Raw genomic sequence first — 115,343 nt, 5'->3', positions numbered from 1 at the left:
TTTCGAGCGTGAGCCGTCCGCCTGTACCGTAAACAAAATTGTCTTTGTCGAGGATGGTCGAGCCATCCGGCAACATTGCTTCGCTCCGGTTGATGGTTTCGTAACCTACCACGGCTGTAAGCCCTGCATTCAGCGTAACGGTCTTTCTTGCATCCCCCAATAGCTGAAGACTGTAACCGACTTCGCCCGTATAGGTTTCGAGCGGTATCTGTACATCCTTGTAACTGGAAAACTGATGGGTGTACTCCGCACCCCATATCCAGTAATTGCCATTCTTTCCGTTCACGGTCATCGTTAAATTCAGATAGTAATTGTCGCTTATTTCTTTGGACAGCATACCTGCCTTTATTTCCAATCCCTTTTGTTTTGGGAGCATCCGTTGTGCCTGTACTGCCGTCATGCTTAGCATGGCAAGCACCACGGCAAAAATGTATGTTTTCATCGTTGTAATTTTATTTTTAAAGGTGATGAAGCTTGCATGAGTTGATATAATATTCATTAAGGCAACTCATGCAGGTATCATTGTTCTCTCTTTTTGGGTTAATTAATCTTTAGGTGCATATCGCTTATCAGCTTGGCGTGTACGAGGTCGGAGTTTTCCACCTGTAATACCTGTTGTCTGCCCCCGTTCTTTTCAAAAATTTCGATAACCAAAACCTTGTCATCCGTGATGGTAAACTGGTCAAGCAGGAACACGTTTTGGTCGGTGGTATTGCCCGTTATTTCACCGAGCGTTTTGTACATACGCAACGGGTTCATTGCCTTTTCCTTCACCACGGTACGTTTGGCGACTTTCTTGTCCACGACCTTGAAATTCACAAAGTCGATATTGAACGGAACATTGCTTTTGTTGCGCAGTTCCGTATGGAAATAGAATTTTCCGTTGTGGACGTAGATACCTTTTAGCAGGAATTGTATGCCGTAGCTTTTTGCCCCGATATGCTTTACAATCCTTTTGTTCTTTTTGTAAATCGTTTCCATGAGCAAGCCTGCCAGTGACGGCGAATTGCCCCCCAATTCCTCAAACAGAACATCGTTGCCGTTTTCCCTGTCCGATGCCTTTTGCATGGTCAGCAAATCATAATTCAGCGTTGCAGGATAAGGGCTGTAAAAGACATTGAAATTGTAAAACCGACCATCGTCCGTGATGACCGAAAAATTGGTTTCCTCGTCAAAATCCCTTACGCTTGCCTTAATGCGCAGTACGTTTTCCGCATCCTCGGCTTTGCCTGCAATAAGGTATTCACTACCCAAATCCACATAGCGGATTGCGGACGGGAATATGAGGTGCGAGGTTTTGCTGTACGTCACCTGCATTTCGTAAGGGTCAACCTTGCCCATGCTCAATTTTGCCAAATTGGATGCAATTTGCTGTGCATTTGCACCTGTGATAAAGACCGTTAAACAGACCATTGCCATGAGGCTTTTAAATATTGCTTTCATTTTCTCTTTGATTTTAGTTAAACATTAATTTTTTGAAACGAGGAAAATCTGATGACCGGCTTTGACGGTTACTTTCGGTGTGCGTACCTTTTTGGAGAAGTAACCTGATACACCCTGCACCACACCACGGGAAAAGTCGCCTGCCATCTGTTGCCCTGCCGAGCGTGTCATCATGATGGAAGTGCCGGAGGTTTGGCTCATGTTGGAGGCAATCTCTGACAAGGCATTCATTTCGGGGGAATACGGCACAAATAGCCCTTGCTGTCCGTCCACATCATACACGGTTATATCGACCGGAATAATGTTGCCCTCAAATTCGATGGATGTTACCTTTAACTGCAACCTGCCACTTTGGAACTTGGCGTTAGCCGTCAATACCGTTCCTGCCGGAATGGAACGGACGGGAGTTTGCGCCGTTTCCAACAAACGCAACCGTACACCACTTTCGCCCGTCACGGTCTGTGTTTCCTGTACTACCGCCTTGATACTGTTTTTCGGTTGTATGACCTGTTCCGAAACGCCTGCCGTATAAAAGCCACGGTTTCGGGTTTCGTTCCAGTTTGCCAAAAAAGCACTGTCGGTCGGCTCACGGTACAATGCGGAAACCGTATTTTTCCTTACGGGGGTGAATGCCACGAAATGTTCTTTTTGCGAGGCACTCTTTGCCGATGCTGTTGTGTCCGCATTATCCGTATGTGCCGGATTTGACGGCAGGTAACGGGATGCCATTTCGTATGACTTTTCCATCAAAGCCAGTTGGTCTTCTACGGTCGTGTTTGGAGGTACGTCTTTTTCTGCCAGTTGCTCTTTCAGTTCCTCAACCTGTCTGCGGAGTTCCTGCGTTTCGTAGTCGCTGTTATCGTAAAACGAGGTCAGCGTACTTTGCGCACTTCGGTAACTGTTCAGAGCAGGGTTGCTGTTCCTGCGTGTACCACCGCCGTAAGCGAAGCCGTCTTCGTAGTCCTCATCCGGTTGCTCCGCTTCCGGATCGGCGGTACTGTCCTCGCTCCAATAGTCGGACAGTGACAGGAGCGCATTGCGCTTTTCCTGCATTTTCTGTTCGAGCATTTCCTGTTCATAAGCCTTTTGCTTATCGGATTGAAGCCCTGCATCGGTCGCCTGTGGTACGGCATCGTTCAGACCAATATCCTCAACCGTTTTCTTATCGGAGGATGGTTTGAAGATTAAATACATACAGCCGAGGAATACCACGACCATGAGGGTAAAAATGATGGGCTTTTTCAGCTTTTCGGCTTTGTTCTGCGCACCGTCCTGCGGTGCATCCATTCCGTTTTTTGGGTCGTCATCTTCGACCAAAAAACTTACCCTTTTGTTTTCACTGTCTTTCATACATTTTGCGTTTTAAGATTGTGTTAATACTGTCCTGCGGAGAAACCGAGGATTTGTTTTGCCCGTTAATCGGGTTTTCGATATGCTCAATGGTCATGGTATTATCGGAATGTGCTACATCGTAGAACACTTTCAACAGCACGGCAACGGACAATAGTGCATAGCCCAAAAAGAGCAGTAGCGTATAGCGGTGCTGTTTTGCAACAGGCATCGTCCGCCACCGCTCATCGAGCCTGTCAAACCAATTATTGATTGTTGTTCTTAGATTTTTCATGCCTTAATCCGTTTTAGAAACTGAACCGTTTCTGTCTGTGAACCGTCTTTTGCTCCAGCGCATCGCTGACCATAGCGATTGCTTCCTTTGCTTTGGGAGCGGTCACGACCGACAGGTCGGTCAGTTCCGATTGTTTCAGCACTTGCCCGTAACGGTCTTTTTTCGCAACTTCAATGCTGTTAAGGAAGAATTTGCCGTTTAGGTACTTCACCCTCATAAGGCATTCTATCCTGGGCAGGTCTTCGCCTGCCCATTGCAGAAAGCAGGTCAGCAACAACTCCTGTTTAACCACACCTTTGGGGCTGTTGGCGAGATATTCGCTGATGCTTGCTTTCAGTTTTCCGGCATACGCACCCTGCGTATGGAAATAACCGTCATATCCTTTTGCGGTAAGGATTTTGGCGAACGTGTTCAAATCTGATATTGCTTCCATAATCTTGGCTTTAGCGGTCTACGACTTCTACGTCTCTATTTTCCAACACGGCAAACTTTTCGATATTGAAGCCCTGCGGATTGTTGTCAGACTTGACCGAGTTCAACAATAGGCATGAAGTGACCAAATTCCGTTTGGTCACATTGCTTGGACGGATGATATACTGTTTGGCATACGTTCTTACGGCATAGGGATAGGTATCGAAGTTGCAGACCACGCTGTCCACCTCGATACGCTGTTGCACGTTGCCCGAAATGATACGGTTGTAGTACCCTTTTTCCGAAAGGTCTTTGTAATAATCAAAAGCCGATTTGCCGGCAAGATTAAAAGCCCTTTTCATGTTGCTTTCGATAGCGTTCTTATCCGGTGCGAGCGTAAAGAACAGTTCATGGAAACGCTTAACGTGTTCCCTTGCCTCAACAGGTCTGTTGATGCTTGCATCCTGTGACAGTGCCAGCATCAATGATTTACCGTTGTCCAGTACATATACTTTTTGGCGTTGTGCCTCCGCAAATTGGTAGGATTGCCATACGGCATATCCTACCACAGCGATGCAGAGTACCGCAAATACAATGGCATACAGCCGTATTTGCCTAAAGCTGTTTTCGATATTTCTTAGTGTCTTAAATTCCATTGCTTTCTGATTTTTATTTGTTCATTAACCTGCCACCGATATTGCCTGCAACTGCCCCCGTTCCCGCTCCTGCAATGTTTCCGGTTTTCGATGCCGTCTGATTGACGTTGCGCATAAAGTTCCCTGCGCCTCCGGCTTGGATAACCCAACCTGCCACCGTTGGAATGGTGAAGTAGCCCACAATCCCAATCAGCATGAAGATGATATACACCGTATTGGATGTGTCGGGGATGTAGGTTGGGTCGGCAAGCATTTCAATATCCCGTTCCAGTATAAGCGATTGTATTTTCGCAAGTATGGAGCTGAACATATCGGATATGGGCAACCACAGGTACACGCTGATATATCGGGTCAGCCATTGCGTAAGTGTGGACTGAAAACCATCCCATACACTTATCGCAAAGGCTATCGGCCCGAGTATGGACAGCACGATAAGGAAGAACGTCCGTATGGTATCTATGACCAGTGCCGATGCTTGGAAAAGTATCTCCAATAGATTGCGAAACCATTCCTTTATGGCTTTCTCAATCTTATAGGCTTGTCGGTCAAGGTACATTCCCGACATGGTAGCCAAATCAGACGGCGACCATCCCAATTCGTCCAGTTTCTTATCAAATTCCTCATCGCTTACGAGGTAAGCGGTTTCGGGATTGCGGAGCATCGCCTCCCGTTCCAACTGGTCTTTTTGCTGTTGCAATTGGTTGAGGTCAAGCACTTGGTTTTCGAGCATGGCGTGTGTGCCTTTGACCACCGGAGACATTACCGCATTAATAGTTCCCAATACGATGGTCGGGAAGAACATAATGCAAAGCCCTATGCCGAACGGTCGCAGGAGCGGAAACACGTCTATCGGTTCTGCACGGCTCAATGCCTGCCACACTTTCAGTGCCACGTAGAACAGTGCGCCCAATCCGGCGATGCCCTTTGCCACTGTCGCCATATCGGCGGACAGTGGGAGCATCTCATCATACAGCGAGCGCAGGAGTTCGTGAAGATTGTTCCATTCCATAGCTTACCAGTATTTTTGTTCAGCAGTACCGTACAGTTCAAGCACCCTTTGGGTGTTGTTCTGTTTTTTAGCCCTCAAAATGCTTACGGAGATATTCTTGTTGGTGTAATAGCGGACAAGGCTGTGGTAGTCCTTGACCTCTTTGTAAACCCTGTCGATGATGTCCATACGTTCCTTGTCATTTAGGGAAAGTCCGGTCGAGCTTACAATCTGTTTCAGTTCTTTGAGCAGTTCGGTACTCTCGTTCAATAGCGTGGAATAACCGTTGGCAATTGCCGTCAGTTCCTGCGGACTGAAATTGGGGTCGTTCATCATTTTGCCGAAATTCTGCACGTACATTTCGGACACATCGCCCACGAGCAACACGGTCTGTTGCACCTTACGGGCATCTTTCACCAAGTTGTTTACGGCTTTCAGTTTGTCGTAATACTCCTTGCCCTGTTCATACACCTTTTTTACCTCGTTGAAATTCTTTACCACGTTTGAAACGGTGGAGGAAGTCTGTATGATTTCATTTGCACTGTTGATGATACCCGATGCAAGGTTTGCAGGGTCGGTCACAATCCATTGTGCCTTTGCGGACGGTGCAACGGCAAGCATAAATGCCGTACACACCAGTAACATTACTTTTTTCATTGTCTCTGATTTTTTTAAATGATTAATAATTATTTGCGTTCTCACGTCTCTGTTGGGCAATGCGTTTTATCGCCAGTTCCACATTGCCGTCCAGTTCGGATGCCAGTTGCATGACCTCCATTTTTTCGGTTTCCTCTGTGGTGTATGCCAAATATTCTTCGAGCGAAACCTCTGTGGCATACACGACGGAATGCGTACCGCCAAGCCCAATCCATACCTCTTTGTAAAGCCTTGACGGGTCATTGTTCTGATTGATGGAAAGGATTTGGGATTTTTCCTTTTCTGTAAGCCCCAACATTTCCTGTATCGCATCGAATTTGTTCATGTACTTGCGTTGGTCAAGCAGGATTTTACAGTCGGAATTGTTGATGATACTTTCCTTGACCACGGGTGACTGGATGATGTCGTCCACTTCCTGCGTGACCACGATAGCCTCACCAAAAAATTTTCGGACGGTCTTAAAAAGGTACTTGATGTACTCCGCCATTCCCTCTTTGGCGATGGCTTTCCACGCTTCCTCAATCAGTATCATTTTGCGCACACCTTTGAGCCTGCGCATCTTATTGATGAATACTTCCATAATGATGATGGTCACTATGGGAAAGAGGATTTTGTGGTCTTTAATCGCATCAATTTCAAACACGATAAAGCGTTTGGAAAGCAGGTCAAGTTGCTTGTCGGAGTTCAACAGATAGTCGTACTCTCCGCCCTTGTAATAGGGTTCAAGCACGTTCAGAAAATTTGCGAGGTCAAAGTCTTTTTCCCTCACCTGTTTGTCTTCCAGTACCTTTTTGTAGTCACCTTTTACATACTCGTAAAATCCATTGAAAGAGGGATATTCACCGCTTTGCTTGATACGGTCGATATAACCGCTCACGGCATTGGACAATGCCACTTCCTCTGAACGGGTCGGCGGTTCATCGTCACGCTTCCAAAGCGTAAGGATGAGCGTTTTGATACTTTCCCTTTTCTCAATGTCGAATACGCCGTCATCCGTATAAAATGGATTGAATGCTATCGGGTTGTCTTCGGTGTAGGTAAAATACACACCGTCTTTTCCTTTTGTCTTCCCCTTAATCAGTTCGCACAGCCCTTGATAAGAGTTGCCCGTATCGACCAATAGTACATGAGAGCCTTGCTCATAATACTGCCTCACCATGTGATTGGTGAAGAATGATTTTCCACTTCCAGTTTGGAGGGTTGGCGGGCTACTCAATTAAGAATAGCCCGCCAACCCCCAGATGGGCCTAACACGAAGCGATTGCGATTTGTAATAATGCCTCGCTTCATAGGCAAATCTGATATATCCAAATGGATGGGCTTTCCGGTCAATCGGTCTGCCATCTTGATACCGAAAGGCGATGGCGAATTTTGGTAGTTGGTTTCCTCGGTGAAGAAACACAGCGCAGGTTCAATGAACGTATAAAAACTTTCCTCTGCCGGAAAGTCGCCTGCATTTCCTGCCATGCCTGCCCAATACAGTGTCGCAACATCCACCGTGTTATGCCTCGGCTTGCATTCCATCAAAGCGAGCGCACTGCCCGTATCGTTCTTTAGCTGTTTGAGTTCGTTCGGGTCATCCGACCACGCCATCACATTGAAGTGCGCACGGATGGAGGATAGCCCGAAGCTGTGCGCTTCGTTCAGATACCTTTCAATCCACTCTTTGTTAATCTGATTGGCACGGCTATACCTTGCCAGTGAGTGCATATTACGGGCTGACTTTTCAAACTTCCGCAGGTTCTCATCGCTGTTGTCCAAAAACAGGTATTGGTTATAGATATGGTTACAGCTAAGGAGCAAGCCGACCGGAGAGGCAAAGGACAGCAGACAATCGCTCCTGTCCGTGGACAACTTTTCATACCTCGTATTTGCCGATACCGTGTTGGGCAAATCGTCCGTATCGGACAGGGTGTGCAGGCACAGCCTTTTGTTGCCGATACGCACGTCCTCGCTTCCCAAAGCTATATCCTGCATGGGCGTTCCGGCTTCCCTCGACAGGGTAAGGTACTGTTCGAGCAATCCCTGTTGGTCGCCAGTGCCGATGATGTCATCCTCGGTCAAGCGTTCCAGTTTCACAAAACCGCTATCGTTGATAATGCGCTCAAACTGTGCCACCGCTTCCATGAACTTTCGGACGGTTTCTTTATCCCTTATTTCTTTCGGGATAAGTACACCCTTACAAAGCGAACTAAAGTTGCTTTGCGCTCGCATTCGCTCTTTGGTCGTCTTGGTCAAAAAGAGATAGCAGTAATGGTTTAAAAATGGACGTTCATTGAAATGCTGTTGATAGGACTTTGCAAGGAAACTCAACCCGTCCTGTGCAATATCCGGCGCATAGCTTTCCTTGATGTACCAGTCCTGTTTGTGGACAATGGTGTAGTCCGGCAAGGTCTTGATAGCCTTATGCCAAGCCGAATGAATGGCATCATACTCTGCCGATGCCACCGTAAATAACTCCGGCAGGTGTACCCGAAAGCAAGCTGTGATGTCTGCATCCTTTGAAATGATGCAGTTGTGTTCCACCGCCAGTAATGGAAACTTGCTTTCCAACGTTGTGGCTTTTCCTGTATTTCTCATAAATGACTGGATTTAGAAGTGAATTTTAAATAGCGGTGTACGGCTCTGCGACAGATGATGTATTTCGGATGCCTTTTCTTTGCTCCGACTTTCATCAATCCGTATTCGCCGTATTTGCCGTTCAATGCGAATGTTTGCCAAACGATGAGCGATGCACCGCCTGCCCCGATGAACAGGCACACGTAGGAGTTTACGCCTGCCATGTACATGACCATGACGAGGATAACCACGCCGAGCAGACCACCTGCGAAGATGAACAGGTACTGTGCTTTCAGTCCTTTGAACTCGACCGTTCTGCCGATGCCTTTATTGATATTGTAATTGCTCATAGGTCGTCGGCTTAAAGGAAGAATGAGCGGAGAATGGTCGCCGCTACGATGAGGAAGATACAAGCCCCAAACCACGACGCCGCAGTCTTGCTTGTATCGGGGTCACCGCTACTAAATTTGTTGTACACCTTTACGCCACCGATTAATCCGACCACAGCCCCAATCGCATAAATTAATTGGGTCGCAGGGTCGAAATAGCTTGTTACCATCTGCGTGGCTTCGGTGATACCTGCCGAGCCGTTGCCCTGTGCGAACACACCGAATGCCGACAGGAGCGCAACGCCTGTCAGCAACACTTTTTTGCTTTGTTTTACCATGATTTAACTGAATTAAATTGTTACTACTTTCCCACCTCGTGCGGGCTTTCGCAACAAAAGTCTTATGGAAATCGAAGCGTTATGGAAAACTGGAAATCAGCGGAATGAATTGGCAGGATATGGCATTATGCGTGGGAAAAGGGCATAAAAAACGCCAAACATTTTCAATGTCTGACGTTCTACCTATCGGGTCAATCCCTTACCTTTTCCGCCCTTTGCCTTTTTTCGGTTTGGGCTGTACCCGTTTGTTTTCACTTTGTTTCTGACGGATGTTTACCGCCCAATCAATGTAGGCTTTTGCATCGTCCATATTGTGCGGTACGGATTTTCTGCGCCCCGATAGCTTGCTGTCGTCAAGCCCTATAATAAATCCGAAGTTGGGGAACTCGTTCGGACGGTAAACAATAATAAGGTTGTCGGTGTCTTTTCCGACCACGTTGTTTTTGTGGCTTGCTATCGTATAGCCTTTGTATTCCTCGAATATATAATCGGGGTCATTCTTTGAACTTATCATACTTGCTCTGTTTTGTGGTGAATTAACTATAAGGTCTATCATGTTCTACGCTTTTAAAAAACAAAGGGAAGCTGTCTTTTCAGACAAACTCCCCAATGTCGAAACCCTCTAAATCACTTTTCCGCAAATCGGGAGAACTGAAATCCGTTCCGGCGGAAAGGCTCTTGTCCAACAGCTCTGCAATCTTCCGTGAAGCCCCATCCATTGAGTTTTCGAGCAGACTTAACAATTCCGTTCCCTGTAATCGCTGAACTATATCCACCGCTTTCTGTTGCTGGGCAGGTTCAAGTGTATCTTGCTCCAACCATGCCCCCACGGTTGTCAGTTCATCAAAGGTAACCCCTGTGGCAAACTCATTGTCGCTGTCCTCAAACCCGTACTCATCCCATTCGTCTTCCTCATTTTCAAAATCAGATATACTCCCGAAAACTTCATCCGGCTCTCCCTCAATCTGCAGATTTTCCAATCCAAAACCAATCCCGTAGGTTTCTGTTCCAAAATTATCAGCTATCCCGTCACGTTCGCCCGATTGTCTCTTTGTGGCATTCAGTGGCAAGGTGTGGCGTTCCACAGGCTTGGGAAGCCCCATAATATCCAGCAGGTCGGGGCTTTTCTTTTCCGGCTTTATTTCCCTGCGGACGTTCTTATGGATGACCACCTTATCTTTCAGCAAAAGGATAATGACGATGATAAGGCATATTACAATCAATGTTTCCATAGCTATAATATTGGCTTTTGGTTTCGGGCATGGATTGTATTTATTTCCTCGCCGAAATCCTCAAAGTGGTGTTTCAATACACTGTGCAGGTAATCGGTAAGCGTAATTTCTCCCTCTCCGATAATACAGACGATACGGGATAATTTCTTGTGAAAGTCGGGGCAGATGTACACCGACTTTCCGCACCTTGCGACAACTCCGGTCGGTCTTAAAAAAACCGACTTATATCGGGCTATGCGCAGTACCTTTTTAGGTTGGTTTTGCTGTTGCTTTTTCATAATCGAATATTTTAAAAAATGGGTTTAAACTTATTGTTGAAATCATCGGTGATGGCTTTCTCGAACTGTTCAAAATGATGTTCGAGAATATTGTCCAAATAGGCGTATAGGGGTATCTTATCTTTCCCGATAACCTGCACGATACGGGAAAGCCGTTCGTGGTATTCCTGCCGGATGTAGATGCTCTTATCGCCACGGCGTGTCATGGTGTGGCTGTTGAGGAAACGTTCGCCATAGCCCGTATCGGAAGTCCTCTTTTGTCGGGTGCGCTCTTTGGCTACGGGTTTTTCCGTTGCTGTTTCCTTTGTCGGCTCTTGCGGTGCTACCGCCTGTTGGGGCTTCTTTGTTTCGCCTGCCATAATGGACATGAGATACGCCTCGTCAATCGGGGCATTCGGCTTTTTCTTATTTTCATTCTCCATAGCGGTTACAGTTTGACGGTTCTTAAAAATTCACTGATGAACAAATCCAAGCCGGAGGCTTTCATCAATCTTTTGTCGGGAGGCAATAGCGTGGAGCGGAAGACAGTTTTTGCCGTTGCCTCGCTTTCCTTGCGGAAGCGTTTGCTATCGGCAATGCGTGTTTCCATTGCTTGCAGTCCGACCTCGTTAATGACGTTGCCGTAGATTTCGTACAGTTGCGATTTTTCCCTGCCATCGACCATGTTCCAAAACAGGCGTATGGTTTCGATGGAGGTCTGACCTTGTTTCATAAGGACATTGGTCAGCACATCGGTAAAGCTCAATGTACTTTCCATGACCACACGGTCTGCCGTGATGGGCGAAAAGATGTGGTGCATTCCTGCCAGTGTGTTCAGCAAGCCCGAAGTGTTCACCGTTCCGGTCAAGTCGAAGAAAACCATATCCACGGGAACGGTCGAGGACTGTATGAATGCTTCCGCATCCGTTAGGGCATTGTCAGCCCTACTTTGCAGTACCGGATAGGCTTTCTTGTTGATGGTGGAAAATTGGCGGTGTGCCAGTTTTTTCAATACCTCGTTCTGCATGACCGCTTTCAAATCCCGTTCCCTCATCTGACAGATGCTGTGCTGTGGATAATCGCAGTCAAAGACAGCTACGTTATAACCCATTTGGTAATGGAGTATGCTTGCCGTAACGGTTGTAAACGTGCTTTTCCCAACGCCTCCTTTTTGGCTTGAAAAAGCAATGAATTTTGTCCTGTTTGTTGCTTCCATTTCTATTCTATTTTTAAGTTTCTATTTCCGTGGACTGCCTGCCGTCCTGCATGGAACAGGGCTGTCATCCCTGCACACTGTCCGGCAGTCTTGATACAATCCTGTCTGTCGGGCTTGCCGTCATTCGTTCAGTCAGCCGTGCCGTCATTCCGGCTTTCACACGGGCAAGACCGATGGCTTGCCTGTCGTCCTGCCTGTTGGAATGGCTACCGGATAGTTTTCATGCCGTCCGGTATTCCTGCCTACCGAGCGGAACGCCGTCATGTGTTCCGGCATTCCTGCGCTCCGTCTTTCAGAACTGCCATCGGGAGCGGATGCCTGCAAACAGGCTTGCGTGACTGATAGCGCAAAGAAGCAGGTTATTCCGCTCCATTGATTTAAAGCGGTAATCCACGGCATTTTTTGGCAATGTTTGGTCGTGGCGGATAGGGCAATGCTTTGAAAAAGCTACCCTTACTTTGTAAGGGCTTAAATGCAGGGGGTGAATGGAAAAATCATTGGAGAATGGAAGTTATGGGCGGAACGGCGCAAAGCCGTTTTTTTCCGCTTTACCCAATCCGACCCACGGGGCGGATTTTCTGTTCACCCGAACAGAGCAAGTTATGTTTTGAGGCACTCGAAACCCGTTTCGTGCCTCAAAACCACTTGCCCTTGCAGGGAGCTTTAAAACACCCTCCGAAGTCGGGGTTTTGTTGAATATTAAAATGGATTTTATAATGAATGGAAAAGAGAAAAAGGAACAGAACAAAGGTGGGCGCAAACCTAAAGCAAACCCAAGCATCCACCGTTATGTATTTCGTCTTACGGACGAAGAAAATGCCAAATTCCTTACGTTGTTCGAGCAATCGGGAATGAAAGTAATGGCACATTTTATTACAGCCTGCATCTTTCAGAAGCCAATCAAGACCGTAAAGATTGATATGGATGCAATCGATTTTCATACGAGACTGACCAGTTTTTACAGCCAGTTCAGGGCGGTTGGCGTAAATTACAACCAAATCGTGAAGATACTTTACCGCAATTTCTCGGAGAAAAAAGCATCGGCTTACCTCTTTAAACTGGAAAAACAGACCGCAGAAATGGCGGAATTGTGCCGGAAAGTGATTGAGCTAACGCAGGAATTTGAAAAAAAACACTTGCAAAAACACAGATAAAATGATAGCAAAGATTGGAAAGGGTGAGAATTTGTACGGTGCTATTTCCTACAACCAAAAGAAGATTGACAGTGAAAATGGGCAGGTTCTGTTATTGAACAGAATACCCGAAACGTTGGATAATACCTATTCGACCAGTTACCTGCACCAGTGCTTTGAGCCGTATCTGTCCGCAAATATCAGAACGGAAAAGCCAGTGCGCCACATATCGCTGAACCCAGATCCTGCGGATAGGGTCAGCGATGGGCAGTTCGTAAAAATGGCGCAGGAGTATATGGAGCGGATGGGGTATGGCAAGCAACCCTATATAGTTTTCAAGCATACCGATATTGAACGTACCCATATCCATATCGTAACGGTCTGTGTGGGTTTGGACGGGAAGAAGCTACCGGACAGTTACGACCATCCCCGTTCAATGGCAATCTGTAGGGATTTGGAGCAGACGTACAATCTTATACCTGCAACGGAAAAACAGCGCACCGGAAAAGAGCTGGTGTTCCGTCCGGTGGACTACAGAGCCGGAAACGTGAAGAGCCAAATCGCTTCGGTGGTGCGACACCTGCCGAAGTATTACGGGTACGCAAGCCTCGGCGCATACAATGCCTTGCTTTCGCTTTTCAATATTACAGCAGAGGCAGTCAAAGGGGAATTGCACGGACAGCCTAAAAACGGTCTTGTCTATTTTGCAGTGAACGAGCAGGGGGAAAAAGCAAGCAATCCTTTTAAGGCATCCCTTTTCGGCAAGCAGGCAGGACTGGACGAACTGCAAAACCAATTCGCACAGGCTAAGGAGAAAATGAAAGCCGACCCCGCAAGAGCCGTACTCAAAAGTACCATTGAAGTGGCCATGCACACCGCCACGGATGAAGCAGATTTTAAAAAGCAACTGTTGGAGCAGGGTATCAATACCGTGGTACGACGCAACGATGAGGGGCGCATTTATGGTATGACTTTTATCGACCACGAAAGCCGTACCGTTTGGAACGGTTCAGCTCTGGGGAAAAACCTATCGGCGAATGTCTTTAATGACTGGTGGAACGAGCAGGCGGTGGGGCAACGCCAAGAAGCTGAAAACACAAATACCCTAAATCAGCCACTGACCGCAGGCAACGGCACCGCCGTAGAGAAAGAGGAAGCCCATACACTTTTTAACTTCCTTAATAGAGAACAGCCGACCGATGACTTATGGATAGACGGGTTGTGTGGGCTATTGCCGGAGGCACAGGGCGAAGACTACGAGGAACAGGCATTTACCAACCGCATGAAGAAAAAGAAGAAACACGGAAGACGGGGAAGACAACAATAATTTCTTTCAACCATCAATGACCAGGATTAACATCTTGGTCATTGTGGTTTTCAACCGATGTCAAACAAAGCCAGTAAAAGCCATCCGACACCCTTTTGTATAACCCGTTTTAAATAGCCCCTAAATTCCCTGCATCACTAAAATTTTTGTTTATGCAGGGAGAAGACGATTTGAGAGGATTAGCCAAAATCATGGCTTTTATGCGTGCCGTAAGTATTCTTTTGGTACTGATGCACTTTTATTGGTTCTGTTACGGGTTCTTTGAGCAGCGTGGTTGGACACTGGAACTCATCGGCAAGATACTGACCAATTTCAACCGTACCGCAGGGCTTTTTGAACACACGCTTTACACCAAGATTTTTGCATTGCTATTGTTGGCGTTAAGCTGTCTCGGAACAAAGGGCGTAAAGAACGAAAAGATAACATGGGCTAAAATTTATACCGCCTTAGCCATCGGCTTTGTGCTTTTCTTTCTGAATACGCCATTGTTAAAGCTGTCGGCAGGGATTGCCGCATCGCTTTACATCCTTACAACGGGCATGGGATATATAGCCTTGCTCATGGCGGGGGTATGGGTGAGCCGGCTGCTCCGCAACAATCTGATGGATGACGTTTTCAATAATGAAAACGAGAGCTTTGGGCAGGAAACCCGTCTAATGGAAAATGAATACTCGGTCAATCTTCCCACGAGATTTTATTACAAAGGCAAATGGAACAACGGTTGGATTAATGTCGTCAATCCTTTTCGAGCCTCGACAGTGCTTGGCACCCCCGGCTCCGGAAAATCCTACGCCATCGTAAACAACTACATCAGGCAACACATCGAAAAGGGCTTTGCAATGTATATCTATGATTTCAAGTTTGACGACCTTTCCACCATTGCCTACAATCATTTGCTGAAACATTCCGATAAGTATAAGGTAAAGCCGAAGTTTTACGTCATCAACTTTGATGACCCGCGCCGGAGCCACCGATGCAATCCACTCAACCCAGACTTCATGACGGACATATCCGATGCCTACGAAGCATCCTATACCATCATGCTTAACCTCAACAGGACGTGGATAACAAAACAGGGTGATTTTTTCGTGGAAAGCCCGATTATATTGCTTGCTTCCATCATTTGGTATCTGAAAATCTATGAAAACGGGAAGTATTGCACATTCCCACACGCCATTGAACTGCTAAACAAAAAATATGCAGATATATTCACCATACTTACCTCGTATCCTGAACTGGAAAACTACCTGTCGCCTTTCATGGATGCATGGCAAGGGGGAGCACAAGACCAGTTGCAGGGGCAGATAGCATCGGCAAAAATCCCATTGTCACGGATGATTTCACCACAGCTTTACTGGGTAATGACAGGTGATGACTTCTCACTGGACATCAACAATCCCCGAGAGCCAAAGATACTATGTGTCGGAAATAATCCCGACCGCCAAAACATTTATTCCTCCGCTTTGGGTCTGTACAATTCGAGGATTGTAAAACTCATTAATAAAAAAGGGCGGTTAAAGAGTTCCGTTATCATAGACGAGCTGCCTACGATATATTTTCGGGGTTTGGACAACCTTATCGCAACGGCACGTAGCAATAAGGTGGCCGTGTGCTTAGGCTTTCAAGATTATTCACAGTTAACGAGGGATTACGGCGATAAGGAAAGCAAGGTCATCCAAAATACCGTTGGTAATGTTTTCTCCGGTCAGGTGGTCGGTGAAACAGCAAAAAACCTAAGCGAGCGTTTTGGTAAGGTGTTACAGAAACGCCAAAGCATGACCATTAACCGCAATGATAAATCCACATCCATATCAACCCAATTGGATACGCTTATACCTGCATCTAAAATATCCACGCTTACACAAGGTATGTTTGCCGGAGCAGTAGCTGACAACTTCGATGAGCGTATCGAGCAGAAAATCTTTCATGCTGAAATCGTGGTGGATAACGAAAAGGTTTCTGCCGAAACCAAAGCCTACAAAAAGATACCGCAGATATTATCCTTTACCGATGAACACGGCAACGACAATATGAAGCAGGTAATCGAAGCCAATTACAGGCAGGTTAAAGCGGACGTTGTCCAGATTGTAGAGAGCGAAATGGAACGCATCAAGAATGACCCGAACTTACAACATTTGGTGCAACAAGAGTGAAAAAAATTGTCTTTTTTACATATCTAACTTGCAATAGTTAAGATTTAATCTGACAGTAACAATCAAAAGTTACTTTTAAAAACAGATTTAAATTTCTGTTTTTACTGTTCCATTTGTTGAATTTTTCTTTTTACGGAGCGACTCACCATATAATTCTACTCGTAATGATTGATGAACGATCCTGTCCAGAATGGCATCAGCGAGTGTTCTCTCTCCAATACAGTTGCGGTGAAATCATTCTTGAAAGTGGAATTTTTGCCGATGCTATTTGCCCCTGCAACTGGTCTTGCGCTCCGCCTTGCCACGCATCCATGAATGCTGACAGATAGTTTTCGAATTCGGGATATGAGGTAAGTATCGTAAAAATGTCTAACGGACTTTTGTATCCCATTAACTGATTTTGATTGTTACAATTGAACGTTTATAACTATTTTTCCTTTCGCTCGTCCGCTTCCAACATAGGATAAGGCTTCATTGGTCTGCTCAAACAGAAAAACCTTATCTATAACGGGACGGATAATGCCTGCTTCAATCAATGCACTGATTTCAGCCAATTGCTTCCCATTTGCCTGCATAAGCAAAAACGAATAAGCTACATTGCGTTTTTTGGTCTGAATTTTGACTTTTCTGCTCAAAAAGAAGATCACTGTTTTTAAGAACCAGGGTAAACCTAATTCTTTTGCAGAGGCCGTGTCGGGAGGCCCCGAAATGGAAATGAGCTTGCCGCCCGGCTTCAATATCCGCAACGATTTTTCAAGGGTTTTTTCGTCCTGGCTGTTCAACACCACATCATAATCTTTTAGTATGGTTTCAAAGTCTTGTGTTTTGTAATCAATTACAACATCAGCCCCCAGACTTTTTACCATCTCAAAATTAGCGGCACTTGTGGTGGTGGCTACGATTGCTCCCAAATGTTTCGCTAACTGAATGGCAATCGTACCCACACCACCGGAACCTGCCTGTATGAATACTTTTTGCCCTTTTTGAAGTTTTGCTTTTTCAACTAATGCCTGCCAAACGGTTAAACCAACCAAGGGAATAGATGAGGCTTCTTCCATAGAAAGATTTTTTGGCTTCAATGCAACATCATTTTCATGGATTGAAATAAACTCGGCAAATGCCCCAATATGGAAGTCGGCAGGACGGGCATACACTTCATCGCCCACTTTGAAACGGCTTACCCTTGAGCCAACTTTTGTTATGGTACCTGCGACATCGTGTCCTAAAACTAATGGGAATTTGTAGGGAAGCAATAATTTGAACTCACCACTTTTTAGTTTTAAGTCCAATTGGTTTACACTTGCCGAATGAATTTGTACCAATACTTCATTTTCCTGCACAGTGGGCTCGGATAATTCAACCAACTGAAGTTTATCGTCTTTGCTGTAACGATTTAGGGTATATGCTTTCATAATCTCCATTTTTTATTTGTGCTTTACTACATAACGTCCTACGGCATTGCCCTCACGGACCTTGTTTAATGCAGCAGGCAATTCTTCCAGACTGACTTCTTTTATTATCTCTGTTAATATATCGGGTTTCCATTCATCTGCGAGTAATTGCCAGATTTTCTCTTTGTATTCCAATGGTTGCTCCACGGAATCTATGCCAATCAGTTTCACATGCCTTAAAATAAAGGGGAAAATGCTGGTATCCACTTTTGATGAAGCGACCAACCCACAGCAGGTAACGGCTCCATTGTATTTGGTGGCTTTTAAAATTCCGGAAAGAATGTTTCCGCCTACGGCATCAATCCCCCCTGCGAATTCTGTGGATGACATTGGTTTACTGTCATATTTCTCCACAAATTCCTGTCGTGAAATAACGGAATTTGCACCCAACTTTTTGGTTAGGAAATCACTTTGTTCTTTACCGCTAATGGCTAATACGTCATAGCCCAATTTTGCCAGAATAGCCACTGATAAACTGCCTACACCACCTGTTGCACCACTTACGGCAATTTTTCCATTTTCAGGTTTTACACCTGCCTTGACAAGTTCGTAAACGGACAATCCGGCGGTAAGCCCGGCCGTACCGTAGCACATTGCTTCCAAAGGCGAAAGTTTTTTAGGCAGCGCCACAACCCAGGCCGACGGAACACTGGTGTATTCGCCAAAGCCGCCCCAAGTGTTCATTCCTAAATCGTAGCCGGTAACAATTACATAATCTCCCGCCTTAAACCTGGTATTGGAAGATGTAATCACTTCGCCTACGGCATCAATACCCGGAACATGGGGAAATTTTTGCGTCACGCCTTTGTTGCCGATTGCGGACATCGTGTCTTTGAAATTTACTGAAGAGTATTGCACTTTAATCAGGACCTCGTTTTGGGAAAGATCTGTGATTGGAAGCGTTTCTACCTTAGCGGAAAAGTTTCCTTCGTTTTCGCGGACAACTAAAGCTTTAAAGTGATGTTCCATGTTTTTGATTTTTGGGATTGTTACGATTTTAAATGTTCAGCATATTTTTTTTTGTTCACCAGGCCAAATGCCGTCTTAGGTGCTAACCTGTTAATAAAATACACCGCTTTGGAGTCGCCTATCCGAATGGTGAATTCATCTTTCTCCAAACCTTTTATCAGGCCCCTGACCAGTTGCTCCGGACTTATTTTTTTATCGTCCCGATCGGCCACCATATCTGTATCGACCAATGGAGGTAAAAGCTCAAAAACTTTTACCTTACTGCCTATAATTTCCAGATGTGCGCGGAGTATTTTGGTATAAAAAGCCAGTGCTGTTTTGGACGCTGAATAGGTTGCTTCCAGTATCGAAGGTACGATGCTGAGAATCGATGTGGTATGGATGATAGCCGCTTCGTCTTTCGTTTTAAGCATATTCAGAAAAAGATCATTCAATCGGATAACGCCAAAATAATTGACTTCCATTTCATAAATAGCTCCTTCCAGATGCTTTTTACCTGGTATTCCCAGATTGGTTGGCGGTACACCTACACCGGCATTGTGATACAAAATATCAATGCCGCCCAAGGTTTCTACCTGTTGGAAAAGAGCATTTGCATCGATTTCAACAGAAATATCACTTTGCACCGTAATTAAAGAGGGATACTTCTCCTTTGCCGCACGCAGCTTCTGCTGATTTCTTCCGGTGATGATAACCTTCGCCCCGATGTCCAAAAATTGTCTCGCTGCTTCAAGACCTATGCCCGATGCGCCACCCGTTATCAGGATTGTCTTTCCTTTTAGGTTCATGTCTTTTGAGTTTATATTTATAAACAAATTAGTGAGGCGTCTGTTCTATTACCGGGTTTACCAACGCGTGTAGTTTTTTACTATCGCCTACCGGCACTTCAAACTGATCCTTTTCCAGAGCAGCAAACAGCTCATCGGCCACTTCTGATGGCGGAATACCGTTGGCTCCTCCAATCTCTGCAGAAAACTCGGTATTGACCAGTGGCGGATATACTTCATACACATTCAGTTTTTCATTTTCAGCAAAGGTATCCCGGAGTCCTTGTGTATAACTGTGAAGCGCCGCTTTGCTTGCAGAGTAGGTAGGCAGGTATTTATTTGACCTGAATACTGCAATCGAAGAAATGTTGATGATCGCAGCGTCTTCCTGTTGCAAAAGCAGTGGAGTAAGCAGCGAAGTGAAATGGATCACGCTGATATAGTTGGTATTGGTCTCGATGTACGCTTTTTCAGCGGCATTATTATTGCCATCACTTAAATCATTCATAAAAGCAGCTCCGGCATTGTTCACGATGATATTTACATCTGCGTGATTAGTTTTCAGGTCTTCCGCAATACGGATCCTGTCTGCTTCTACCGATAGGTCGCCCAGTATACCTACCGCCGAGCTTTCAAGTTCTTTCAGAGCGTTTTTCAGGCGCTCTTCGCTACGTCCGTTGATGATAACCTTGTTACCTGCTGCATTTAGTTTTTTGGCAATAGCCAGACCGATGCCGGCGCTTCCGCCACTGATGAATACGGTATTTCCTGTTGTTTTCATTTTATATCTTATTGAAGGTTGATTACTTTAAGAACTCGTTTATTTCTTTTACAAAATCTTCGTGATATTGGTACAATGCCCCATGACCGGAATCGCTCCAGATGACCAATTTGGAATTGGGAATATTTTGCACAAAATCCAGTGAATTGGATGTGGCGACCATCGTGTCATTATCGCCATTGACAATCAGAGTAGGTTGTTTAATGGACCTGATCACGCTGAAACTATCGTTTTCTGTTCCAAAACGGATGATTGCCTGTGCCTGGTTGGCGATGGCCTCCTGCGTAAAGGGAGGCACCCGGTCATCTTTTTTCCGTCGCTGTAGTCTTTCGGTATAAGCAAGTCCAGCGGCACGCCCACTTTCGGTCTTTGGAAAGAAAAGGCTGAGGCGTGGGTTGGTAGGCTCTTCTTTCCGTGCATTTTCCACGTGCTGAAGAATGTCGGGAATGTATTTACCCCCTTTAGGACTTGTTCCCGCCAAAATCAGTTTATCGACCAGATCCGGATAGTTCGCAGCGACATGCTGCGCAATAAACCCACCGATTGAAAAGCCTAAAAGATTGATTTTCTCATGACCTAATGCCCGTATTATTTTCACTACATCGTCGCCCATTTCTTCCACAGATGTAGGTGTCGTCCCCCCCGATCCGCCTACGCCTTTATTGTCCACTAATACGATCGGATACTTCTCGGCAAGCGGGTTGATCAGTGCAGGATCCCAATCGTCCATCGTTGCAACGAAATGGATAAAAAACACCAAGGGAATTCCTTCTTTCTGTCCGAATGAACGGTAAGCGTATTTTACGCCATCTACGGCTATGTACTGCGTTGGAGCAGTTTCCTGTGTATAGACCGTATTTTTACTTTCTTGACTTGACATAATTTTATTTTTTGTTTGTGCGGAAATCGTATTTGCCGTGCTTAAAAACAAGAGGCACAAAATCCCCGTTCCTGCTTTTTTTATCTGTTGATACATCATCATTCCTGATCAGGTTATTATTTTACGCGATGCCACACGGTTGTTTTTCCCAACAGGGATACCCCGATATAGCCCCTGATGTTCAGTTTTCCGTCTTTCAGCTTAATGGTACAGCTGTAGGTCTTGCCGCTGTACGGATCGTATATTTTTCCGTCCTCCCAAACACCATCGCTGTAAACGAAATTGTTGAGGATAACCAGGTCCTTTAATTTCCGTGAACGCAACTTTGCGTCCTGGTTCTTATCATCTTTTCTGGAGGTTTTCCCGTCTGCTTCATACATATCCTTTCCCCAGATAAGTTTCCCAAAATATTTGTCCCCCGATTTATAGACCTCAATTTTCCCGTCCTTATTTTCGCTCAGCCAGATTCCGGTTATTTTATCGGAAGCCGTCTGTGCCTGTGCCATATGGAAGGCCAGTACGGCCAATAAAAATAGGACCCATCGCCCTTTTATAAAATTTTCCATATCCAACAGTTTAGTTCGTTAATGCAGCGTAATCAGTGTAACCTTTTTCGCCCGGTGTATAAAAGGTTTGCTGATCAGGTGCATTTAGCGGTGCGTCTGTTTTGTAACGTTCTACCAAGTCGGGGTTGGCAATGAACGGAACACCAAAGGACACCAGGTCAGCATCGCCATCGTTGAGTACCTGCGTAGCCGTGGCCTTGGTGAATGCGCGGTTGATGATAATGGTACCGGTATAAATTTTACGGAAATGCTTTGCAATTTCCTGTATCGCATCTTTATTGCCTGTTACATCGGTAAAAGGCTCGATCAAATGCACATAAGCCAAGCCGTAACCGTTCAAACGGCTGAGGATATAATCGTAAGTAACGACGGTTTCATCATCTACCGTAATACCCATGATGCCATTTAAGGAAGGGTTAAGACGGACACCGACACGGCTCATGTCCACGACCTGCTTCAATCCGTCCAGTATGTCGAAGAGAATGCGGGCACGGTTTTCGGGACTTCCACCGTATTCATCTGTTCGGAAATTACTGTTTTTGCTGAAAAACTGCTGTAAAAGATAGCCGTTTGCTCCGTGCAGTTCCACACCGTCGAAGCCCGCTTCAAAAGCATTGACAGCACCCTGTATAAAATCGGTAACCGTTTGTCTGATATCTTCTAAGGTCATCGCCCTCGCTGTTTCACTTTGCTTAAACCCGGTAGCGGTGAAGACCTCTACATTTGGGTTGTAAGCAGACGGTGCCAAAGGTGCTTTTCCATCATGGTGATCCGGATGTGAATACGCTCCGGTGTGCCATAGCTGGGCAAATATCTTTCCGCCTTTTTCATGAACGGCATCTGTCGTCAGTTTCCATCCGGCAACCTGGGCGTTTGAATAGATACCCGGTACATTAGGTACGCCCACAGCATCCTTGCTGATGAAGGTGCCTTCGGTAACAATCAGTCCCGCGGTAGCACGCTGTGCATAATATTCCGCTTGAAGTGCCGTAGCGACATTGCCTTCATTGGCCGCACGTGAACGTGTCATCGGTGCCATTACTATGCGGTTTTTGAGCTCTAACCCGCCTAAATTGTATGTTTCGAATAATGATATGTTGTTCATAATGATTGATATTATTTTTTTATTTGATTGTGAAAATTCTGGATATAGCCAACGATCAGTTCTGGACTTTGATAATGAGGGGCGTGTCCTGCGCCATGTAAGATGAAGTGTTGCAGGCTTGGAGCATTCTTAAGCAGCGGGAACCAGTTCTCGACGGCCAGGGAAATGTCGTGATCGCCCGAGATGGCAAAAGTGGGCACTTCAAGCGTTTTGTAACCTTCCCTGACACTCAGGCTGTCCTCTGCCGCACTCTGCATACCCGCAATATAACGTTCGATCTGTTCCTGTGTGGAAGGCACTTTGCTCCAGTCCAGCCGCTGATATATCCTGTCGGTAGAGGCTTTGGCAGCTGCCCGGCTCTTTACGGAAGCAGGCTCGAAAAAGATGCTAACCCAGTCCTCGAATTCATAGTTCGGTTTCAGAGCCAGCTCAAGGAACAGTGGCTCTAAGGGCACTTCGTTTTTACCGACCGGATTTCCACCGATCACTGTGTTACTCAGCACACGATCCTGTACTAGCCAAGTAGCGTACTGTGTTACGAAAGTACCGTAGGACCAACCCAACAGGTGGAACTTGTCGATATTCAGGTTATCAGCCAACCTGATAACTTCCTGTGCAACATCCTTGATATTGATTGGCAATTCGCCGCCCTCCGAATAACCGATGCCCGGATAATCAAAGGTAATAACGGTGTTTTTCTCTGCCAACAGATCCAAAAACAATGGATCCCAGGTATCCAGGGTTCCTCTGAAACGGTTGGCCAGGATGATAGGTGTACCGCTCCCAATCCGGCGGTAAGCAATTTTTCTGTTTTCAATACTTGCAGAGTGCGTCTGCACGGTTAAAGCTGTATTGCTCATATTTGAATGATTTTAGTTGTGATATATTATACTTTTTAGTCTATTTTAGTATAAAAAAAACTTTTTAGTCTATTTTAATTTCAAAAAAAGCAAATTAATTGCTGTATTGATCCAATTCTACCTTTAGGCTTTTGATAAGGGACTGCATGGGCTTTATAGTGTTCATCGTTCTGCACATGATTATGCCACCTTCAATAGCCGCCACCATTTTAAATGCAAAAACGGCCGGGTCAAGGTCCCTGGAAAATTCACCGTTTTCTATCCCTGCTTTAAGTATATTTGTAAGGCCATCCTGACCGGCCCTGAATGTCGCTGCTACTTTTTCTTTGATTGCCGGATAGTTGTCATCAGCCTCGACCGCGGTATTGAAGATAGGGCATCCTCCTGAAATGTAGGTTTCTATCGGATTTTTGTAAAAATCCATGAACGCGAAAACCTTGGCTTTTGCAGTCTTCCCCTTTGAAACGGCCATAGACATTTTCTCAGTCACTTTCTTAAGCATCTGATCAATGACCTGGGCGGAAAGATCGTCCTTGTTTTCAAAGTGGCCATAAAGACATCCTTTGGTCAGTTTAGTCGCAGCCAGCACATCATCAATATTAACACCGGATATTCCCTTTTCGTTATAAAGAGGGGCTGCCGTTTCCAGTATAAATTGTTTTGTTCTTTCTGATTTTGTCAACATCACTTTGATAAATTATGTTTCAAATATACTAAATAGTTTATTTCATTCAAGTATTTTAATATAATCAACAGACTAACGGTATTCTTTTACGCTATTATGGCATTTCTTTTGAACCACCAAAGCGATGGCTATCGAATTTGTCACATTAATTATTCTTATTGTTCTTGATTGAAGTTGGTATTGTCAGTAATACAAATACCAGCGAAAGCAGTATAATTTCACCATACAGCCCCATATGGAATGCTTTGATGAAATCTTTGCCTATAGCTAGCGTATAAAAAAACAGACCACCTATCAGACAGATCCCGATAGAAGATGCTGCCTGTTGGGTGGTATTATATACTCCGGATGCCGCTCCTGTGAACTGACGTGGGACATCCCGCAATGAAAGATTGATAAGCGACGGCAGTACAAACCCGCCCGAAAACCCGGTTGCAAACAGGAGCATATAAATCGTGCCGGACATTACTTCTCCGTCAAATAAGTTTAACTGAAATAGGAAACAAAGCATCATCATCACTAACCCTGTCTGTACAGGGATTTTCCCGAAACGCTGCACCAATCGGATGGAAAGAAAAGAAGACAGCATAAAGGAAAGTCCAAAAGCAACAAAATACAATCCCGCTTGAAAAGGGTCTACCTGCAATCCATCTTGAATGTAAATAGTGGATACCAACAGGTAAGAAGTGTGCATCATGAAATAAAAAGCTGCCGACAATATACCGATACTGAAACTACGGATATTGAACAGACGCAGATCAACCAAAGGATCTTTTTGTCTTTTGATCATTTTCTTTTGCGACAAAACAAACAGTAAGAAGAAAACGATCGATGATACCAGCATCGCAAGGCTCCACCATGGCCAGCCCAATTCCCGTCCTTCCGTCAAGGGAAAAATCAGGGTCGTTAATGCCAGAATAACCAAAATAACCCCACTCATATCAAACCTGCTTTCACTAGGAATCTTAATTTCGATGAGGTGTTTTTTTGCGGCCCACAGCGCTACCAGTCCAACAGGTAGGTTAATAAAAAAGATAAACCGCCAGCCTGCAATGGAAGTTTCCAGGGAGGAAAAATAACCGCCCAAAAATTGTCCTAATGTAGAGGCTATCCCTAAAGTCACCCCCACAAATCCAATAGCTTTTGTCCGTTCCCCGGCATCGGGAAAAAGCACTTGCAGATAAGACAGAGCCTGTGGTGTCATAAACGCTCCGCTCACTCCCTGCAGGAAACGGGCAATGATCAGCATTGCAGGGGTAGTGGCAATACCGCATAAGCAGGAGGTAACAATAAACGCAAACATTCCCCATAGAAACACTTTTTTTCTTCCCCAGAAATCTCCCGCACGCCCACCTGTTATCATCAGGGATGCATACCCCAGCAGATAGCCGGCAATAACAAGCTCCACCTGGGCATCGCTGGCATCCAGACTTATTTTAATGGAAGGAATGGAAATATTAACGATGAACACATCGATCACGGTCAGCAAGGGTGCTGATAAAAGGATAAAGTGCTGTAGCCACCGGTTGCTTACCGGACTGTTCGTGTGGGTATTATCCATTTAACTTTAGATATTTGCAAACGGCATTTCTAATAATCAAATAATAGTATTATTTTTATTTTCTTGGGCAGGATAATCTGTATAGCCCTTCTCTCCACCGCCATAGAAAGTGCTCCGGTCGTAATCGTTGAGCGTCAAACCGTTGATAAGCCGATAGGGAAGATCCGGATTGGAGATAAAATGTCTGCCAAAGGCAATGGCGTCGGAATAGCCCTTTTCCAGCACTTCTTCGGCCCTCTCTTTGGTAAAACCACCGGCCGAGATCATGGGGCTTTTATAAAATTCCCTGAAACGTTTCACGGAAAGCTCTTCTATAGGCACATGCGTTTCCTTTTGTCCGGGCAGCAAAATCGCGGTCGATTCCCTGTTTTCAATCACATGCAGATAGGCCAGATTGAAAGGTGCAAGTTCCCGTACCACATGATCATATTGCGGATATGGATCGGGCTCTGCGTCGATATTGCCGCTGTAAAACGGAGAAATGCGGATGCCTGTCTTACCTGCCGGCCATACGGACAAAACCGCTTCGACAACTTCCAATAGCAACCGCGCCCTGTTTTCAATACTTCCGCCATAGTCATCTTCTCTTCGGTTGCTAACTGTTCTTAAAAATTCTTCGATCAAGTAACCATTGGCACCGTGGATTTCTACTCCGTCAAAACCAGCTTCTTTTGCATTGATCGCTGCCTTTCGGTAATCTTCAATAATTTCCTTGATTTCTTCGACGGTCAGGGTATGAGGTATTTCAAAATCTGCCCGGGAATAGTCCGATCGGTAAGCCTGTCCGATCGCTGGAAGTGGCGAAGGCGCTACGGGTAACCTGTTCTCAGGTTGCAACGTGGAATGTGACACTCTGCCTACATGCCACAGTTGTAGAAAAAGGGTTCCTCCTTCTTTGTGCACGGCGTCTGTCACTTTTTTCCAGCCTGCAACCTGTTCCTGAGTGTAAATACCCGGTGTGCCGGGAAAACCCTGTCCCTGCTGTGAAATCTGGCTTCCTTCGGCAATGATTAGACCTGCCGATGCCCGCTGTCGGTAATACTCAACCGTTAGGTCTGTAGGCACAAAACCCTGCCCGGCACGCATCCTGGTAAGCGGAGGCATTACAATTCTGTTTCGGAGCTCGTATGATCCGATTTTTACTGTAGTTGATAAAATGGTTTCCATATTTTTTTTGCCCCTAAGCTTGTTTACAGGGTTTAAGATTTGAAGATCATGCAGGTGGAAACGCCGTGTGCGTAAAGGGTTCCGTTATCATCTTTAAGGTCAGCCTCAACAAGCGCCGTTGATCTGCCCAGATGGATGATTCTGCCCTCAGCGGTTATTCTCCCGCTTTTGTTGGAGACCGCTTTGATGAAATTGACCTTCAGTTCCAGGGTCGTATAAGCGGTACCCTGCGGTAATCTGGACTGGACGGCACATCCCATTACTGTATCCAGCAGGGTAGATACTACACCGCCGTGTACACTGCCAATCGGGTTGTAGTGGTACTCTTGAGGTTGAAACTCAAATACTATTTTGCCGGAGGCTAAAGTGACCGGATGAAAATCCAATGTTTCGGCTATAGGTGCCTGTGGGATGTCGCCATGTAAAATGGCATTCAAAAAGTCCAATCCTGACATTGATTTTGCTTTCTCTGCCAATGCTGCCGGATCAGCCCATTTATGGGTTCTTTCTCTTTTATTACTGCTCATATATCGGTCATTTCTTTAAAAAATTAATATTCTCCATTATAATTGCTGAAGCACCTCCATCGGAAATTTCTAAACATAAAAGAATAACCGCCCCGGTGAACATGCATTTATTCCTTAATGTTAGGAACCATTTTTGTTTCCACTAATCAAAGTTGTAAATTCGCTTTCAATATGCAAGTAAAAGTATAAAATTCTACTTGCAAAACAAAAGTGAAATAAAATTTTAACACCATGTCAGTCAAAGACAAAAGGTCAAACTGCCCCGTTAGCTGTGCCCTCGATATATGGGGCGACAAATGGTCGTTGCTCATTGTAAGAGACCTGATGCTTTCCAACAAAAACACTTACGGAGACTTTCTAAAGTCAACTGAAAGGATTGCCACCAATATTTTGGCATCTCGCCTACAATCGCTGGAAGAACACGGTATTATCACGAAAAGGGAGCATCCGGATAGCAAGGCAAAAAATTTGTACAGGCTTACCCCAAAAGGAATAGACTTATTACCTATACTAATGGAAATCTACATTTGGTCAGACAAATATTTCACTATTCCAGCCGACATAAAAGCGATATTTAAAGAAGCAAAAAAGGACAAATCCAAACTTGCAAAACAGATAACGAAAGAGCTGAAAAGTAACCTGACAGCGAAATAAGCCAAGAGCCATAGCTACAACACGATGGCCACTACGCAGACTACCTATCTCGATACAAAAACAATATCTTACGAAGATGCTTTGGAACTTCAACAAAGCATCAGAAACGATATTATAGAACGCAAACAACAGCAGCAGGACACAAGGGCTGACAATGTACTGATCCTTTGCGAACATTATCCTGTACTGACTTTTGGAAGTTCTGCAAAGGAACACGAATTATTTATTCCACGCAGCGAGTTGCATACGGTTGGCCTGGGTATTTATGACATCAGACGTGGCGGTGCTATTACATTTCACGGCCACGGACAAATAGTCGGCTATCCTGTGCTTGACCTGGAGAACTTTAAAACAGACGTGCGTTGGTACATAAAAGGCATAGCAGAAGTTATCATCAGGACATTGAAGAATACAACATTCAAAGTTACTATGACAGTGAATTTCCGGGTGTTTGGATAAAAGACCAAGCCACAAACAAGAAAAGGAAAATTTGTGCTATTGGCGTTCATCTTTCACGTTGGGTATGCAATCAGGGTTTTGCTTTTAATGTTTGCAACGAAATGAGTTTTTACAATTATTTCGTGCCTTGTGGCATTTCGCAGGCGGACAGGGAAGTAACTACGTTACAAAACGAATTGAATGTTCCAATCAATATTGAAAAAGTAAAAGAAAAAGTTTTGTTTCACTTTGCCACAGTTTTTGAAACAGAAATTTTAATAAATGAAGAAGTTAGCTGACAAGGCAAACAGCCTACAGGAATGACTGCTGCTAACCTATTTGGTATCAGGTGGGCGTAGGTTCTTAGCAGAAAAACTCCTGCGAAGGTTTCCCGTTTGACCAAAAGAGCGAAGCCCACCCAACACCCAATATTCAGGGCTTGACAAAATTATCTTCAACAAAACCGGAAAAAAAATTTGCTCAATCCAAAAACTGTTTCTATATTTGCAGACCAAAATACGATTTTAGTCGATAAGTATGAAGACGGATAAAGACGAACTTGTTGTTCAGGACATCATAAACGGAGCTAAAAAGCTCATACAGCAGTATGGTTTGAAAAAAACCACGATGGAAGACATTGCAAAAGCCGCAGGTAAAGGCAAAAGCACCCTGTATTATTATTTCAAAGACAAGGAAGAAATATTTGACAGGGTCATCAATCTTGAAATTGATGAGTTTTTTCATACGGTAAAGACAGCCGTTAACAAGCAGGATGATGCCATCAGTATGCTGAAAACATACGTTGTAACTAAGATAAAAACGTTAAGGGAAAAAATAAACCTCTATACGTTTGTGATTGAAAACGACTTACAGGGAAGATTGAATAAGGAGTTTACCAATCTGCGAAACAGATACGATAACGAGGAAAAAAAATTGATTGGCTCTATCTTAGCCAAAGGGGTTGAAACAGATTTATTCGAGGAGGAAATTTCGCAGCAAGTAGATACTTTGAGTGAGCTTTTGGTAAGTTGTGTGAGAGGGGTAGAAATGGATATTATTGCACATAACCGAAACAAAGCATTAGCAGATAAAGCTGATTTGCTTGTTGAAATGCTGATAAAAGGGATTGGGAAATGATTTATAGAAAAATGCTTTTCGGGGCATTTTTTTTGAACCAAAAACCGACCGAAAAACGTAATTAGTCTAATCGTAATATTTAATAAACAAGATAATGAAAAAAGTCAATCATTGGGCAGTGGCAGGGATGCTTGCAATAGCAAGCTGCACCCATAAAGAGAACACAGCAACTGTAGAAAACAAGGACGCTTTCAATGTGCAGGTAGCACAGCCGACAAGCTATGATGGCATCATCCAGTCCGGCTATTCCGGTGTGGTTGAAGCCCAAAAAACAACCGCTTTGAGTTTTGCCACAATGGGAACAATAACGGAGATTTTTGTAGAGGAAGGACAAGCGGTCAGCAAAGGTCAGCTATTGGCCAAAGTAAATGCTTCCAATGCACAAAACGCCTATCAGGCAGCTATGGCAAGCCAGCAACAGGCAGAAGATGCTTACCGGAGAATGAAACCGATGAAAGAAAACGGCACATTGCCCGAAATAAAATGGATAGAGGTGGAAACAGGCTTGGCACAGGCAAAAGCAGCGGTAGCCATTGCACAAAAAACCATCAACGATTGCAACCTGTATGCACCTGCAAGCGGTGTGATTGGAAAGAAAAATGTGCAGGCGGGTATGAATGTAGTGCCAACAATGACGGCATTGGAGTTGCTGAGCATACAAACCGTTTATGTCAAAATCCCCGTTTCCGAAAACGAAATAAGCCAATTCAAAAAAGGAGAAACCGCCCAAATAACCATCAACGCCCTTGACAAAACCATAGCAGGAACGATAAAGGAAATTGGGGTATCGGCTGATATTTTATCACGCACTTATCCTGTAAAAATCGAAGTGCAAAACACAACAGGCGATATCAAGCCCGGGATGATTTGTTCTGTTCAAACCACTGCACAAGACAAACGTTCGGGCATCTTGATTTCAAACAAAGCCCTGCAAAAAGATGTCAACGGCAATCAGTTTATCTATGTTGTACAAAACGAAAAAGCTGAAAAAGTAACCGTAAAAACCATTGCCTTGGTTGATAATCAGGTTTTGGTACAAGGCGAAGTTCCGCAAAATGCAAACATCATTATTTCAGGGCAACAAAAATTAGGTAACGGTACGCCTGTTAAAATCATCAACTGATTATGGAAAAGAAGAATTTCAATATCATAGAACTGGCTATGAAGCATAAGCAGATAGCCATCATCATCACGGCTATTTTCGTACTGCTTGGCATATGCTCCCTGTTGGTAATGCCACGCAACGAGTTTCCGGAATTTACCATTCGACAGGGCTTAATCATTGGTGTTTACCCAGGTGCAAATTCGGCACAGGTAGAAGAACAGTTAGCCACCAAAGTAGAAAGTTTTTTATACGGTTTTGAGGAAGTAAACAGGGAAAAAACCTACTCCATTTCCAAAGAAGGAATGTTGATTGTGTTTGTGGAAGTCAATAACAGCGTAAAAGACCCCGATGCCTTTTGGGATAAAATAAAATTCGGGCTGAACAATCTGAAAGCTGAATTACCGCCACAGGTCTTAGCCCTCATTGCCAACAACGATTTTGGTAACACATCAGCCATTTTGCTCACGGTTCAATCAGACAGTAAAACCTATAAAGAACTTGACCGGGAACTGAAAGTGATTGAAACAGAATTGCGGAAAATAAAAGCCGTTTCAAAAGTAAAGCACTTTGGTTTAATGCAGGAGCAGATTACCATTTATCCAGACAATGATAAGCTGGCTTATTATGGCGTAAAACCAATCAGTGTTTTAGCGGCAGCACAGCTGGAAGGTGCGGTTTACTATGGTGGCGAGTTAGACAATGTGGAGCAGATAACTCCCATACACATTCCCGCTTCATACAACACCGAAGAAGACATCAAAAATCAAATTGTTTTTGCTGACCCGACAGGCAACGTTATCCGTGTAAAAGATGTAGCCCGGGTGGTAAGGGAATATCCAAAACCCGATAGTTACATCAAAAACAATGGTGCAAACAGTTTGCTTATTTCTTTGGAAATGCAGCCCGGTAACAACATTGTTGCTTTTGGCAAAACGGTGGACGAAACCTTGCAAACCTTGAAAGGTAAAATTTCGCCCGATGTGCAGGTAGCAAAAATTGCCGATATGCCGCAAGCCGTAGGGCATTCCATTACACACTTTTTAAAGGAATTTGCAATTGCCATTTTCGCAGTAATTATCGTAACCATGCTTTTGCTCCCGTTCCGTGTGGCGGCAGTTGCAGGGGCTACCATTCCCATTTCCATTTTCATAACCATCGGTATTTTATATGCCTTGGGCGTAGAACTGCATACGGTTTCATTGGCAGGATTGATAGTGGTATTGGGTATGGTGGTGGATAATGCCATTGTGGTTTTAGATGGACATATTGAAAAATTAGACCACGGGGAAACGCCTTGGAATGCCGCTTGGAAAAGTGCCAAGGAATTGTTTGTGCCTGTGTTCTCTGCAACAATGGCCATCATCGCTACTTACGTTCCAATGGTATTTTTCCTTGACGGTATGGTAGGCGACTTTGTGGGTTCATTGCCCGTAACCATCGGTGTGGCTTTAATTGCTTCTTTGCTCATAGCTTGTTTGCTTGTGCCTTATATGAGCTATGTATTCATCAAAAAAGGGATCATAAAAGAACAAGACAAACCAAAGAAAAAATCATTGTTGGATTTTGTACAGCACATTTATGACAAGACATTGGAATTAGCATTTCGTATTCCTAAAACAACCATTTTATTGGGTATAGCTTCCGTTGTGTTGGGCGGATTAATCCTTGCCTTAGTACCCCGTCAGCTATTTCCAAAGGTGGACAGGAACCAATTTGCCGTCGAGATTTATTTGCCTGAAGGCAGCACATTGGAGCAAACCGCTTTTGTTTCCGACAGTTTGGAACAACTACTGATGAAGGACAAACGGGTGGTCAACGTGGCGGCATTTGTCGGTACAAGTTCACCCCGTTTTCACACCACTTACGCCCCAAATTTTCCCTCGAAAAATTATGCCCAATTGGTTGTCAATACACAAACGTCCGATGATGCACTTGCTATTCTGAACGAGTATGAACGTAATTACAGCAATCATTTCCCGAATGCGTATGTGCGGATGAAACAATTAGACCTGTTGAGCACCACCGCACCCATTGAAGTGCGTATCGGCGGAGACAATTTGGACAGCATTAAAGTATGGGCACAGCAGGTGAAAACACTAATGGAAAAAAATGAAAACATCATTTGGGCAAGAACCGATTACCTCAATCCACGACAGGGCATAAGCGTACAGATAAACGATGAAATAGCTAACCGTTTGGGGTTAACCAAAGGCGTGGTCGCCACATCATTGGCAGCAGGATTGTCAGGCTTGCCCATCGGCACCATATGGGAAGGTGACTATCCCGTAAGCATAAAACTGGTGAACGAACCCCATCAGAAAAACAGTTTTGACGACATTGCCAATCAAAATGTAACATCGCCATTCACAGGGGCAACCGTTCCTGTAAGGCAGGTAGCAACAAGCATTACCAACGATTGGAGCGAGGGGCAGATTATCCGCAGAAACGGCACAAGAACAATTACCGTCCGTGCTGATGTGAAACGTGGTGTATTGCCTTATAAAGTATTGGGTAATCTAAAAAATGAAATCAAAAATTTACCAAAGTCCGAACAAATCACTTTGACCTATGGAGGCGAAGAAGAAAGCGAAGTGGAAAACTATATTCCATTAGCCAAAGCCCTGTTTGCAGGTGTAATGCTTATCTTCTTTATCCTGTTGTTTCAATTCAAAAATCCAAAATTGGTTTTCCTTGTAATGATGACAATGCCCTTAAGTTTTTTGGGTGCAGCATTAGGGCTAACCATTACAGGCTATCCGTTTGGTTTAACTTCTTTCTTAGGTATTATGAGCCTTATGGGTATCGTTGTCCGCAACGGTATTATCCTGATTGATTATGCAGAAGAACTAAGAAGCAAAAACGGAATGCCGCTTTCCGAAGCAGCCATAGCTGCAGGTAAACGCAGAATGCGACCCATTTTCCTGACATCGTTTGCGGCAGCCGTAGGTGTGGTGCCGATGATGCTAAGCGGCTCTACCCTTTGGGGGCCCCTTGCTGCGGTAGTGTGTTTCGGGATGTTGGTGTCAATGGTGCTTACCCTGTATATGCTGCCTGTAATGTATCAGCAATTGTTTAAAAAGAATTTTGCTTAAAATTTAAGAGATGAAACCATCATGATTTATTCAAACCACACAGGGGTATGAATAAATCTGATAGCTTCCTCGCCACTAAAAAACAAATTTAAACGGATGAAAAAAATAACAATAATGGTTGTTGCCCTGATTGCATCGGCAACGGCTTACGGCCAAACAACATTAACATTGGAACAAAGCAAAACGCTTGCTTTGAAGAACAATAAGACTTTTCACAACAGTGCATTGGAAATAGAAGCGGCACAGCAGGTAAAGAAAAATGCCTACACCAACTATTTCCCGAAAGTAAGTGCCAATGTTTTTGGTATGCAGGCAATCAATCCGCTAATTGAGTACAAAATGGAAGGCGGCAACCTGCCCGTATATGACGGCAATCCCGCCAATCTACCCACAGCAACACAATTTGCCTACTTCCCCGGAATGGAATTAAGTATGATGCAGCGAACAGCAATAGGCGTTTTGAACGTAGCACAACCCATTTATGCAGGTGGCAAAATAACAACAGGCAACAAATTAGCAGCCCTTAATGTTGATGTGAAAGGCAAGCAGCAGCAGCTAACCGAAAATGAAATATTGCTTAAAACCGAGCAGCAATATTGGCAATTGATTTCCCTGCAGGAAAAACAAAAGACATTGGAAAAATATGAACTGTTGTTAAGCGACATTCGCAAGCAGGTAGATGATGCTTTTACAGCAGGATTGATAATCAAAAACGATGTATTGAAAGTGCAAATCAAACAAAGCGAACTGGAAGCCAACAAAAACAAATTGCTGAACGGAGAGAAATTGGCAACAATGCAATTCTGCCAAACCATCGGAATAGCGTATGACAGTACATTGGTTTTGAAAGAAACGATTGTAATAAGCCAAAGTCCGTTGGCTTATTACACCACCCATTCACAAGTTTTGGCTAACAGAACAGAATACCAACTATTGGAAAAATCTGTTGAAGCTGCACAATTGCAAACGAAGATGAAAACAGGCGATTATATGCCCACTGTTGCCGTTGGATTGGCGGGGTATCATATCAATATGTTGGAAAAAGGGGCGAACAATTATACCAATGGGTTGGCTTATGTTTCCCTATCCATTCCTATATCCGATTGGTGGGGCGGTTCTCACAGCATCAGGGAGCAAAAAATAAAACAACAAATTGCTGAAAACACATTTGAGGATACAAAGGGTTTACTCCATCTACAGATGGAAAAATCCTGGACGGACGTAAACGAAACGTGGAAACAAATTGCCATTATGCGAGAAACAGCATTGCAAGCCGAAGAAAACCTGAAAGTAAGCCAAACAGGTTATAAGAGTGGAGTAGTTACGCTTTCAGACTTGTTGGAAGCACAAGCATTGGTTACAGAAACAGCCGATAAACTGATAGAAGCAAAAACGCAATATAAGTTGGCGGTTACGACTTATTTACAGGTTACAGGACGGTAATAGAAACTACTTTTAAATAAAGTGACTCATTAGAACCATATAACAAGTCGTTATGCTGAAATAGTCTGCGCAATAGAATTGTTCTTTGACAATAGACTAATATTTCTATTGATATTAAGATTTCAAATAGTGAAATGGATAAATTTTATAATGAAACTCTGCATAAATTAGAAACTGCAATTAAGGAGCAAGAGATTGAAAGCGATTGCTCAATACAGCAAATAGAAGCAACTATACACCTTATACTCGAATGCCTGTCCGAAGTAAAAGAGCGTGTTCTGAAAAGAGGGTTTAAGAACATCGAAGAAGAAATTCGCTTTTTCAAGTATCAGAAACCTGTTATCCTATCAAAACTCATTTACTACTGTCACTTATCAATAAAATGCCGCCGGGTATTCTCAATAAAATGCCGCCACTAATATCACAAAAAATCAGTCATTTGCAACTTCGTTTTCACCCCCTGTTTCTTCGGTGACCACCTTCTTTGGCCGGCCCCTTTTGGGTTGCTGGCCGTCGTCCTCTCCGAAGAGCCCCTGGAGCTCCATCAGGTTCTTCACGCGGTAGCTTGATCCGGTCAGTTTCACGATGACCGCATGGTGCACGATCCGGTCAATGATAGCCGAAGCGATGACCCTGTCCCCGAAGAGTGCGCCCCAGTCCTCGAAGTTACGGTTGGTGGTGATGACCACCGATCCGGTTTCGTAACGCCTGCGGATGATTTCAAAGAAGTCTTCCATGCTGTTCTGCGGCATTTTCTTGAACCCCAGTTCGTCCAGTATGAGCAGGTCCGGTTTCAGGTAGCGCTGTATGGTGGCCTGGTAGGAGCCGTCGGCCCGTGAGGCATACAGCCTGTCAACCATTTCGTTGGTGTGCACGAAGAGCACCTTTTTGCCCCGTTTCACCGCTTCCAGCCCTATGGCATGCGCCAGATGTGTTTTGCCCACGCCGGGCTTGCCCATGAATACCGCGTTGTGCCGCTGTTCGATGAACCGGCATGAGGCAAGCTCGTAGACCTGTCTTTTGTCGAGCTGGGGCTGGTAGGTGAAGTCGTAGGTATCGAGCACTTTCTGGGTGTCCAGCCGGGAGTCCTTCAGCCTTGAACGGTAACCGTTCGCCTGCCGGCTTGCCGATTCGTCTTCCACAAGGAGTTCCAGGAACTCCAGATAGGTGGTCTGGTTGGCCAGCGCATGCCTGTTGCGCATCTCCAGCCCCTCTGCCATGGCAGGCATTTTCAGGGCGCGTAACTGTGATTTGAGTGTTTCCATTTTATCTGTCAGTGATTGTTAGTGTTCCCGTTCATCCCTGGGTGATCCTGTCGTACATGCCCAGCTCATGGCCGTACTCCTGGGAATAGTCCGGCCGGGGCAGGGTGTCTTCCCGCTGGCGGTACAGGCCGCCCTCGCAGATCCTTTTCACCTGCTGGTAACCGATGGCCCCGTAATGCAGGGCGCGCCGGCACGAGGCGTCGATGGCCTCATCGCTGAACCGCTTGCGCAGGCTGAGTATCCCCCGCGTCATGGGTGTCCAATGCGTGGGCACCTGCTCCAGCAGCGCCGAGAACATCCGTACCGCATGGGGGCCTATGGCGGCCATGCGGCGCTGGTATTCCTCCCGGAAGACCATCCGCTTGCCCTCCGGCCGGTGTTCCTGCATCGATACGTACAGCCCGATCTCATGGGAGATGCTGTGCGTGGCGATCTGGGCGCGCTCATGGTAGATGCGCAGCAGCGTCCCGTTGCTTTCCAGCCTTACCTGCAGCCCGGCGTAGCGCGCCGGTACCGAGTAATAGTTGTGCCGGTAGGTGACGTGGGCCATCCTGGTGACCCGCCGCCCGGTGACCTCGCTGATCTGGTAGCGGTGGGACGGCAGCGCTCCCAGCGCCTCCCGCTCCACCGAGTGGAAAGCCGATGCCGGAACCCGCCGCGTGGTGCCGTGGACACGCTTGTTGCAGATCTCTTCGTTCCAGACCCGGAGCGCACATACCAGTTCCCCGTAGCCTTCCCCTTCGAAGCCCTTCAGGAAGTTGTTCTTCACGTATTTGATGGCCGACTCGACCTTGCCCTTGTCCTGCGGGCGTTCAGGACGGCAGGCGATGCCCGCACAGCCGTAATAAGCCAGGAAAGACGAGTACTGTTCCTGCAGGAGCGGTTCGTAAAGGTCCGGCGTTGTCACTCCCGATTTCAGGTTGTCAAGCTTGACTGTCCTGGGAACGCCCCCGAAATACTCGAAAGCCTTGATATGGCAGTCCAGGAACTCGGTGACCCGCTGGGTGGTCACCACGCGGTAATACGAATACCGGCTGTGCGACAGCACCATGGCGAATACCCATACCTTGACCGCACGGCCGTTGCGCCGGAACCGGCCGAGGTAGCCGAAGTCAACCTGGCATTCCCCGCCCGGCGGGCTGTGAAGCGGGACATAAACCTCCCGCTTTTTCAGCCGTTCCACACTCCGTGCAACGCTTGGGTAGGATACATCCACGCCGTGCTTCTCAACCAGCTTCCGGTGGATAAGAACCGCGCTCAGGCCCGATCCATGGTACGTGGATATCTCTTCTTCGTAATCGTCAAGCACCTTTGCCCGCACCTGCTCGCCGGGACCCTCCATGCCCCCGGACAGCGCCCTGGCTATCCGGGACACCGTCTTGCGGCACATCCCCAGGTCCCTGGCGATCTCACGCTGCGACCTGCCCTGTGCCAATAGTGTTTTTATTGTATGATACATCGCCACTTTGTACATAATGCCGGGGTTATGATTCCCCAGACAAGTTAATCCTTAACCGCTTTGGTGGCGGCATTTTATTGAGAATCGGTGGCGGTGTTTAGGTGATAATTAACAACTACAACGCCGTTTACAAAATCGAGACAAAGAAACCCTATGGTGCAAAGCCCATAAGGAAATACCTCAACAAAGAACTGAAAAAGCTAAAAAGGTTCTTTGAGGTAGTGTAACGCGAACTGTGTCATCCGGATCAACCTATTCCTAAAAGCTATCACGTCCCAGCCTTAGTCTGTCACCAAATTTAATATAGAGTTGCGAAATGGTCAAGCCCCAATTATGGATTGGCATCGTCCATTTCTTGGTAATCTCCCGTATTACCAGATACATCAGCTTCAGGAGTGCCTGCTCGGATGTAAAGGCTCCCTTAGTCTTGGTTATTTTGCGCACCTGCCGGTGCATCCCTTCGATGGGGTTGGTGGTGTAGATCACCCTGCGGACATCCTGATCGTACTCGAAAAACGTGGAGAGGTTGTCCCAGTTATGGAGCCAGGATTTGGCCGTAAGCGGGTATTTCTTCCCCCATTTCTCCTCGAATTCCAGCAGTCGTTCATAGCCCTGCTCGGTGTTGACCGCTTTATAGACCGGCTTGAGGTCGGCCATAACGGCTTTCTTCTCTTTGTCCGGCACGTATTTCATGCTGCTGCGGATCTGGTGCACGATGCATAGCTGCACACGGGTCTGCGGGAAAACCGACGCGATGGCCTCCGGGAATCCTTTCAGGCCATCGATGCAGGCAATCAGGATGTCCTCCACACCGCGCTGTTTCAGGTCGGTCAGCACCGAAAGCCAGAACTTGGCCCCTTCGGTTTCCGACAGATACAGGCCAATCAGGTCCTTGCGGCCATCGGTATCCACCCCAAGGATATTATAGATCGCACGGGTCTCCACCGTCCCGTTGTGGCGGATTTTATAATGCATACAGTCCAGGAATACAAAAGGGTATACCGCATCCAGCGGGCGGTTGCGCCATTCGGTGACCTGCGGAAGTACCGCATCGGTGATACGCGATATTTCCGTGGCCGAAATCTCCATGGCATACATCTCGCGGATGTAATCGCTGATGGCACGTGTACCCATCCCTCTGGCATACATGCTCAGCACATTGCCTTCCAGCTCCTCGGTGATGATCAGCTGCCGCTTGGGAACGATCTTCGGCTCAAAGGAGCCTTCACGGTCACGGCCCGTCTCCAGTTCGAAGCTGCCGCCGCTCATGCTCCTGACTGTTTTTCTGCTCTTGCCGTTGCGGCGGTTGGGCTGACCTGAGGCTTTTTCCTCCTCCAGGTGGTTATTCAGCTCGCCCTCCAGCATCGATTCCAGCAGATGTTTCATCAGTGGTGCGAAAACGCCGTCCGTGCCTCCAGCCTTCTTGCCGGCGTACAACCCTTCCATCGCTTCCTGTTTGAAGCGCTCAAAGTCAAATGGTTCTTTCTCTTTCATTTGTCACTCGGATTTACGAATCTATTGTTTTTTATCCGTTTATCCAGTGACACAGTTTAAGTTACACTCTCTTCTTTGACAACAACCTCGATTTTTATAAGTATTACCGTAGCAATAATTCGTTCCTTGACGAGAAATATTTCGTTCGGAGCAAGCATGATATTAAGCTGTGGTTGGACACTTATTATTTCCAGTCCGACCAGTCCTTTTCATCCTCTCACGATTACAAGGTCGCAAAGATAATTGCCAACGATTTGATACAGGTCTACATCGAAGACCAGTTGTATAACAAATTCAAAAAAAATAAATCGAAAGCCCAAAAGAAGCTGAAATGGACGGGTAGCAAAGTGGCATTGATAGAACTGATTTATGCCCTGCATTACCAAAATGTGTTTGACAACGGAAACAACGATATAAGGGAAGTTGCCCAATACTTTGAAAGTGCCTTTGGCATTGACTTAGGCAATTTCTATCAGACTTACTTGGAATTGAGAAACCGGAAGATGAACCGTACTAAATTCCTTGATGCGCTTCGTGAGGAACTCATCAAGAAAATGGACGAGCAGGACGAAAAGTAGGATTTGGGCGTGCCACCGTCTGCATTTTACCCCCATGTCCAGACTATCGAAAAAATGCAGACGGGTCGGGCTATCCGCTGTATCTTTTGCGGATCTGCGAGGACCACAAAAGGATGTCGCTTCTATCCCTCACGCTGTACGCCGTCCAGAAAACAAAACATTTATTTCCTTTTTGGTTTCCTGTTGTCAAACTCAAAGGAGGTTTCGGCGTTATTGTTCATGACGATATAGGCATTGAATTTCTTGCCCGAATTGCTTTTCATGCCTTTGATAAGGTTGGTCTTTCCTTTGGTCACAAGGCTTTCTATATCGGCAAGGCTCAACGGCACTCCGCACACGGTACGGAATTGAAGCCAGTTGCAAGCCTCATCGGGGCATTTTACAACCTTGTTCCAAACCAATAGCTGACGGCTCTTGCATTTGGGGCAGGTCAGTTCGGGTTGCTTTTCATGGGCAATTCCCGTGTCCAAAAGTTCCCGTGTAATGGAAGTTGCATAGGCTTCCATTACACGCTGAAAAGCACCTGCATCCGCTTCGTTGTTTTCGATTTTCTGCAATGCCATTTCCCATTCGGCGGTCATGGCTACATCGGCAATCTTTTTGTCCTTTACTGCCCTGTAAACCTGCAATCCCTTATCGGTAGGGATAAGGGATTTCTTTTCACGCCGAATGTAATCCCTTTTAAAAAGCGTTTCTATAATGGAGGCTCTTGTGGCAGGTGTACCGATACCGATGTCTTTTAGGGCTTTCCGTTCGTCCTCGTCGTCTATCTCTTTTCCGGCATTTTCCATTGCGGACAACAGACCTGCCTCAGTGTAAAGCACCGGCGGTTTGGTTTTCTTTTCCAGTACGGATGCCTCTTTGATTTTCAGCTCATCGCCAACCTTTAATTCCGGCAGTTCCTGCACAGGCTCGCTGTCCTCATCAGTAAATTTTTCTTTGATGCCACGCCAGCCGGCTTCGATGATTTTACACCCTTTCAATGTAAAATCATAGTGAAAAGCCTGCAATCCGATGTCGGTTATTTTTTTGGTACAGGCAAGTGAAAGGGCTTCCAACAGGCGGTGCGCAATCATATCATAGATAACATTTTCGTGTGCCGTTAATTTAGACGGGATTTTTTCGGTAGTCAGCAGACCGTGGTGGTCTATGACCTTTACGTCATTCACGATGCGTTTATTGAAACGCCCCCATTTTACTTTTCCAACAGCCTTTTTGCAGGAAGCCCGTGCTTCCAAATTCCTTACCAGTGCAGGGATTTCCGACCACATATCTTCGGGGATATACTTGCTCCCTGTACGGGGGTAGGTGATAAATTTCTTTTCATACAGGCTTTGGGCAATGTTCAATGTTTCCTCGGCAGTATAGAAAGCCCTTTTGTTCGCTTCTTTCTGCAATCCCGTTAGGTCGAACAGCAAAGGCGGTTGCTCCGAAACCGTTTTGGTTTCCACCGCCGTAACGGTTGCTGTTCCGATACGCTGAATGGATTTCAGCGTATCGTCAGCAAGTTTCCTGTCATCCCATTTGGTCTTGGAAAGGCTCTTAAAGTCTGTAAATTCTTTTCGGTGTTCCAACTGGATTTGAAAGTATTTCTTGACGGTAAAGTCTTTATTTTCCAAATACCGTTTGCAGATAAGGGCAAGCGTAGGCGTTTGTACTCTACCAAGCGAGTAGACGCCACGCCCTGCCGAAATACTCAACGCCTGCGAGGCATTGATACCGACAAGCCAGTCGGCTTTGCTTCGTACTTGTCCGGCACGGTACAGCCCGTCAAATTCGCTTCCGGCTTTTAAGTTGTCAAAACCCTGTTTAATCGCCTTTTCCGTAAGTGAGCTTATCCATAGACGTTCAAAGGGTTTCCGGCATTTTAGGTATTCATAGATGTACCTAAAGATGAGTTCACCCTCACGTCCGGCATCAGTGGCCACGATAATACTGTCGCAACTGCCGATGACCTGTTCGATAATCTTCAACTGTTTTAACGCTCCGCTATCGGGAACATAGCTTTTTTCCTTTTTTATCTTGCGTACCGTAAGTATAAAAGGGTCGGGCAATATGGGCAGGGCTTCCCTTTGGAAGACCGACACCCCGTAATCTTCGGGCATCGCCAGTCCGACCAAATGACCTAATGCCCACGTAACTTCATAGCCGTTCCCTGTGAGGTAGCCATCCCGTTTTTCGGTCGCTCCCAACAGGGTAGCTATTTCCCTCGCCACACTTGGCTTTTCTGCAATGATTGCTTTCATAATGTTATCTATTTTAATGGATTATGTGGTGAGCATTTCTCTTTGAGAAACCCCTCGTATTCTGTGAGAGGGGATTTCCAAAGAAAATGTTTTTGATGGTATTATCTTCTTACCCCTTTGGATTTAGCCGGACGGTTGGGGTCATTCTGCCGTTGCTGTTGTGCGTTATTTTTCGGCTTTTGTTGCTCCGGTTTCAGAGGCTCGTTGATGTGCTTGGTTGCTTCGTTGGTTTTCCCGTTGGAGTTTACAGCAACCTGTGTTTTGTGCGCCTCGGCAGGCTGTGCCTTATTTTTCAGCGCATTGGGGTTCTTAAAGTTGAAGTTATAATCCCCTGTTTCTTTGTTCAGCGTAACGTAGCCTTTATACGGGTTTCCTTTTCCGTCCTTGAAATCCGAAACGTAAATCGTCTTGCCCTCGGTGAGTTGCTTGTACTGTTCATCCGAAAACACTTTGTTGCGGAACATTTTCGGGTCGTTTTCCTGTGCCTGTTTGGGGGCTTTATCACCAAAAAGAAACTCCGTATATTTTTTGTCGGCGTTGAACTGTACATGGGCATTTTTGTTCGTACTGTTCTTAAAATCCAACCCCTCCAAATAAATGGCTTTCCCATCTTTCAAATCCCGTTTTTGGTCTTCGGTCAATTTTACGCCCTTAATCTCATCGGGTACTTTTATCCTGTCCTGCCGAAATGCGATAACCTCATTCGTTAGGTGGTCGATACTGATAATGGACGGTATCTTTTCGCCTGTCTTGCGGTTGGTCAATTCCACCACACGCCCCATGTTTCCGGTTTTGAGCAGGTTTTCCCTGTCCTCTTTGGTAAACTCGTGACCAAAGAAAGGGGCTTTGAGGTTGGGTTCATGCCGTACACCGTACATCATAAGTACAGGTTTTCCGACTTCACCGTCTTGGAAACCGAGCCTTGCATCCGAGCGCATTATAACCGCACCGAAATTGACACTTGTGGGATATACCTTATTGGTCTTATAGCCCTTTAACAGCAAATCCAATTGCCCGTCTTTTTCAAGCCTCTCTTTGTTTATCCCAAATTGCGCTAAATAATTCCAGTCCACATCTTCCGCCTTATAGCGGTATTCGTTTTTCTCCTGTGCTTGCTGTGTTTCCGGTGTCGCCTGTGGTGCTTCCACATCTTTTTTGGTTTCCTGTTGTTGCTCTTTTGGCTCTTTGACCTCATGCTTTGCCATAACAGCCTCGCCCTCTTTGGTGGGGGCATCGACCTGTTTCTGCATTTCTTTGGCGGTTTCGACCGCTTCCTTTGCAGGTACTTTGAAAAATGAGAAATGGGTCGGGTCTTTAAGCTGTCGCCAAAAGTTGGAGAAGAAATTTGTAAACAAATCTCCGGCTCTGTCCACTCGCATAAATTGGCTTTGGTTTTTCTTGGTGGCATCAACAGTTTTCAGATTGCCGTTTTCGTCAACACCCGTTACTGCTTGGATTTTCTTTTTTTCCTTGTCCATTACCAACAGCACGTCCGAAAGCTGTTCGGGATATTGCTGTGGATTTTCATTTGTCTGTTCGCTCATGATATTGATTATTTAAAGTTTACACTCTCCGAAAGTAACCCATGTAGATACACAACCTGTTTACCCGCCCTTAGACGGCGGTGTTTGTCTCGGATTTTCTTTGGTACGTCTTATGGGGGCTTTGAAACTCTCCCTGATGAACTGGTGTACATCCGATAGCTTGTAGTAAAGTTTTCCGCTAATGGTGTAATACGGTAGCTTACCTGTGGAGCGGTAACGTTGCAAAGAACGGTGACTGATTTTCAGCATTAGGAGCAGGTCTTGGTTGTCCAATAATTCCTCGCCGTCTATGCTGTGGCGTTCTTTCTTGATGTTTAAAACGTACTCTTTCAAAATATCAAAGCGTTCCATGATACGTTGCATCCATGCGATAAATTCCATTCTGTCGATGTTCATAATAATTTCTTTTTAATGATTTCTAACACCACAAAATTGGAGCGATTGGCGCAGGCTGTCGTCCGATACGTGTCTATCAAAAAGGCACTTTTTTCATTTTTTTTCAGTTCAAGTAAAATGCTGTTTTTAGGGGCTTTTCGCACTTTTCAGCAATAGCTCGGCATCCAAATCAATGGATTTGCCGATAGACACATATAGGCAAACGGGCAAAAAAAAGACAGCGCCGATTGATGCTGTCTTTGTTGATGGTAATAGAATACAAAAAATTATAGGTTGTCTTCCCTGTCCATATATTCCTCTAAGCTGTATTTGAGCTGGTCCAAAAACAATGTCCGTGAGCCTGCACGGGTCTTCATCCGGTGGAAGTTGTTATGTATATCGTTCAGTGAGACACGGAACAGGATTTGAAATACCATGCTGATTTTGCGGATGCCTATTTTCCCATGAGAAATAGCATCACAGGCGTATAGTGCATAAATCAATTCTATGAGGGCGTTTTTGGTCAGTGTCCAAAAGAAGTCTTTTGTTTCCTCGTGTTGTAGCAATACATCGGGGTTTTGTTCGGGGCTTAACTTTGTCGTAAGATAATTATAGACTAATTCGTTGGCGATGATTTTCGCAACCTTATAATCAAAGTAGGTAGAAAATTTGGTGTCAATTTCAAACACGAAGCTATTCAGCCCGTCATAGCAGTTGATTTTGCCAAGTGTAAAGTATTGTTCATCTCGGTCTGTTCTGCCGGAACGATAGTAGCGGTAAAAATCGGAATTACAGACATGCTCCGTGTATTCCTGTTTCAGTTCACGTAGGTGCATGGCAAAATAATTTTCATAGATGTTTCCGTTGCTTGCAGGACAGGCAGTCTCTATTCTGAATACTTTGTTGTAATAGATGAGTTTACCAAGAACGGTAGGCTTTATCTGTTTAAAGAAAAGTATTTCGTCTTCTATTGTTTTGAACCCCTCGTTTAAAATATCTTCTTTAATGTCACTAAGAAGTTCTTTCAGATAAATTGTCATCTCATAAGCCTCGTCCATAAAGTCGGAAGCCTCTGCCGATAATTTCTGCTCCTGTTTCTGTATGTCGGAGACTATTTTGTGCAATAGGTGTCTCATAATACTAAAGGTTTAAAATGAAGCGAATTTTACGATTAGTATCGAGCTTTTTTCATGAGACAGGACGAAGTCAGGGAAGATTTTTTTGTAGAAATTATCCCTTACATTTTTAGCTTTCCTACTTTCGTAGGAATTTGAGGCTGTTTAGGTTTAGGTTGATTGCCCCCCACATCATGTTGGTATGGACTGTCTTTAAGTTGGTTTAATCGTCTTAAATCTTCCAAAAAAGAGTTCGAGTTTTGTACCTGTGGGTTCACAAAGCCTCGACGAAAGTCGGGGCTTTGTCGTTTAAGCCGGACGGGTTCGAACAGTTTCGCTCAGGGTATGCGTGCCTCCAAGTCCTTAATTTCGTTGCCAAACTGTATTAATTCGTTCAAACGCTTGAAATCTAGATATTCGAGAAGCTTTTTAAAATCACTCTTTTTCCATTTACGTGGGTCTATTTGCCGAAATAATTCATCCTTTATTGTATCACTAAAGGGAATGGAATGTTTACTGATGAAAATACGGTTTCTTTTGATGGATGTTATTTTGTTGAGGTTGACGACAAATGATTTTTGTACTCGCAAAAACATATCAGTGGGTAAACGCTCTGAAACCAATTAAAGCAGGAGCAGTCCCGCATATACTTCGCTAAAAAGCCCGAGAAAACCGCACTTTAGCGAAGGGCAAGCGGCTACATAGCGGGAGAAGGGCATATAGGGAAAGATGGAATGGAGCATGGATCGCTACGGGGTCATACAGGAGACCGCCTGGAACCCGCTTCGGAGCTCAATGCTAACTCAGTGCATACTCGTTGTTTACTCAATCGCATGGGAGCAAACCAAGGTAGCATCCTGTATGCATCAAGTAAGCATGGAGTATGCACCGAGCTCCCGGGCCATCCCGGCGAAAGGTCCGGCAAGGGCGGAGAAATGCCCACCAAAAGAAATCTTGAAGAATCATGTGTTTGGACCCATGCGAAGGCTCCACCCCGTAGCAGGTTGGACCTCGCTTTATGTATTACGGATTCCGCAGCAGGTATTCGATCTTTTGGGCATGCACGGAATCCACGTTAGAAAAGCAAACGAGGCAGTTTCTTTTGAAAACAGCCTCGAAATGCAGGATGCTGGAAGCTAATTTTTCGGCACCTTCCGAAAATCCGGATTGTAGTTGAAACCCGAGTAAGCCCAGGCAAATTGGGATCGCTTGATCTGTCGAATGTTCTCAATGAGGCTAGTTACGGAACGCCGAATGATACATTTTGATTATGTTTGCAATATGCAAGAGCACGAACTTTACATGCGACGTTGCTTGGAATTGGCACAATTAGGAGCGGGGTCGGTCAGTCCGAACCCGATGGTTGGTGCGGTATTGGTTCATCAGGAACGTATTATAGCGGAAGGTTACCACCGTAAGTTTGGCGGACCGCATGCTGAGGCAGTCGTAATTACGGAAGCACAGCGCCGATATGGTGATGATGCGGCCGAATTATTCCGATCCGCCACGATGTATGTGAGCTTAGAACCCTGCGCGCATTACGGGAAAACCCCACCGTGTGCCAAATTGCTGGCCGACCATCGGGTCGGTCGGGTGGTTATCGGCTGCCGTGATCCATTCGACCAAGTGAATGGACGAGGCATCCAGCTCCTAAAAGAAGCTGGGATTGAGGTAATCGACGGAATACTGGCAAAGGATGCGCTTTGGCTTAACCGCAGATTTGTGACGAGAGTGCAGCAGCAACGGCCGTATATTATCTTAAAATGGGCGCAAACCGCTGATGGATATATGGCGCCTGCGGACGGGACACAACGTTGGATAACAGGCGCCGTAGCAAAGCAGTTGGTACATCGTTGGCGTAGCGAAGAAGACGCCGTGCTAGTGGGCACGAAGACCGCATTGGCCGATCACCCGCAACTTACGGTGAGGGATTGGGTAGGTAGGAACCCAAAACGGATTTTGATAGATAAGCACCTTGCCGTGCCACCGGATTCGGAGTTGTTTGATGGAAGCGCCGAAACCATTGTTTTCAATACCTTGCGATCCGATTGGACGGAGCGGATTAAGTACATTGATGTAGAAGATATGGATTGGTATCTACCGCAGAAGATCGCCTATCAATTGTACTTGATGGATGTGCAGTCGCTTATTGTGGAAGGAGGACGGAAGACGCTTGACCTATTTGTGGAAGCGGGATTGTGGGACGAAGCCCGTGTATTTACCTCTCGTGATACATGGGGTGGTGGGATCCCCTCGCCGATATTGCACTCGGTCACATTGGAAAGCCGGGTTATCGGGCCGGATCGTTTGGATATTTATTACCGAAATCACTAGTAGATCGTACAATGGATTTTTACTTGGCAGCAATCATCCAGGCCATGTGCTTTGGCCCTTTGGTAATCGGTCTTTTTCTTTCCATGAAGATATTTAACATTCCCGATATTACGACGGACGGAAGCTATACATTGGGCGCGGTGATCACAGCTGTGGGATTGATTAATGGATTTCCTGCAATAGCGACCTTATTTTTTGCGCTGGCTGGTGGCGCGTTGGCCGGAAGTTGTACGGCATTGATTCACAACCGACTTCATATTCACGCATTGCTTGCGGGGATATTGGTGATGACTGCGTTGTATTCGATCAATCTGGTGCTATTGGGGCGATCAAACATGCCTTTACTTAGCTATCCGGATATCTTTTCTATTTTCGGTGTATTTGCAAGACAGGATTATAATATACTGTCTGTGCTGTTGATAACGTTGTCTGCTTTGTTTTTGGTAATGAGCTATTTACTCCGGAGTGATTTTGGTATCGCAATGCGGGCAACGGGGGATAGCGAGCCTATGATACGCGCGCAGGGGGTTAACACTTCGCGGATGAAAGTATACGGCCTTGCGATATCCAACGCGTTGGTCGCCTGCAGTGGGTCACTGATGGCTCAATTTCAAGGGTTTGCCGATATTAATATGGGGATAGGCATTGTTATCAGTGGCTTGGGTGCCGTGATTATCGGAGATACCGCAATTAATTTTCTGAAGATCCGCTCGATTTCAGTAATGTTGGCTTGTGTGCTTATGGGTGTGATTATCTTCCAATTGATTTTGGCTACAGCGCTCCGGATAGGCGTTGATGCAAATCTGCTGAAACTGACGACATCATTATTGGTTTTGTTGATCGTTGCTTTGCCGAGAATGGGCGGTGTCTTGCAGTTCAGTAAGCGTTAATTGACTGAAATACCATGCTTGATTTTCAACATATAACAAAAGTATTCAATGCGGGAAAAGCAACTGAAGTGACAGCCATTAACGATATAACTCTTCAACTGGAACCACGGAGTTATACCGTGCTGGTAGGTGCTAACGGCTCCGGGAAGAGCACATTGCTGAATCTGATCGCTGGTAATACCTATGTGGATACGGGAATTATTCGGTTACATGGTAAGGAAATACAACGGTTGCCGGACTATCGGCGAAGCAGATGGGTAGCCCGTGTCTTCCAGAATCCGCTGATCGGTACCGCGGCGTCACTGTCCATATTGGATAATTTTCGAATGGCGTCGCTTCGCAGGTCGCGAAAGTGGGTAAAATTGGGAGCGGACCGCCTATTCACGCAGTTGGTGCGAGACAAGGTATCGACACTGGGGATGGGGCTTGAAAACAAGTTGGCACAACCCATGGGTACATTAAGTGGTGGTCAGCGGCAAGCGCTTACTTTATTGATGACGGTAATGGCTGACGTCGATATCCTGCTGCTTGATGAACCGTCCGCGGCGTTAGACCCTCGTTCTGCCAGGAAGGTCATGGAGATTGCCGATCGGATTATACGGGAAAATAAATTGACTGCTTTGTTGGTGACCCACAACATTGGGGAAGCATTACGCTACGGTTCACGCTTGATTCAGATGGAAAGTGGACGTATCGTCCGCGATTATGATCAGCGTGCCAAGTCTGAACTCAGCCAAACGGAGGTTGTCTCTTGGTTCGACTATTATTAGAACTAAAACCTTACGGTCGGCATTTGTTGTAATCCGTTGTCTGTTTAAGACAAAATAAATACCTTTGTCATAGTAACCTATGAACCGGATATATGACCTTACCCGAAAAATTGCTGCATTTCATTTGGAGGTACCGTTTATATCGTACCGTGCGTCTGTCAACTGTGTCAAAAAAAAACCTGTCGATACGGGATACGGGCTATCAAAATCATCACGCAGGTCCGGATTTTCTCGCCGCTCGGATACGGATCGGCGATACCGAATGGGCCGGAAGCGTAGAGATTCATCTGCGAGCGTCTGAGTGGAATACACATCGGCATCATCGCGACAAAGCATACAACAACGTAATACTGCATGTGGTATATGAGGATGACAAAATCATTTGCCGAGAAGATGGCACCTTCCCTGAAACGCTGGTGCTGAAACCGCTGATTCCGAAATACGTCTTGTCGAACTACCGCGATCTGATGAGCGGTATGTATTGGATTCCCTGCGAGAAACTGGTTCATCGGATACCGGGATTTCACCGGTCACAATGGCTATCCCGTTTGCTTATTGAGCGCTTTGAATATAGAGTTTCCGCTATTTATGAGCTGTTATCGGAACAACAGGGAAATTGGGAGGCTACGTGCTATCTCTGGGCCGCCCGCAGCTTCGGATTTAAGGTCAACGCTGAACCGTTTGAACAGCTCGCCCGAAGTCTCCCGTTGACTATTCTGGCAAAGTATAGACATAGCCAGCAAAATATAGAAGCCTTGTTTTTTGGGCAGGCAGGCTTGCTGGAACAACCGGCGTTTGCGGATACATATCCTCGTAAACTACAACAAGCGTACAACTACCTTCGTCGGCTTCATGCATTGACTCCCTTAGACGCATCCTCCTGGAAATTCTTGCGTACACGTCCGGGCAATTTTCCTTCGATTCGGATTGCGCAATTTGCGGCGTTGTATATTCGGACAGTTCATCTATTTGCTGCTTTGACCGACGCGGAGAATACCAATCAATTAAAAGCAATATTTCGTGAACTACCCGTCAATCGGTACTGGGCAGGCCATTATCGTTTTGATGTGCCCTCGTCCCGGCATGGTTTTCAACTGGGAATGCAATCCATTGATAACCTGTTGATCAACATGGCATCTGGTATATTATTTGCTTATGGTAAATATGTCGGCAAAGAAATGTATATTTACCGGGCTGTTACCCTTTTGGAGGGCTTAAAAACGGAGAAAAATTCGGTTTTAATGCGCTTTTCAACGTTGGGTATTCGTGCGGAACATGCGGCCGAATCGCAGGCTTTGTTACAAATGAAGTCGTTTTATTGCGATAGGAAGCGGTGTTTGGAATGTGGGATAGGGCTGCAATTGATAAAAAATAACGAATAATGATAAAGCGAATTCTTTTGTTCTTTGAACAGCGTTCTTTCGGTGTATGTACATACATCGGTGAGCGTTTGGGTATATCGATATCTAAACTTCGCCTATTTTTTATTTACACATCCTTTCTCGCGGTTGGTTTTCCAATTATCTTCTACTTCTTGGCGGGTATCGTATTGGATTTCCGGAATTATATCAAACGCATGCGCCATCGGCTTTGGGACTTTTGATAGTCATGCCCTTAAGATTTCGGCGATTTCAACGTGCCCCTTTTCAGCTGCCAGATCGGATGCAGTTTTGCCCATGTCATTTTTGATTTCCACCCGCGCGCCGCTTTCCAATAGTAAAATGATGAGATCGATGTTCCCGTTTTGTGCCGCAAGATGTAGGGGGCTTGTTCGCGATGCCTGCAATACATTTACTTCCGCACCGGCTTCGAGAAGCATTTTGGCTATGCCGTCAAAGTTCGAACTGATAGCGGTGTGTAGGGGATAGACATTGTACCCATTTTGGGATTGAATATTGGGATCGGCGTGCTTCGTCAGTAGGTAGCGGACAACATCTTCATTGCCAAAATGTGTAGCTAGACCAAGCGGTGTAAATCCATGGTCTGAAACCACGTCTATTAAGTCGGGATGGTCTTCAATCATCGCTTGAACCTGCTCCAACTGGGCGGCAGCGGCTGCTTCGTGGATAGTAAGTTCGTCTAAATGCTTCAATAATACCTTTACAATCTGTGGTTTATTATAGTAACATGCTAATAGGAGGGGAGAGATGTCGTGGCTTGTTTTTTGTCTACTCAAGCTCGGGTTGCCGTTCAATAAATCATCAATGGCGCGACCATTACCGGTCTCGATATACTCTTCCAGTTGACTAAGACTCATTTCTTTAATCTATCTAATCTATACTTCAAAATTACGCACGACGAATTAACTAAAAAAAAACCAAACCTGCATGAATGCTATCGCTCTTTTTCTTGTAGTATTACGTCTACAAAAACTTTTTTTAAACGAATAAATGTTTTGTATCCTCATTCTTAGCTGTACTTTTGTAATGCCCTCCCAAAGGGCATGTTTTTCATAGGTAGATGTAGGGTCGAATATTCAATTATTCGGCCCTTTTTTTTAACCGTAATTTTTCCCATAATTTACACCTTTAGCAACGTTTTTTAGAGGCTAATAGGTTGCTTTTGAGGAGTTCGGTGACCGAAATGTTAAAAAATGTAAAATCGTTTTTTCGACTTTTTCGATTTTCTAATTTTGCCTGTACTGCTTATCATTTCTAAATTAGTTCAATTTTGTTATGTTAACACGTGCCATTACTTTACCTAAAGTTTTTATTTTACTGTTGTGCTTTTGCGGAGTGGTCCCGATTAAGGGAATTCAGAAGATGGGCATTGCTCAGAGCATGACCCTTTATACTCCGTATACAAAAATTTCGGTTCCCCCCGGAGAATCCATTGATTATTCCGTCGATGTGATCAACAATGGAAGTAGTGTAAGAACCGCAGAAATTGTCGTGGAAGGATTGCCAGAAGGGTGGTCCTATGAGCTCAAATCTGGAGGCTGGACGGTCGGGCAGATTTCCGTATTGCCGAGGGAAAAAAAGAATTTCTCTTTCAAAGTACAAGTCCCGTACCGTGTGGACAAAGGGATTTATCGCTTCCAGTTGGTAGCCAAAGGAATTAACCAATTGCCGTTGACCGTGGAAATCTCGGAACAGGGTACATTTAAATCGGAGTTTAACACGGACCAAGCCAACATGGAGGGGGCGGCTAACTCAACATTTACCTTCAACTCGACCCTCAGAAATCCCTCGAGCGAAGAGCAGGTTTATGGGCTGCGAGCTCAGGTACCGCAGGGATGGAATGCGTTATTCAGGGCAAACGGCAAACAGGTTTCGTCGGTAAATGTAGGCGCTAACCAAACCCAGAACATCACCATCGAATTGGATCCACCGGACCACTTGGGTGCAGGCAGCTACAAAATACCTGTGGTAGCGGCTACCAGCGGCATGTCGTCCGATCTGGAATTGGAAGTTGTCATCACAGGCTCCTATAATTTGGAGCTAACCACACCTACAGGGAAGCTGAGCACATCGATTACTGCTGGCAGTGAGGAGAAGGTGGAACTGTTGGTGAAAAATACGGGGTCGGCGCCATTGAAAAATATCGAAATGAAATCCTCCGCTCCCGTAGATTGGGCTGTATCGTTCGAACCCAGTAAAATTGATGTAATTGCCCCGGGGCAGCATGCACAGGTGTTCGCTACCATTAAAGCCAGCCGGAAATCCGTTGCGGGAGACTATGTGGCAAACTTGGAAGCTAAAACGCCGGAGAAATCATCAACCGCATCTTTTAGATTATCCGTACGGACACCGTTACTTTGGGGATGGCTGGGTATCCTGATTATCGTCGGTGCATTAGGTGGCGTGTATTATTTGTTCCGCAAATACGGAAGGAGGTAGCCCGTGAACCAACCCATTATCCAACTTGAGGGCCTGACCAAGAAATACGGTGATTTTGTGGCAGTAGATCACCTCGATTTGTCAATCCGGAAAGGAGAGATTTTTGGATTGCTTGGGCCAAACGGTGCTGGAAAGTCGACGACCATTTTGATGATGCTCGGGCTTACCGAGCCTACATCCGGGTGTGTAAAAGTTTGTGGAATCGACTCTACGGTACATCCCATCGATGTAAAGCGTCGGGTAGGGTACTTGCCGGACGATGTAGGTTTTTACGAACAACTGAGTGGCCGCGAAAACCTGTTATATACAGCGAGGCTCAACGGCTTTTCGTGGCCAGAAGCGAGACGGCGCGTGGATGCGCTTCTCCAACGTATCGGATTGCAGGATGCGTCGGAGAAAAAAGCAGGTAAATATTCACGGGGTATGCGTCAGCGTTTGGGGCTGGCCGATGTTCTGGTTAAAAATCCAGAAGTCATCATATTGGACGAACCGACACTCGGAATAGACCCCATCGGTGTGCGGGAGTTTCTCGATCTGATTGTAACCCTTAGCCGCGAAGAGCACATTACGGTTTTGCTCTCGTCGCATCACCTTCATCAAGTACAGCAGGTATGCGATCGGGTCGGTATATTCGTCGCGGGGAAGTTGCTTGCCCAAGGAAATGTCATGGAGCTGTCTCAAGCCTTGTTCTCCGACCAAGAACCCTACATCGTTGAGGCTGAAATTGAAGGAACCACGGTAGTCGGAACAGGGGATGCCTTAGAATCCCGGCTCTTGGAATTGAAAGGTGTAGTTTCTGTCCGCATAAAAAACGAGCGACTCTACGTAGGGGGTGTACGGGACGTAGCCGCAGAGGTGGCGCGTATTGTCGTCCATGCGGGTTTTGCATTGAAGTACCTGCATACCAAAGAATACGGTCTCGACGATATCTATACAAAATACTTCGAAGGAGGGGAGGTCTATGGAAAAACTGCATAATATTGTCCGCCAATTGAAAGCTACCCCATGGATTGCGCAGGCAATAGCATCTTTGGATCGCTACATGAAAAAGCGACAGGAGCGAAGGGCATTGACCGTCAGTCACCCCTTTTGGGTGATCGTTCAAAAGGAGATCTCGGACCATGTACTAAGCTGGCGCTTTAATGTTTTGCTATTCCTTATTCTTCTGACCTGTTTTGGGTCGTTGTATACGTCCATAACAAATCTGGTGGAAGAAACCCGGGAAGCCAGCGATGCAGACGATCCTTTTTTCTTTTTGAAACTATTTACATTGTCGGACGGTTCCCTGCCACCTTTCCATGTTTTTATAGGGTTTCTGGGGCCTTTGTTGGGAATAGGACTCGGTTTTGATGCCATCAACTCCGAGCAGAACTCGGGTACATTAAGCCGGATCATGGCCCAGCCGATCCATCGCGACTACCTGATCAATGCCAAGTTTATCGCCGCACTCCTGGTTATTGGCGTCATGTTTTTTGCCCTGGGCTTTTTAGTCATGGGATTCGGCATGTTTATCATTGGCATTCCGCCAACTGTAGAGGAATTTTTAAGGATTGTTTGCTTTCTGTTATTGAGCGTGCTGTATGTGGCATTTTGGCTGAACCTATCGGTTTTTTTATCCATTCGCTTTCGGCAGGCAGCAACATCTGCGCTTACCGCTATCGCCGTATGGCTGTTCTTTACCGTTTTTTATCAGATTATCGCCAATCTGGTAGCGCGGGCGCTAATGCCTTCTCTAGCGGTCTCGCCTCAACAGATTGTTAGTTATCAGCAGTTTATCGTAAACCTGATGCGAATTGTGCCTAGTCAACTCTATACGGATGCCACCACCACGTTACTGGTGCCGTCTGTTAGAAGTTTAGGGCCATTGACCATGGAACAAGCATACGGTGCTATACCGAGTCCGCTGCCTCTGGGACAGAGCCTGCTCCTGGTATGGCCGCAATTGACCGGGTTAATCGCGGCGACGGTAGTATGCTTTGCCCTATCTTACGTTTCTTTCATGCGGAAAGAAATCCGCTCCCGTTGAGTTGGCATGTTGGATGCAGGTGTCATTAGCCCGTGGTTATTGCCACGGGCTATTTGCATTTAAAAGGCCAGTTGCCTAAGTTTGGCAAATATTCACGAGTATAAGGTATGCCAAAAAAAATCGTCGTAGCCATCACCGGAGCAAGTGGCTCCATCTATGCAAAAGTATTGCTTGACAAGCTGATGGCTTTTCGAAATCAACTCGATGCAATCGGGGTGGTGATGTCTGATAATGCTAAAGATGTCTGGAAATTTGAGTTGGGTAACGACGATTATGCAAAATACCCTTATTCATTTTATGAAAAGAATGATTTTTATGCGCCATTCGCATCCGGATCGGCTAAGTTTGATACGATGATTGTCTGTCCGTGTTCAATGGGCACGCTGGCGAGAATTGCTGCGGGCATTTCGTCCGACTTGACCAGTAGAGCAGCGGATGTGATTTTGAAAGAGCGCAGAAGACTTATCTTGGTTCCGAGGGAAACGCCGTTGAGTAACATTCATTTGCGAAACATGCAAATCGTTACCGATGCGGGTGGCATTATCTGCCCGGCGAGCCCATCGTTTTATAGCCTGCCCCGTGATTTTGAAGCCTTGGTATCCACCGTGATCGACCGGGTGATGGAGTTGGCCGGACTGGAATCTGGGGGTTACGAATGGGGAAATCCGTATTTTCAAAAATAAATAGTTGCATTGCTATCGATTTTGTACTTTTGTTCTTTAATGAAAGTACACGCTACCGTAATTCCATTAAAAATCAACTTTCCGGTCTTATTAGCACCTATTTCGTCTTATTACGTACATGGATAATTTACTCATTAAATCTGCTCAGATTATCTTCCCAAGCACTCCTTTCCACGGAAAAAAATGGGATGTGTTATTGGAAAAAGGGGTGGTCGTCAAGATTGCGGAGCAAATCGAAGGCGACAGGGATGATTTCAATGCTTTCGACGCGGAAGGTCAGTATCTGGTGCCGGGGTTTTTCGATATGAATGTCAACTTTGGCGAGCCCGGCTTAGAAACGAAAGAGGATATCCTATCGGGTTCAGCGGCAGCCCTGGCGGGGGGAGTAACCGGTGTCGCTGTTCATCCCAACACACATCCACCGGTACACAGCCGGTCTGAAGTAGCGCTGATTGTCAATCGGGCTGCATCGTTGCCGGTTGATGTGCATCCCATAGGTACGGTCAGCAAAAAGCGCGAGGGCAGTGAGCTGGCCGAACTGTACGACATGAAGTTGGCGGGTGCCGTGGCTTTTTGCGATGGAGACAGGCCCGTACAGCAAGCGGGATTGATGAGCCGGGCGCTGTTATATAGTAAAGGGTTTGGAGGGCTGATTATTTCATATCCGGAGGATGCTTCAGTGGCTGCGGGAGGCAAAATGAACGAGGGGCCGATAAGTACATATCTGGGGATGAAGGGGAATCCCAATATGGCTGAAGCGTTAATGGTGGCGCGCGACCTCTATCTCGCTGAATACAATGATGCTCGGATACACTTTACCACCATCAGCACCGCCGAAAGCGTGGCACTTATACGGGAAGCCAAGAAGAGAGGGGCGCGGGTAACGTGTGACGTAGCCGTCCATCATCTGATCATGACCGATCAGTTAATCGCTGGTTTTGATAGCAACTACAAAGTGAGCCCTCCGTTGCGGACTCAGACCGACGTCAAGGCGTTACTTGACGGGTTGAACGACGACACGATCGATGCCATTGTTTCTCAGCACACGCCGCATGAAATTGAATACAAAAACGTCGAATACCAAATCGCAGCGGATGGAATAATTGGCTTGCAAACCTTGTTACCACTGGCGCTCGAGGCGGGACTGACGGTTGATCGGTTGGTCGATAAATTGGCGGTAGGGCCTCGGCGTGTGTTGGAGATACCCCAGCCGGAGTTCGGCGAACAGGTCCAGGGTAATTTTATCCTGTTCGATGCCGAAAAGACGTGGCGGTTTGATTCCGAATCCAATCGTTCTAAATCGAGTAACAGTCCTTTGCTGGGGAAAGAGCTGAAAGGGAAAGTAACAATGGTCATCAACAAACGTCAAATTATAAACACACAATAATCATGGACGTTTATATTTCGCACGCACTCGAAGCTTGCATACAGTCGTATAGCTCGATAAAGCAGACAAAGGGAAGCGATTTGCTTCGCCGGCTCGCTGAGATTTTTGCAGGAGACCGGGCGTATCTGGAGAAAGTCTCGTTGATGGACGAGGCATTTGATGATCATCCGCAATTTGAAGAGCTTCGGGAAATCCTGTTCGACTTGCTGCTGTTGAATTTCTTCGCTGCTGACGTGGAAAAATTAGAAGGCGATTACCTGGAATCAGAAGAATGGGAAGATATCGAGAATCAAACCATCGATCGGGGAACGGAACTGCTGAATGTGCTGCTCTATTTGAGGGAATGTTTCGATGAACAGATCGAACCTCAGCTGGACGATTATTTAAGGGAGTTTTTGCTGGTGGACGAAGATGAGTTTCAGGATGAACACCGCATCTATGAGCCGGTGATCGCGCATCAGATTCTGGTAGATAGTTCTTACGAAGAAATCGCCAAAGTCGCCCGAAAGATCGCGCCCGAACAGGAATTGGCCGAGTTATTTTATCCCATGATGGGATTCTTTTACGAGCAGCATCCGACAACTGAAGATTTGGAAGTCTATCTCCATCACAGTGCAAACCCAGCCTTTGACCGGGCCGTATATCAGCTATTAGTTCATTATTCCCGTAGGTATTCTTGAATCATCAAATCACAATTCATCATGGAACAGCAAGCATTTGAAAGTCAGATAAAAAAAGAGGGAGCGTCTTTGGGAATCTATCTCGGAGGCATCAGCGCTGCGTTGGGGATACTTATGCTTTATTGGCTGGTGTCCTCGTCATCATTTATCGTCACTTCGTTCGGGTCAATATCGATGTATGTAGTGTTGCTCATTATAACCCTTTTGTTTTGTATTCGTCTGCGGAAAAGCGTAGGGGGTTATTGGACGTTCAAACAGGCTCTAATCGGTATATTTGTCATGCTTTTTATTGCCTGGGCAATTTCTTCGGCGGTCAGTTTACTGTTTGAGCAATTTGTTGAACCGGGTATCCAGGAGCGTTTGCTAATGAACGTCCAGAACAATACAATCGTGTTCATGGAGAATCAGGGAATGGCTGACGACCAGATAGACAAAGCGACCGAGCAACTCGACAAGGCGATTGAGGATGCGGCAAATATGACATGGGGACAACGTTTAAAGTCGTACGCCATAATGATTATTATCACATTTGTGGTAGCGATGATTTTTGCTACAATTTTTAAGCGTTCGAAGCCGATGTTTGCACCGATAGAAGAGGAGTAGCCGGTGATGGATATTTCAATTGTCGTCCCTTTGTATAACGAGGTTGATTCACTGCCGGAGCTAACGGCTTGGATCAGGCGCGTAATGGACGAGCATCGGTTCACCTACGAAATTATCCTGGTGGACGACGGCAGCACCGACGGATCATGGATGGTTATTGAGGGACTAAAGGCAATGAACCCTAAAATAACGGCGGTGAAATTCCGTCGGAATTACGGGAAATCTGCCGCACTCAACGTCGGTTTTGCGGCTGCCCAAGGCGATGTAGTTATCACCATGGATGCGGATCTACAGGATAGCCCAGATGAAATACCTGAGCTGTACCGACGTATAATCCACGAGGACTTTGATTTAGTATCCGGATGGAAACAACAGCGTCATGATCCACCTAGCAAAACCATTCCCACAAAGCTTTTTAATTCAGTAACCCGGAGCATGTCGGGTATCCATAACCTCCATGATTTTAATTGCGGTCTCAAAGCATATAAAAAGGAAGTAGTTAAAAGTATTGAAGTTTACGGGGAAATGCACCGATATATTCCGGTTATTGCAAAATGGGCGGGGTTCAAGCGAATCGATGAACAGGTGGTGCAGCACTATCCGCGCAAATACGGAAAAACGAAATTCGGTCCGGGAAGGTTTATCAAAGGTTTTTTAGATCTGCTCTCTATCTTTTTTGTCGGTAAATTCGGAAAGCGGCCCATGCATTTTTTTGGGACGATGGGCGTATTGAGTTTTTTTGCCGGATTTGTAATTGCCATATGGCTTATTGTTGAGAAACTGGTCAGCATCGCCAATCAAAGTCCTTATCGCAATGTTACTGAACAACCACTTTTTTTCTTTGCATTGATAGCGATTGTGATTGGAACACAGTTGTTTCTTACAGGTTTTATAGCTGAATTGGTCTCCCGTAGCAGTGCCGAACGTAATAACTATCAGATCGAGAAAGTCATTTAATGGCAATGCAATCGATTTTTTTTTCCCTGATTATTCCGCTGTATAATCGACCACAGGAAGTTGACGAATTACTGGATAGCCTTACCCGGCAGACCTATAAGCGATTTGAAGTGTTGGTAATAGAGGATGGGTCCGTGCGCGACGCACGGGGAATTGTGGAAGGGTACCGGGATCGGCTTGACGTTCATTATTATGTCAAGCCGAACGAAGGACAGGGGTTTACACGGAATTTTGGTTTTGAACGTGCGCAAGGAGATTACTTTGTGATCTTCGATTCAGATTGCTTGGTCCCGTCTGATTATCTGACTATTGTGGCAGCCTACTTGCAAAAAACGCCATTGGACGCATATGGCGGTCCGGATGCAGCGCATGAAACCTTTACACCCATACAGCAAGCTATTAGCTATTCCATGACATCGCCCTTTACCACCGGAGGAATACGTGGTAATAAAAAGCATATCGGCACTTTCCATCCGCGTAGTTTCAATATGGGAGTATCGCGAAAAGTATGGGAACAAATAGGAGGTTTTAAACTCACGCGACTGGGTGAAGATATCGAATACAGCATACGGATCCAAGCGTCGGGGTTCAAGATAGGCTTGATTCCGGAAGCAGTGGTGTATCACAAACGTCGAACAGATTTCAGGCAGTTTTTTAGGCAGCTGCATTTCTTTGGGCGCGCCCGGATTAATATTTATAAGCATTTTCCAAAAGAGCTGAAACTTGTTCACTTTTTTCCTGCCGTGTTTGTTTGCTTTTTGTGCATATCGCTCCTGTTGAATGGTTGTTTCTTTTGGGAAACACCTGCCTCAAGGGGGTACATTCCTAACCTAGCGATGCTATCCGATGTGCTTATCGTCGTATACACATTTCTTATTTTTTTTCACTCCTGGATAAAAACGCGCCGTCTTCGCGTGGCTGCGCTTAGCGTCGTTGCTGCATATGTCCAATTGATTGCTTATGGTCTCGGATTTATGCAGGATTTATGGAAGCGCGTGTTTTTGAAGCGGACTTGATCTGGTCCGCGACAGCTCTTGCCGGGCTGTGGATAAAACAGTTTTGGGATTTCATGGGATGAATCGTATTTTGGCACGTCAAAAAGGAAAAATCATTGCTACCCAATACACAACATAGTTTGGAAAAACTGGAGTCCTTATTAAAGGAGTTTGGCTACCGGGTTCGGTATGAGAAGGGCAATTTCAAGACCGGTGCGTGCGTATTGCAAAGTAACAAGGTGGTGGTTGTTAATCGGTTTTCGAATTTAGAAATGAAGATCGGAGCACTGGTAAGTATATTACGCGACATGTCGTTGGATGAAGGTTCCTTGAACGATAAACAACGGCAATTTTTACGAAGTATCAAACAAACCAAACTAGCGATTTGACGATAAGATTTTTAGGAACCGGAACATCACAAGGTATTCCTGTAATCGCGTGCGATTGCGAGGTATGTAGCTCTTCAGATCCCAGAGACAAGCGCCTTCGTTCATCGGTATTGCTGCAGCTAGCCGATAAAAATATCATTATCGATACGGGGCCCGATTTTCGGTATCAAATGTTGCGTGAGCATATCGACCACTTGGATGCGATTCTGTTTACGCATTCTCATAAAGACCACATAGCCGGGTTGGACGACGTTCGGGCGTTTAATAGGCAGCAAGGGGGAGCTATTGATATTTATGGAACCCGTGAAGTGCATGAAGCACTGAAACGTGAATTTTACTATGCATTTGCCGCAAAGAAGTATCCAGGGGTTCCTCAACTGGAGCTTCACGAGATCACGTTGTCGCCTTTTTCCCTGTTCGGTGAGAAAATTATTCCCATAGAGGTCATGCATTACATGATGCCCGTGCTGGGCTTCCGATTGGGTGACTTTACGTACATAACGGATGCCAAAACGGTAAGCGATTCACAAGTCAGGAAAATTATTGGAACGAAGATATTAGTCGTTAATGCTTTGCAGCGGGATCCGCATATTTCCCATTTCACGTTGGATGAAGCGATTGCTTTCGCTCAACGTGTTGGAGCTGCACAAACCTACTTCACCCATATAAGTCATAGGCTGGGGCTACACGAGGAGGTAGACCGGGAGTTACCCAAAGGGATTTCACTGGCATATGACGGTCTGGTGTTGGATATGGCGCCCTAAAGTTTAAAACCATCGAAAACTTTTTTCCGGAATTGATGTTGTCATTATTGATTGTTAATCTTTATAAAAATCAATAATTACAATTAACCTCAGTAGTCATGGGAAATTTACTTTATGTTATCGCTGTTATTTTAGTTATCGTTTGGGCGATCAGTTATTTTGGTGGATACTATACAGGTGGAGTTATCCATATTCTGTTGGTTATCGCTATCATCGCTATTCTATTACGCGTCATTCGAAGTGCCGCTTAAACGTCAGCGCCCGATAAGATTGCCGCAATACGTAAATCTTCCGGGAAAGTAATCTTGACATTACGGGCATCCCCATTCACTATCGTGATGGGGTACCCTTTTTTCTCTACTACCGACGCGTCGTCGGTAAATATAGGGTCTGGATCTTGTTTATAGGATTCGAATAGTACGGGCCCCTTGAATGTTTGGGGGGTTTGCATGAGGTAAACCCTTTGCCTCGGATAAGCGTTATTTTTTAGGCCGTTCGCACTTTCCAACCGAACCGAGTCTGTACTTCGAATGGCAAGTGCTGCTGCACCGGTAAGTGCAGCCTGCTCAAATGTGGCATCTATCAAATCGGGCGCAATTAAGGGACGCACTGCATCGTGTATCGCAATAAGGCATCGCGAGAGGTCAACGCATCGATCCTGGACGGCTGCCAATCCGTTTTTCACACTTTCAAACCGGCTTTTACCCCCGCCGACGACGACGTGCGGGATGTCAAAGGTGTGTTTTTCGCAGCACTCTGACCAATAATCATGTTGATCCTGAGGGATGACAATAACGATTTGTGGTGAATGCTTGCTGCCGTAAAAGGCGCGGATGGTATGCATCATTATAGGTATTCCGTTCAGCAGTAAAAACTGCTTCGGTATGTTTGCGCCCATCCGCACGCCAACTCCGCCGCCGACAATAATCGCATAATTCATATGCACAGCGTGCTTAGATAATCAGCATCGCATCGCCGTAGCTGTAAAACCGGTACTTTTCTTTTACAGCAATTTCATAGGCGTTCATTACGTGTTCGTATCCACCAAATGCAGCGATCATTACCAGCAGGGTCGACTCAGGAGTATGGAAATTGGTGACCATACTATTGGCGATGCTGAAATCGTAGGGAGGATATATAAACTTACTGGTCCATTCATTTGCTGGTTTCAGATGCTTATCTGCCGAGACCGAGGACTCGATCGCCCGCATCGACGTGGTTCCCACTGCACACACCCGCCGTTTGGCGTCAATCGCCTTATTCACCGTCTTAGCTGCTTCTTCTGGAATGATAAACTGTTCCGAATCCATTTTATGTTTGGTAAGATCTTCCACCTCAACCTGTCGGAAAGTCCCTAAACCAACATGAAGCGTGATCTCCGCAAATTCCACTCCTTTTAATTCCAGCCGTTTCATCAGTTCGCGGCTAAAGTGCAGGCCGGCTGTCGGGGCGGCTACCGCACCTTCATGCTTGGCAAATATCGTTTGGTATCGGAATTTATCTTCGGGAGTAGCTTTGCGTTTGATGTATTTGGGGAGCGGAGTTTCTCCGAGAATTTCGATGTTTCGACGAAATTCCTCATCGGTTCCATCAAACAGAAAGCGTATGGTCCGGCCGCGTGACGTGGTGTTGTCCACTACTTCGGCTACCAACAAATCATCGTCACCGAAATATAATTTGTTACCTACGCGGATTTTACGGGCAGGGTCTACCAGCACATCCCATAGGCGCAATTCTTTATTTAGTTCACGGAGCAGGAATACCTCGATAGTGGCACCGGTTTTTTCCTTATTCCCATACATGCGGGCGGGGAATACCTTCGTGTTGTTAAGGATCATGACATCCTTGTCATCAAAATAATTCAGAATATCCTTAAATATTTTATGTTCGATTTTGCCGGTTTTGCGGTCAAGCACCATGAGGCGGGATTCATCGCGGCTTTCGGTAGGCTCATTGGCAATCAGGGATTCTGGCAAATTGAACTTAAACTGTGATAGCTTCATTGTTGATGTGAAATTTTAAGATGGGGCATTACGCATGCCATACGTATAAATTAGCGTGCAAAGTTACGAAATTATTTATTATATAATATGTTGTTTCCACTGCTTTATTGTCTGTATAAAATACTTTATCTTCGTTTGTAACTAACGGCGGAATTATCCGTCTATGGTCATATGGTATTGTTCCTGCGATTAATCGGCGAGAGTTTTGGGTTTGCGTTTTCGGCGCTCCGAGAAAACCGTACCCGGACGTTGTTGTCGCTGCTAGGAGTGACGATCGGTATTTTGATTATCATTGGGGTGTTTTCTGCGGTTGATACCTTACGGGCAAATCTGGAGAGCAGTGTTGAAAAGCTCGGCAGTAAAACAATATATGTCATGAAATGGCCCTGGGATGGAGGGCCCGATTTTCCGTGGTGGAAATATGTAAACCGGCCGGAACCTACGCTCCGTGATTACGAATCGTTGAAGTCAAGAATGACTACCGCAGAGGCAATTTCGTTTTCGATAGACATCGGAAATCGGACGGCACAATACCTTAATAATAACGTTTCGGGTGTCACAGTCACCGCCACTTCACATGAACTCTACAACATCCGCGATCTCGAGATTGTTGAGGGTAGGTATTTCACTGAATCGGAATCAAACCGGGGAAGTAACGTAGCCGTTATTGGCGCAACGATAGCCGAAGGGTTGTTTCCCAACATTGATCCCATTGGCAAATCCTTGAAAGTTCTGGGCAGGAAGATTACGGTTATCGGTGTGTTCAAGGAAGAAGGAGAGGGGATGATTTTCGACGTCTCAATGGATAATGTTATCATGATTCCATTGAATTTAGGACGCAACCTGATCAACATCCGAAGTTATGGTCCAGTCATTATGGTAAGTGCATTGCCGAATGTTTCATTGGAGGAGGCGGAAAGCGAGTTACGGGGTGTGATGCGGTCCATCCATCGACTGGGGCCCCAACAGGAAGATGATTTTTCACTGAACAAGACCACCATCATCACTGCCCAGTTAGACGCAATGTTTAAAGTGATTAATATCGCTGGCGGCGTAATAGGCGCATTTTCGATATTGGTTGGTGGTTTTGGTATTGCGAATATCATGTTTGTGTCTGTTAAAGAACGTACACACATTATCGGTATACAGAAATCCCTGGGAGCCAAGAACTATTTCATACTGTCCCAGTTTCTTATCGAAGCGATTGCACTGTGCCTTATTGGGGGCTTAATGGGGCTTTCTTTTGTCTATCTGCTGACGTTGTTAGTCAAATTTGTGTTTGACCTTGCCATTGTAGTCAACGTTTCCATGGTAATTCTTACGGTATTTCTTTCCACCCTTATAGGTCTTATAGCCGGAATTATTCCGGCAGCTATGGCCGCACGTATGGATCCTGTGGAGGCCATACGGAGCAAATAGTTTGTCGGTGTCGATGGGAGGCGCAAAAAAGGCGGGAAACTGGACTAAGCCAGTTTTCCCAATGCTTCTTTGATCCGACGTAGGGCTTCTTTCAGGTTTTCGTCCGATGCCGCGTAAGATAAACGAATGTAATTATTGTTGCCAAAGGAATCACCACCCACGGTAGCTACATGTGCTTCATTTAACAGGTAAAGCGCAAGGTCGGCGGAGTCTTTGATGACCTGGCCCTGAGGGTCCTTTTTGCCAAAAAATGAGCTAATATCCGGGAAAAAATAAAAAGCACCTTGGGGAAGGTTGGTCTTTACGCCCGGAATATCCTTCAGCAGACGATATACCAATTCGCGACGCCGCTCGAAAGCGTCCTTCATCTCGAGAACGGTATCCAGTCCTTGTTCAAGTGCGGCAATTCCCGCGCGTTGCGCAATGGAGCAAGTGCCGGATGTGGTCTGTCCTTGCAGTTTGTCATTGGCAGCAGCAATTTCTTTGCTAGCAGCTAGGTAACCGAGGCGCCAGCCTGTCATCGCAAATGCCTTAGAGAATCCGTTAATAAGAATAACGCGATCCTTGATGCTGTCGAATTGCGCAATGGATTCATGCTTGCCTATGAAGTTGATGTGCTCGTATATTTCATCGGAAATGATGTAGATATTCGGATGTTTTTCAAACACGCGCACCAATCCTTCCAGTTCTTCCTTTGTGTAGACACTTCCCGTGGGGTTGCACGGCGAGGAAAACATAAACAGTTTACTGTTAGGCGTAATCGCCGCTTCCAGTTCTGCTGGTGTGATTTTAAAGTCGCTATCGATCGTGGTGTTGATAAACACGGATCTGCCTTCGGCGAGTGTAACCATTTCTGAATAAGAAACCCAGTAAGGAGTTGGAATAATCACTTCGTCGCCAGGGTTGATCAACGTCAAAATGGCGTTAGAAAGTGACTGTTTTGCTCCTGTGGAGACCACAATCTGAGAAACATCGTAGTCTAGATTATTTTCGTTTTTTAACTTATTGACGATGGCTTTCCGTAATTCAGGATAACCGGGAACTGGAGAATATCGGGTGTAATTCTCATCAAGTGCCTGCTTCGCTGCCTGTTTTACGTGGTCGGGCGTGTTAAAATCAGGCTCTCCTACGCTGAGGCTGATAACGTTAACGCCTTTGGCAGCTAGTTCGCGGCCTAATTTAGTCATTTTAAGGGTTGCCGATTCGGAAAGATTGTTTATCCGGTCCGAAAGAATAGATGGTATACTCATGGTGTGCAAACTTAGGTAAATTTGAACATTTTACAATGGTTCCAGATTGAAAAATAGCTATTAATATTTGAATTAGTACCTTTGCCGGATTACCGCTGGGGTTTGAACAGACAGAAAAATATCATCCGGTTTGCGTTGGCTACAGGCATCTTATTGATGCTCATAAAATTCGCGGCGTATTTGCTGACCAGTTCCAATGCTATATTGACCGATGCGATGGAGAGCATCGTAAACGTGGTGGCTTCCGGTTTCGCTTTTTATAGCATTCATTTGGCAGCTCGCCCGAAGGACCAAAACCATCCATACGGACATGGGAAAGTTGAATTTTTTTCAGTTTTCCTGGAGGGGGGGCTGATTGCCATTGCCGGGGTTCTGATTTTAGGTAAAGCGGTATATAACCTGTTTTTCCCTGAAACGGTCGGAAACTTGCTGGAGGGGATCGGTCTCTTGGCGTTTACCGGTCTGGTCAATTTTGGGTTGGGTACCTTCATGGTGAAACAGAGTACGCAGCTGAATTCATTAACGTTGCATGCCGACGGAAAACATCTGCAGACCGATGCCTATAGTACGGTCGGCCTGCTGGTAGGCCTTACCCTAATGTATTACACCGGATGGATTTGGATCGATACGGTATTGTCCTTAGGGTTGGGTGCATTTATTTTGTTCAGTGGCTATAAATTATTACGGCGATCTATTGGCGGTTTAATGGATGAATCGGATGCAGCGTTGGTGGAGAAGGTCGCGGATATTTTGCAGGAATACCGGAAAGAGGATTGGATTGATGTGCACAACTTGCGTGTACAACGTTACGGACATGAATTGCATATCGACTGCCATGTTACGTTGCCGAATTATTACAATTTAGATAAAGTACACGATGAGGTTTCCGCAATTGATCAATTGATAAATAATCAGTTACATGCAAATGCCGAATTGTTTGTTCATGCAGATCCCTGTATACCGACCTGTTGCCACTACTGTCGCGTCAAGGATTGCCCCATCCGTAGCGAACCCCGAAGCAAAGACGTCCGCTGGGATAAATTAAATATCAGTGAAAATAAGAAGCACTTTTGATCACTCTTTCGTTAATTTTTGCCGGTAGGTTTTCAGTTTGTTTTTTTGGTCTTCGGGTAATTTGGGAAATTCCGGCTCCATCTTTGCCAGTGTTTCCACGATAATTTTACCAACTGCATACCGGGCAAACCATTTTTTGTCAGCCGGAATAATATACCAAGGTGAAGCAGGGGTCGCCGTGGCTGCAATGGCATCTTCGTAGGCGTTCATATATTCGGCCCAATGCGATCGCTCTTCTACGTCGGATGCAGAAAATTTCCAATTCTTGTATTTGTCTTCGATTCGGTCCAGGAAGCGCTTTTTCTGTTCTTCCTTAGACACATGAAGGAAAAATTTGATGATTTTGGTTCCATTGCGATGCAGATGAGCTTCAAATTGGCGGATGCTCTCGTACCGATCTTCCCAAAAGTGGTCGTCGAAATCAGAGACATTTCGGTAACCCGGAATCCGTTCGGACAGGTTGAATTCGGGATGCACCTTGCATACCAATACATACTCGTAATGAGACCGGTTATGAATGCCTATCCGTCCTCTTTCTGGGAGTGCTTTGTAATGCCGCCAAAGAAAATCATGCTCATAATCGTTGCTAGTGGGTTGCTTGAAACTGAATACTTGGCACCCCTGCGGATTGACACCGCTCATCACGTGTTCAATAGCACTGTCTTTACCAGCAGCGTCCATAGCTTGAAGAATGATCAATAAGCTTTGGGAATTTTCCGCATACAGCCGTTCCTGGTACTCTTTGAGCTCGGTTTGGAAATCGGCCAGGTCAGCCAGCGCTTCCTTTTTTTCCATAGATCCCGGGTCGTCAGTCCTATAGTTTTCCAGTTTAAACGACTTTCCCGAGGTTACGCCGAATTTTCCAATGATACTTGCCATAAGAGAATGATTAAAATAAAACGATTGCAAAATAAGATTTTAAGGGGTTAATACAATGAAATTGTAGCACAATCTGACGATCAGTCGTATATTATATCAAAACATTTCGTCATCTTTACCCGATGTTTAAGGAGATACGCAACCGCTATATACGTTACGTTATTATTATTGTTTATTCCTTGATCATGCTCGTCTGTATGGTGGAGGTGAATTTCTTGTGGCTGTTTGGGTATTCTCCCACATCAAGGGATATTGGTAAGCCTATCCAAAACATTGCGTCGGAAGTATATACTGTTGATAGTGTGCTTATCGGCCGGTATTTTAAAGAGGACCGATCGCCGGTACCATACGACAGCATTGCACAAAATGTCGTTAATGCATTGATTGCCACGGAAGACGTCCGGTTTTTTAAACATCACGGAGTCGATTTTTGGGCCATCTTCTCGAGTATTGTGTCCACTGCGCAAGGTGATAAACGGGGAGGCAGTACGATTACCCAACAGCTAGCAAAAAACCTCTATCGAACCCGGTACAACCAATCGGTTGGGTTGTTGGGCGAAATACCTGGTATCAATATTTTAGTCGTCAAGTTTAAAGAGTGGGTGACTGCATATAAGCTTGAGAGCCAATATTCTAAAAAGGACATTATCACGATGTACTTGAATACGGTGTCTTTCAGCAATAATGCATATGGCATCAAAACGGTAGCTCGCCGTTATTTCAATAAGGAAGCCAAAAATTTAACCCCAGCTGAGGCGGCCGTGCTCATCGGTATGCTCAAGGGAACAACGCTTTATAACCCAATTCGTAACCCTGACCGATCGCTTGAGCGGCGTAATGTGGTATTGGCTCAGATGCAAAAAGCCGGATTCCTATCAGAAACTGAGTATAACGAAGCAAAAGCCGCCGATCTGGGGTTGCACCTAGGCGAAGTTGACGAATTGGGCAGCGGTGACTCGTATTTAAGAACGGCAGTAGAGCGTTGGCTGGCCCCGTGGTGCGAGGAAAACGGGTATGACATGTACGTGGACGGACTGAAGATTTATACAACCATCGATTCCCGCATGCAGCAGCACGCCGAAGACGCTGTGGCTGAACAGATGCGAATTTTACAACAGCGGTTGGAAAATGCCTGGCAAGGCGAATTGCCCTGGCGGGACGCCGAAGGGAACGTCATTGAAGGTTTTTTGGAAAAATTGGCCGAACAAACTCCTTATTATCAGCAATTGGTGAAGACTTATTCCAGCAATCGAGATAGTATATACCATTATTTAAACATCCCTAAGGCAATGGAAGTATTTACATGGGATGGGCTTAAAGAAGTGCAGTATTCAACGTTGGATTCATTGGCCCATTATGCCAAAATGCTAAATGCAGGATTGATGTCTATGGATCCTTATAACGGCGAGATTAAAGCTTGGGTGGGCGGAATCAATTACCGATATTACAAGTATGATCACGTGGTTCAAGCGAAACGTCAGGCCGGTTCTACGTTTAAACCGTTTGCCTATCTGGCGGCGTTGGAAGCCGGTAAATCGCCTTGCGATAAATATACGGATAAGTATGTGCGCGTTGCTTATACAGAAAATGGAGAAGAAAAGATCTGGGAACCTAAAAATGCAGATTGGGTATTTAGCGGTCGCGAGATGTCCCTTCGTTGGGCCATGGGGCGATCAGTCAATTCGATCACGGCGCAAATAACCGAGGAAGTCGGGTGGGATAAGGTCGTCGACGCCGCTCACCGTTGTGGCATTACCAGTCCGTTGGCTTCAGTTCCGTCCGTGAGCCTGGGATCGAATGACGTCAATGTGTTTGAAATGGTAAACGCCTATGCCACGTTTATGAATAGGGGGCAACGTCTGGAGCCCTTGCTTGTGTCGAAAATAGTGGACTTTAATGGGAAAACTGTAGCTACGTTTAAAACAACAGTCACACAAGCGATCAGTGAAGAAGTTGCCTGGCTGATGGGATATATGCTCAGGGGAAGTATGGAGGAACCGGAAGGTACTTCTCAAGGTTTGTGGGAATGGGATTTATGGAAAAACAATAACCAGATCGGCGGAAAAACTGGTACTTCATCGGATTACGTGGATGGATGGTATATGGGGGTAACCAAAGACCTGGTTACCGGCGTCTGGATTGGATGCGATGAGCGGAGTATCCATTTCAGGAATTCACAGACGGGTGAAGGCTCTCGGACGGCCCTGCCGGTATTTGGTAAGTTTATGGAGAAAGTTTACCATGATGACGTACTCGGTTATGAGTACGGTCCTTTTCCTGAACCTGTGGTGGAGATCACCAGAAAATATAATTGTCCAAGTCCCCGTTTGCCACGACCTGATAGCTTGTCGTTGGACAGCCTTACGCCACTTCGCCTACCCGATACACCGTTGGAAATCCCCATAAATGTTGAAGAAATAGGTGAACAACTGGAAAATTCAACACTGGCGCCGCAAGAAGATTGAAATGGCGAAAATAATATGTTGTTAATAATTAAACTTTTTCACCGATATTCGTTCTAATTTTACGTTGTAATTATACACCCGTTTCCATGACTTACCTCAATCGATTTATCCGGCTCGTTGCGCTAAATGTTTTCGGTCTTATCATCCTCGGTCTGACTGCTGTGAATGTCCAAGCTCAGTACTTCGGCCAGAATAAAATGCGGTATAAGTCGCTAAAATTCAACGTATACCAAACCCCTCATTTTGATCTTCACTATTACCTCGAAAATGATTCGATGGTGAGGTGGATCGCTAAGGATGCCGAGGTATGGTATGAGTTGCACCAACAGGTATTCAGGGACACGTTTTTGAGAAAGAATCCGCTGATTTTATATAGTAACCATCCCGAATTTCAGCAAACCACGACTATACAAGGCGAGATTGGGGTAGGAACCGGCGGGGTGACGGAAGCATTCAAAAACCGTGTAGTTTTTCCGGTCATGCAGATCAATCACCAAACCCGACACGTACTTGGGCACGAATTGGTACACGCATTTCAGTATCGTTCGTTGATAGAGGGCGGCGATTCCACTCGCTTGGAGAATATCGGTAATATTCCGCTGTGGATGGTTGAAGGGATGGCAGAGTACTTTTCCATAGGGAAAAAAGATGCCTTTACGGCGATGTGGATGCGTGACGCGTATTTAAATCACGATATTCCATCACTGCGTGCGATGTCCGAAAACCCCAATCGGTATTTTCCGTACCGTTACGGACAGGCATTTTGGGCCTATCTGGGGTCTACTTACGGCGACACGGTCATTATGCCATTGTTCAAAGCCACAGCTATGTATGGGTATGAAATGGCAATCAGGCGGATATTTGGGTACGATGCGCAAACACTTTCCAATTTGTGGAGAAATACGATGGAAAATACCTACCGCAGTTTACCTATCGATACTGCGGTAACCCCGGTGGGACGTTCGGTGATCAACAGTGGGAATTCGGGGCGTATGAACGTATCTCCCGCGATTTCCCCGGATGGCAAACACATGGCATTTTTATCGGAAAAAAACCTTTTCAGTATTGACTTGTTCCTGGCCGATGCCCATACCGGCGGTAACATCCGGAAACTGAGCAGCAAACTAACCAATGAAGACATTGACGAATACAGCTTTATCGAGTCGTCCGGTGCATTTTCTCCCGACAGTCGAAAGTTTGCGTTCAGTGTGTTCAGCAGGGGCAAGAGTAAACTAATGGTGGTCGATGTCGAAACGGGTAAACAGCTTATGTTGGAGGCAATGGGCGACATCACCGAGTTTGCCAACATCGCGTGGTCACCGGATGGGGAAACCGTTGCATTTTCTGGATTAAAAAATGGCTACAGCGACATTTATCTTTATAACGTCGCAACCAAACAACTTACGCAGTTAACAAACGATGAATATTCGGATTATCAGCCTAGCTTTTCACGCGACGGAAAGCGAATTGTTTTCAGTACGGATCGAGTGTCATTGCAATCGGATTCCAGGAGCGTAGACATCCCGATGAATATGGCAATCGTTGATCTTGAAACAAAGGCGATCACCAATATTGACGTATTTCAAGGAGCGAATAATCTCAACCCCCAATTTTCGGCAGATGACAGCCAGGTTTACTTTCTTTCCAATAGTGACGGTTTCCGCAACCTGTACCGGTATACGGTGAAGAGCAGGAAAGTAGAACGTTTAACTCAATATTTTACGGGTATAAGCGGCATTACCGAATATTCTCCTGCGCTGAGCCTATCGGCGGAAGGAGATGTCTTGTACTCGTATTTCCGTAATAATGCCTACTCTCTTTATTATGCCAAAGAAGCTGATTTTGAGGGCGTGGAAGTGGACCCTTATGTAGTGAATTTTGACGCAGCAATGCTTCCCCCACCGGAGAATCTCGGCGTTGATGTTGTCAATGCCAATTTAAATAATTTTAACCTGTTTCAGCGAATCGGTGACAACCGGATTTCAGAGGTTCCGTATAAGCCGAATTTTAAGCTGGATTACCTGGCAAATAGCGGTATGGGATTGGCTGTCGGTAGCCGATATGGGGCCGGAATTGCGAGTGGTATCCAAGGTATGTTTTCGGACATCTTGGGGCATAATCAGATTTTTGCAGCGTTGTCCATCAATGGCGAGATTTACGATTTCGGAGGACAGGTCGCTTATATTAACCAAAAAAGCCGAATCAATTGGGGCGGCGCGATTTCGCATATACCGTATATGTCGGGTTACTCATTTTATAGTACTCGTGACGTGGGAAATGGCGATGAGCTCATACTGGACACTTATATGATTCGGACATTTCAACAACAAGCCGAAGCGTTCGGTGCCTATCCATTCTCCCGAAACCATCGATTTGAAGTGGGCGGCGCAATTGCTCGATACAGTTACCGCGTAGATCGGTGGTGGCAAAGCTATATCTATGGTTATGGCGGTAGGGATAAAGTATCTAATGAGGAAGCAAGCCAACTGTTCGGGGGCAATTTCAATGCGTTTGTCATTCAACAAATAAATACGTCTTTTGTCGGAGATAATGCCGTTTTTGGTATCGCGGCGCCTTTGCAGGGATATCGCTATCGGGTGGGAGCCGAACAGTACTTCGGCGACTACAACTTTACGGCGTATACGTTTGATGTACGTAAATACAATCGGTACCAGCCAGTTACCATTGCCGCAAGGGCCTACACATATATGCGGGCCGGTCGCCATGAGAACGCACTTTACCCATTATTTTTGGGGTATCCCCACCTAATCCGAGGATATGAAAGTGCATCATTTAGAAGTTCACAAGACGAACGGTTTAATTTTAATAGCTTGATGGGAACACGTATTGCGGTGTTTAATTTCGAAGTGAGATTGCCTTTTACCGGTCCCGAAAAATTGGCCGCCATACGGTCAGGTATGTTATTTTCCGACTTGAATTTATTTTTTGATGCTGGACTGGCTTGGAACAGTGATTCCAAGGTTGCTTTTCGGAGTACACCAAGATTTATAGAAACCATTCAAGGTGCAGGTGGACAGTCTATAGACGTTTACGAACGCGTACCGGCGTTAAGCGCGGGCCTCTCTTTACGCGTCAATTTATTTGGAGCCATGATCTTGGAGCCTTATTATGCATTTCCATTTCAACGGACCGATGTGCGCTTTGGAACGTTCGGGCTTAATTTTGCGCCGGGTTGGTAAGAGGTATATAACTCGGCACGAAGTGGTGTGATCGTTGATGGGATAGATCGGTGATTTGTAATACCGGTACTTAGATCTATCCAGTTCGGATTGTATTTACGAATGAGACGCTCCTTTTGCATGCGGGTATAACCGCTCAATTCCTGAAATCTCCTTAACGCCATTTCCTCGGAGGGCAGCGATTCCTGATATACCAATCTGGAAACTTTTGAACAACCACTTAGGAAAAATCCAGAAAGACATTTAGCGCTATTTATCGCCTTATTAAGGTCACTGGACAATCCAACATGCAGGCAGGTACGGTTACAGTCGGTAAGGATATAGACAAACGTATTCATGATGTGAAAAAATATTTAACGATTATATTTTTGTACTTAAAGATTAATTGCTAACTTTATTGGCACAATAATACTAATTAATTTAGTGAATCCAAATTTATTTTAAACTTTATGTCTACGATTGCTAACAATCTTAAATACCTTCGCAAAAAAAAGAAGCTTACCCAGCAACAGTTTGCGGATGAAATGGGAATCAAACGCGCGTCGGTGGGAGCTTATGAAGAAAGTCGGGCCGAACCTAAATATGAATTGCTAAAGAAAATTGCCGATTTCTATGAGTTGACGATGGATGAGTTGGCAAATGAAACGATTAACGATAAGTGGAAACCTACGCCTCGGGGCAATGCCGCCAATGTCAGGGTTTTAAGTGTCACTGTGGACGGAGACGATCGGGAAAACATTCAGCTGGTCCCTGTGAAGGCCAGTGCGGGATACCTTAATGGCTATGCAGATCCTGAATATATAGCGGATTTGCCTAAGTTTAACCTCCCCATGTTCAGGCAAGGTACGTATCGCGCTTTTGAAATCAAAGGGGACTCTATGCTTCCGCTACATCCCGGGAGTGTCGTGATTGCGGAGTATGTCGAAAATTGGAATGAGGTGAAACCTGGACAGACGTATGTCGTAATTTCCCGAAATGACGGCGTGGTGTATAAACGGATTGCTTTCAAGTATAAAGAAGAGAAGGGTTTAAAATTATTGTCGGACAACAAGACATACGAACCCTATTGGGTGCCGGCGGCGGATATCTTGGAAATATGGAAAGCAAAAGCGTACATCAGCACCCAGCTGCCCGAACCGAATCCGGAGCCTACCATGGAAACGCTGACAGCCATGATGGCCCAAATGCAAAAGACCATTAGTCATGTGGTGGATAAACGGGAATAGCAGATTCCGCAGATTTTTATTTGTCAAACATTTTACTTATCTTTGCATCATCTTGGAAGAGAGGGGACAGCAATAGTCCCCTTTTTTAATGGTTCACATTGTAAAAGAATGTCACGATCTATAGAAGATAAGGTAAGAACGTTGGTAGAGGCAAAAATTGCCGATCGGGAAGATCTCTTTTTAGTGGGGGTGAAAATGCATCCCGGCGGCCGATTGGAGGTGCTTGTAGATGGCGATCAAGGAATAGGGATACAGGAGTGCGCTGAGATCAGTCGCTATGTCGGATTTGAGCTGGAGGAAACGGATGCGGTTGGCCATGCCTATCGACTAGAGGTTTCTTCGCCCGGTATCGATACCCCCCTTGCTTCCGTGCGGCAATACCGAAAAAATATAGGACGGAATGTGCAGATTTTATTGAATGAGGGGATGGCCAAGGAAGGAGAGCTGGTAGAGGTTACGGATGATCTGATTATCATAAAGGAAAAAATAAAGGAAAAAGGGAAGAAGGCTGTCGAACACCAAAGCACAATCCCGTTTGAAAGTATTAAGACAACAAAGGTGTTAATTTCGTTTAAATAAAATGAGTAACAATATCAATTTGATTGACTCTTTTCAAGAATTTAAAGAGTTCAAAAACATAGACCGCCCTACTGTCATCAGTGTGTTGGAAGAGGTTTTCCGGAGCATGATCCGTAGAAAATACGGGACCGATGAAAATTGCGACGTCATTGTCAACCCGGATAACGGGGACTTGGAAATCTGGCGCACAAGGGTGGTCGTTGAAGATGGCTTTTCGGAGGACGATGATTTGGAGATCGAATTGGCCGACGCGCGGAAATACGATCCGGATTTGGAAGTAGGCGATGATTACATTGAGGAGATTACCTTGGAAAGCTTCGGCCGCCGGGCCATTTTGGCTGCGCGACAGACCCTTGTCTCAAAGATTCTGGAATTGGAGAAGGATGAAGTATTCAAAAAGTACAAGGATCGCGAGGGGGAATTGATTACGGGCGAAGTATATCAGATTTGGAAAAAGGAAACGCTGGTGCTGGATGACGATGGAAATGAGTTGATCCTGCCAAAAACCGAACAGATTCCGGCGGATTACTTTAAAAAGGGGGATAGTATCCGGGCCGTGGTTCATAAGGTCGAGATGGTAAACGCTAATCCCCGGATTATCATATCGCGTACTGCACCTGAATTTTTACAGCGTTTATTTGAATTGGAAGTTCCGGAAATATTCGACGGCCTGATCACTATTCGGAAAATTGTACGTGAGCCCGGTGAACGAGCTAAAGTTGCCGTGGAGTCGTACGACGACCGTATTGATCCTGTAGGGGCATGCGTAGGTATGAAGGGATCCCGTATTCACGGTATCGTCCGTGAACTTAGAAATGAGAACATCGACGTAATCAACTATACGAATAATACCCAGCTGTATATACAACGGGCATTAAGCCCCGCTCGGATTGGTTCCATTAAACTTGATGACGAACATAAAACGGCTGCGGTATATCTAAAATCAGATCAGGTTTCGCTGGCGATCGGTCGCGGCGGGCATAATATCAAGCTCGCAGGTAAGCTGACAGGTTATGAAATCGACGTATATCGGGAGGCCGAAGAAGTGGAAGAAGACGTGGATATCGAGGAATTTGCCGACGAAATTGATGGCTGGATCATCGATGAGCTGAAACGCGTTGGTCTGGATACCGCGAAGTCTGTATTGGCACTCTCCGTCGACGATTTGGTGAGACGTACGGATTTGGAAGAAAACACGATCCATGAGATTATTCAGGTGTTACAAGCTGAATTTGAATAATTGGCTCGTTTTTTAATTATTTGCCAATAAACGCTTAAAAAAATATACTTTTGTACAAAACAGGAGATAAATAAATTAAATGTCAGAAGGAAAGAGCATAACATTACTGAAAGCAGCAAAAGAATTGAACATTGGTATTGGTACCGCTGTAGATTTTCTGGTTAAGAACGGTTACGATGTTGAGCCAAAACCGGGAACCAAATTGGATAGCGAGACTTACGATGTTCTCTTGCGGGAATTCCAGGGAGATAAGATTGTGAAGGAGGAAGCCAATCAGATTATCATTGGCAAAATCCGTCGTGAAGAATCTCCCGCAGAACCTGTTATGCCCAAACCGCAACGAGATAATGATGCTGAAGAAATTCTGATAAAGAATACAGGTTCATTTACACCCGATCTCCGGCAAGCGGCTGAACCGGAAAAAGCAACGGATAAAGAACCTGTGAAGGCTGAGGAAAAACCGCACGTGTCTGGGATGAAGATCGTTGGCAAAATTGATTTGGATAACCTGCGCGGGGGGCGACCCCAAAAGGAAACGCCAAAGGAGGAGAAGCAAGAGGAAAAGCAAGAACCTGCGCAGACCGAGCCGCCGGTAGTGAAGGAAGAACCTGTGGTGGCAAACCAACAACCGTCAAGTCCAACGGAGCAACCGCAGGAAAAGGAACCGGTCCAGGACAAGCCGGTTGTCGAAGAGAGTCAGCCACCGATGCCTGTCAAAGAGGAGGTGGCACCGCAGGTTCCACCGAAAGCAAAGGAGCAAGCACCGGAACCACAAAACGAAGTAATACGAGCACGTGCGCAACGGTTGGCAGGACCGAACGTGGTTGGACGTATCGATTTGGCCGCTCACCAGCCCAAAGAAAAGCCGGTTGCCTCTTCTTCCAGTTCATCAGGCGTATCAGCGCATGACCATAAGCGCAAGCGTAAGCGTAAAGATAAAGCAAACGCGCCCCAACGACCGGGAACGAATGTACCGCCTCAAGGTGGAGGCAAGGGACGGCCGGATTTCAAAGGTAAACCCCGGCATGCCACCGAAACTAGAGAAGAACCATCTGAAAAAGAAATACAGGATCAAATCAAAGCAACCCTTGCGCGTCTTAGCGGAGCCGGGAAGTCGGGCAAGTTTGCCCAACGGGCGAAACTCCGTCGCCAAAAGCGCGACGATATAGCACATTCAGCCGAGGAAGCGGCGTTGGAGCAGGAAATGATGTCTAAGGTGCTGAAGGTAACCGAGTTTGTGACTGCAAATGATCTTGCTAACATGATGGGGGTACAGGTAACACAGATCATTGCGACCTGCATGAGCCTTGGGCTGTTTGTCTCCATCAATCAACGCCTGGACGCGGAAACCATTGCGATTGTAGCAGATGAATTTGGCTATGAAATCGAATTTGTCAAGCCGGAAGACGAAGAGAATACCGAACTGGAAGAATCCGACAATCCGGATAATCTGGTGCCCCGTGCACCTATTGTAACAGTTATGGGACACGTCGACCACGGTAAGACGTCGTTGCTCGATTATGTTCGGAAAGCGAACGTAATTGCCGGAGAAGCCGGAGGAATAACGCAGCACATCGGGGCTTATGAGGTGACGCTTGATGATGGGCGGAAAATAACGTTCTTAGATACACCCGGACACGAAGCATTTACCGCAATGCGTGCGCGGGGTGCGCAAGTAACCGATATTGCAATCATCGTAATTGCTGCAGATGATGCCGTAATGCCGCAAACAAGGGAAGCAATTAACCACGCCCAGGCGGCAGGCGTTCCGATTGTGTTTGCATTTACAAAAATTGATAAACCTGGCGCTAATGCCGATAAGATTCGTGAGCAATTGTCGGCGATGAACATTTTGGTAGAAGATTGGGGCGGTAAATACCAGTGCCAGGAGATATCCGGTAAGACGGGGCAGAATGTGGATTTGCTGCTTGAGAAAGTATTGCTTGAAGCCGAGTTGCTGGAACTGAAAGCAGATCCGAAGAAGCGTGCTGTCGGTTCCGTTATCGAAGCCAGCCTCGATAAAGGGCGAGGGATTGTTTCTACTGTGTTAATAGTGTCGGGTACACTTCGTGTAGGCGCCCCGATTCTCGCAGGCTCGCATAGTGGAAAAGTGAAGGCATTATACAATGAACGCGGACAGAAAGTGACCGAAGCTGGACCGTCAACGCCTGTGCAGATACTGGGGATGGCTGGTGCGCCCACCGCAGGCGATAAGTTCTACGAGATGGAGAGCGAAGCGGATGCGCGGCAGGTAGCTAATAAGCGATTGCAATTGCAACGTGAACAGGGATTGCGAACCCAGAAACATATCACTTTGGATGAAATCGGTAGACGCTTGGCTATTGGTAATTTCAAGGAGCTAAATGTGATTGTCAAGGGTGATGTGGATGGGTCAATTGAAGCGTTATCCGATTCATTGCTCAAACTGTCGACCGAGGAGATTCAAGTGAACGTCATCCATAAATCCGTTGGTCAGATTTCGGAATCGGATGTATTATTAGCTTCGGCTTCCGATGCGATCATCATCGGCTTCCAGGTCAGGCCATCTACGGGAGCCCGCAAGCTAGCCGAACACGAACAAATCGACATCCGCTTGTATTCAATTATCTACGATGCTATCGAAGAGGTCAAAGCCGCCATGGAAGGAATGTTGGAGCCGAAGTACGAGGAAAAGATTGTGGCCAACGTGGAAATCCGCGAAACCTTCAAGATCAGCAAAGTAGGAACGATTGCGGGCTGTATGGTGTTGGATGGCAAAATTAACCGCAATCACAGTATCCGCGTGATCCGTGACGGTGTGGTGGTTTATACCGGGCAATTGGCGTCACTGAAGCGGTTCAAAGATGATGTAAAAGAAGTATCTGCCGGATATGAATGCGGATTGAATATTCAAAATTTTAACGACATAAAAGTAGGCGATATTATAGAGGCGTACGAACAAGTTGAAGTGAAACGTAAACTCTAAGGATAGCTATTTAATATCGTGAGCCCTCCTAAATACTGATGTCTTTTAAAGGAGGAAGTTAGGTCAACATCGCTGATATAAAATATCAGCGATGTTTTTTTTATCTGATTGTCCAAGAGAATCTTTGTCTTACCATACCAAATAATCCTGTGCAATCACTCAAAGTAGGCAATGCTATCCAATTGCCAAGGCAATTGGCGGAATGCAAAACCGGAAGTAGTTTACCCTAATTGTGCATTTTGGCACCCGTATCGAAGGAATCTGCTCTCGGTCTTTTAAAAAGTTTTCCACACGGGCGAAAATTTCCCCTAGTGTATTGTTTACACGTTAGGCGGGTTTTTGGCCATGTTGGCGCGGTATTTTACAGCGGAATGCCAATAGAAAATAGGTTAAAAAAAACCTTATATTTTGCATTTAAACAAAAAGACACTAAATTCAGCCACCAATTTTTTGATTGATTATAGCTGGAATGTCTGTTAGATCCTTATTTTTTGCCGTCCCGTTATTGGCTAGCCATGCAATAGCTCAGGAAAATTTCAAACCATATACCCAACAAGTTGAAGGCACGTCGCTTAGCTTTACAATGGAAGCAATTCCAGGCGGTGAGTTCTCAATGGGAAGTACAAAAGGCAATCCCGACGAGCAGCCCGTACATCGCGTCAAGGTCGCTCCTTTTTGGATGGGCACCTATGAAGTTACCTGGAATTTGTTTGAACCTTTTGTATATAAAGACTTCGAACGCGTACAGAGTGGGGGAACCATCCCGGCGAAAGTTGATGCAGTTACCCGCCCCACGAAGCCGTACCTTGATATGACATTTGGAATGGGAAAGGATGGCCATCCCGCATTGGCAATGACCCAGTATAATGCCATCCAATTTTGCAAATGGTTATATATACGTACAGGCGTATTCTATCGGTTGCCTACGGAAGCTGAGTGGGAATACGCTTGTCGCGCTGGAAGTGAGACGGAATATTATTTTGGCAACGATGCCTCTCAGTTGGAAGAGCATGCTTGGTATAAGGATAACAGCGGTGGTAGAACCCATGAAGTAGGACAAAAGCAGCCCAATGCTTGGGGACTTTATGATATGCATGGCAATGTGGCTGAGTGGACCTACGATCAATATGTGGAGAATTTTTACCAACAGTTTAACGGGAAGGTTGCGGAGAATCCAATTGCGGTTCCCGAGAAACTTTATCCCCACGTAATCCGGGGAGGATCGTTTGAAGACGATGCAAAGAATGTACGATCAGCTTCCCGTTTGCCTTCCGATCCTTTTTGGAAACAACTGGACCCCCAGATCCCCAAAAGCAATTGGTGGTTCCCCGAAGCGCCTTTTATCGGTCTTCGTTTGGTACGTCCGTTGAATCCACCATCAGAGGCAGAGATCATGGCATACTATGACAAAGCACCCATAGAAGATTATTAAGTAGTAACCATAAGATAAACTAAAATAAAAATGGATAAAAAAAGCGTAGGCGGACAACGCCGGGATTTTCTTAAGACTTCGGCTGTGTTGGCAGGTGGTGCCATGCTCAGCGGTATACCTTTCGTGGGTGCTCATGCAAGTGTAGATGATACCATCAAGGTCGTGCTCGTAGGGTGCGGAGGTCGCGGTACAGGTGCAACTTTTGACGCCATTGCCTCCGGTGCCAACATAAAGATCGTAGCGCTCGCAGATGCCTTTAGGGATCGGTTGGACGAAGCGTACAATAAGCTAGCTGAGCGCCATGCCGATAAGCTTGATGTGCCGGAAGATCGTAAGTTCGTTGGATTTGATGCATATCAAAAGGCGATTCCACTGGCCGATGTGGTAATTTTGGCTACTTCTCCTGGATTCAGACCCATCCATTTTGAGGAGGCGGTACGCCAGGGTAAACATGTCTTCATGGAGAAGCCGGTTGCCGTAGACATCCCAGGGGTACGACGTGTACTGGCCGCCGCAGAAGAGGCGAAACGCAAAAAACTCAACGTCGTGGTTGGCTTGCAGCGTCGATACCAGGCGAATTACCGTGAAGCCATAAAGCGCATACAGGATGGCGCACTTGGCGATATCGTTTCGGGACAAGTGTATTGGAACAGTGGCGGTGTGTGGGTACGTCCGCGTAAACCGGAACAGACCGAAATGGAATATCAGATGCGCAACTGGTATTATTTTAATTGGCTTTGCGGAGACCATATCGTCGAACAGCATGTGCATAACATTGATGTCGCTAACTGGGTGAAAGGGAGTTATCCGGTATCTATTCAGGGAACCGGAAGCCGGGCTTGGCGAACAGGAAAGGAATATGGTGAAATTTATGATAACCATGCAGTAGAACTTACCTATGCGGATGGTTCGGTCATATATAGTCAATGCCGGCATTTTGAAGGAACTTCCAATCGGGTAGACGAAACATTCCAGGGAACGAAGGGACGAATCTACCTATCTGCAGCAAACGATGCGATTCTATGGGATTCGAAAGGCAACGAACTCTATAACCATCCCAAACGAGGTAACGCGAATCCCTACCAACATGAACATGTGGAGCTATTCGACGCGATTTCAAAGGGTGAATACAAATTTGATAATGCTGAATACGGCGCTTACAGTACCCTTACCGGAATTATTGGTAGATTGGCTACGTATTCAGGTCAGGTTATCAAATGGGACGACGCACTGAAATCTAATGTTGACCTAATGCCCGAGCGCTTTGCTTGGGATGCACTACCGAAGGTTTTGCCTGATGAAAATGGGCTCTATCCCTATGCGATACCCGGCCAAACGGTTGTATTGTAGTGAAAACAACATGGATATTTCCGCTGATTGGTTTTGCCTGCTTTTTTTCTTGGGCAGGCAAAACTACCGGAAATCTAACAAAATACACGATCACTGGATATGCACAGGGTACAGATTACACCGTTACCTATTACGCTAAGGACAGCTGTATCCATAAACATTCCGTGGATAGTGTGTTGAACGTCATTGACAGTTCCATGTCGCTGTATAAACCTTATTCGCTTATCAATAAAATAAATGCCGGGCAAGGGCGTTTCGAGTTGGATAATCATTTTTATAACGTACTTAAGAAATCGTTTTCGATATACCGGGATAGTAAAGGGATTTTTGACGTCACGGTAGCCCCGCTGGTACAACTCTGGGGATTTGGTGTTAAAGGGATTAGCCATTTCCCGGACAGCGGTGAGGTACGTCGGGTGATGGCTTGCGTGGGCATGGATAAAATACGGCTCAAAGGCCGTCGACTGGAAAAAGCGGATCCATGTATACAAATTGATTTAAATGGTATTGCCCAAGGATATAGCGTCGATGTATTGGCCGGGTTGTTGGAACAATATGGAATCGCGCATTATATTGTGGAACTTGGGGGCGAATTGCGAGTGAAGGGGCCCAAACCTGATGGCTCACCGATGCGTATCGGGATTGAACGACCCTTTGACGAAGGAGATCACGATGTGGCAATCAACGAGGTGATGGAAATACGAAAAGGAGCCATTACCACTGCCGGCAACTACCGAAAGTTTTTAAGAGATGGGAACCGGAAGGTTTCCCACCACATTGATCCCAAAACGGGATACCCATTTAATACCGGGATTATTAGTGCGACAATCTACACGGAAGATGCGATGTCTGCTGATGGCTACGACAACGTGATAATGGCTATGGAAGCCGACGAAGCCATTGCGTTTGTAAACAAGCGCAAGAAAGTGGAGGTTTTTATGATTTATAAGGACGCATCAGGAATCGTTCGCGATACCATGAGTGCTGGATTTAAAAGATTATTGGCTACTCAAAAATGAAACCCGCGATGTCAGCGTCCATTGGCAGGGTGCAACGGACATAGCATGATTAATGCCGTCGAAAGCAAACAATTAAATTGAATAATTATTTTCTAATGAAAAGAGCTCAATTCCTACGAAATTCACTATTGGCAACGGGGGCGGTTGTCAGTGGTAGCTCGTTGTACGCAAAAGAAGATCGTACGACCAACGGGCAAGACAATAAGCCTTTTAAGTTAAATTATGGCCCGCATCAGGGACAGTTTGAGAACCACGCTGGAAAAAATATCCTTGACCAGATTCAGTTTGCGTATGACCACGGTTTTCGGGGTATCGAGGACAACGGCTTTTCGGGGCGCTCTGTTACGGAACAAGAACAAATCGGGAAACTATTGGCGAAATTGGGAATGACCATGGGCGTGTTTGTTCTTAATAAAGGGGGGAATGGAGCCAATACCTTAACGGCAGGCAAACAAGAACATGTGGATATATTCCTGAAGGGATGCCACCAAGCTGTAGAGTTGGCTAAGCGGTGCGGCGGCAAATTTACAACTGTCGTACCTGGGGATTTTTCCCGCAATCTTCCATTGGATATCCAGACGGCGAACGTCATTGAGGCGCTGCGGCGTGGAGCAGAAATATTGGAACCGCATGGCATCATTATGGTATTGGAACCCTTAAGTGATACGCCAGATCTGTTCTTACGCACTTCTACACAGACCTACTTGATTTGTAAGGGGGTAAACAGCCCCTCGTGCAAGATTTTGTACGACGTATATCACATGCAGCGCAATGAGGGCGATTTGATTGCGAACATTGATCGTTGCTGGGACGAGATCGCATATTTTCAAACCGGAGATAATCCGGGACGACGCGAACCTACGACAGGCGAGATTAATTACAAGAATTTGTTTAAGCACATTTACGATAAGGGCTATCGGGGAGTGGTTGGTATGGAGCATGGCAAATCTATGGGAGGCAAAGAGGGAGAAGTGAAACTGATTGCGGCATACCGTGAAGTAGATAATTTTTGACCTGTTACTAGGAATCAAAGCCCATTATTTGCGATCCTATATGAGCACGCTGATACGGATTAAACTCTCTTTTATGATGTTCCTTGAATTTTTTATTTGGGGAGCATGGTTCGTGACTTTAGGTACGTTTTTGAGCCAAAATCTTCAGGCCTCAGAGCTTGAAAAAGCAAGCGTGTTTTCTACGCAATCGTTGGGAGCGATTATTGCCCCATTTATCATTGGGCTGATTGCCGATCGCTATTTTAATGCAGAGCGGATTTTAGGTGTATTGCATCTCGTTGGGGCTTTTTTAATGTATCAGATGTATAATGCGCCCAATGTAGGCTTATTTTATCCGTATGTATTGGTTTATATGATTTTATACATGCCTACGTTGGCGCTGGTTAATTCCATATCGTTTAGGCAGATTTCTAATCCCGAAAAGCAGTTTTCTTCTATACGTGTTTTCGGTACCATTGGCTGGATCGTTGCGGGGCTATCCATTAGCTATGTGTTTAAGTGGGACGCTGGAGAGGGACTGCTGAAATATACCTTTTTGATGGCTGGTGTTGCTTCGCTCATATTGGGATTATTTAGTTTCAGTCTGCCCAAAACTCCTCCCGTTAAACGATCGATAAGTGAGAAAAGTGGAATATCGGAGCTATTGGGATTAGACGCAGTAAAATTATTGGCTAATAAGAACTTTCTAATGTTTTTTGTGTCGTCCGTTCTTATCTGCATACCACTCGCTTTTTACTACCAATATGCCAACCAGTTTCTCAACGAAACCGGTTTGGAGAACCCGACCGGCAAGATGACGATTGGCCAGTTTTCGGAAGCTTTTTTTCTCCTATTACTTCCAGTGTTTTTCAGTCGGTTCGGATTTAAAAATACCATCATGCTCGGCATGTTGGCCTGGGCGTTGCGCTATTTGTTATTCGCGTACGGCAATGCCGGTGAACTTTCTTATATGTTGATTCTGGGGATTGCATTGCATGGTATATGCTATGACTTTTTCTTTGTCTCTGGTCAGATCTATACCGATGCAAAAGCTGGCGAGCGATATAAAAGTTCGGCACAGGGGCTGATTACGCTTGCAACGTATGGAATTGGACAATTGATCGGGTTTTGGGTGGCCGGATTCGTTAGCGAATATTACCAAGCAAACCCCACAAACGACCCGTTCTGGCGAAATGTCTGGTTGGTTCCCGCCGGAATAGCCGCTGTCGTGTTATTTTTATTTGGGCTATTCTTTAAGGAAAGGCAAGCTAAACCCGCCTTATAGATGTAAAGGATGATAATAAAATTTGAATAATAACGTCATATATAATACCTTTAAGAGGTAAAAAGCGTTGACTAATAAAACTAAACAAAACTATAACAACTATGGCTGATAATGTATATGATGCGATTGTTATCGGATCAGGAATTAGTGGGGGTTGGGCTGCGAAGGAATTGACGCAGAAAGGGCTAAAGACCATCATGCTCGAACGTGGCCGTAATGTTGAGCATGTGAAGGATTATCCCGCCGCGACGAAACATCCTTGGGAATTTCCGCATCGCGGCGGACGCACACAGCAGATGATCGAAGATTATCCTGTATTAAAAAGAGATTATCCGCTAAATGAAAAGAACCTGGACTTCTGGGTCAATGAAAAGGAAAGTCCTTACGTGGAAATAAAGCGTTTCGACTGGTATCGCGGCTACCATGTAGGCGGTCGTTCGTTAATGTGGGGTCGGCAAAGTTACCGGTTCAGCGATTTAGATTTCGAAGCAAACATAAAAGACGGGCACGGCGTGGACTGGCCGATCCGCTATAAAGATATTGCTCCCTGGTATAGTTACGCCGAAAAATGGGCCGGTATCAGTGGAAATCGTGACGGTTTGGATGTGCTGCCCGATGGCGATTTTCTGCCACCCATGGAAATGAACGTCGTTGAAAAAGATCTCGCGGCTCGTATTAAAGCGCACTACAAGGGAGCGCGGCATTTCATCATGGGGCGGGTAGCCAATCTTACCGTACCTCACGAAGGACGGGTCAACTGCCAATATCAAAATCAATGTTGGTTGGGCTGTAATTTTGGCGCTTATTTCAGTACGCAATCGTCTACCCTGCCAGCGGCGGTTGCTACCGGAAATTTAACACTTCGCCCGTTTTCTATAGTAACCCGTATCCTGTATGATAAGGATACCAAGAAAGCAAAAGGTGTAGAGGTGCTGGATGCCGAAACCAATCAAACGTATGAATATTTCGCAAAAATAGTGTTTGTTTGTGCGTCGGCTTTTAACTCCACGTGGATTTTAATGAATTCTGCTACAGACGTGTGGGAAGGTGGATTGGGAAGTGGCAGTGGTGAATTAGGGCACAATGCTATGGACCATCATTTCCGTTGCGGGGCGAGGGGCCGGGTCGAAGGATACGAAGACAAATACTACTACGGCAGGAGAGCCAACGGGCTTTACATCCCGAGATTCCGTAATGTAGGGGATGATAAACGTGACTACGTCCGTGGATTTGGCTATCAAGGCGCTGCAAGCAGGGGGCGTTGGAGCGGAGAAGTGGCAGAGATGAGCATCGGCGGAGAATGGAAAGACGCCATGTGCGAACCGGGAGAATGGTCTGTCGGCTTCACTGCCTTTGGAGAAACCCTGCCATATCACGAAAACCGTATCTTTCTTGATAAGAAAGTGAAGGACAAATGGGGATTGCCTGTATTGGCCATGGACATGGAAATTAAGGAAAATGAGCATAAAATGCGCAAGGACATGATGGATGATTGTGCGGAGATGCTCGAGGTGGCTGGCGTAAAAGATGTAGCTACCTATGATAACGGCTATGGCTTTGGGCAGGGTATTCACGAAATGGGTACGGCACGGATGGGAAATGATCCCAAAACCTCGGTGTTAAATGGCAATAACCAAGTGTGGGATGCGCTGAATGTCTTTGTGACAGATGGAGCTTGTATGACATCCGCTGCATGTGTGAATCCCTCACTCACCTATATGGCGCTCACGGCACGGGCGGTGAACTTTGCAACTGAAGAACTGAAAAAAGGTAATCTGTGATGCTCACCATTGGGTGCATCTTACAAGTAGACATTAAAAATAGACAAGCATGAACAGAAGAGAAGCTTTGGCAAGAGTAGCCTGGATTATGGGAGGAGCTGTCGTGGGGGCCAATTTATTTTTGGAAGGATGTACCCGCACGGCCACGAAAAGTGTTGAGGGCCTATTTGATCCGGCAACCGTAGATTTTCTTGGAGATGTAGCGGACACGATATTGCCTCCGACAAGTAGCCCCGGTGCGAAAGAGGCTGGCGTAGGCTCGTTTATCCCCGTCATGGTAAGAGATTGCTATACCAAAGAGGAACAAGACATCTTCGTTGACGGCCTGAGTAAAATAGACGAGGCCGCCAATGCAAAATTCAATCGGAAATTTCAGGAGCTAAATGCGACAGAACGTACCGAACTGTTAAACGCGATTGATAAAGAAACGAAGGAATATCAGAAGAATAAGGGTGAGGCAGATCCCAACCACTATTTTAATTTGTTTAAACAATTAACGTTGCTTGGGTTTTTTACCTCAGAACTGGGTGCCACAAAAGCACTTCGTTATGTGCAGGTTCCAGGTAAATACGATGGAGATTATCCCTATAAAAAAGGGGATAAGGCCTGGGCAACTTAAGAGAATGGGAGGCTCATCATGTAACTGCAATTTTTCGTGTCTGTGATTGGTATTGCGTGAAGATTTCAGTAGTATTGTTGATCGAAATTGACAATCAATATGACAAGTGCAGAATTAATACCTAAGGAGGATATCCTGAAGTATAAATTGACACGGGCATCGGAAAATCATTCAAGGGAACTGCAAAGTAAATTGCAAAACGCCTTACGATTGGGAAATGAATTTAAATCAAAAGCGACGATCACTTTCCAGACACTGGACGGGCCCAAACGTGTAGAAACAACCGTTTGGACCCTTACTGAAGACGCATTGCAGATTAAAAACGGTGTAGTTTTACCTTTAGGCAGTCTCCTAGATATTGAATATTGAAAGCGGGAAGCAGCAATGCCGGCCGAGGAGCTATTTACCGTCGTGTGGTCGATTGCTCAACCGATTCTTTGCATGATGGAATCTCCACAAAAAAATAAATCAACAACAGACAACAAATTGGAGGGACTCGCGTTAAAGGAATAGGTTTAGGTTGATAAAAACATTTTGTTTTTACCGCGCTCCCCAAAAGCGCGGTTTTTTTGTTTGTTGTTCATACACATTTTTGTGTTGTTTGCATGCAATTGTTTTTTCGTCCCTGTTTAACCACGTAATTTTGAATCAAATGCAGTGGGAAACCGGCGGAATTAGCGTACATGAAACACAACATCTTTTTGACCTATTGCCACGAAATAGTCGGCATAGCTATGAAATGGATCGTGCAACAGCATTTTCCCTTATCAGCTATCAGCGAAGCCCGGAATTTTCAGTCGGCATTCGATGATCTTCCAAAAAAACAGTACGACTTAGTTGTTTTGGATGCAGAAATTGAAGATAGCGCCAATGTGGTAAGCTTGGTAAAGTATATCAAGTCCATCAGTCCGAAAACTCGAATACTTATTTTTTCCGAATTGGATGAAACCATATATGGTCCGAAATATCTTGCGTTTGGCACCAATGGTTTTCTGGTGAAAAAATCAAATATTGAAAGCATTATTTTGGCAATGAAAACGGCGCTGCGCGGAGACATTTTTTTTGGGAATCAACAGAATGTTCCTTTGTTTGTCGACGATGAATCGGACAAGAATGGTCCCTTCGATATCTTGTCAAAGCGTGAGACCGAAATAATCGAACGGCTCGTCCGAGGGGTTCCGTTGACCGAAATAAGCAAACAGATGAATTTAAAAGAGACTACCATTAGCACGTATAAAAAGCGGATTTTTGAAAAGACCGGAGCGAGGACGCTTTCTGACCTCATTGCTCTTTGGAAGATTTATCGGTAACCTATTCCTGTAGTTATTCTTCTACAGAATCTTCTGTTCACATACATTTTCCTGTCGTTCATTTACACTCGGTTGTCGATCGCCTGTTAAATATTTCTCTTTGGCCCGTCAACTGAAAGCGAACCGCAATCAGGCGACGTACAGACATCTATGATTATTCTTAGCAACGCAAATCAGGGATTGGCAGACGATCATCGATGTAACTATTATCGGTCAGGCAATTTATGGAATAATGGGTAATTATAAATCGATATGAGAAATATTATACGTTTTAGTAAGGGCGAGCTTTTGAGTGTACTCATACTATTGGGGTTACTTTTTGGAGCTACCCAGAGTTTTTCCCAGGCACCCAGCTTGGGGGATCCACTCTTTGTTGAAGATTTCGGTAACGCAACAACCGGTCCGGGAGGTAATGGAACCTCATATTCATTTAACGGTTATAACGGCGAAAACACGGTTGTTTTTAAAAATGAACGTATCGATTACATCCAATCTTTACTGTTCTATACACCAGCCCACGTGCCACCTCAGTATGGCACTTGGGGAAACCCGAATTGGGGGCCAAGATTTATCGATAATAACGTTAAAATGGGTTCGTATTCGATCGCGACCAATTCGTCCGGATATAAAAACTCCTACTTCTATACCGGTTACGATCACACGACGAACACAGGAAAAGGGTATATGCTCTTGGTAGATGCCCACTCGTCGACAACTTTATACTTTGATCGTATCGTCGAAAATTTGTGTGCCGGCACTAAATTCCAATTTTCAGTATGGGTCAAGGATATCAATAGGGAAAACAATTTACCAAAACCGAAGATTACACTTGATATATACGATAACGAGGCATATGTGAGCAATGGCGGTGCTGTTTCTCCGATCGCAACGCATACCACGGACGATTCTGATATTTTAAAAAAGAATACTTGGTATGAATTGAAAATGGACTTTGATATGCCAGCAAATGTCAGCACAATCCGATTGCAAATCAGGAATGCTGTCGAAGAATTCAGGGGAAATGACCTGGCTATCGATGACATTACGTTCAGACCAATGGGGCCGCCGATTACCTTGCTAAGCAATTATTCTAAAGAGGTTTGTGTCGGCTATGATGTAGCGTACAATGTTGAAGTAAGTCAGGGCGCATATAATCGCTATTATTACCAATTGCAACGTCGTAAAATCAATGCTGAAGGAAACGATCTGGAAGGCAATGATTTTGAGAATGTGGGAAGTGCGGTGGGGCCGATCGCTGACAACCGATATACCTTTACCTTTCCGGCTGCGTTGGAAGATGATAATTATGAGTACCGAGTGATTGCGGCGGGCGATCCTTTGACGCTCACCAACAAGAACTGCCGAACAGTGTCCAATGCAATTTTATTGCGAGTATATGATCATATTCCAGTCATTGAAGCCGTGCCAATTACCGTCTGTGAGGGAGACGCTTCTGCACTTCAGGCGTCCATTCTCGACGGAACGGATGCCAAAGATTATGAATATCTGTGGCAATATGAGAATACTTCTACCAACGGGGAATGGGCGACCGTTGAAAATGAGTCGAGTTTCATATTGAACACAGGACCATTGCAAGAGACAACCCGGTACCGTGTACAAGCCATAAAAGATAATTGTGTAGGACAAGGGTTTTCGGATGCGGTCGAGGTGAAAGTAACCGTCGTACCTGCCCCGGTTGCTTCCGAGCAAGTTCAGGTTTTTTGTGCGATAGATGCTCCTACAATCGCTGATTTGATCGCTAGTGGAACGGATATCCGGTGGTACGATGCCTCCGGTACTTTGCTGGCGCCCAACGAAGCGCTGCTTGACGGCGAGATCTATTATGCTACGCAAACCGTCGACGGTTGCGAGAGTGCGGAACGCCTCGCGGTAACCGTGAAGATCAATGATGTCAATGCTGGTGCGATAAATGGTAATCAAACAACTTGCCTCGGTACCGTCCCCGCGATCCTTGCGTCTACAGTGGACGCAAGCGGGGTTGGTATCGTAAGCTATCGCTGGGAAATCAGTATAGACGAAGCTGTTTGGGAAGTCATCGCCGGAGCTACGGAGGCCTCGTATGCACCTTCGACCGTAGGCGGAAAGACATTTTTCAGACGAGTAGCCATTTCTACGCTGGAGGGATTGGAATGTGAAGCCTATACGGAACCCGTAGCCGTTTTGATTGCGGACGACTGTGATTTAACCAGCCAAAAAACGGTTGTAGATAAAAACAACGATGGATTGGCACAGGCCGGCGAACAATTAACCTATAGCATTCAGATAAATAATGCCTACGACCGGGACATTGTGGTGACGGTAACTGACGAAATTCCGCAGCATACCGCGTTCGTTAGCAGTTTCGAAGGTGATTACGATGGCGTTAACCTTATTACTTGGAAAGATGTAAAAGTTCCTGCGCACTCGCAGGTCGCGGTTGATTTTGTCGTAGTGGTTACGGATAACCTGACAGGTATCGATCAAATTGAGAATGTCGCTACCGTTACTAGTACGGAACTAAGTGAACCACAGCGCCCTTCCGTTCGTATCGATACCGACCCTACGAAATCATTCACGGCCGCCAAAACCGCGGACAAGCAATCCGTGAAGGCAGGCGAGGAGCTGACCTATACGATTACGGTTACCAACACGGGTGACGTCGACTATGATGGCATTACCGTTTCAGATAACATCCCGGCGAATACAACTTACAAAGCGGGCAGCGCGAGCGAAGGCGCCACGGTTACCGGTAACACATTGACCTGGGCAATTGACGTTCCCTTCGGCGAATCACGTGAAGTCAGCTTCACGGTTGTAGTGGCCGAGGACCTGACGGATATTGCCAGCATCCGCAACGTGGCGAAGGTAACGGGCGAAGATCCGGAGACCCCCGAGGAACCTGAAACCGAGACACCGACCGACCCTGCGAAATCATTCACGGCCGCCAAATCCGCGGACAAGCAATCCGTGAAGGCAGGCGAGGAGCTGACCTATACGATTACGGTTACCAACACGGGTGACGTCGACTACGATGGCGTTACCGTTTCAGATAACATCCCGGCGAATACGACTTACAAAGCGGGCAGCGCGAGCGAAGGCGCCACGGTTACCGGTAACACATTGACCTGGGCAATTGACGTTCCCTTCGGCGAATCACGTGAAGTCAGCTTCACGGTTGTAGTGGCCGAGAACCTGACGGATATTGCCAGCATCCGCAACGTGGCGAAGGTAACGGGCGAAGATCCGGAGACCCCCGAGGAACCGGAAACAGAGACACCGACGGACCCTGCGAAATCATTCACGGCCGCCAAAACCGCGGACAAGCAATCCGTGAAGGCAGGCGAGGAGCTGACCTATACGATTACGGTTACCAACACGGGTGACGTCGACTATGATGGCATTACCGTTTCAGATAACATCCCGGCGAATACAACTTACAAAGCGGGCAGCGCGAGCGAAGGCGCCACGGTTACCGGTAATACATTGACCTGGGCAATTGACGTTCCTTTCGGCGAATCACGTGAAGTCAGCTTCACGGTTGTAGTGGCCGGGGACCTGACGGATATTGCCAGCATCCGCAACGTGGCGAAGGTAACAGGCGAAGATCCGGAGACCCCCGAGGAGCCGGAAACCGAGACACCGACGGACCCTGCGAAATCATTCACGGCCGCCAAATCCGCGGACAAGCAATCCGTGAAGGCAGGCGAGGAGCTGACCTATACGATTACGGTTACCAACACGGGTGACGTCGACTACGATGGCATTACCGTTTCAGATAACATCCCGGCGAATACGACTTACAAAGCGGGCAGCGCGAGCGAAGGCGCCACGGTTACCGGTAACACATTGACCTGGGCAATTGATGTTCCTTTCGGCGAATCACGTGAAGTCAGCTTCACGGTTGTAGTGGCCGAGGACCTGACGGATATTGCCAGCATCCGCAACGTGGCGAAGGTAACGGGCGAAGATCCGGAGACCCCCGAGGAACCGGAAACCGAGACACCGACAAATTCGGGAAAGCAGTTTGAATCCGTTAAAACCGTGTCGGACGCAACAGGAGACGGCAACGCCCAAGCGGGCGAGGAACTGACTTATCGCATCAGCGTAAAAAATACAGGCGCAGAAGATTACAAAGGAATCACCATTGAAGATGAAATTCCTGCTCATACGACCTATGTAGCAGGCAGTGCAACCCATGGCGGCGAATTAGCCAACGGTATACTGAGTTGGACAATCGATGTCCCATTTGGTAAAGAGGTGGTGGTGACCTTCAAAGTAAAGGTAGTCGAAGAACTTGATGGTGTGGATGCGATAAGAAACGTGGCCACAGTAACGGGTGGCAACCCAGACGATCCGGAAATAGAGCATCCGGAATCTCCTGAAGTTCCCGTGATTACCGGACCGACGGCCAATGACGACCAAGGAAATACCAACCAAGGTGAGCCGATTACGATCACGGTGTTGGCAAACGACACAGAGGGTAGCAGCCCATTGGTTCCAGGGTCCGTCCGTCTAATTGATCCATCAACCGGAGACAAAGTAACCACGGTGACCCTAGCCGGAGAAGGTACATATACGGTGGGCACAGACGGTAAGGTAACCTTTACGCCGGATGCAAATTACGTCGGAAATAGTACGATAAAATACACCGTCGAAGATGAAAACGGTCTGGAGTCAAACGAGGGAACAATTGCCATCATCGTCGAAGGTGTGGCGGCAGAAATCGCGCCTACGGCGATAGATGACCATGCCATTACACCATATGGTCAGGCCGTAACCATTCCAGTATTAAGCAATGATCAGGCGGGCAGCAGTCCAATCGTGCCGTCTACGGTCAAATTGATTGATGAAGCCGGCAATCGGGTAAGTATGGTTTCCATCCCCGGAGAAGGACGTTATTCCGTAAACGCCTTAGGAATTGTCACGTTCGAGCCTGCCGAAAATTTCACAGGTACCAGCACGGTAAGGTACGAGGTAACCGATGAAAATGGTTTGGTGTCAAATGTGGCAACTATTACCGTTGAGGTAAAAGCTCGGCAATTCAAGATTCCGAATGTGTTTACACCCAATGGTGATGGACGTAACGATGTTTTTGAAATCGTAGGAATTGAAGGCTTTGATCGTGTAGAAATTACGGTAGTGAACCGTTGGGGCAACGAAGTGTACCGCAATTACAATTACCGGAATGACTGGAGCGGACAAGGACTGAACGAAGGTACCTATTATTACGTGATCATCACCCATGATGGATCAGTCCGGGAACGATATGCGGGATGGGTATTAATCAAACGGCAATAATATCGGTTTACCCTAAAATAAATATTCGATTATAAAAACAAAAGCTATGAAGCACATTATAAAATCGGTAGTGTTCGCAGTTGGTATCAGTGCAGCATGGAAAGCACATGCCCAGCAAAACATTCAGTTCACGCAATACATATTTAATTCGATGAGTGTGAACCCCGCGTACACGGGATATAAAGAAGAGTGGTTCGGCCAATTGGGGCTGCGGAGTCAGTGGGTGGGACTTAAAGGGGCTCCCCAGACAGGTCTGCTGTCGATAGATGGACTTGCCGACCCGATAAACAAACGGCACGGTGTCGGGATGCAGATCACGGCAGATAGATTGGGGCCGCAATCCGCGACTTCGGCCTACGCCAATTATGCCTTCCGCTTGCGGCTAAATGAAGAGGATACCCAGCGGCTGAGTTTCGGCATCGGTGCCGGCGTGACTCAATATAGTCTTGACGGCGCAATGCTTGATCCCGTTGACGGAGGAGATCAGGTACTACCAGCTGGAAAAATCAGTAACTGGGTGCCAGATATTCGCTTTGGTGTATATTACTATAACCCGAAATGGTATGCGGGCATATCGGTAATGGATTTATTGTCAGGCGACCAAAGCAATAATATTTTTCGGTGGGACAACACAACAACCGATAACATACGCCGTAAACGGCACCTGTATTTCATCGGTGGCGCGTTGTTTGATCTTTCTCAGGGGCTCAAGTTGAGACCGAGCCTGTTGGTTAAAGAAGATTTCAACGGGCCGACTAGCCTTGATCTAAATGCAATGTTCATCTTTGGTGACCGCTTCTGGCTAGGGGCTGGATGGCGAACAGGTGTGACGGTTTTCGAACGTGAGTACAATCGCGTAAGCGGCAACAGCCTCAGCGGTCGTAATTCGTTTTCTGCGATCACTCAGATTTATGTGACTCATTCATTACGAATTGGGTATTCGTATGATCACATTGTCAGTCGCCTGTCGAACGTACAGAACGGATCGCATGAAATAACACTGGGTGTTACTTTCGGCCCAAAAGCACCGCGGATACTGAGCCCGCGATTTTTCTAACACAATTTGAACGCCTTCTTTTAATCCATAAAAATATGAATAAGAGATACTCAGGGATGCTAACCGGCGCGCTACTGCTAATAGCGGGCTTGGCTACCGCCCAAGAACAACCCAGCCTCCGGAATCGTGCAGACGAACTATACAACCGCTATGAATATGCAAATGCGGCGAAACTTTATACCAAACTGGTGGACACACGCAAACCCCGTTTGCAGGACTTAGAGCGATTAGCAGATAGCTATTGGAAAATGAATGATTACGAATCGGCCGAAAATTGGTACACCCGCATCGTACAACAGCCGAATAGTTCGCCAGAAAATCTGCTTCGATATGGAGAGGTTCTGAAAATGAACGGAAAGTACGCGGAAGCCAAAAAGCAATTGGAAGCTTATGCAAACGAAACGGGGAATGCTCCGTCTGTCGCGGTGCAAATCGCGGGGTGTGATTCAGCATTGCTTTGGATGTCGTCGCCTACACGTTATCGGTTACAGAATGAAGCGGCAGTGAATACCGTAAATGCAGAATTTTCTGCTTTCCCCGTAGGAAATCAAGTTTATTATACCGGCGAACCCACAGGTGAGTCCTCTGGAAATACATATGGATGGACGGGCAACGCCTTCTTAAGGATGTACACAGCACCGATTTCGCCGGAAGGTAACCTTGGTGCACCTTCATTTGCTGATTCAGACCTCAATAGCGGAGAATTCCATGTGGGGCCGGTTGCGGTGGACGAGAACAGTAAAACATGGTATGTAACGCGGACTTATACCGGCAAAGAAGGTAAACAACAAAAGGCGGAAGGGCGGAAATATCGCACCCAGCTATTGGAATTATATAGCTATCAATTGAAAAACGGAGTGTGGATTTCTGAACCGTTTCCCTATAACAATGTGAAAGAATATTCCGTAGGCCACGCTGCTCTTTCAGCAGATGCAAGCATTTTATATTTTGCAAGCGATATGCCCGGAGGCCACGGGGGAACTGATATCTGGTATTGCGAACGGCAGGCTGATGGAACCTGGGGCGGCCCAGTGAACGCTGGTCCGACAATCAACAGTGCGGGTGATGAACTGTTTCCGGGTATAGGGCCCGACGGGACGCTCTATTACTCAACTGATGGCTTCGCAGGTATGGGCGGGCTCGATATTTTTAGGTCGATCGGAAGTAAAAATCAATGGAGTAACCCAGAAAACCTAAAGTATCCGATTAATAGCGCTTCCGACGATTTTGCCTATCTGGTTTATGGGGAGGATGAAAACGGTTTCCGTGGGTTCCTCGCTTCCGATAGGCAAGGTGGCAAGGGAAACGATGATATCTATTCATTTTCGTTCGCCAATCCGAAGATTATCATCATTCTGAAAGGAACCACATCAGATAAGGCTACTGGTGAACGACTGCCTGCTGCCACCGTCACGCTGTACAACGGCGAGCGGAAGATTGAAGCCAGGCAGCAAAGCAGCGGCGAGGGAACATTTGAATTTGTACTTGATCGCAACAGGGAGTACGCGGTACTCGGACAGAAAGAAGGGTATCATGCAGATTCCGCGAAAGTGACTACATTGGGGATTACGAAATCCGATACGCTGGAAGTAGCCCTCCTGCTGGAGCCGGTATTCCGCGTAGGACAGACCTTTGAACTGGAAAATATTTACTACGATTTCGATAAATACAACATCCGTCCGGATGCGGCAATGATACTGGATGAGCTGGTTCGTACACTGCGTGACAATCCAACCTTGAAAATCGAGCTTTCTAGTCATACCGACAGTCGGGGTAGTCATGCCTACAATGAAACATTGTCGCAACGGCGGGCGCAGTCGGCGGTTGATTACCTCGTAAGCCGAGGCATCGCACGTGACCGGATGGTTGCCAAAGGATATGGAGAAACGCAACTGGTGAATCGTTGCGCAGATGGGGTTGCTTGTTCGTCAGCAGAACATCAAGCAAACCGAAGGACCGAAGTGACCGTATTGGAATACTAATATTCCCGTTCAACCTGAAAGTGAAGAAGCCGCCCCATTTGGGGCAGCTTCTCTTTTTTTTAGTTGAATCGTATTTATTTGAGAATCCTGCGAATTTTATTGGATTTTTTAATCAATTTATAGAAGGCATCATAATCTTCGTCGCTGAGTACTTGCTGGATGTTTTGCAGCTGTTTTACATGCTCTTGCAGCACCTCCAATACGTTCTCCCGATTCTGTTTAAAGATGGGTGTCCACATATCCGGCGAACTTTTGGCAAGCCGTACGGTGGATTCAAATCCGGAACCAGCCAACTCAAAAATCCGGCCCTGGGATTTTTCCTTTTCCAAAACAGTAAGTGCTAACGCAAACGAAGTGATGTGGGAAATATGGGATACGTATGCCGTATGTACGTCATGCTCATGTGCCTTCATAAAGGCTGTATGCATTTCCAATTGTTCGGTGATCGCGTCCACCGCATCAAAGGCGTCTTCGTCGCTGTGCACAGCATCCACATAAACCATCATTTTACCCTTGAATAAATTAGGAAGAGCTGCCTCCGGACCGGAGTATTCGGTGCCTGCCATCGGATGGGCAGCTACCAGCCGACCACGCTTTGGGTGGTCGGCAACCTTTTGCAGAATACGCTCTTTGGTCGATCCCATATCGACAACCACTTGATGAGTCACTTGATCAAGAACGGACGGCAATAATTGGAGAATGGCGTCCACGGGTATCGTGAGAAAAACCATGTCGCTCCGGGTGATCGCTTCTTCCAGTGTTGCTCCTTCGTCAATAAGGCCCAATTGTAACGCTTTTTTTAAGTTGCTGTCGTTCTTGTCGACGCCGATTATCTTTGAAACGGCCTTTTTTTCTTTTAGGGTGATGGCGACGGAGCCTCCGATGAGTCCGACACCAACAATGGCTATATTCATTTGTTGCACGTATTAGGATAGTGGTTAATCAATGTCCGACCCAGAGGCAACAGCAATGCGGTTGGAAGCTTGCTCCAAGGTGGATTCCGTGGCGCAAAGGCTCACCCGGATATACGACATGCCGGCGTCTCCAAAGATACCGCCAGGGGTGATAAATACCCTTGAACGGTGTAATACTTCGTCACTCAATGCGTGCCCGTCTGTATATGATTCTGGTATTCTGGCCCATACAAACAGACCTACCTGTTTCCGGTCATAGTTGCACCCCAACGCATCCAATAGTTGATATACTTTCTCCCTTCTGCGCCGATAGGTATCGTTCAGTTCGCTGTACCATTCCGGGCCTAATGATAAAGCCTTAGCAGCCGCCATCTGCACCGGGAGGAACATGCCGGAATCCATGTTGCTTTTAAAGCGGATAATCTCTTTAATACGCTTCTCGGCGCCCACGAGCATGCCCACTCGCCATCCAGCCATGTTTGCCGACTTGCTCAGTGAATTCAGTTCAATCGCTACGTCCATCGCTCCTTCAACCGCCATTAGACTTTTAGGACGGTCGTTGAGTATAAAACTGTAGGGGTTATCATGGCAAAGCAGAATGTTATGTTGCGTAGCAAACGCCACGATTTCCTTGAAAAATGATTCCGTCGCCATAGCACCGGTAGGCATATGCGGATAATTGAGCCACATGAGTTTTACACGACTTAAATCTGTTTTTGCCAACGCATCCAAATCGGGCAGCCAATTGTTTTCCGGTGTCAGGGTATAGGGAATGCCGGTAGCTCCGCTCAGCCGTATCGCTGCTGAATAGGCGGGATATCCGGGATTGGGAAAAAGCGCTTCATCTCCTTCAGCCAGGTACGTCATACAAATGTGGACGATCCCTTCTTTTGAGCCGATAAGCGGTAGCACATTTTGATTGGGATCCAGAGATACGCCATAGTACCGCCCGTACCAATCGGCAATAGCTTGGCGAAGTGGTAAAATTCCCTGATAATTTTGGTACGCATGTGTATCCGGACGCGAGGCATACTCGTAAAGGGTTTCAATAACCGATGGGTGAGGGAGCAAATCCGGACTACCTATGCCCAAGTTGATGACTTTCTCGCCGGACTGATTCAATGTCTCAATTTCGCGTAGCTTTCTTGAAAAGTAGTATTCTTCGGTGTGCTGTAACCGCTTGGCAACCTGTATTTGCATTTTTTTACGTTTGGGCGACTAAAATACGTAAATCCGGCCAATAATTAACTCCGTATTTTCAGGCCGCCTTTGTTTTTTTTGGTAACTTTGCCGCTTGTTTAGTGCTTGATGAAGACATACTTTAGACTACTTTCGTTCGCCAAACCTATCAATAAATTTGCGATTCCTTATGTTATTACGACGCTGCTGAGCGTACTATTCAGTACGTTGAATCTTGCATTGGTCATTCCCCTGTTGCACACACTCTTCAATACCAACGAATGTGCTACCGAGGTTGCAAAGCCGGAACATTGGTATGACATCATAGACTATTTTAATTATTTTGCAACGCAGGCTGGTATATTATATGGTCCGTACGAGGCATTAAAAAGAGTGTGCCTGATCATTGTATTATCGGTATTTCTTAGCAACCTCTTTCGGTATTTGTCGCAGCGGATCATGGAAAACCTCCGTATCCATACGTTATTGAATTTGCGGACAGCCGTGTTCGACAACGTGATGGATTTGCACGTGGGCTATTTTAATAATCAGCGCAAAGGGGATATCATCTCAAAGATCGCATCCGACGTACAGGTGGTGCAGTATTCGGTGACCGCAACGCTACAGGTGGTGTTCAAGGAGCCCCTTACGCTGCTGTTTTACATTGTAGCGCTGTTTATGATGTCTGCTAAACTCACATTGTTCGCCATCGCAGTGATTCCGGTATCCGCTTTTCTCATTTCCCGGATTGTCAAACGCCTCAAGGCACAGGCAACCCGGGCGCAACAGGTGTATGGCAATATGATCAGTTACCTGGACGAAGCACTATCCGGTATAAAGATTATTAAGGCGTTTAACGCAATGGGTTTTATCAAGAAAAAATTCAATGACGAAAATGTGTTGCTCGCTAAGATAAGCAGGCGGATGGTGAGAAGACAACAATTGGGGTCGCCCGTATCGGAACTGTTAGGCGTGGTAATGGTGGCTGTCATATTGCTTTATGGGGGCAAATTGGTGTTAAGCGGCTCAGGCGAGTTATCAGCGGCGACGTTCATCGGTTATATTGCATTGTTTTCGCAAGTCATGCGACCGGCAAAAGCACTAACCGATTCATTCGCCAATGTTCATTCGGGAATCGCTGCCGGTGAACGGGTACTGGATCTGATCGATCAGAAAAACGAAATGCCCGACGCTCCGAATGCCCAGCCGCTTACTGAATTTCGCGAAGGTATTTCACTAAACAACGTAAGTTTTGCGTATGGGGATAGGCAGGTACTCAAAAACATCAATTTCCAAATCCCCAAAGGTAAAACCGTCGCCTTGGTAGGGCCATCAGGCGGTGGCAAGTCTACGTTGATGGATTTAATACCCCGGTTTATTGAAGCTCAGGCGGGTGAAGTCCTTGTTGATAATGTTAATGTAAGGAATTTGAAAACAAATGATTTGAGAAACTTGATTGGCTTAGTCAATCAGGATTCCTTTTTGTTTAATGATACCATCTATAACAACATTGCCTTTGCAACGCAAGATGTAACCGAAGAAGATGTCATAGCGGCAGCGAAGATTGCGAATGCCCACCAGTTTATCCTGGAAACGGAAGCTGGATACCAAACGTATATCGGCGATCGCGGGATTAAGTTGTCGGGTGGGCAAAGGCAGCGGATTTGCATTGCCCGTGCCGTTCTAAAAAACCCACCTATCCTGTTGCTGGATGAGGCAACGTCCGCACTGGATACCGAATCCGAAAAATTGGTGCAGGAAGCGCTGGCCAAGTTGATGCAGAACCGGACTACGCTTGTCATCGCTCACCGTCTTAGTACCATCCAGAATGCGGATCAAATTATTGTACTCGATGCCGGGGTAATTGTGGAACAAGGTACGCACCAGCAGCTGCTAGCACATAATGGCTTGTATAAGAAGTTAATTGATATGCAGCAGTTTGGCGAATGACACGGTGTAAAACCACCATTAATTGTAAATGAAAGCAAGTTTAGCTAAATTTGCTTGCTAAGAGTTCAGGATATGGATGCAGGAAAAAAACTCACTTTCCTTCTTGAAAACAAGAATCTTGACGAGGAACTGAAAAACATCGCCACGAAGGTTTACTACGGACAGCGTATTAATGAAACGGAAGGAGTAATCTTATATGAGCGGGGCGAATTGGGGTATCTCGGGGTACTGGCAAATTTTATACGGGAAAAGCTGCATGGCGATAAGACCTATTTCAACCGGAACTTCCATATTGAACCGACAAACTTGTGCGTGTATGACTGCAAATTCTGCTCCTATTCGCGCCTGATTAAACAACGGCAGGACGGGTGGGAAGCAACCATGGAGGAGATGCTCAATCAAGTGAAATCTTACGATCATCAACCTGTGACGGAAGTTCATATCGTAGGAGGGGTGTTGCCGCAATACAACATGGCATTTTACATGGACTTGTTTGCCGCTATCAAACGCCATCGCCCGGACCTCCATGTCAAGGCACTTACTCCCGTGGAATACCACTATATTTTTAAAAAGGCGAAAGTGGATTACGCCACAGGTATGGCGATGATGAAAGATGCCGGATTGGATTCCATGCCGGGAGGAGGAGCGGAGATTTTCCACCCTGAAATCCGCGAACAGATTGCAAAAGACAAATGCAATGCGGAACAATGGCTGCAGATTCACGAAGAATGGCACAAATTGGGAATGCACTCCAATGCAACGATGCTGTATGGCCACATCGAACAGCATTGGCACCGCATAGATCATATGGAACGGCTGCGCCAATTGCAGGATAGAACCGGAGGCTTCCAGACCTTTATTCCACTTAAATTCAGAAATAAGGATAACCAAATGTCGCACGTTGCGGAATCGACGGTGGTAGAAGATTTGAGAAACTATGCCATTAGCCGAATTTATTTGGATAACTTTCCACATATTAAGGCTTATTGGGCGATGATTTCCCGGCAGACCGCCCAATTGGCGCTTGGATTTGGAGTGAATGACATCGACGGAACTCTGGACGATACCACCAAAATTTACTCCATGGCGGGGGCGGAAGAACAACACCCGGCCATGACAACGAAAGAATTGGTGGAATTGATACGTAACGCAGGTAAGCATCCTATTGAGAGAGATACCCTTTACCGGATCATTACCGATTACAAAGATGTAACCTTTGATGAGGACCGTGCCGATCAGCAACGGAAATATTATCAATTACCTGTTTTGAACGAAAAATAGCGCTAGATTTCTTGGAAAAAATACTCTATATCATTCGCCATGGTCAAACCGACCTGAACCTGAAAGGGATCGTGCAAGGAAGAGGGGTAGATTCCCCGCTGAATGAAATGGGCAAAATGCAAGCAGAAGCCTTTTATGCCCGTTACAAGAACGAACAATTCGACAAAATTTATACCTCTACGTTGCTGCGCACGCATCAAACCGTAGCTCCGTTTCTTGAAAACGGTTTGCCGATGGAACAATTGGAAGGCCTAGACGAGATCGGATGGGGTATTTACGAAGGCAGGGAACAAACTCCGGAAATTATGGAAGGCTTTTCCGACCTGATTACGCGATGGCGTAACGGGGAGCTGGATACATGCGTAGAGGGGGGAGAAACGCCTAATCAGTTGGCGCGACGGCAGCGAGAGGCACTTCAGTATATCCTTTCCAAAAAGAATGAGAAAAAAATACTGGTTTGTATGCATGGCCGGGCTATGCGTGTATTCTTATCGGTGCTCACGGATCGTGATATTGCATTGATGGACGATTTTCCGCACACCAACACTGCTTTGTATAAGGTTTATTACGATGGTGCATTTTCCATCGAGGACGCCTACAACATTGAGCACCTGGAGGGGTTATCTACTGAATAAATAGACATGGAAAAAGTTAGTATATCTGCGGTATCCTATACCAACACCTTACCGTTTATCTACGGTTTGCAACATTCGCCTATTAGCAGCCAGATCGAGTTAAGCTTGGATGTGCCAAGTACCTGTGCCCACAAGCTTATCCATAACGAGGTTGATTTAGGAATTGTGCCAGTCGCCGCATTGTTGGAAATACCTCATGCCGAAATTGTTTCGGAGTATTGTTTGGGAACCACGGGAGCAGTTAATTCGGTATTTATTTTCAGTGATAAACCGATCGAGGAAATCGGGTCGCTCCGATTGGACAGTCAATCTCGAACCTCCAATGGATTGGCGCAGATTCTATTGAGAGACTATTGGAATCGAGAGGTGATGGTGGTAACAGAAGGAGCAGCCGATGCATACGTTGAGATTGGTGATCGGACATTCGGAAAACAACACGCACATCCTTATGTCTATGATTTGCCTTGGTACTGGCAAAAACTGACAGGCCTACCTTTTGCTTTTGCCGCCTGGGTAGCCAACAAACCGCTGACAACATCATTCATCGAATCATTCAATGCGGCGTTAGCTTATGGATTGTCCCAGCGTGAAACGATTATTAATCAATTGCCGAAACGCCTTGATTTCGATTATCGAAGTTATCTCATGGAGAACATTGACTATCGATACGATGAGGGAAAGAAAGAAGCAGTAACGGAATTTTTGCGGTTGATGAAAACCTTGGATCGCGAACCAATAAATCGGTGAACAGCTGTTCCATTTGTAAAAAATGTTTATTTTTGAGTCGAGTCTACTAAGTATTAGTGTTTATTGTTCTCTTTTCAGAGGGATGTCCTCGGAACGCCTAGTAAGCTGTACGATGAAAAAGTAGACGTAAATTAATCGCTATTCGGATGAGGATCGAGGATGAAATACAAACACGTAAGTTTCGTAACGAACAACATAAAGCAACCATCAATATCGTTTTTACCAGTAATTGGATTACCGGCATCCTGGAAAAGAGAGCCAATCAAGCGGAAATAACGTTGCAGCAGTTCAATGTATTGCGTATATTGAGGGGACAATATCCTAAACCGGCAACCAATAGCTTAGTCAAGGAGCGGATGCTGGACAAAATGCCCGATGTTTCGCGTATTATTGATCGATTGGTTGCTAAGGGATTGGTATCCAGAGGGAAGTGCAGTACAGATCGGCGAGCTGTGGATGTCCTGATTACTAAAAAGGGCCTGAATACATTGAAAGCGCTCGAGGAAAGCATGATGATGATGGACATACTCCAAGAAAACATTACCGAGGACGAATGCCATGTCCTCAACGGATTGTTGGACAAGCTGCGGGGTTATCGACCGGATGAGGCACGCGAACACTGACAACGACTGACAGCATGGTTTCAGTGTGTGTGTGCGTCGAATAAAAAATTCAATAACGAAACGGCAACCCCTAACCCAACAGCTACCATTTTCTTTTTGTTGAATTTGTGGTGATCCGCCGAACCGGATTCGAAAAGGATCGTCGTGGATATATGGAGAAAAATGCCGATGACCACAGCCATAATCCGATCGAAGTATTGTTCGATATGCCCAATCTCTCCTTTGCTGATAGCGCTGCTAAGCAGGTAACCCAAAGGGGTCATAAATGCAAACACGGCCAATAGCAGGATAATATAACGTTTGGATAGCGATGTATGGAGTAATAAGCTGCCGAGGGCAAACGCCGCAGGAACGTGATGAAGTGCAATGCCAAAAGTCAACTGGGTTTGATGGTGCGCAGCCAACGGCATTCCCTCCAATAAAGCATGAAGACATAAACTTACCATGATGCCAAACGGAAAAACGTTTCCCGAGTGATGCCCATGATGAATATGTCCATGTTCGATGCCGTGCGAGAATTGTTCCAAAACCAATTGGAATAGAAAACCCAGCAAAACGAATAAGCCGATGGTTTCACTTGCTCCATCGTGTGTGTGATACACATGGGGGATCAAATGCAATACCGTGATTGCAAATAAATAGGAACCGCTGAACGAAAGAATTAATTTAAGGGCGTTTGCATTGTCCCGCTTTACGAAAAACACCGAAATACCACTGGCAAACGCTGAAATAAATAGGATGGAAACAATTAAGGAAGAACTCATGATGCGCTTTTTACAGAAGCAAACCCCGGAACGGTCATGCGGAAAACTAAACCGGTCAGATAACCGATCGCACTGCCCAGTAGCGCCCCGCCGATGATATCTAATGGATAATGGACGCCTACATATACCTGCGCGATACTGACCAGCGTTGCCCAGAGAAGCGCCAACCACAGGATTGGCTTCCAACGTCGGTAAAAGACCATAATCAATACCATCGAAATAGCGAAATGATTGGTGGCATGCGATGAGGTAAAACTGTAACCACTACCGCACCGGACCCGAACGGCAACCTCCTCCTTAAATTCGATATCGTTGCAAGGGCGAATGCGCTTTACCGATTTTTTGATCACAGAGGATGATAACGCATCGGCAATACCAAACGTAATCAATATAAAAAGAACAATAAGTATCCCTTTATTCCGGTAATTTCTGATGCAGAAAACAATGATGAAAAGATACAAAGGAGCCCATGTGTAGGGATTCCGTAAGACAGGCATGAGCCAGTCAAAGAAGACGTTGCTTAACCCCTGGTTAATCGCCAGAAATGCCTCTTGATCCCATGTAACGAGTTGATCGATCATGTAAATTAAACAAAGTTGCAACAAAAATATAAATTATTCCGGATTTTCAATTCGAATGGATGAATTAAATATTCAGGACAATGATTCCGATGTTCCTCAACCAAATTGGCGCTCAATTGCACACGTATTCTATGCGAGCAAACTTAATGGAGCGATCTTATGATACCAAAAAAAGATATTAAAAAAACAATATTTTATCTAAGTTTACCGCTGCGAAGATAGTATTATTAAAGTAGTCGGCCATTTAATAGTTGACCATTTAAATCAAAAATAAACGACATGACGTTAATTAAATCCATCTCGGGTATCCGGGGTACAATAGGAGGTAGGCCAGGAGAAGCGCTTACACCTGTCGATATCGTAAAGTTTACCGCGGCATTCGGCCACTTTATCCAAAACAAAACAGGAATCAATAAGGTGGTTGTCGGACGGGACGCTCGTATTTCGGGAGAGATGGTCCGAAACCTGGTGGTTGGAACGTTGCAAAGTATCGGGATGGATGTCGTGGATCTGGGGCTGTCAACCACACCGACGGTGGAAATAGCCGTGCCCAGCGAACAGGCGGGTGGTGGCATAATCCTTACGGCCAGTCATAATCCCGCCCAGTGGAATGCCCTGAAGCTGCTCAACAACAAAGGCGAATTCATCAGCGATTTAGAGGGAAGACAAGTACTGGATATTGCAGAAAACCTGGACTTCGATTTTTCAACCGTCGATGCGTTGGGTAAAGTAACCTTCTCGGATAGCTATCTTCAAAAACATGTAGATCAAATCTTAGCACTTCCTTTGGTGGATGCAGATGCTATACGGAAAGCTAACTTCAAAGTCGCGCTGGACGCCGTCAATTCTACCGGAGGCATTTTTGTGCCAGTATTGTTGGAAGCTTTAGGGGTTCAGACGGTTTACAAAATCCATTGTGAACCGGACGGGCATTTTCCGCACAATCCCGAACCGCTTGCAGAAAATCTGACCGATCTGTCGGCGTTGGTCGTGAAACAACAGGCAGACCTGGGGATTGCGGTGGATCCCGATGTAGACCGGCTTTGCTTCGTGATGGAAAACGGCGAGATGTTTGGCGAGGAATATACCTTGGTCGCCGTTAGCGATTATGTGCTTCAACACACTCCCGGGAACACGGTATCCAACCTTTCGTCCACGAGAGCGCTGCGTGATGTGACGGTCGCAAGCGGTTCTCAATACCACGCCGCCGCGGTAGGCGAGGTCAACGTGGTGACCAAAATGAAAGAGGTTGGCGCAGTGATTGGCGGAGAGGGCAATGGTGGGGTTATCTACCCAGCCACGCATTATGGGAGAGATGCCTTGGTGGGAATTGCACTTTTCCTTAGTTACTTAGCGAAAAGCGGTAAGCGGATATCGGAATTGCGGGCAGGATACCCGCCATATTTTATGTCCAAGAACAAAATTACACTTACGCCCGGACTTGATATCGATGGTTTGCTGGCGACAATGGAACAGCGGTATAGTCAAATACCCCACAGTACCATCGACGGGTTGAAAATTGATTTTGAGCACGGATGGGTGCACTTACGTAAATCAAACACCGAACCCATTATTCGGATTTACTCCGAAGCGCCGACCTCGGAACAAGCCGAAGAACTCGCAGTAAATATAATGAAGGAAATAGATGATATCATCGGCAACTAATCGGATTCATGTATCTTCGGAGGTGGGTAAGTTACGCAGAGTGCTTATACACAGTCCAGACAGCGGCTTGGGAAAAGTAGTGCCTTCCAAAGCACAAGATTGGCTGTTCGAAGATATTGTGCATCTGGATACGATCCGGGCCAGTGAATACGATCATTACGTCAAACTTTTGCTATATTTTCTCGACGAAAAGAAGATAAGGGGTCGGCTGTCCGATATCGATGCGTCGAAGAATCACCGAAATTTTTATAAACCGGATCATCCGGATTTCTACCGCTCAGACCAAGTCGTGGAGTTACAGCTGCTGCTTATGGATATTCTGGAAGACACTGCCATTAAAAGCCAGCTGGTTGCATCGGTTTGTGCCCTCGAAGCCTGCAGTTATGAAGTACAGCGCCGGTTGATGGGATATGCCCCTGCTGTTTTGGCACGGGTTTTTTTCAGTGGAACGTCCGATGAAAGCGAGCTGATTTTTCCACCGATACCAAATTTCATCTTTACGCGCGACATTGGAATTGTCATTAACAATTGTATCTTGCTGAATAAACCGAAAAAAGAAGCTCGCAAGCGAGAAGCATTGATTGCAAAATACATCTTCTTTCACCATCCGATGTTTGCCGATTACCGCCAGAATATAATCGAACTGATGGATAAAGAGCATCATTTTTTGATGCCTAACGACTCGGAAACCGAAAAGGTAACTTTAGAGGGCGGAGACGTCATGGTAGTCAGCGAAAATCATGTGGTAATCGGCATCAGTGAACGCACAAATTCGGAAGCGGCAGCGCAGGCTGTAAAAGCCCTTTTTGATAGGAATGTGGTCGAGAAGGTCTCCGTCATAAAAATTCCCAGCAAACGGGACTACATGCATATTGACACGGTATTTACACAGGTGAAAGCCGACGTGTGGGTAATGCTTGGCGATTTTTCCACCGAACGGATGAAGGGGCTGCGGACCGACGAAATTCAGTATGTTTTAGGTGTCCACCCGCGGACCGTCCTTAAGCTGGAAATCCATCAGTTTAAAAAGGGAAACGTTGCAGCACCCCGCTCTTTTCAGTCGCTCGAGGAATTATTGGTCGATATCAGCATAAGTGATTTCGGTTGCCCCCCAGAAAATGTACGCATTCTCTTATCAGGTAATAACCAGTTTCCTTATGATGCACGTGAGCAGTGGACAGACAGTTGCAATCTCCTGGCGCTTGGAAACGGTGTGGTGCTGGGGTATGATCGAAATGATAAAACTACGGAGGCGTTCCGTGATGCGGGATTTAAGGTGACGAAGGTGGAACATTTGTTGATACAACTGGAGGAAGGACGCGTGCATGTCGATGAATTGGCAGATACCCTTGTGCTTATGCCTTCCGCCGAATTGTCGCGTGCCCGCGGTGGCTTCCATTGCATGAGCATGCCACTACTACGGGATTAGATACACCGCTGTCATGACGCTATTGATGATTCGACCGGCACATTTTGGCTACAATCCGCAGACAGCGATAAATAACGCATTTCAAACCTGGGATGCGGATGACCACTCCGAAATACAACGGAAGGCGCTCAACGAGTTTGATGCCTTTGTGAAAATGCTGCGGAGCCATGACGTCGATGTCTTGGTGGTGCAGGATACGGAATCTCCCCACACGCCCGACAGCATTTTTCCAAATAACTGGATTTCGTTTCACGCGGACGGCTCCTTAGTTCTTTATCCCATGTTTGCCGAAAACAGGCGCCTTGAGCGCAAACCTTCGGTACATAAAGCAATCGAAAGGCATTTTACGATCCGCAGAACGTTGGACTACACCTCTTACGAGGCTCAAGGTAAATTTCTTGAGGGAACAGGCAGTTTTGTTCTGGACCGCGTCCATCAGATAGCTTATGCATGCCGTTCGCCACGTACGGATGAGTCCCTTTTTCAGCTATTTTGTAAGCAAATGGGATACCACCCGGTAATATTTGACGCTTTTGATGAGCACGGACAACCCATTTATCATACGAATGTGATGATGTGTGTGGCCGATCGCTATGCTGTGGTGACATGGGATAGTATTGCGGATTCCGATCGACCGCGGGTCGCCAGGATGCTCGAAAATTCGGGAAAGACACAAGTGCCGATCACCATGTCTCAAATGCAGGCATTTGCCGGCAACATGCTGCAGATTGAAAATAAGCAAGGAAAACGCTTTCTCGTGATGTCGACACGAGCTTATCGTTCGTTACGCCCCGAACAGCTTGAGAAATTAACCAAATTCAATTCCCTTATTCATATGCCATTGGATACGATTGAACGAAACGGCGGCGGCAGTGCACGCTGTATGATGGCCGAAGTTTACCTTCCGTTGAATGCGGGATAAATGTTACTTTTACTGAGGGACTTTTTCGCTATGACAAATCACAAGCTCTATATGATACTGTTAGGGTGCAAGCCGGAGGGACGGCACACCGAGCAACACGATGTTTTCTTTGGTATCGGTACCTCGTTAAGGGATCTGGTGCCGGAAATCCTTGAATTTTGGCCGGAAGCTAAAGAAAAGATTCATATCGACGCATGGCGGGAAGTGACGGTTGTAGATGGGTATTCGGTACGCGTAGCGCAACGGGATGTCCGTACAAACAGCGGGGTGAAGCTGTTTTTTGTGAACCTTGGCGGATACAAGGAAAACGACTTTGAAGAATACCACTACAAGTGCTTATCGGTAGCTCCAGATACAGCAGAAGCGGTCCGCCAAGCGAAGAATCAGACATTCTGGAAGCATAGTGTTTCTTCCCATATCGATGATAAATATGGGATTGATGTGGATGATATTTACGAAATTGAAGATGTGCTCACGTCACGGGCAAAAAACCAATTCGTAATCCAGGTGGAACCAGCAGAACAGACCACCCCGGATGAGTTACATCCGGGATATCTTAAACTAACCAAACTTATGCATGGATCCACTTGAAACGATATCGCTGTTCCGGCATTTTCATGCGATCGGCGAGACGTAACAACCGATCGGGTAGCCGCACCAGGTAATCCCGGGCACGTTCGCCGGCTTCGTTTAGCTCTCTGACCGATTCAACATTCCATTCACGCAGTAGCTCTTTCAGGATATCGACATAATCGACGGCTGTATATACTCCCAAACGTTGGGCCGCATCGGAAAAATGGGTGAAGGCTTCGCCTTGTGGCTCGCCAGACTCCCTAAGTAAGTGAGCCGGCATCACAATCTTTTTACGCATCATGTCCTCAAAGGCCACCATCACTTCACTAGCGTCAACTTCCATTGCCTTGGAGATGAAAGACATATAGGCTTTAGCATGTCTCGCTTCATCCGAGGCTATGACACCACACATTTTGGCCAATAACTTGTCTCCATCTTTTTTTGCAAATCCAGCTACACGCCTGTGGGAAACATTCGTTGCCAGTTCCTGGAATGAGGTATAAATAAAATTACGATAGGGGTCATTACCTGTACCGATCTCAATGCCATCCTGGAGAAGATATTGGGTGGAAATCTCCATTTCACGCATGTTCACCCGTCCGGAAAGATAGAGGTACTTATTGAGTAAATCACCATGACGGTTTTCTTCGGCCGTCCAGGCGCGCACCCATTTCATCCATCCACCTTGCTCGTTTTTGTCTACATCTTTCACCATCGTAAGCCACGACTCGTACGTAGGCAATGCTTCTTCAGTGATTGTGTCGCCGATTAACACCGCTACCAAATCGTAGGTAAGTTCTCGGGCGCTTTCTTGTAACTCTTTTATTTCTTCAAAAAATGTATCGCGTGAAGCATCAGGGAGGAGGTCGGCTGGTTGCCACATCTCTTCTACCGGCTTCAGGTATTCGCTCATCTCATTGAGCATAAACGGCTCCAAATAGGCCATTACTTCTTTCCGCGATCCTTCAGGAATCTGTTGTGTTAACGCTTGCATTACCGCAAAGGTAGTTAAATGCACCGATAAAGTTTTTTTAACTGTTCGAATATATTTAAAATATGACAAGAATCATATTTTTATACCGTTCTTCGAACAGGTATGTCACTCGCCTTTATACTAACGGTCGAGGCACTTGCATTGTTTTGAAATTGTCTGAAGGATATGGATAGATTTACAATACGAGTATACGGTTTTTTATTTAACGACAACCAGGAAGTCCTCATCAGCGATGAACGGGAATCGGGATTGGAGTTCAGTAAATTTCCAGGAGGCGGACTTGAATATGGTGAAGGATTGCTGGAGGGTTTACAGCGTGAATTTTCCGAAGAATGCGGGGTGGAGATTGAGGTTCTGCGTCATATCCATACCACGGATTTTTTTGTGAAATCGGCTTTCAATGATAACCAGGTGATCGGGATATATTACCTGGTCCGTCACAGTGGGACATTACAAGGACGTTTCAGCCGGAAGCGTTTCGATTTCGAACAAGGAAAAGATCTCGACCAAGTATTCCGTTGGGTGTCTATGGACCAGTTGAACGAAAAGGATCTTACTTTTGAAATGGATCGGGCTGCTTGGCGGGTATTTATGTCGGAAAAGAGCCACGGTTTGGAATTTTGATGAGCGATGAGCTCTTTCAGTTGGCTGAAATGAGTGGCAAATAGCTACATTCGCGTCGGCATTTGTTAACAGCAATGGAGTATTTCTTTTGGTTTGCGTTGTTTATAGTCTTTTACACGTATGTAGGATACGGGATATTGCTCTACCTATTGGTGCGTGTCCAACGTTTGGTCAGAAAAAGCCGTCCTACCTACGTGACGGAATACGAATCCCTGCCATCGTGTACGGTGATCGTGGCTGCTTACAATGAAGCGTCAATGATCCGGCAAAAGATTGACAATACCTTGCAGCTTCGTTATCCGGCGGATAAAATCCGATATATTTTTGTGACGGATGGATCTACGGATGAAACACCTGCGCTGGTGGGTGAGTATCCGGAAATTTCGTTACTTCATCAGTCGGCGCGTAATGGTAAGATTGCAGCCGTGCACCGAGCAATGCGCGAAGTAGCTACGGAGGTAGTCGTTTTTACCGATGCAAACACGTTGTTGAATACGGATGCGCTGATCGAACTATGCAAGTATTACAGCGACGAAAAGATTGGGGCGGTTGCCGGAGAAAAGCGCATTTATGCCGGAGCGGAGGCCGATGCGAGTGCAGCGGGAGAGGGGTTTTACTGGAAATATGAGTCGGCGCTAAAAAGATGGGATTCGGAATTACACACCGTTGTGGGTACGGCCGGGGAGCTGTTCAGCATCCGGACCAACTTATATGAAAGCGTGCCGCTGGATACCATTTTAGACGATTTTATGATATCGATGCACATCGCCGGTAAGGGATACCTTGTGAAATACGAACCCTTAGCATTTGCTACCGAAATGGCATCGGAGAACGTAAAAGAAGAGTTAAAGCGGAAAATTCGGATTGCCGCGGGTGGAATTCAGTCGATCGTTCGCCTAAGGCGACTGTTGAATCCATTTGCCTATCCGGTGCTTGCCTTTCAATATATCAGTCATCGGGTGTTGCGGTGGACCCTTACGCCGATATTGCTGCCGGTCGTGTTTGTCCTCGCTGCCTTACTGCACGTTTACGATGCCGGAATACTGTATAGCGGACTGTTTTATGGGCAGTTGATATTTTATGGATTAGCGGTATTGGGATTTTTGTTGGAACGGAAGGCTCTGAAAGTAAAAATCGCTTTTATTCCCTATTATTTCTGTGTAATGAATTATGCGGTTCTTGCTGGCATGCTTCGCTATGTCCGGGGCGGACAAAGTGCAGTTTGGGAGCGCTCCAACCGAAAACAAACGCTTACGGCGATTACAATCGATAAAAGGAACATGGAGTAATGGGAATGGAACTGGCCATGCATCCGATGAATCCTTCTTCCGGGGAAAACGAATAGAGATAAACCCGGTCAGGCGGCTGCCCGCCGATAATTTGCTTGTTAGCATAACATATACCATCCAATACTTCAAAATGAGGGAGGTGATCGCCGATACCCTCGCCGGTAAGTTTCAAAATGGCTTCCTTTCGTGTCCATAATGTGAAAAAACGCTGATGCACCAGATCCTTTCGTGCGCAGATGAACGCGATTTCATTGGCCGAAAAGCACGCTTCCAAAAGGGATTCAATTGCAAACGGTCGATGCGACCACTCGATGTCGATTCCGATGGGATGATTCGGGTTTAATCCGATTAACACACGATTTTCTGTATATGATAGATTAAACTGAATGCCCGTATTTTCCGGTTTTTCCAAACTGGGCTTGTTGTGGTGGCCTTTCCCAAAATCCAGAGCCCTCGGATCCGAATGGGTTGCTCGCCCCAACAGTACTCTCAGCGCGGTGTGAGCAGCTTTAAAACGCAGCATGTGATCGGATTTGTGGAACCGCGATGCTCGGCGGGCTTCATCCTCACTTAATACGTGTTCGTCGCAATTGATCAACCGGGTATGAAACTGCCCCGGCTCGATCAGCCACAGACTCGGTTGCCGAAGTTCAGCATCGGCTTGCATAACCTCCCACCCGTCTAGCCAGGATATGCCATGCATCCAGGTCGATATGATCACGGTGCGGTCCGTCTCCATAAGCTAGACGTATGTTTCAATTGAAGAGATGAGCGAGTCAAAGTACTTTTCGAATGCAATATGTGCGATCCCCTTGGCACCCGCATCAGCACCGAGTTCAGAGAG

At 46.0% G+C, this 115,343-nt stretch carries 105 protein-coding genes and 5 pseudogenes (2 of these 110 cut by a window edge); 60 read left to right on the top strand and 50 right to left on the bottom strand.

Annotation, left to right across the window (positions count from 1 at the left end):
* The 17 genes and pseudogenes from ACFQRK_RS06075 to ACFQRK_RS05995 form a co-directional block, all read right to left on the bottom strand.
* Nucleotides 1-442: the 5' portion of a conjugal transfer protein TraO gene (locus ACFQRK_RS06075; protein WP_379004624.1), read on the bottom strand. The gene continues 116 nt to the left of window position 1, outside the view; 442 of the gene's 558 nt are visible here — the first part of the coding sequence; it begins with the start codon at nt 440-442; the stop codon falls past the left edge of the window.
* A 98-nt stretch (nt 443-540) separates the two neighbouring features.
* A complete protein-coding gene (gene traN, locus ACFQRK_RS06070; protein ID WP_379004623.1) occupies nt 541-1,443 on the bottom strand; it encodes a conjugative transposon protein TraN in 903 nt (300 codons plus the stop codon).
* Nucleotides 1,444-1,467: 24 nt separating this feature from the next.
* Nucleotides 1,468-2,793 carry a conjugative transposon protein TraM gene (traM, locus tag ACFQRK_RS06065; protein WP_379004622.1) on the bottom strand — a complete coding sequence of 442 codons (1,326 nt, stop codon included), beginning with the start codon at nt 2,791-2,793 and terminating at the stop codon, nt 1,468-1,470.
* Nucleotides 2,780-3,067, bottom strand: coding sequence for a nitrogen regulatory IIA protein (locus tag ACFQRK_RS06060; RefSeq protein ID WP_379004621.1), 288 nt, complete (start codon nt 3,065-3,067; stop codon nt 2,780-2,782). The genes traM and ACFQRK_RS06060 overlap by 14 nt, the downstream gene beginning before the upstream one ends.
* Nucleotides 3,068-3,080: 13 nt before the next feature.
* Nucleotides 3,081-3,500, bottom strand: coding sequence for a hypothetical protein (locus ACFQRK_RS06055; protein ID WP_379004620.1), 420 nt, complete (start codon nt 3,498-3,500; stop codon nt 3,081-3,083).
* 10 nt (nt 3,501-3,510) lie between these two features.
* Complete coding sequence (traK, locus tag ACFQRK_RS06050) at nt 3,511-4,134, bottom strand: conjugative transposon protein TraK (protein ID WP_379004619.1); 624 nt, start codon at nt 4,132-4,134, stop codon at nt 3,511-3,513.
* Between the two features lie 13 nt (nt 4,135-4,147).
* On the bottom strand, nt 4,148-5,143 hold the full coding sequence (traJ, locus tag ACFQRK_RS06045) for a conjugative transposon protein TraJ (RefSeq protein WP_379004618.1): 996 nt from the start codon (nt 5,141-5,143) through the stop codon (nt 4,148-4,150).
* 3 nt (nt 5,144-5,146) lie between these two features.
* Nucleotides 5,147-5,779 (bottom strand): DUF4141 domain-containing protein, encoded by a 633-nt coding sequence (locus ACFQRK_RS06040; protein ID WP_379004617.1) that lies wholly within the window; start codon nt 5,777-5,779, stop codon nt 5,147-5,149.
* A gap of 22 nt (nt 5,780-5,801) precedes the next feature.
* Nucleotides 5,802-8,359: pseudogene (locus ACFQRK_RS06035) on the bottom strand (TraG family conjugative transposon ATPase).
* Nucleotides 8,356-8,688, bottom strand: a complete 333-nt coding sequence (locus ACFQRK_RS06030) for a DUF4133 domain-containing protein (RefSeq protein WP_379004616.1) — start codon at nt 8,686-8,688, stop codon at nt 8,356-8,358. The pseudogene ACFQRK_RS06035 and the gene ACFQRK_RS06030 overlap by 4 nt, the downstream one beginning before the upstream one ends.
* Before the next feature lie 11 nt (nt 8,689-8,699).
* On the bottom strand, nt 8,700-9,005 hold the full coding sequence (locus ACFQRK_RS06025) for a DUF4134 domain-containing protein (protein WP_290363183.1): 306 nt from the start codon (nt 9,003-9,005) through the stop codon (nt 8,700-8,702).
* Nucleotides 9,006-9,204: 199 nt separating this feature from the next.
* Nucleotides 9,205-9,519 (bottom strand): hypothetical protein, encoded by a 315-nt coding sequence (locus tag ACFQRK_RS06020; RefSeq protein WP_379004615.1) that lies wholly within the window; start codon nt 9,517-9,519, stop codon nt 9,205-9,207.
* Nucleotides 9,520-9,598: 79 nt separating this feature from the next.
* Nucleotides 9,599-10,237 (bottom strand): conjugal transfer protein TraD, encoded by a 639-nt coding sequence (locus ACFQRK_RS06015; protein ID WP_379004614.1) that lies wholly within the window; start codon nt 10,235-10,237, stop codon nt 9,599-9,601.
* Nucleotides 10,238-10,239: 2 nt separating this feature from the next.
* Nucleotides 10,240-10,515: a DUF3408 domain-containing protein gene (locus ACFQRK_RS06010; RefSeq protein ID WP_249991171.1), complete on the bottom strand. Its 276-nt coding sequence runs from the start codon at nt 10,513-10,515 to the stop codon at nt 10,240-10,242.
* A gap of 11 nt (nt 10,516-10,526) precedes the next feature.
* Nucleotides 10,527-10,937, bottom strand: a complete 411-nt coding sequence (locus ACFQRK_RS06005; RefSeq protein WP_379004613.1) for a DUF3408 domain-containing protein — start codon at nt 10,935-10,937, stop codon at nt 10,527-10,529.
* A gap of 5 nt (nt 10,938-10,942) precedes the next feature.
* Nucleotides 10,943-11,710, bottom strand: a complete 768-nt coding sequence (locus ACFQRK_RS06000; RefSeq protein WP_379004612.1) for a ParA family protein — start codon at nt 11,708-11,710, stop codon at nt 10,943-10,945.
* A gap of 156 nt (nt 11,711-11,866) precedes the next feature.
* Nucleotides 11,867-12,109, bottom strand: a complete 243-nt coding sequence (locus tag ACFQRK_RS05995) for a hypothetical protein (protein ID WP_379004611.1) — start codon at nt 12,107-12,109, stop codon at nt 11,867-11,869.
* Between the two features lie 317 nt (nt 12,110-12,426).
* Here ACFQRK_RS05995 and mobA point away from each other — a divergent pair, with 317 nt between their 5' ends.
* The 3 genes from mobA (at nt 12,427) to mobC (ending at nt 16,323) form a co-directional block, all read left to right on the top strand.
* Nucleotides 12,427-12,864, top strand: a complete 438-nt coding sequence (gene mobA / locus ACFQRK_RS05990) for a conjugal transfer protein MobA (RefSeq protein ID WP_379004610.1) — start codon at nt 12,427-12,429, stop codon at nt 12,862-12,864.
* A 1-nt stretch (nt 12,865) separates the two neighbouring features.
* Nucleotides 12,866-14,170 carry a conjugal transfer protein MobB gene (mobB, locus tag ACFQRK_RS05985; protein ID WP_379004609.1) on the top strand — a complete coding sequence of 435 codons (1,305 nt, stop codon included), beginning with the start codon at nt 12,866-12,868 and terminating at the stop codon, nt 14,168-14,170.
* Nucleotides 14,171-14,322: 152 nt separating this feature from the next.
* Nucleotides 14,323-16,323, top strand: a complete 2,001-nt coding sequence (mobC, locus tag ACFQRK_RS05980) for a conjugal transfer protein MobC (protein ID WP_379004608.1) — start codon at nt 14,323-14,325, stop codon at nt 16,321-16,323.
* An 87-nt stretch (nt 16,324-16,410) separates the two neighbouring features.
* Here mobC and ACFQRK_RS05975 read toward each other — a convergent pair.
* The 13 genes and pseudogenes from ACFQRK_RS05975 to ACFQRK_RS05915 all read right to left on the bottom strand — a co-directional run.
* Nucleotides 16,411-16,542: pseudogene (locus ACFQRK_RS05975) on the bottom strand (ATP-binding protein); the annotation flags it as partial.
* A 188-nt stretch (nt 16,543-16,730) separates the two neighbouring features.
* Nucleotides 16,731-17,735: an NADP-dependent oxidoreductase gene (locus ACFQRK_RS05970; protein WP_379004607.1), complete on the bottom strand. Its 1,005-nt coding sequence runs from the start codon at nt 17,733-17,735 to the stop codon at nt 16,731-16,733.
* A 12-nt stretch (nt 17,736-17,747) separates the two neighbouring features.
* The gene (locus tag ACFQRK_RS05965) at nt 17,748-18,743 is read right to left on the bottom strand and encodes a YhdH/YhfP family quinone oxidoreductase (protein WP_379004606.1); all 996 of its coding nucleotides are present in this window, start codon (nt 18,741-18,743) and stop codon (nt 17,748-17,750) included.
* Between the two features lie 20 nt (nt 18,744-18,763).
* Nucleotides 18,764-19,531, bottom strand: coding sequence for an SDR family oxidoreductase (locus ACFQRK_RS05960; RefSeq protein WP_379004605.1), 768 nt, complete (start codon nt 19,529-19,531; stop codon nt 18,764-18,766).
* A gap of 28 nt (nt 19,532-19,559) precedes the next feature.
* Entirely contained in the window at nt 19,560-20,291 is a 732-nt protein-coding gene (locus ACFQRK_RS05955) for an SDR family oxidoreductase (RefSeq protein WP_379004604.1), read from the bottom strand.
* A gap of 22 nt (nt 20,292-20,313) precedes the next feature.
* Nucleotides 20,314-21,171, bottom strand: a complete 858-nt coding sequence (locus ACFQRK_RS05950) for an alpha/beta fold hydrolase (RefSeq protein ID WP_379004603.1) — start codon at nt 21,169-21,171, stop codon at nt 20,314-20,316.
* 116 nt (nt 21,172-21,287) lie between these two features.
* Nucleotides 21,288-21,737, bottom strand: coding sequence for a DUF2147 domain-containing protein (locus tag ACFQRK_RS05945; protein WP_379004602.1), 450 nt, complete (start codon nt 21,735-21,737; stop codon nt 21,288-21,290).
* Between the two features lie 10 nt (nt 21,738-21,747).
* Complete coding sequence (locus ACFQRK_RS05940; RefSeq protein WP_379004600.1) at nt 21,748-22,842, bottom strand: alkene reductase; 1,095 nt, start codon at nt 22,840-22,842, stop codon at nt 21,748-21,750.
* 11 nt (nt 22,843-22,853) lie between these two features.
* Nucleotides 22,854-23,702, bottom strand: a complete 849-nt coding sequence (locus ACFQRK_RS05935) for an alpha/beta fold hydrolase (protein WP_379004598.1) — start codon at nt 23,700-23,702, stop codon at nt 22,854-22,856.
* A gap of 94 nt (nt 23,703-23,796) precedes the next feature.
* Nucleotides 23,797-24,387 (bottom strand): TetR/AcrR family transcriptional regulator, encoded by a 591-nt coding sequence (locus ACFQRK_RS05930; RefSeq protein WP_379004596.1) that lies wholly within the window; start codon nt 24,385-24,387, stop codon nt 23,797-23,799.
* Between the two features lie 145 nt (nt 24,388-24,532).
* Nucleotides 24,533-25,948, bottom strand: a complete 1,416-nt coding sequence (locus ACFQRK_RS05925; RefSeq protein ID WP_379004594.1) for an MFS transporter — start codon at nt 25,946-25,948, stop codon at nt 24,533-24,535.
* A 36-nt stretch (nt 25,949-25,984) separates the two neighbouring features.
* Nucleotides 25,985-27,115: an alkene reductase gene (locus tag ACFQRK_RS05920; RefSeq protein WP_379004592.1), complete on the bottom strand. Its 1,131-nt coding sequence runs from the start codon at nt 27,113-27,115 to the stop codon at nt 25,985-25,987.
* A gap of 32 nt (nt 27,116-27,147) precedes the next feature.
* Nucleotides 27,148-27,642, bottom strand: a complete 495-nt coding sequence (locus ACFQRK_RS05915) for a PaaI family thioesterase (RefSeq protein ID WP_379004590.1) — start codon at nt 27,640-27,642, stop codon at nt 27,148-27,150.
* Nucleotides 27,643-27,873: 231 nt separating this feature from the next.
* Here ACFQRK_RS05915 and ACFQRK_RS05910 point away from each other — a divergent pair, with 231 nt between their 5' ends.
* The 6 genes and pseudogenes from ACFQRK_RS05910 (at nt 27,874) to ACFQRK_RS05885 (ending at nt 35,511) form a co-directional block, all read left to right on the top strand.
* Entirely contained in the window at nt 27,874-28,296 is a 423-nt protein-coding gene (locus ACFQRK_RS05910) for a winged helix-turn-helix transcriptional regulator (protein ID WP_379004588.1), read from the top strand.
* A 24-nt stretch (nt 28,297-28,320) separates the two neighbouring features.
* Nucleotides 28,321-29,033, top strand: a pseudogene (gene lipB, locus ACFQRK_RS05905) (lipoyl(octanoyl) transferase LipB).
* A 238-nt stretch (nt 29,034-29,271) separates the two neighbouring features.
* Nucleotides 29,272-29,871 (top strand): TetR/AcrR family transcriptional regulator, encoded by a 600-nt coding sequence (locus tag ACFQRK_RS05900; RefSeq protein ID WP_379004586.1) that lies wholly within the window; start codon nt 29,272-29,274, stop codon nt 29,869-29,871.
* Nucleotides 29,872-29,965: 94 nt separating this feature from the next.
* Nucleotides 29,966-30,994, top strand: coding sequence for an efflux RND transporter periplasmic adaptor subunit (locus ACFQRK_RS05895; RefSeq protein ID WP_379004584.1), 1,029 nt, complete (start codon nt 29,966-29,968; stop codon nt 30,992-30,994).
* A 2-nt stretch (nt 30,995-30,996) separates the two neighbouring features.
* A complete protein-coding gene (locus ACFQRK_RS05890) occupies nt 30,997-34,068 on the top strand; it encodes an efflux RND transporter permease subunit (protein ID WP_379004583.1) in 3,072 nt (1,023 codons plus the stop codon).
* Nucleotides 34,069-34,164: 96 nt separating this feature from the next.
* Complete coding sequence (locus ACFQRK_RS05885; RefSeq protein WP_379004581.1) at nt 34,165-35,511, top strand: TolC family protein; 1,347 nt, start codon at nt 34,165-34,167, stop codon at nt 35,509-35,511.
* Nucleotides 35,512-35,942: 431 nt separating this feature from the next.
* Here the strand turns inward: ACFQRK_RS05885 and istB are convergent, their stop codons facing one another.
* Nucleotides 35,943-36,776 (bottom strand): IS21-like element helper ATPase IstB, encoded by an 834-nt coding sequence (gene istB / locus ACFQRK_RS05880; protein WP_379004579.1) that lies wholly within the window; start codon nt 36,774-36,776, stop codon nt 35,943-35,945.
* Between the two features lie 31 nt (nt 36,777-36,807).
* Nucleotides 36,808-38,250, bottom strand: a complete 1,443-nt coding sequence (istA, locus tag ACFQRK_RS05875; RefSeq protein ID WP_379004577.1) for an IS21 family transposase — start codon at nt 38,248-38,250, stop codon at nt 36,808-36,810.
* Nucleotides 38,251-38,351: 101 nt separating this feature from the next.
* Here istA and ACFQRK_RS05870 point away from each other — a divergent pair.
* Nucleotides 38,352-38,453, top strand: a pseudogene (locus ACFQRK_RS05870) (RteC domain-containing protein); the annotation flags it as partial.
* A 40-nt stretch (nt 38,454-38,493) separates the two neighbouring features.
* Here the strand turns inward: ACFQRK_RS05870 and ACFQRK_RS05865 are convergent.
* Complete coding sequence (locus ACFQRK_RS05865) at nt 38,494-39,729, bottom strand: IS256 family transposase (RefSeq protein WP_379004575.1); 1,236 nt, start codon at nt 39,727-39,729, stop codon at nt 38,494-38,496.
* A 71-nt stretch (nt 39,730-39,800) separates the two neighbouring features.
* Here ACFQRK_RS05865 and ACFQRK_RS05860 point away from each other — a divergent pair.
* A pseudogene (locus ACFQRK_RS05860) lies at nt 39,801-40,307 on the top strand (RteC domain-containing protein); the annotation flags it as partial.
* Nucleotides 40,308-40,468: 161 nt separating this feature from the next.
* On the opposite strand, the gene ACFQRK_RS05855 reads toward ACFQRK_RS05860, so the two are convergent.
* The 5 genes from ACFQRK_RS05855 to ACFQRK_RS05835 form a co-directional block, all read right to left on the bottom strand.
* Entirely contained in the window at nt 40,469-42,553 is a 2,085-nt protein-coding gene (locus tag ACFQRK_RS05855) for a DNA topoisomerase (RefSeq protein ID WP_379004574.1), read from the bottom strand.
* 101 nt (nt 42,554-42,654) lie between these two features.
* Nucleotides 42,655-44,097, bottom strand: coding sequence for a DUF3945 domain-containing protein (locus ACFQRK_RS05850; protein ID WP_379004572.1), 1,443 nt, complete (start codon nt 44,095-44,097; stop codon nt 42,655-42,657).
* Nucleotides 44,098-44,157: 60 nt separating this feature from the next.
* Nucleotides 44,158-44,493: a helix-turn-helix domain-containing protein gene (locus ACFQRK_RS05845; protein ID WP_045755552.1), complete on the bottom strand. Its 336-nt coding sequence runs from the start codon at nt 44,491-44,493 to the stop codon at nt 44,158-44,160.
* A 266-nt stretch (nt 44,494-44,759) separates the two neighbouring features.
* A complete protein-coding gene (locus ACFQRK_RS05840) occupies nt 44,760-45,608 on the bottom strand; it encodes an RteC domain-containing protein (protein WP_379004570.1) in 849 nt (282 codons plus the stop codon).
* A 317-nt stretch (nt 45,609-45,925) separates the two neighbouring features.
* Nucleotides 45,926-46,210 (bottom strand): LytTR family transcriptional regulator DNA-binding domain-containing protein, encoded by a 285-nt coding sequence (locus tag ACFQRK_RS05835; RefSeq protein ID WP_379004569.1) that lies wholly within the window; start codon nt 46,208-46,210, stop codon nt 45,926-45,928.
* Nucleotides 46,211-46,316: 106 nt separating this feature from the next.
* Here ACFQRK_RS05835 and ACFQRK_RS05830 point away from each other — a divergent pair, with 106 nt between their 5' ends.
* The 6 genes from ACFQRK_RS05830 (at nt 46,317) to ACFQRK_RS05805 (ending at nt 51,184) form a co-directional block, all read left to right on the top strand.
* Nucleotides 46,317-46,727: a hypothetical protein gene (locus ACFQRK_RS05830; protein ID WP_379004567.1), complete on the top strand. Its 411-nt coding sequence runs from the start codon at nt 46,317-46,319 to the stop codon at nt 46,725-46,727.
* A gap of 141 nt (nt 46,728-46,868) precedes the next feature.
* Nucleotides 46,869-47,921, top strand: a complete 1,053-nt coding sequence (gene ribD, locus ACFQRK_RS05825; RefSeq protein ID WP_379004565.1) for a bifunctional diaminohydroxyphosphoribosylaminopyrimidine deaminase/5-amino-6-(5-phosphoribosylamino)uracil reductase RibD — start codon at nt 46,869-46,871, stop codon at nt 47,919-47,921.
* 11 nt (nt 47,922-47,932) lie between these two features.
* Nucleotides 47,933-48,811 (top strand): ABC transporter permease, encoded by an 879-nt coding sequence (locus ACFQRK_RS05820; protein ID WP_379004563.1) that lies wholly within the window; start codon nt 47,933-47,935, stop codon nt 48,809-48,811.
* 14 nt (nt 48,812-48,825) lie between these two features.
* Nucleotides 48,826-49,581: an ABC transporter ATP-binding protein gene (locus tag ACFQRK_RS05815; RefSeq protein ID WP_379004562.1), complete on the top strand. Its 756-nt coding sequence runs from the start codon at nt 48,826-48,828 to the stop codon at nt 49,579-49,581.
* 92 nt (nt 49,582-49,673) lie between these two features.
* Complete coding sequence (locus tag ACFQRK_RS05810) at nt 49,674-50,963, top strand: DUF2851 family protein (protein ID WP_379004560.1); 1,290 nt, start codon at nt 49,674-49,676, stop codon at nt 50,961-50,963.
* The gene (locus ACFQRK_RS05805; RefSeq protein ID WP_229717736.1) at nt 50,963-51,184 is read left to right on the top strand and encodes a PspC domain-containing protein; all 222 of its coding nucleotides are present in this window, start codon (nt 50,963-50,965) and stop codon (nt 51,182-51,184) included. Before ACFQRK_RS05810 ends, ACFQRK_RS05805 begins: the two co-directional genes overlap by 1 nt.
* A 3-nt stretch (nt 51,185-51,187) precedes the next feature.
* On the opposite strand, the gene ACFQRK_RS05800 is transcribed toward ACFQRK_RS05805, so the two are convergent.
* A complete protein-coding gene (locus ACFQRK_RS05800; protein WP_379004558.1) occupies nt 51,188-51,838 on the bottom strand; it encodes an ankyrin repeat domain-containing protein in 651 nt (216 codons plus the stop codon).
* Nucleotides 51,839-52,343: 505 nt separating this feature from the next.
* Here ACFQRK_RS05800 and ACFQRK_RS05795 point away from each other — a divergent pair.
* The 12 genes from ACFQRK_RS05795 to ACFQRK_RS05740 all read left to right on the top strand — a co-directional run bounded on the left by ACFQRK_RS05795 (nt 52,344) and on the right by ACFQRK_RS05740 (nt 62,155).
* Nucleotides 52,344-53,420: an NEW3 domain-containing protein gene (locus tag ACFQRK_RS05795; RefSeq protein WP_379004556.1), complete on the top strand. Its 1,077-nt coding sequence runs from the start codon at nt 52,344-52,346 to the stop codon at nt 53,418-53,420.
* 3 nt (nt 53,421-53,423) lie between these two features.
* Nucleotides 53,424-54,398 (top strand): ABC transporter ATP-binding protein, encoded by a 975-nt coding sequence (locus ACFQRK_RS05790; protein WP_379004555.1) that lies wholly within the window; start codon nt 53,424-53,426, stop codon nt 54,396-54,398.
* Nucleotides 54,382-55,446: an ABC transporter permease gene (locus ACFQRK_RS05785; RefSeq protein ID WP_379004553.1), complete on the top strand. Its 1,065-nt coding sequence runs from the start codon at nt 54,382-54,384 to the stop codon at nt 55,444-55,446. Before ACFQRK_RS05790 ends, ACFQRK_RS05785 begins: the two co-directional genes overlap by 17 nt.
* A 107-nt stretch (nt 55,447-55,553) precedes the next feature.
* The gene (locus tag ACFQRK_RS05780) at nt 55,554-56,129 is read left to right on the top strand and encodes a UbiX family flavin prenyltransferase (RefSeq protein WP_379004550.1); all 576 of its coding nucleotides are present in this window, start codon (nt 55,554-55,556) and stop codon (nt 56,127-56,129) included.
* A 118-nt stretch (nt 56,130-56,247) separates the two neighbouring features.
* A complete protein-coding gene (locus ACFQRK_RS05775) occupies nt 56,248-57,516 on the top strand; it encodes a dihydroorotase family protein (RefSeq protein WP_379004548.1) in 1,269 nt (422 codons plus the stop codon).
* A 2-nt stretch (nt 57,517-57,518) separates the two neighbouring features.
* Nucleotides 57,519-58,196 (top strand): hypothetical protein, encoded by a 678-nt coding sequence (locus ACFQRK_RS05770; protein WP_379004546.1) that lies wholly within the window; start codon nt 57,519-57,521, stop codon nt 58,194-58,196.
* Nucleotides 58,197-58,217: 21 nt separating this feature from the next.
* Nucleotides 58,218-58,799 (top strand): DUF4199 domain-containing protein, encoded by a 582-nt coding sequence (locus ACFQRK_RS05765; protein WP_379004545.1) that lies wholly within the window; start codon nt 58,218-58,220, stop codon nt 58,797-58,799.
* Between the two features lie 6 nt (nt 58,800-58,805).
* The gene (locus tag ACFQRK_RS05760) at nt 58,806-59,756 is read left to right on the top strand and encodes a glycosyltransferase family 2 protein (protein ID WP_379004543.1); all 951 of its coding nucleotides are present in this window, start codon (nt 58,806-58,808) and stop codon (nt 59,754-59,756) included.
* Between the two features lie 14 nt (nt 59,757-59,770).
* Nucleotides 59,771-60,772: a glycosyltransferase gene (locus ACFQRK_RS05755; RefSeq protein WP_379004653.1), complete on the top strand. Its 1,002-nt coding sequence runs from the start codon at nt 59,771-59,773 to the stop codon at nt 60,770-60,772.
* 119 nt (nt 60,773-60,891) lie between these two features.
* Nucleotides 60,892-61,140: a hypothetical protein gene (locus ACFQRK_RS05750; RefSeq protein ID WP_379004541.1), complete on the top strand. Its 249-nt coding sequence runs from the start codon at nt 60,892-60,894 to the stop codon at nt 61,138-61,140.
* The gene (locus ACFQRK_RS05745) at nt 61,137-61,904 is read left to right on the top strand and encodes an MBL fold metallo-hydrolase (protein ID WP_379004540.1); all 768 of its coding nucleotides are present in this window, start codon (nt 61,137-61,139) and stop codon (nt 61,902-61,904) included. Before ACFQRK_RS05750 ends, ACFQRK_RS05745 begins: the two co-directional genes overlap by 4 nt.
* A gap of 98 nt (nt 61,905-62,002) precedes the next feature.
* Nucleotides 62,003-62,155, top strand: coding sequence for a lmo0937 family membrane protein (locus ACFQRK_RS05740; protein WP_379004538.1), 153 nt, complete (start codon nt 62,003-62,005; stop codon nt 62,153-62,155).
* Here the strand turns inward: ACFQRK_RS05740 and ACFQRK_RS05735 are convergent.
* Together ACFQRK_RS05735 and queA are read right to left on the bottom strand one after the other, a co-directional pair.
* Entirely contained in the window at nt 62,152-62,844 is a 693-nt protein-coding gene (locus ACFQRK_RS05735) for a 2-C-methyl-D-erythritol 4-phosphate cytidylyltransferase (RefSeq protein WP_379004536.1), read from the bottom strand. The genes ACFQRK_RS05740 and ACFQRK_RS05735 overlap by 4 nt on opposite strands.
* A 13-nt stretch (nt 62,845-62,857) precedes the next feature.
* The gene (queA, locus tag ACFQRK_RS05730) at nt 62,858-63,907 is read right to left on the bottom strand and encodes a tRNA preQ1(34) S-adenosylmethionine ribosyltransferase-isomerase QueA (RefSeq protein WP_379004535.1); all 1,050 of its coding nucleotides are present in this window, start codon (nt 63,905-63,907) and stop codon (nt 62,858-62,860) included.
* 171 nt (nt 63,908-64,078) lie between these two features.
* Between queA and ACFQRK_RS05725 the strand changes: the two genes are divergently transcribed.
* Nucleotides 64,079-65,326 (top strand): ABC transporter permease, encoded by a 1,248-nt coding sequence (locus ACFQRK_RS05725; protein WP_379004533.1) that lies wholly within the window; start codon nt 64,079-64,081, stop codon nt 65,324-65,326.
* 44 nt (nt 65,327-65,370) lie between these two features.
* On the opposite strand, the gene ACFQRK_RS05720 is transcribed toward ACFQRK_RS05725, so the two are convergent.
* Complete coding sequence (locus ACFQRK_RS05720) at nt 65,371-66,576, bottom strand: pyridoxal phosphate-dependent aminotransferase (protein ID WP_379004531.1); 1,206 nt, start codon at nt 66,574-66,576, stop codon at nt 65,371-65,373.
* Nucleotides 66,577-66,678: 102 nt separating this feature from the next.
* On the opposite strand from ACFQRK_RS05720, the gene ACFQRK_RS05715 reads away from it, so the two are divergent.
* Complete coding sequence (locus ACFQRK_RS05715; RefSeq protein WP_379004530.1) at nt 66,679-67,650, top strand: cation diffusion facilitator family transporter; 972 nt, start codon at nt 66,679-66,681, stop codon at nt 67,648-67,650.
* Here the strand turns inward: ACFQRK_RS05715 and ACFQRK_RS05710 are convergent, their stop codons facing one another.
* A complete protein-coding gene (locus ACFQRK_RS05710; protein ID WP_379004528.1) occupies nt 67,651-68,529 on the bottom strand; it encodes a polyphosphate kinase 2 family protein in 879 nt (292 codons plus the stop codon).
* Nucleotides 68,530-68,714: 185 nt separating this feature from the next.
* On the opposite strand from ACFQRK_RS05710, the gene ACFQRK_RS05705 reads away from it, so the two are divergent.
* The 18 genes from ACFQRK_RS05705 to ACFQRK_RS05620 all read left to right on the top strand — a co-directional run bounded on the left by ACFQRK_RS05705 (nt 68,715) and on the right by ACFQRK_RS05620 (nt 98,329).
* Nucleotides 68,715-70,994 carry a transglycosylase domain-containing protein gene (locus tag ACFQRK_RS05705; protein ID WP_379004526.1) on the top strand — a complete coding sequence of 760 codons (2,280 nt, stop codon included), beginning with the start codon at nt 68,715-68,717 and terminating at the stop codon, nt 70,992-70,994.
* Between the two features lie 86 nt (nt 70,995-71,080).
* Nucleotides 71,081-74,194 carry a DPP IV N-terminal domain-containing protein gene (locus ACFQRK_RS05700; RefSeq protein WP_379004524.1) on the top strand — a complete coding sequence of 1,038 codons (3,114 nt, stop codon included), beginning with the start codon at nt 71,081-71,083 and terminating at the stop codon, nt 74,192-74,194.
* Between the two features lie 449 nt (nt 74,195-74,643).
* A complete protein-coding gene (locus tag ACFQRK_RS05695; protein ID WP_379004522.1) occupies nt 74,644-75,420 on the top strand; it encodes a helix-turn-helix domain-containing protein in 777 nt (258 codons plus the stop codon).
* Between the two features lie 108 nt (nt 75,421-75,528).
* A complete protein-coding gene (rimP, locus tag ACFQRK_RS05690) occupies nt 75,529-75,999 on the top strand; it encodes a ribosome assembly cofactor RimP (protein WP_379004521.1) in 471 nt (156 codons plus the stop codon).
* A gap of 1 nt (nt 76,000) precedes the next feature.
* Nucleotides 76,001-77,239: a transcription termination factor NusA gene (gene nusA, locus ACFQRK_RS05685; RefSeq protein ID WP_379004519.1), complete on the top strand. Its 1,239-nt coding sequence runs from the start codon at nt 76,001-76,003 to the stop codon at nt 77,237-77,239.
* A gap of 79 nt (nt 77,240-77,318) precedes the next feature.
* Nucleotides 77,319-80,204 (top strand): translation initiation factor IF-2, encoded by a 2,886-nt coding sequence (gene infB, locus ACFQRK_RS05680; protein ID WP_379004516.1) that lies wholly within the window; start codon nt 77,319-77,321, stop codon nt 80,202-80,204.
* 583 nt (nt 80,205-80,787) lie between these two features.
* Nucleotides 80,788-81,636, top strand: a complete 849-nt coding sequence (locus tag ACFQRK_RS05675) for a formylglycine-generating enzyme family protein (RefSeq protein ID WP_379004514.1) — start codon at nt 80,788-80,790, stop codon at nt 81,634-81,636.
* Between the two features lie 30 nt (nt 81,637-81,666).
* Nucleotides 81,667-82,986 carry a Gfo/Idh/MocA family oxidoreductase gene (locus tag ACFQRK_RS05670; RefSeq protein WP_379004512.1) on the top strand — a complete coding sequence of 440 codons (1,320 nt, stop codon included), beginning with the start codon at nt 81,667-81,669 and terminating at the stop codon, nt 82,984-82,986.
* Entirely contained in the window at nt 82,986-84,005 is a 1,020-nt protein-coding gene (locus ACFQRK_RS05665) for an FAD:protein FMN transferase (RefSeq protein ID WP_379004510.1), read from the top strand. The genes ACFQRK_RS05670 and ACFQRK_RS05665 overlap by 1 nt, the downstream gene beginning before the upstream one ends.
* A 95-nt stretch (nt 84,006-84,100) precedes the next feature.
* Entirely contained in the window at nt 84,101-85,018 is a 918-nt protein-coding gene (locus ACFQRK_RS05660; protein ID WP_379004509.1) for a hydroxypyruvate isomerase family protein, read from the top strand.
* A 40-nt stretch (nt 85,019-85,058) separates the two neighbouring features.
* Complete coding sequence (locus ACFQRK_RS05655) at nt 85,059-86,282, top strand: MFS transporter (RefSeq protein WP_379004507.1); 1,224 nt, start codon at nt 85,059-85,061, stop codon at nt 86,280-86,282.
* 101 nt (nt 86,283-86,383) lie between these two features.
* Nucleotides 86,384-88,063, top strand: coding sequence for a GMC oxidoreductase (locus ACFQRK_RS05650; protein WP_379004505.1), 1,680 nt, complete (start codon nt 86,384-86,386; stop codon nt 88,061-88,063).
* A 49-nt stretch (nt 88,064-88,112) separates the two neighbouring features.
* Nucleotides 88,113-88,682, top strand: coding sequence for a gluconate 2-dehydrogenase subunit 3 family protein (locus ACFQRK_RS05645; RefSeq protein ID WP_379004503.1), 570 nt, complete (start codon nt 88,113-88,115; stop codon nt 88,680-88,682).
* Nucleotides 88,683-88,781: 99 nt separating this feature from the next.
* Nucleotides 88,782-89,051 (top strand): hypothetical protein, encoded by a 270-nt coding sequence (locus tag ACFQRK_RS05640; RefSeq protein ID WP_379004501.1) that lies wholly within the window; start codon nt 88,782-88,784, stop codon nt 89,049-89,051.
* 314 nt (nt 89,052-89,365) lie between these two features.
* Nucleotides 89,366-89,992, top strand: coding sequence for a LuxR C-terminal-related transcriptional regulator (locus ACFQRK_RS05635; protein ID WP_379004500.1), 627 nt, complete (start codon nt 89,366-89,368; stop codon nt 89,990-89,992).
* A gap of 252 nt (nt 89,993-90,244) precedes the next feature.
* On the top strand, nt 90,245-95,290 hold the full coding sequence (locus tag ACFQRK_RS05630) for a gliding motility-associated C-terminal domain-containing protein (RefSeq protein ID WP_379004498.1): 5,046 nt from the start codon (nt 90,245-90,247) through the stop codon (nt 95,288-95,290).
* Between the two features lie 46 nt (nt 95,291-95,336).
* Entirely contained in the window at nt 95,337-96,347 is a 1,011-nt protein-coding gene (locus tag ACFQRK_RS05625) for a type IX secretion system membrane protein PorP/SprF (protein ID WP_379004496.1), read from the top strand.
* 35 nt (nt 96,348-96,382) lie between these two features.
* A complete protein-coding gene (locus ACFQRK_RS05620; RefSeq protein WP_379004495.1) occupies nt 96,383-98,329 on the top strand; it encodes an OmpA family protein in 1,947 nt (648 codons plus the stop codon).
* Between the two features lie 74 nt (nt 98,330-98,403).
* On the opposite strand, the gene ACFQRK_RS05615 is transcribed toward ACFQRK_RS05620, so the two are convergent.
* Nucleotides 98,404-99,243: a prephenate dehydrogenase gene (locus tag ACFQRK_RS05615; protein ID WP_379004493.1), complete on the bottom strand. Its 840-nt coding sequence runs from the start codon at nt 99,241-99,243 to the stop codon at nt 98,404-98,406.
* Nucleotides 99,244-99,267: 24 nt separating this feature from the next.
* A complete protein-coding gene (locus ACFQRK_RS05610; RefSeq protein ID WP_379004491.1) occupies nt 99,268-100,443 on the bottom strand; it encodes a pyridoxal phosphate-dependent aminotransferase in 1,176 nt (391 codons plus the stop codon).
* A gap of 108 nt (nt 100,444-100,551) precedes the next feature.
* On the opposite strand from ACFQRK_RS05610, the gene ACFQRK_RS05605 reads away from it, so the two are divergent.
* The 5 genes from ACFQRK_RS05605 to ACFQRK_RS05585 all read left to right on the top strand — a co-directional run bounded on the left by ACFQRK_RS05605 (nt 100,552) and on the right by ACFQRK_RS05585 (nt 105,658).
* Nucleotides 100,552-102,372 carry an ABC transporter ATP-binding protein gene (locus tag ACFQRK_RS05605; protein WP_379004489.1) on the top strand — a complete coding sequence of 607 codons (1,821 nt, stop codon included), beginning with the start codon at nt 100,552-100,554 and terminating at the stop codon, nt 102,370-102,372.
* A 72-nt stretch (nt 102,373-102,444) separates the two neighbouring features.
* On the top strand, nt 102,445-103,653 hold the full coding sequence (gene mqnE / locus ACFQRK_RS05600; RefSeq protein WP_379004488.1) for an aminofutalosine synthase MqnE: 1,209 nt from the start codon (nt 102,445-102,447) through the stop codon (nt 103,651-103,653).
* An 11-nt stretch (nt 103,654-103,664) separates the two neighbouring features.
* Nucleotides 103,665-104,288 (top strand): histidine phosphatase family protein, encoded by a 624-nt coding sequence (locus tag ACFQRK_RS05595; protein WP_379004486.1) that lies wholly within the window; start codon nt 103,665-103,667, stop codon nt 104,286-104,288.
* A 6-nt stretch (nt 104,289-104,294) separates the two neighbouring features.
* Nucleotides 104,295-105,035, top strand: a complete 741-nt coding sequence (locus tag ACFQRK_RS05590) for a menaquinone biosynthetic enzyme MqnA/MqnD family protein (RefSeq protein ID WP_379004484.1) — start codon at nt 104,295-104,297, stop codon at nt 105,033-105,035.
* A gap of 146 nt (nt 105,036-105,181) precedes the next feature.
* Nucleotides 105,182-105,658 (top strand): MarR family winged helix-turn-helix transcriptional regulator, encoded by a 477-nt coding sequence (locus ACFQRK_RS05585; RefSeq protein ID WP_379004483.1) that lies wholly within the window; start codon nt 105,182-105,184, stop codon nt 105,656-105,658.
* Between the two features lie 20 nt (nt 105,659-105,678).
* Here the strand turns inward: ACFQRK_RS05585 and ACFQRK_RS05580 are convergent, their stop codons facing one another.
* Nucleotides 105,679-106,422, bottom strand: a complete 744-nt coding sequence (locus ACFQRK_RS05580) for a ZIP family metal transporter (RefSeq protein WP_379004481.1) — start codon at nt 106,420-106,422, stop codon at nt 105,679-105,681.
* Nucleotides 106,419-107,003: a phosphatase PAP2 family protein gene (locus tag ACFQRK_RS05575; RefSeq protein ID WP_379004479.1), complete on the bottom strand. Its 585-nt coding sequence runs from the start codon at nt 107,001-107,003 to the stop codon at nt 106,419-106,421. Before ACFQRK_RS05575 ends, ACFQRK_RS05580 begins: the two co-directional genes overlap by 4 nt.
* A 279-nt stretch (nt 107,004-107,282) precedes the next feature.
* On the opposite strand from ACFQRK_RS05575, the gene glmM reads away from it, so the two are divergent.
* From glmM to ACFQRK_RS05555, 4 genes are read left to right on the top strand one after another with little or no spacing between them, the layout of a single operon-like run.
* A complete protein-coding gene (gene glmM, locus ACFQRK_RS05570; protein ID WP_379004478.1) occupies nt 107,283-108,668 on the top strand; it encodes a phosphoglucosamine mutase in 1,386 nt (461 codons plus the stop codon).
* Complete coding sequence (locus ACFQRK_RS05565) at nt 108,649-110,097, top strand: arginine deiminase family protein (protein WP_379004476.1); 1,449 nt, start codon at nt 108,649-108,651, stop codon at nt 110,095-110,097. Before glmM ends, ACFQRK_RS05565 begins: the two co-directional genes overlap by 20 nt.
* Nucleotides 110,098-110,110: 13 nt before the next feature.
* The gene (gene ctlX, locus ACFQRK_RS05560; RefSeq protein WP_379004474.1) at nt 110,111-111,019 is read left to right on the top strand and encodes a citrulline utilization hydrolase CtlX; all 909 of its coding nucleotides are present in this window, start codon (nt 110,111-110,113) and stop codon (nt 111,017-111,019) included.
* A gap of 51 nt (nt 111,020-111,070) precedes the next feature.
* A complete protein-coding gene (locus tag ACFQRK_RS05555) occupies nt 111,071-111,610 on the top strand; it encodes a DUF1543 domain-containing protein (protein WP_379004473.1) in 540 nt (179 codons plus the stop codon).
* Here the strand turns inward: ACFQRK_RS05555 and ACFQRK_RS05550 are convergent.
* Nucleotides 111,591-112,586, bottom strand: coding sequence for an acyl-ACP desaturase (locus tag ACFQRK_RS05550; RefSeq protein ID WP_379004471.1), 996 nt, complete (start codon nt 112,584-112,586; stop codon nt 111,591-111,593). The two genes, ACFQRK_RS05555 and ACFQRK_RS05550, sit on opposite strands and share 20 nt — an antisense overlap.
* Nucleotides 112,587-112,751: 165 nt before the next feature.
* Between ACFQRK_RS05550 and ACFQRK_RS05545 the strand changes: the two genes are divergently transcribed.
* Nucleotides 112,752-113,210 (top strand): NUDIX domain-containing protein, encoded by a 459-nt coding sequence (locus ACFQRK_RS05545; protein ID WP_379004469.1) that lies wholly within the window; start codon nt 112,752-112,754, stop codon nt 113,208-113,210.
* Between the two features lie 74 nt (nt 113,211-113,284).
* Nucleotides 113,285-114,499: a glycosyltransferase family 2 protein gene (locus tag ACFQRK_RS05540; RefSeq protein WP_379004467.1), complete on the top strand. Its 1,215-nt coding sequence runs from the start codon at nt 113,285-113,287 to the stop codon at nt 114,497-114,499.
* Here the strand turns inward: ACFQRK_RS05540 and ACFQRK_RS05535 are convergent.
* Together ACFQRK_RS05535 and ACFQRK_RS05530 are read right to left on the bottom strand one after the other, a co-directional pair.
* Entirely contained in the window at nt 114,471-115,238 is a 768-nt protein-coding gene (locus ACFQRK_RS05535; RefSeq protein WP_379004465.1) for a 4'-phosphopantetheinyl transferase family protein, read from the bottom strand. The two genes, ACFQRK_RS05540 and ACFQRK_RS05535, sit on opposite strands and share 29 nt — an antisense overlap.
* A gap of 3 nt (nt 115,239-115,241) precedes the next feature.
* Nucleotides 115,242-115,343, bottom strand: partial view of an ROK family transcriptional regulator gene (locus ACFQRK_RS05530; protein WP_379004464.1) — the final stretch only. It continues 1,155 nt past the right edge of the window; only the last 102 of its 1,257 coding nucleotides appear in the window; its start codon lies beyond the right edge, outside the window — the gene reads right to left on this strand; it ends in the stop codon at nt 115,242-115,244.

The sequence above is a fragment of the Parapedobacter sp. GCM10030251 genome, assembly GCF_042666505.1.
Classification (GTDB): domain Bacteria; phylum Bacteroidota; class Bacteroidia; order Sphingobacteriales; family Sphingobacteriaceae; genus Parapedobacter.
This window is presented reverse-complemented; position numbering and strand designations above follow the sequence as displayed.

Bases quoted from the DNA above. Each gene is read 5' to 3' on its own strand.
- ACFQRK_RS05735 (WP_379004536.1), bottom strand. From the start codon at position 62,844: ATGAATTATGCGATTATTGTCGGCGGCGGAGTTGGCGTGCGGATGGGC.
- ACFQRK_RS05940 (WP_379004600.1), bottom strand. From the start codon at position 22,842: ATGAACAACATATCATTATTCGAAACATACAATTTAGGCGGGTTAGAG.
- ACFQRK_RS05775 (WP_379004548.1), top strand. From the start codon at position 56,248: ATGGATAATTTACTCATTAAATCTGCTCAGATTATCTTCCCAAGCACT.
- ctlX (WP_379004474.1), top strand. From the start codon at position 110,111: ATGACGCTATTGATGATTCGACCGGCACATTTTGGCTACAATCCGCAG.
- ACFQRK_RS05740 (WP_379004538.1), top strand. From the start codon at position 62,003: ATGGGAAATTTACTTTATGTTATCGCTGTTATTTTAGTTATCGTTTGG.
- ACFQRK_RS05770 (WP_379004546.1), top strand. From the start codon at position 57,519: ATGGACGTTTATATTTCGCACGCACTCGAAGCTTGCATACAGTCGTAT.
- mobC (WP_379004608.1), top strand. From the start codon at position 14,323: ATGCAGGGAGAAGACGATTTGAGAGGATTAGCCAAAATCATGGCTTTT.
- ACFQRK_RS05620 (WP_379004495.1), top strand. From the start codon at position 96,383: ATGAATAAGAGATACTCAGGGATGCTAACCGGCGCGCTACTGCTAATA.
- ACFQRK_RS05725 (WP_379004533.1), top strand. From the start codon at position 64,079: ATGGTATTGTTCCTGCGATTAATCGGCGAGAGTTTTGGGTTTGCGTTT.
- ACFQRK_RS05615 (WP_379004493.1), bottom strand. From the start codon at position 99,243: ATGAATATAGCCATTGTTGGTGTCGGACTCATCGGAGGCTCCGTCGCC.
- ACFQRK_RS05710 (WP_379004528.1), bottom strand. From the start codon at position 68,529: ATGGCAAGTATCATTGGAAAATTCGGCGTAACCTCGGGAAAGTCGTTT.
- ACFQRK_RS06005 (WP_379004613.1), bottom strand. From the start codon at position 10,937: ATGGAGAATGAAAATAAGAAAAAGCCGAATGCCCCGATTGACGAGGCG.
- ACFQRK_RS05895 (WP_379004584.1), top strand. From the start codon at position 29,966: ATGAAAAAAGTCAATCATTGGGCAGTGGCAGGGATGCTTGCAATAGCA.
- mqnE (WP_379004488.1), top strand. From the start codon at position 102,445: ATGGATGCAGGAAAAAAACTCACTTTCCTTCTTGAAAACAAGAATCTT.
- ACFQRK_RS05765 (WP_379004545.1), top strand. From the start codon at position 58,218: ATGGAACAGCAAGCATTTGAAAGTCAGATAAAAAAAGAGGGAGCGTCT.
- ACFQRK_RS06040 (WP_379004617.1), bottom strand. From the start codon at position 5,779: ATGAAAAAAGTAATGTTACTGGTGTGTACGGCATTTATGCTTGCCGTT.
- ACFQRK_RS06000 (WP_379004612.1), bottom strand. From the start codon at position 11,710: ATGGAAGCAACAAACAGGACAAAATTCATTGCTTTTTCAAGCCAAAAA.
- ACFQRK_RS05585 (WP_379004483.1), top strand. From the start codon at position 105,182: ATGAGGATCGAGGATGAAATACAAACACGTAAGTTTCGTAACGAACAA.
- ACFQRK_RS05965 (WP_379004606.1), bottom strand. From the start codon at position 18,743: ATGGAACATCACTTTAAAGCTTTAGTTGTCCGCGAAAACGAAGGAAAC.
- ACFQRK_RS05670 (WP_379004512.1), top strand. From the start codon at position 81,667: ATGGATAAAAAAAGCGTAGGCGGACAACGCCGGGATTTTCTTAAGACT.
- glmM (WP_379004478.1), top strand. From the start codon at position 107,283: ATGACGTTAATTAAATCCATCTCGGGTATCCGGGGTACAATAGGAGGT.
- ACFQRK_RS05915 (WP_379004590.1), bottom strand. From the start codon at position 27,642: ATGAGCAGTAATAAAAGAGAAAGAACCCATAAATGGGCTGATCCGGCA.
- ACFQRK_RS05930 (WP_379004596.1), bottom strand. From the start codon at position 24,387: ATGTTGACAAAATCAGAAAGAACAAAACAATTTATACTGGAAACGGCA.
- traN (WP_379004623.1), bottom strand. From the start codon at position 1,443: ATGAAAGCAATATTTAAAAGCCTCATGGCAATGGTCTGTTTAACGGTC.
- rimP (WP_379004521.1), top strand. From the start codon at position 75,529: ATGTCACGATCTATAGAAGATAAGGTAAGAACGTTGGTAGAGGCAAAA.
- ACFQRK_RS05810 (WP_379004560.1), top strand. From the start codon at position 49,674: ATGACCTTACCCGAAAAATTGCTGCATTTCATTTGGAGGTACCGTTTA.
- ACFQRK_RS05610 (WP_379004491.1), bottom strand. From the start codon at position 100,443: ATGCAAATACAGGTTGCCAAGCGGTTACAGCACACCGAAGAATACTAC.
- ACFQRK_RS05845 (WP_045755552.1), bottom strand. From the start codon at position 44,493: ATGAACATCGACAGAATGGAATTTATCGCATGGATGCAACGTATCATG.
- ACFQRK_RS05605 (WP_379004489.1), top strand. From the start codon at position 100,552: ATGAAGACATACTTTAGACTACTTTCGTTCGCCAAACCTATCAATAAA.
- ACFQRK_RS05970 (WP_379004607.1), bottom strand. From the start codon at position 17,735: ATGAAAGCATATACCCTAAATCGTTACAGCAAAGACGATAAACTTCAG.
- ACFQRK_RS05780 (WP_379004550.1), top strand. From the start codon at position 55,554: ATGCCAAAAAAAATCGTCGTAGCCATCACCGGAGCAAGTGGCTCCATC.
- ACFQRK_RS05705 (WP_379004526.1), top strand. From the start codon at position 68,715: ATGCTCGTCTGTATGGTGGAGGTGAATTTCTTGTGGCTGTTTGGGTAT.
- ACFQRK_RS05760 (WP_379004543.1), top strand. From the start codon at position 58,806: ATGGATATTTCAATTGTCGTCCCTTTGTATAACGAGGTTGATTCACTG.
- ACFQRK_RS05555 (WP_379004473.1), top strand. From the start codon at position 111,071: ATGATACTGTTAGGGTGCAAGCCGGAGGGACGGCACACCGAGCAACAC.
- ACFQRK_RS05890 (WP_379004583.1), top strand. From the start codon at position 30,997: ATGGAAAAGAAGAATTTCAATATCATAGAACTGGCTATGAAGCATAAG.
- ACFQRK_RS06010 (WP_249991171.1), bottom strand. From the start codon at position 10,515: ATGAAAAAGCAACAGCAAAACCAACCTAAAAAGGTACTGCGCATAGCC.
- ACFQRK_RS05920 (WP_379004592.1), bottom strand. From the start codon at position 27,115: ATGGAAACCATTTTATCAACTACAGTAAAAATCGGATCATACGAGCTC.
- istA (WP_379004577.1), bottom strand. From the start codon at position 38,250: ATGTACAAAGTGGCGATGTATCATACAATAAAAACACTATTGGCACAG.
- traK (WP_379004619.1), bottom strand. From the start codon at position 4,134: ATGGAATTTAAGACACTAAGAAATATCGAAAACAGCTTTAGGCAAATA.
- ACFQRK_RS05625 (WP_379004496.1), top strand. From the start codon at position 95,337: ATGAAGCACATTATAAAATCGGTAGTGTTCGCAGTTGGTATCAGTGCA.
- ACFQRK_RS06055 (WP_379004620.1), bottom strand. From the start codon at position 3,500: ATGGAAGCAATATCAGATTTGAACACGTTCGCCAAAATCCTTACCGCA.
- ACFQRK_RS05645 (WP_379004503.1), top strand. From the start codon at position 88,113: ATGAACAGAAGAGAAGCTTTGGCAAGAGTAGCCTGGATTATGGGAGGA.
- ACFQRK_RS05720 (WP_379004531.1), bottom strand. From the start codon at position 66,576: ATGAGTATACCATCTATTCTTTCGGACCGGATAAACAATCTTTCCGAA.
- ACFQRK_RS05590 (WP_379004484.1), top strand. From the start codon at position 104,295: ATGGAAAAAGTTAGTATATCTGCGGTATCCTATACCAACACCTTACCG.
- ACFQRK_RS05840 (WP_379004570.1), bottom strand. From the start codon at position 45,608: ATGAGACACCTATTGCACAAAATAGTCTCCGACATACAGAAACAGGAG.
- ACFQRK_RS05820 (WP_379004563.1), top strand. From the start codon at position 47,933: ATGGATTTTTACTTGGCAGCAATCATCCAGGCCATGTGCTTTGGCCCT.
- ACFQRK_RS05855 (WP_379004574.1), bottom strand. From the start codon at position 42,553: ATGAAAGCAATCATTGCAGAAAAGCCAAGTGTGGCGAGGGAAATAGCT.
- ACFQRK_RS05935 (WP_379004598.1), bottom strand. From the start codon at position 23,702: ATGAGCAATACAGCTTTAACCGTGCAGACGCACTCTGCAAGTATTGAA.
- ACFQRK_RS05700 (WP_379004524.1), top strand. From the start codon at position 71,081: ATGACTTACCTCAATCGATTTATCCGGCTCGTTGCGCTAAATGTTTTC.
- ACFQRK_RS05535 (WP_379004465.1), bottom strand. From the start codon at position 115,238: ATGGAGACGGACCGCACCGTGATCATATCGACCTGGATGCATGGCATA.
- ACFQRK_RS06060 (WP_379004621.1), bottom strand. From the start codon at position 3,067: ATGAAAAATCTAAGAACAACAATCAATAATTGGTTTGACAGGCTCGAT.
- ACFQRK_RS06020 (WP_379004615.1), bottom strand. From the start codon at position 9,519: ATGATAAGTTCAAAGAATGACCCCGATTATATATTCGAGGAATACAAA.
- ACFQRK_RS05545 (WP_379004469.1), top strand. From the start codon at position 112,752: ATGGATAGATTTACAATACGAGTATACGGTTTTTTATTTAACGACAAC.
- ACFQRK_RS05795 (WP_379004556.1), top strand. From the start codon at position 52,344: ATGGGCATTGCTCAGAGCATGACCCTTTATACTCCGTATACAAAAATT.
- ACFQRK_RS05955 (WP_379004604.1), bottom strand. From the start codon at position 20,291: ATGAAAACAACAGGAAATACCGTATTCATCAGTGGCGGAAGCGCCGGC.
- ACFQRK_RS05815 (WP_379004562.1), top strand. From the start codon at position 48,826: ATGCTTGATTTTCAACATATAACAAAAGTATTCAATGCGGGAAAAGCA.
- ACFQRK_RS05660 (WP_379004509.1), top strand. From the start codon at position 84,101: ATGAAAAGAGCTCAATTCCTACGAAATTCACTATTGGCAACGGGGGCG.
- ACFQRK_RS05960 (WP_379004605.1), bottom strand. From the start codon at position 19,531: ATGAACCTAAAAGGAAAGACAATCCTGATAACGGGTGGCGCATCGGGC.
- ACFQRK_RS05575 (WP_379004479.1), bottom strand. From the start codon at position 107,003: ATGATCGATCAACTCGTTACATGGGATCAAGAGGCATTTCTGGCGATT.
- ACFQRK_RS05800 (WP_379004558.1), bottom strand. From the start codon at position 51,838: ATGAGTCTTAGTCAACTGGAAGAGTATATCGAGACCGGTAATGGTCGC.
- ACFQRK_RS05925 (WP_379004594.1), bottom strand. From the start codon at position 25,948: ATGGATAATACCCACACGAACAGTCCGGTAAGCAACCGGTGGCTACAG.
- ACFQRK_RS06030 (WP_379004616.1), bottom strand. From the start codon at position 8,688: ATGAGCAATTACAATATCAATAAAGGCATCGGCAGAACGGTCGAGTTC.
- mobB (WP_379004609.1), top strand. From the start codon at position 12,866: ATGATAGCAAAGATTGGAAAGGGTGAGAATTTGTACGGTGCTATTTCC.
- ACFQRK_RS05650 (WP_379004505.1), top strand. From the start codon at position 86,384: ATGGCTGATAATGTATATGATGCGATTGTTATCGGATCAGGAATTAGT.
- ACFQRK_RS06015 (WP_379004614.1), bottom strand. From the start codon at position 10,237: ATGGAAACATTGATTGTAATATGCCTTATCATCGTCATTATCCTTTTG.
- infB (WP_379004516.1), top strand. From the start codon at position 77,319: ATGTCAGAAGGAAAGAGCATAACATTACTGAAAGCAGCAAAAGAATTG.
- ACFQRK_RS05785 (WP_379004553.1), top strand. From the start codon at position 54,382: ATGGAAAAACTGCATAATATTGTCCGCCAATTGAAAGCTACCCCATGG.
- ACFQRK_RS05675 (WP_379004514.1), top strand. From the start codon at position 80,788: ATGGAAGCAATTCCAGGCGGTGAGTTCTCAATGGGAAGTACAAAAGGC.
- ACFQRK_RS05550 (WP_379004471.1), bottom strand. From the start codon at position 112,586: ATGCAAGCGTTAACACAACAGATTCCTGAAGGATCGCGGAAAGAAGTA.
- ACFQRK_RS05635 (WP_379004500.1), top strand. From the start codon at position 89,366: ATGAAACACAACATCTTTTTGACCTATTGCCACGAAATAGTCGGCATA.
- ACFQRK_RS05580 (WP_379004481.1), bottom strand. From the start codon at position 106,422: ATGAGTTCTTCCTTAATTGTTTCCATCCTATTTATTTCAGCGTTTGCC.
- ACFQRK_RS05850 (WP_379004572.1), bottom strand. From the start codon at position 44,097: ATGAGCGAACAGACAAATGAAAATCCACAGCAATATCCCGAACAGCTT.
- ACFQRK_RS05900 (WP_379004586.1), top strand. From the start codon at position 29,272: ATGAAGACGGATAAAGACGAACTTGTTGTTCAGGACATCATAAACGGA.
- mobA (WP_379004610.1), top strand. From the start codon at position 12,427: ATGAATGGAAAAGAGAAAAAGGAACAGAACAAAGGTGGGCGCAAACCT.
- ACFQRK_RS05865 (WP_379004575.1), bottom strand. From the start codon at position 39,729: ATGAAAGAGAAAGAACCATTTGACTTTGAGCGCTTCAAACAGGAAGCG.
- ACFQRK_RS06025 (WP_290363183.1), bottom strand. From the start codon at position 9,005: ATGGTAAAACAAAGCAAAAAAGTGTTGCTGACAGGCGTTGCGCTCCTG.
- istB (WP_379004579.1), bottom strand. From the start codon at position 36,776: ATGGAAACACTCAAATCACAGTTACGCGCCCTGAAAATGCCTGCCATG.
- ACFQRK_RS05630 (WP_379004498.1), top strand. From the start codon at position 90,245: ATGAGAAATATTATACGTTTTAGTAAGGGCGAGCTTTTGAGTGTACTC.
- traM (WP_379004622.1), bottom strand. From the start codon at position 2,793: ATGAAAGACAGTGAAAACAAAAGGGTAAGTTTTTTGGTCGAAGATGAC.
- ACFQRK_RS05830 (WP_379004567.1), top strand. From the start codon at position 46,317: ATGGAATGGAGCATGGATCGCTACGGGGTCATACAGGAGACCGCCTGG.
- ACFQRK_RS05995 (WP_379004611.1), bottom strand. From the start codon at position 12,109: ATGCCGTGGATTACCGCTTTAAATCAATGGAGCGGAATAACCTGCTTC.
- ACFQRK_RS05695 (WP_379004522.1), top strand. From the start codon at position 74,644: ATGTCTACGATTGCTAACAATCTTAAATACCTTCGCAAAAAAAAGAAG.
- ACFQRK_RS05640 (WP_379004501.1), top strand. From the start codon at position 88,782: ATGACAAGTGCAGAATTAATACCTAAGGAGGATATCCTGAAGTATAAA.
- traJ (WP_379004618.1), bottom strand. From the start codon at position 5,143: ATGGAATGGAACAATCTTCACGAACTCCTGCGCTCGCTGTATGATGAG.
- ACFQRK_RS05950 (WP_379004603.1), bottom strand. From the start codon at position 21,171: ATGTCAAGTCAAGAAAGTAAAAATACGGTCTATACACAGGAAACTGCT.
- ACFQRK_RS05805 (WP_229717736.1), top strand. From the start codon at position 50,963: ATGATAAAGCGAATTCTTTTGTTCTTTGAACAGCGTTCTTTCGGTGTA.
- ACFQRK_RS05655 (WP_379004507.1), top strand. From the start codon at position 85,059: ATGAGCACGCTGATACGGATTAAACTCTCTTTTATGATGTTCCTTGAA.
- ACFQRK_RS05910 (WP_379004588.1), top strand. From the start codon at position 27,874: ATGTCAGTCAAAGACAAAAGGTCAAACTGCCCCGTTAGCTGTGCCCTC.
- queA (WP_379004535.1), bottom strand. From the start codon at position 63,907: ATGAAGCTATCACAGTTTAAGTTCAATTTGCCAGAATCCCTGATTGCC.
- nusA (WP_379004519.1), top strand. From the start codon at position 76,001: ATGAGTAACAATATCAATTTGATTGACTCTTTTCAAGAATTTAAAGAG.
- ribD (WP_379004565.1), top strand. From the start codon at position 46,869: ATGCAAGAGCACGAACTTTACATGCGACGTTGCTTGGAATTGGCACAA.
- ACFQRK_RS05885 (WP_379004581.1), top strand. From the start codon at position 34,165: ATGAAAAAAATAACAATAATGGTTGTTGCCCTGATTGCATCGGCAACG.
- ACFQRK_RS05565 (WP_379004476.1), top strand. From the start codon at position 108,649: ATGATATCATCGGCAACTAATCGGATTCATGTATCTTCGGAGGTGGGT.
- ACFQRK_RS05945 (WP_379004602.1), bottom strand. From the start codon at position 21,737: ATGGAAAATTTTATAAAAGGGCGATGGGTCCTATTTTTATTGGCCGTA.
- ACFQRK_RS05540 (WP_379004467.1), top strand. From the start codon at position 113,285: ATGGAGTATTTCTTTTGGTTTGCGTTGTTTATAGTCTTTTACACGTAT.